Genomic DNA, 115343 nt, shown 5'->3' on the forward strand with positions numbered 1-115343 from the left:
TTAGTGAATTATATAATTATTTTGTTTTAAGGAAAAAATATAAATATTTCATGAATTTATTATAGCTTAAAATTATGTTTTTTAGTATAATATTTTATTTGTGATATAATTAACTGGATAACGGTAATATTATTATAATATAGGTTTTCTAACTTAGCTGATAGTTTATATGTACAATTATTTGTTAAAGTGGAAACAATGAAAAGCATGCGCAAATTTAATTTGCTGAGTGTGCTTTTATAGATTAAGTTTAGAATATTTATTAAGCATATATTCTAGCTTTTGTTTGAAAGGAGTTTAGTATAGATGATAACAGTAAATCAATTTGAAGCAGGCAAGAAAATAGAGGGCTTCTACTTAATTAAATCAGTAGATTGCAAAACCACCAATAGTAATAATAAGAAATACTTGGATTTTACCTTAGGAGATAAAACTGGAGAAATAAACGCTAAGCTTTGGGAATGTAATGAAGATAATGAAAAGTTATTTCAAGCTAATATGATTGTTAAGGTTAGAGGTACTATTCTGTCATGGCAGAATTCTCTTCAGCTTAAAATTGAGAAAATAAGAAAGTCTGAAACAGAGGATAATTTAGATATTTCAGAGTTTGTCGCTGCTGCACCATTTTCAGCAGAAGATATGTATAATCAAGTAAATCAATATATAGGTATGATCAAAAATCAGGATATACAAGGTATAGTAAATGAAGTTTTGGATAATTATAAAGATAAAATAATGCATTTTCCTGCAGCTAAGAAGAATCATCATTCTATAAGATCTGGACTATTATATCATGTTACAACTATGTTGAAAGCAGGGGAAAAATTAGCCTCAATATATACTTCTTTGAATACTGACTTGTTATATGCAGGTGTAATATTGCATGATCTAGCTAAGATGGATGAAATGGATGCAAGTGAACTTGGAATAGTAAGCGATTATACAGTAGAGGGTACACTGCTTGGACATATAACGCAGGGTGTTAAAAATATTGAGGTGGCAGCTAAAAAAATAGGTGCTGATAAAGAAATAACTATGTTGCTTGAGCATATGATACTGTCACATCATTATGAACCCGAGTATGGAAGTCCTGTTAAACCAATGATACCAGAAGCAGAGATGCTTCATTATTTGGATATTATAGATGCTAGGATGTTCGATATGAACAAAGCTAAAAGAGATATACATCCAGGAGAATTTTCTGATAGAATCTGGTCTTTAGAAAGTAGAAGAGTTTATAAACCTATATATGATGAAGATTAAAAACCATAATTGAGTTATTAATTTCTAATTTATTAATAGTATGAAGAAAAATATGCATAGTTAGCGTTATATTAATTAGCTTAATGTGGAATGATACTTGCAACAGCAACTAATAATTCCTATACTGTATTTATGGTATTAAAAAGTAAAGGGAAAAGGAGAAAGTAGTAATGAGGTCACAGATAAGAGAAAAAGTGGAGTATGCACTTAAAAACTATGTAGATGTATTTATTTTTTTATTTTTAGTTTTTACTAAGTCCATGATCTTCATAAAAATACTAGCTGGTAATTATGTGAGTCCTTCTGTAAAATATTCTCTGTTAGCATCTTTATTTATAATGATAAGTATATCACTATTGTTTAAGACAAAAGGAAGAATTAAATTTCTTTATGCAATGGATTTTTTGGTGAGTTTTGTTATAGTTGCAGATCTTACTTATTACAGATTCTTTAAGGATCTGATATCTATTAATTGTATAAGAAATTTAGGAGAAGTAGGAGAAGTAGGAGACAGTGTTGGTAATCTATTAAGGTTTAGTGATTTCCTATTTTTAACAGATGTAGTTTTGTTAATACCTGTAATGATTTACTTTAGAAATCGAAAACCTGATTTAGCAGTACTAAAAAAGAGAATAATAGCATTTTCAACATTATTTGTTCTTGGAGTAGTTGTACAGTTCATCGGTGTAAGGGCTTTAGCACTAGAACAGCCAGGACTTTTATCAAGTTTAAGAAACAAAAGTTATATTGCTAGGTGTATAGGTAACATAGGCTATCATGGAGTTGATATATACAATGTAATAGCTACTGAAATAAGAAAGTCCCAAAAACTTCCTGAGGAGAAGAAGAAGAAAATAGAGAAAGTACTTTTATCCAATAAGAAACAAGGCAATAAATTTGCTAATATTGGTGAAGGGAAAAACTTAATAATACTCCAAATAGAATCACTACAGCAGTTTGTAATAAATAGAAAAGTGAATGGACAGGAGATTACACCTAATTTAAATAGATTCTTAAAGAAATGTATGTATTTTGATAATTTCTATTATCAGGTTGCAGCAGGAAATACTTCTGATGCCGAATTTATGACAAATAACTCTCTATACCCGGCAGCTACCGGTGCAGCATATAGTATATATGCTAAGAATGATTTAGATTCTCTTGGAGAAAAGCTCAAAGAAAAAAAATACTATACTTCAGTTTTTCATGGTAACAGGAGAATATTTTGGAATAGGAATATAATGTATAATACAGAGGGATTTTACCATTTTTACAGTAAAGAGGAGCTTAATGCAGATGAAATTGTAGGTATGGGAATTAGTGATAGAACTTTTCTGCCTCAGACATTGGACAAGTTGCAGACACTTCAGAAACCTTATTACAGTTTCGTCATTACTTTATCAAGTCATTTTCCGTATAGAGCAGCTGCTGCTAAGACTGATTTTGATGTAACAGGATATGAAGGTACTGATGTTGGAAATTATTTAAAAGCTATACATTATACTGATGAACAGCTGGGAACTTTCTTTAAGGGATTAGAGGACAAGGGAATATTAGATAATTCTATATTACTTATGTATGGAGATCATTCCGCTATACCGCAAAGTGATAAGAGTTTGTTATATAAGTTAGTTGGAGAAGAAAATCAGAATGATTATACTTGGTATAAAAAATATCAGAAAGTACCATTCATGATACATTTCCCTAAAAATAAGTACAAAGGAGTAAATCATTTATATAGTGGTGAAATGGACACTTATCCTACTATAGCAAATATGTTTGGTTTAAAGGCACCGTACACAATGGGAAAGGATATGTTGAATTCGAAACAAGGTAATGTAACCTTTAGAAATGGGTCATTTACTGATGGTAAGGTATTCTATGTATCTACGATAGATAAGTATTATGATATAAAAACAGATGAAGAAATTAAACCAACAAAAGCTGTGCTGGAAGAGAAGAATAGAAGACAGCAGCAATTAGAATATTCTGATGATATTTTAAATAAAGACCTGCTGAAAGAGTTTAACAGTGAGAATAACAGTCAAACTAAATAAAAGTAATAATTTTGAGTGAATGCTAACGTTGCATTCACTTTTTTTACTTTTTAGGAAAATGTGGCGCTAAATATATTTATAGCTGTACAAAATAAAACTAAGCCCGAAATAAACCACGCACATACATTTTGATACTATCAACAATGTTTATTTCTTCTAAAAATTAGAAAATAATAATAAATATATTGCATTAAAATTATTTTAGCATTAAAATTATTTTAATGACAAAATAATTTTAAGGTGTGATTTAAATGAATGATAAAAAAATTTCTGTAAAAAACTTAGGAAAATTTAGGAGTTTTATGATACTTATGGTAGCTAATACTATTTCGAGATTCGGAGATTCTATTGATGCTATAGCCTATTCTTGGATGGTTTATCAATTGACTGGGTCTAAGTTATTACTGGGTTCAATTATGGCCGTTAACGCAATACCTAACTTGATTTTTTCACCTATATCAGGAGTTATTTCTGATAAATTTAGTAAAAAGAAGTTAATACTTATAGGACTAATTGGCAGAGGAATAATGGTTTCAATTACGGCTGTAATGTTATATTTAGGTATTCTTAGACCTTGGCATCTTTTTATATTGACTTTTATAAACTCAACGTTTGAGACACTTACAACGCCGGCTATGGGTTCATTAGTTCCGCTTCTTGTATCAGAAGAATATTTCTTATCTGCAAATGCATATTCTAAATCTGTGTATTCCTTTGCAGAGCTTCTAGGCTCATTGGCAGCTGGAACAATCATTGCGTTAATAGGAGTATATGGCACTATACTTATAGACGGGGCAACATTTTTTGCGGCTGCAGCTATAATCTCATTTACTGTGGTTAAAGGAGAAGTATTAACAAAAAACACAGGAAAAATTGAAGAATATTTTAAGGATATAAAAGATGGTTTCAATTTTGTATTAAAAAGTGATATTATAAGAATAGTGGTAATTACATTTGCTATTGTTAACTTTTGTCTTTCACCTATAAATGTATTGCTGCCTGCTTATACAAAAGAAATATTAAGGTCTGGGGCTCAGATTTTAAGCTTAATGAGTGTAGCAGCATCCGCTGGGGTTATAGTGGGAGGCATGGTATTAGGAAGGGCAGGTAATAGATTTAAACTTAGTTCAATAATTTCAGTTGGATTTATGATATTTGCAATTGCCTACGCCATGCTTTTCTTACCAGGAAATTTATTTAAATCTAAGGTGATTTCAATAGCAATATCCATTTTTGTGTATTTTATTATAGGAATATTAGTAGTATGTATTGAAGCTCCAGTGAGCACACTTATAGTTAAAAGTACACCTAAGAATATGATGGGAAGAGTAAATTCAGTACTTAGTATGATAAGCTGTGGTTCATTGCCATTGGGCTCAGCTTTTGGAGGAGTTGTAAGCCAGTACATTGCAATGCAGATACTGTTTCTGTTAATGGCATTGTTGATGCTAATTACTTCTATGTATTTATATTTTCATAGGGGAAGTATTAATGAAGTAAAGGGAGAATAATTTTGGATGAAATAAGAATCTTAAATACTGAGGAAGAAATTAAAGCTGCATCAGATCCATATAAATATAGGATAATATCATGTTTTGATAAATTTGGAGAGCCAGCAACAGTAAAGCAGGTAGCTGATAAACTAGAAGAGGTACCAGCTAAAGTTTATTATCATGTAAAAAAATTGGAGAAATTAGGTATACTGAAGTTAGTTTATACGAAGGACATAAATGGCATTATAGCCAAGTATTACGAACTTACAGCAAAAAGTTTTACTATTTCACATGATAGAAAAAATGGCCCTTTAAATAAAGAAAATTTTTCTCAGAATGAAATGATAATATCGAATATGTATAAGATAAGTTACAATGAAACAGTTAAAATGTTTAAAAATAAAACTAATAAAAATACACTTAATAATGACATGGGCACTGTTACTTTGTCCAATATATATTTAACGAAGGATGAGGCTAAAAAATTAAAAGACTATATTAATGATTTTTTAGATAAAAACGACGAAAATAGAAATGGTGAAAAAGAGGAATATCAATTTTTTATTTCATTTATAAAAAAGTAAAAGGAGAATATTATGACAACTGTAATAGAGAAATTTCTAAAGTATGTAAAGTTTGACACTCAATCAGATGAGGAGGCAAGTCTAACTACTTTTCCAAGTACTAAAAAGCAGTTAGTATTAGCAAAGGCTCTCAAGGAAGAAATTGAAGCAATGGGACTTAAAAATGTATCACTAGATGATAATGGTTACCTTATGGCTGAACTACCTTCAAATATTGATAAGAAGGTTCCTGTTGTAGGTTTCATAGCACACATGGATACTTCTCCAGATATGTCTGGGAAGGAAGTAAAACCTCAAATAGTTAAAAATTATAATGGACAGGATATAGTTTTAAATAAGGAGAAGAACATAGTTCTTAAAACAGAAGATTTCCCAGAAATTAAGCAATATATAGGAGAAGATATCATAACTTCTGATGGAACTACTCTTTTAGGTGCTGATGATAAAGCTGGCGTAGCAGAAATAATGACTGCAATGGAATACCTTATACAACATCCAGAAATAAAACATGGTACTATAAAAATAGGATTTACTCCAGATGAAGAAGTTGGAAGAGGAGCAGACTTTTTTGATGTTGAGAAATTCGGTGCTGATGCTGCGTATACGATGGACGGCGGCAGAGTAGGAGAATTTGAGTATGAAAATTTTAATGCGGCAGGAGCGAAAGTGACAATACATGGAAGAAATGTACATCCTGGTTATGCATTAGGAAAGATGAAAAATTCAATTGCTATTGCTAATGATTTTATTGGAAGAATGCCAGTGAATGAGGTTCCAGAAAGGACATCAGGATATGAAGGATTTTATCATCTTAATAATATGCAAGGTGATGTAGAACAGACTGTACTGCATTATATAATAAGGGATTTTGACAGGGAAAGATTTGAGAAAAGAAAAGAGTTCATGAAGTATATTGAGAATGAACTTAATCAGATGTATGGTGAAGGTACTGTAGTAGTTGAAGTAAAGGATCAGTATTACAATATGAAGGAAAAAATAGACAAAGCAAAATATGTAGTTGATTTAGGATATGAAGCCATAAAGAGTGTTGGACTTGAGCCAGTTGTAAGACCTATAAGAGGAGGTACAGATGGAGCAAGACTATCATTTCTAGGTCTTCCAACACCTAACATATTCACAGGTGGAGAGAACTTCCATGGAAGATATGAGTATATACCTATAAAACCTATGGAGAAGGCTGTAGAAGTTATTGTTAAAATAGCTCAGCTTTATGTAAATAAATAGTTTTAAAGTGCTGTGTCATTTTTATGCACAGCACTTTTCTTATTCTCTAGATTCTTTTGAAATAAAAAATAAAGCAATGGTGCCTGGGCCAGAGTGAGAACCTACTACAGGACCTATAGTATTAATAATTATTTTTTTTATACATGGAACTTCAGCTTTTATTGAATCAGCTAGCAGCTTAACTTCATTATAACAGTCACCGTGACTTATAAAAACTACCTGATCCTTTGAATCATCAATATCTGTTTTTATCTTTTGTAAAAGTGTTTTTATGGATTTTTTTCTTCCCTTGACTTTGCTTACAGGAATAAGCCTGCCAAGACTGTCCACATATAATACAGGTTTGATGTCAAGCAGCGAACCAATTACTGCACTTGTAGCTGAAATTCTACCTCCTCTTTTTAAATGATGGAGGTCATCTACGGTAAACCAATGTGAAAAATACAATTTTTTTGTCTCTAACCAATTTACTAAATCAACTTTAGACATACCGTTTTTTATATGTTCATTTGCATAATATACTAAAAGTCCCTGTCCCATGGATGCGCATTTTGAATCTATGACAGTAATATCAGCTTCAGGATATTCTGACATAATATCTTCTCTAGCTAATAATGCATTGTTATAGGTACCGCTTAATGCGGATGAGAAAGCAATATAGACGATGGAATAACCTTCAATAATATATTTTTTAAATGTTTCTGTAAACCTATACACGTTTATCTGTGAAGTTGAGGGCAGCTCACCTTCACGTACGGCTTTATAAAAATCATTGTAGCTAATACTTTTTCCAAAGTCATCCTCAAAATCCTTACCTTTAAAATGATAAGTAAAAGGCATTACCAATATATTATTTTTTGAGGCATATTCTATTGGTAAGTCTGAACAGGAATCTGTAACTAATAAAATTTTCATGAATAGACTCTCCTCTAAAAATATTGAACACTATTTATAAACTTATAAAGAACATGATATTATTATAGGTATAATTATAGCATAATATCAAAATTGATATAAATAAATAGGTAATTAAAAATGAGGGATTAACAAAATGAATAAAGAAGATATTAAAGAGGAACAATTATATGAACCAATAAAAAGTTATTTTGAATCGATGGGATATGAAGTTAATGCAGAGGTAAATGATTGTGATGTTACGGCATTAAAAGACGGCAATCTCATAGTTATTGAACTAAAGAAAAATTTAAGTGTTTATTTATTGGCACAAGCTGTTAAAAGGCAGAAGGCTGCTGATTTAGTGTATGTGGCCGTGCCTAAACCTAAAAAATTGAAAATGGATTTTAAATGGAAAGATATATTTGGGTTATTAAGAAGATTAGAATTAGGACTGATATTTATAAATATTAGCAGAAGGAAATTTTCAGTTGAAGTGGTTTTGCAGCCTGACTTTTTTGATAGAAACAAGAGCATACAGCGTAATAAAAAAGTTAGAAAGAAAATACTTAGTGAGATACAAGGTAGACATGTTGATTTAAACAAAGGCGGAAGTAAAGGTAAAAAATTATTAACAGCATATAGAGAAGATGCCTTGTATATAGCTTATTGTATAAGCAAAAATGGTCCAAGCTCTCCTAAGAATTTAAGAGCACTTGGAACAAATGAAAAAAAAACTACAAGTATTTTATATCAAAACCATTATGGATGGTTTTTAAAGGAAGATAGAGGTATTTATAATCTTACAGATGAAGGTAAAAAAGCAATGGAGGAATATAGTGAAGTTATAAGGTATTTTGAAGAAAAAGAGTAAAGAGAAAACCATATATCATAAAAGGGTTCTCCCTACTCAATAATTTTATATGAATTATTTAATAAGTGTGGTATTTTAAATTTATTTATATATAAATTTATTCAGTTCTGGATCATAGATATAACCTATGGTATCTAATTTGTTTATTAAAATATCGATATCTATATTAGCATCGTCACAATAGGAGTCTAAAGATGAGTAATAGTCTCTAAGTTTCATATTAACCATGCTAAGAAGTATAGCTGCATCCATTTGCAATAATTGTTCATTGTCCATTGGTACGAAATAAACCACCTTTCATATGTTAAGTATTAGTCATTAGAAAAATTTAAACTTGTTTTAATCCTATCAAAGCCTAATTTAGTATTACTAAATATTTCGTGGGCACTTTGAAAGTAATCTTCAGGTTTTGTAAGTGAAGGACTAAAGTGAGTAAGCCACAGTTCTCTTACATTGGCTTTTGCAGCGATATTAGCAGCTTCACTGAAGAGCATATGTTTATTTTTGACTGCTTTTGGCAGCTCATCATTATCTCCATACATTCCTTCAGCTATTAGTAAATCACTTTCTTTGACGAAGTCAATAATTGTATCTATAGGTCTTGTATCAGTAAAGTAACTTACTTTTATACCCTTACGCTGTTCACTAAGAACTAAATTAGGAGTATAGGTATTACCATCAAATTCTATAGACTGGCCTTTTTGAAGTATGCTCCAGAATTTTACAGGTATGTTTAACGATTTGGCTTTGTCTGCATTAAATTTAGGAAACCTTTTAATTTCAACCGAATAGCCTATACAGGAAATTAGATGATCTAATTCTAATGACCTTATGGTTAAATCTGAAGTATCTATTACTGGACTGCCGTCAAGAGAACCTTCAATATAATTAATTTTAAAAGGAAGGTTTCTGCAGACAACCATCAATCCATTAAGAATAGATGAAAATCCTGGAGGACCTATTATGGTCAAAGGCGTTTCTCTTCCTGAGTTTGCTATTGTCAATAAGATACCAGGAAGTCCAATAACATGATCAGCATGAGCATGGGTAAAACAAATTATATCTATAGTTTTAAAACCCCAACCTAGGATTTTCATTGAAACTTGGGTACCTTCTCCGCAATCAATTAAAATTTTTTTACCATTATAATTTAAAAGTAATGATGTTAGATTCCTTTCCGGAACAGGAAGGCTTCCACCACAACCTAAAAGACATATATCAAGCATAAATTAGAACCTTTCGTATAATTTATAATATAAATAAATTGCGAACCAAGAAAGTGGATTAAAAGGAGATAATATTTAGTAGTTAGTGCATGCTTTAAATAGGTAAGAGAAAAGAGTAAAGAGTAGAGAGAAAAGTGAAGGAAGAAATTCTGTTGTACAGAATTTCTGAGAATTTAAATCTGATTATCAGCGATAACTTTTTAAAAACTAAGATAATACCTAATATTCCAAAAGTATTATTAAAATAATTAGAACTATCTATACAATCAAAATTCAGCATAGCTGAATTTTAACCTTCACTTTTCTCTTATCTCTTTTCTCTTTACTCTTAACTCCCATACCTATTTAATGCACTTTCTCTTAACTATTCCGTCCTGTGCATTTAGTTCGTCTTATATTTATATTATAACCTAAGTGTTATGACTATAGAAATATAAGTACGATAAATACTAAAAAAAATTGATTTTAATAATTCTTTATGCTAATATAGTTATGTCACATATGCGGATGTACCTCAATTGGATAGAGGACTCGGCTACGAACCGAGGCGCTGCAGGTTCGATTCCTGTCATCCGCATTTCAAATGCTATTTATTAGCTTTTTTTTATATCTGAAATTTTTCACTTCGATCTTAGAATTCTTATATTACTAGCAGATTTTTAAAAAGAGAAATTTGTTTCTTAATTTAAAGAGGAATGATAAAATGAAAAAGAGTAGAAAAAGAATATGTATTGGATTGATTGTATTAATTATGGCATTTATAGGTGCTGGATTTTTGTGTGACAAATTTGTACAAGCATTATCATTAAGAACAGAATTAGATAAAGCCTTGAAGGAAAAGAATTACAAAAGAGCTAATGTTATATACAAATCTATGGATAAAGATGTGTTTTTTCATAACAGTTTGAAGATTAAAAATACAGAAACTTATATAGTTAAAAAGAATTTAGATACTCTGAAAAAGGATTTTTATGATGGAAAGGTATTATATACTGATGCAGCTGAAAGTATATCATATTTGGACAAATTTGATTTTACTGATAAAAAGTACATAAGTGGTATCAGGAGTTATATAGATAATTTAAACAATGATAGGAAGACGATTTTATTATCAAAAGAATTGTATAAAAAAGGTGAGTATCTAAATGCACTTGATAATTTATTAGAGTTTAAGAATTCGAATAAACAATTAGAAAACAAGAAAAAGACCTTAGAAGGTAAGATAAAAAATAGCTTTACTAATTATACAGATAAGAAAATAGACGAGTATTTGACTAAAATGGATACTAAAAGTGCACTGAGTATATTAGAGCTGAATTCTAAATATCTTAATAAAAAGTATGTAACAAGCAAGAAAGATGAAATATCAGAATTTAATGGTACTGTTATACAAGAAAAAAACAGAATAAATAATCAAAATATAAGCAGCATTACTAATTATTTGATTATAGTTGATTTAGAACACCAGCTTACTGAAATATTTTATAAAAAAGACAATGGATGGCAACTAAAAAAATTATTTCAGTCTTCCACAGGAATTAGAGGTTATGATACTCCTAAAGGAACTTTTAGTATAAAAGATAAAGGAACTTGGTTTTTTAGTGAGAAGTATAAAGAAGGAGCCAAATATTGGGTTAGATTTAATAACTCATACCTATTTCACTCACTTCCTATGGACAAAAAACAAAATATAACAGACTATACTTTAGGCCAAGCTGCTTCACATGGTTGTGTAAGATTAAGAGTATCTGAAGCCAAGTGGATATTTGACAATATACCAACATATACCAAAGTAATAGTTAAATAAAGAATGGTTAGAGACATCTGTCGGCTGTAAAATGCCACCGCCGGTATAAAAAGAACCTCTAGCGGAGGGCACCACTAGGGGTCAAGTTTGGGGCTTTAATAAATATTTTTATATATATCTAATATATCCTTATAGGATAGAGGGACGTAACTATTAGACAACAGATTATGCTGTCTATCAACAATACTCTTGGAAAAAGCCTCAATATCTGAATAAGTCATGCCATAACCGCTGCCAGGCTTTTTTTCAATAATCTCCATAAGAGCATCTTGAAATTCATCATAAAGATTACTATCGTTTTTTATATTAAAAATGTCACTTACTATATTATTAAAATACTTAATTTTTCCATAGGGGTTTTCCCTAGTATATTTTTTAAACACTTCTATAAAGAAGGTGTAGTTTGCGTAACCATTAGGTATGTTATATTTGCCACTTAACATATAGGAAAGGGCATCTATAGTGCTATTACCGGTTATAGCAGAGGCTATGCCAGTGTAATTACTGGCTGTCTGGTATTCCTCTAAAAGGTTTGGATAATAATCAATACCTTTTTCAATAAGTTTTATATACCCAGTCAATATTGTTTCTATAGCATTCTGGCTGTATAAATCTGTATAAGAGTTAGAAGCTGGTGATATGAATATTTCGGCAGCATGAATTAATGAATCCATAGAGCTCGAAATAAAAGCATCAAAGGGCAAATCTTTCAACAATTCGGGTATCAACACTGCGTAATCTCCATATAACGAATCAAAACAAGTTTGACACTTTGTATGTGATTTAGCGATCTGAATTGAAGCACAACAAGTAACTTCATTACCGATTCCGCAGGTTGTCGGAATTAGTACAAGTGTTTTATCCTTTGAAAAATCTCTATCACTATCCAAAATATCTTTGCTATGTGTTATATTACTTAGTGCAGCAATTTTGCCTATGTTAATTACAGTATCTTCACCTACAGCAAATATTCTTTTGTAATGTTTTTTATTAATATCTTTAAGAATTTTATCAACTACTAAATCTGTAATTTTATGTTGTTCATAGTCACTTGGAAAGATCGAATCAGAAGGAAGCTTTAAGTTGTCTATATAGTTAATAAAAACAGATTTATTTGATATCAATAGATCATCTTTTGATAATTGGAAGTATTGAACGAAATCATCAAAGGAAACGAATCTATAAATTCTTGTTTTTAATTCAAATAACCTCATACTCATGCCCCCGCTTTATAAGTGGTAACTTAATATATTAATATAGGATTATAACAATTTTATAGTGTTTATGCTTCTGCAAATGCGGTTTCCAATATGTCAAGACCATATTCTAATTGATCATCAGTCATGACTAAAGGAGGTAAGAATCTTATTACATTTCCATAAATTCCAGCATTAAGAAGAATTACGCCTTTTCGATAACAATAATCTATTATTCTGCTAACTTTTTCTTTATCTGGCTCCTTGGTAGATTTATCTTTAACGAGTTCAATGGCAACCATAGCGCCAAGTCCTCTAACATCACCAACAAAATCGTATCTATCTTTTAATGAATTAAGCTTATTTAATATCTTTGAGCCTATATGCTCTGCTTTAGAGTTTAAATCTTGATCATGAATTTTATCTAAGACCTTCAGGGCTGCTGCACAAGCTACAGGATTACCGCCATAGGTACCTCCTAATGACCCGGGTATAGGTGTATCCATAATCTCAGCTTTTCCAATAACTCCGCTTAGCGGAAGGCCAGCTGCTATCGATTTTGAAACAGTGACTAAGTCTGGTTCTATATCGAAATGCTCGTGCGCAAATAATTTACCTGTTCTTGAAAAACCTGTTTGAATTTCATCTACAACGAAAACAATACCATTTTCATTACATATAGATTGAAGAACCTGCAAGTATTCTTTAGGAGGAACAATAAAACCGCCTTCACCTTGGACAGGCTCAGCTATCAAGACAGCAATCATGTCAGGTGAAAGATTAGATTTAAGCATAGTTCTAAAACTTTCTGCACAAGCTAGTCCACAGCTCGGATATTTACAACCTAAAGGACATCTATAGCAATAGGCATTAGGGATTTTATAGGTGTCTGAATTAAAAGGAGCAAAACCGTCCTTATAAGGTTTTACTTTACTTGTTAGAGTCATTGTCATGTAAGTTCTACCATGAAAAGAGGATTCTAATGAAAGGACGCCAGATTTCCCTGTATATTTTCTTGCAATTTTAACCGCATTTTCAACGGCCTCTGCACCACTATTAGCAAACATTACTTTTTTGGGAGAGTCTCCAGGGATTAGATTAGATAATCGTTCAGCTAATATTACATAGGGTTCATACATACATACGTTAAATGAAGTATGTATGTATTTTTCAGCCTGTTTTTTTATAGCTTTTACTACATCATTATCACAATGACCTGAATTTATAACTCCTATACCTGCAGCAAAATCTACAAATACATTACCATCAATGTCCTTGATTAGTGCATCTTTTGCTTCCTCTGCGAATATCTCTGTGGAGTAACTTACTCCTCGAGCTACGTATCTATTTCTTTTTTGCAAAAGGACTTGTGATTTTGGTCCAGGTAAAGAATCTGTAATAATTTTTGCATTATTTTCTTTAATCATTCTATCCCTCCATTGCTATAAATTTTAGTTGTATCGTGAAATTATACATAAAAGTACATTTATGTATAACTTAAGTATTTCCGTTGGATTAATTAAATTATATGATTTTAATAAGAAAACAACATTGTAAAAAAAAGAAAATTGATATTTTTGTAATATTGAAAAAAATGTGCATTATAATTAACACTTATGCATTGGAAATGTTTATTTTATATTAAAATATCAAAAAATATGAACTGAAAGTATTTGAAAGGTCTAATCAGTGATGCTGAAATTTAGTCTGTATTTATAGAGTTATATATACAAATAAGAGATTTTAATTGGTATATTCTTATGTATTATAAAAAACACGGTTATATAAATTTAACCGCGATTTTTTCTCCTAGCTTAATTTTAGTTTCTAGGCTTAAAGAACTTTGTTTTAGTATATCATCATCAATTTTTATAATATCTTTTTTTAGGAAAATCATTACTGTGGATCCTCCAAATTTAAAGAAACCTTTTTCACTGCCCTTTTTTACATGTATATTTGGAGTGTATGTTTGTATTATGCTTCCAACACAAGTTGCACCAATTTCTACATATAAGATATCAGAAAAATTGTCTGAATGGAAAATACTCCACTCACGTTTATTTTGACAGAATACATTTTCCTTATTTTCAAGTGAAATAGGATTAACTGAATAATAAGTTCCTTTTATCTTATGATTAGCAGAACAAGTACCAGTATCTACAAAATGAAATCTATGGTAGTCAGTTGGGCACAGCCTAAATACAAGGCAAGTACCATTGATATATAAATCAGCCAAGTTATTATCAGGTATCAAATCTTTAAATTTATAGGTAATACCTTTAATTTGTATTAAATTATCTATATCTATATTTGTGTACGCAGTAAGCCTGCCTTCGCAAGGTGCTATGAAGTGGTGAATATCTGTATCTATAGGTCTGGATGCTTCATTTACTTCTCTAATAAAAAAATCATTAAATGTTTTAAAGTTACAAGCCTTATTTTTATATATAGACATATCTATATCAAAATCATTTATAAACTTTTTTATTTTTTTTGAACTTATTCTTGAATCACAATATAGTCCGTACAGTGAAGAAAAAAGCTTTTTTTTAACAAATGCTTCTAGGAAGTTCATCCCTACTGGTGAAGAGTATAACCATTTAAGATATATTCCTCCGGCAACTTTCTCAAACTCATAAGTACCTTTAGATCTGTCAAAGTATTTTTTCATAGTATATTTCTCCTCGTATAATCTGTATATGATGCACTAAAATTATTATATCAAAAGTATTTGTTTATACTATAAAATATGAGCAAGAAATAAATATACAGAAAATTTAATTAATTTATACTGGTTATAATAAAAAATATTGTTTTATCATGAAAAATGGTATATTATTAATTAGATATAATTTATAAATTTTTATGGAGTGATACTGATGAACAAAACAAAAAGAGCCATCTTTGACGCAGCCATAAAAGAGTTTTCAAATAACGGATATTCAGGAGCAACAATGGATAATATAGCTATACAGGCTGGAGTGGCAAAAGGTACATTATATTATCATTTTAAGAGCAAAGAGGAAATATTTAATTATACTATTACTCAAGGCATGGAGGTTGTATCTGAAGCTGTCAAAGAAGCTATTAAGGATGAAGAAGATATAACAGAGCGCCTTAGGATAGTATGTAAAGTACAACTAGGAGTAGTATATCAAAATAGAGAGTTTTTTAATGTAGTTATGAGTCAACTTTGGGGTAAGGAAATGAGACACTCAATGCTTAGAGAAGTGCTGAAAAAATATATAAAGAGAATAGAAGGCTATTTACAAGAAGCTATGGACAAAGGTGCTGTAAAGAAAGGTGAAAGTTCTATCATGTCCTACTCATTTTTTGGTTCAGTTTGTGCTGCAGCAATTTATGAAACAATAAATAGTTCTAAAAAGCTAAATGAAATAATAGATACACTGATGGGATATATGCTGAATGGGATAAAGGCATAGAAATTCAGAAGGTACATCATAATAATGTATATTACAATTTTGCTACATAAGTAATCAATTTTACTTAAAATTACGCAGTGAGGTTCAGCAGCTTATGAGTTAGTAAGCAGAATTGTCTATCTATATATCTTGAATGTGTGAAACATATATTTTATAATGTCTGTAGTATAAAAATACATTAAAATATTAAATAGGGGGCAAAGGATGAAAAAAGTAAAGATGGATATTCCACTGGTTGAGATGGATGGGGACGAAATGACCAGAATAATGTGGAAGATGATTAAAGAGCTGCTTTTGGAACCATATGTAGAGCTTAACACAGAATACTATGATTTAGGACTACAAAACAGAGATAAAACTGACGATAAAGTTACAGTAGAAGCAGCTGAGGCCATAAAAAAATATGGTGTAGGTGTAAAATGTGCTACAATAACACCAAATGCAGCTAGAGTTAAAGAATATAACTTGAAAAACATGTGGAAGAGTCCTAATGGAACTATAAGATCTATATTAGATGGTACAGTGTTTAGAACTCCAATAATAGTGAAAGGAATAGAACCACTTGTAAGCAATTGGAAGAAACCTATAACTGTGGCTAGGCATGCATATGGAGACGTATATAGAGATGTTGAATATAAGGTTGAGGAACCTGGTAAAGTTGAATTGGTATTTACATCAGTAGACGGTAAAGAAACAAGAAAACTTGTACATGAATTTAAAAATCCTGGTGTAGTACTTGGTATGCATAATATTGATAAGTCCATTGAGAGCTTTGCGCATTCATGTTTTTCTTATGCTCTTGATTTAAGACAGGATCTTTGGTTTGCGACTAAGGATACTATATCAAAAATATATGATCATAGATTCAAAGATATTTTTCAGGAAATTTATGATAAAGAATATAAAGATAAATTTGAAGCAGCCGGTATAGAGTATTTTTATACACTTATTGATGATGCTATAGCAAGAGTTGTCAAATCAGGCGGCGGAATTATATGGGCATGCAAAAACTATGATGGTGATGTTATGTCTGATATGGTAGCAACTGCGTTTGGAAGTTTGGCAATGATGACATCTGTGCTAGTGTCACCAGAAGGGTATTATGAATATGAAGCTGCTCATGGAACTGTTCAGAGGCATTACTACAAGCATTTAAAAGGGGAAGAAACATCAACTAATTCTATGGCTACTATATTTGCATGGTCTGGGGCTCTTAAAAAGAGAGGCGAACTGGATGGAAATAAGGATTTAATAGAATTTGCTGAAAAACTTGAAAAAGCATCTATAGAGACTATCGAACAAGGAACTATGACTAAGGATCTTGCATTAATTTCAAAGAATGAAAATATTAATTCGGTTAATACAAGAACATTCCTAGAAGCTATAAAGGCTAAGTTAGATCAAATGATATAGAACATTTTAAGGTATTGATAAAGTAAAAAATCGGCATTGGCCGATTTTTTTAGTCTCTAAGAATTTATGCTTTTGCCAATTGTGGATAATTTTTAATTAAGATTAAGATACACCACTAAATAGGAGAAAAGGTGGTTGCTAAATAAAAAAACGGTACAGCGTGTTTACGAAGAAGTTAAAAAGAGACAGTAATATATTTTGAAGTTAGTGAATTAAGATAGAAAGGTAATAGAATTAATAAAATAAAAGTATTTTGTAAATATTAAGAGTTAGGGCATTAAAAATGGTTACATCCGACGGAGGCATTTGGAGTGAGTTTAGCAATTATCCGTGTCTTTTACGCAAATTTCCGTTAAGATGGCGAATTGTTTGAGGTGTAGCCGAGTTATGAGCCATTAGGAAATTTGCCTAAAAGATGCGGTAAAATTGCTTAACGAGCGGAACTATCCGACATAGGGTGCAACCATTTTTTATAATTTCCCTGAACGAAAAATTGAGATTAATAACCATATAGTTAATACTCCGCCTAAGCAGTAACCAAGCATGGCTAATAGTGGTATACCTAGTATCGAACTTTTAGTTTCATATTGCAATAAAAAAGAAGAACCGATAATTATGGAAGTAATAATAAGAGAAACGGCCAGCCTATTTACCATCTTATTTAATGGAGCAATGACATCATTTAAGTTCTTATGATCAAGTTGTAGTTTAATCCTTCCCTTCGCAAGAGAATCTAGAACCTCTAATAGTTTTGAAGGTATATGTGATGAATTTTTTGCTAGGCCTAATAGACTAAAGAAAGTATTCTCAAAAGATAAATTTTTAAAGCTATCTTTCTTTAAGTTTTCAAGGACAAATGGTTTGGCTACAGAAATAATATTTATATCAGGAGATATTTCTGATATTACGCCTTCAAATATAACGGCTGATTTAGCAAGAAGAACTAATTCCCTAGGAATTTTGATATTATTTCTTTTCGATACATCTATTATGTCTTGAAAGACTAATGAGACTCTGATGTTTTTAAATGATGTAGATAAATAACTGGCAAAAAGATAGTCTACATCTTCATATAGCTGATTTCTGTCAACATAACCAGTTTTTACTCCAATAGACATAAGTACAGATATTAATTTGTTTTTATCTTCATATACTGTTGCCTTAATCATTTCATTTAAGGCGAGCTTCATAGAGTCAGAAAGAGAACCCATTATTCCAAAGTCTATAAAACATATTTTATTATCTTTTATGAGTATATTTCCTGGGTGGGGATCGGCATGAAAGAAACCGTCAATAAAAACTTGTTTTAAAAATGAATTTGTTAATGCTTCGCCTAACTTATTTAAGTCTATGTTCGATTTTTCTAAAGAATTTTTGTCTGTAATTTTGCAGCCCGTTATAAATTCCATTGTTATTATTTTATCGGAACACAATGAACCAACAACATAAGGAACGTACACGTCTGCTTCAGAAAAATTTAATTTGTGAAATTTTAGAATGTTGTTTTTTTCATTTTCAAAATTTAATTCTAATTCTGTAGATGAAAGTATTTCATCCAGTGCATCTTTCGGGTCTATAAGAAAATCAGAGAATTTAGCTCTTGTTAATTTAATTATTTTATATAATATAGAGATATCCATCTTCATCTTTTCGTAAATATAGGGACGTTGAATTTTAACTATAACCTTTCTGCAATCCTTTAAAACAGCCTTATGGACTTGAGCTATGGAGGCTGATGCAAATGGTTTCTCATCAAATTCTAGAAAAAGCTTTGTTATTGGTGCATTGAAATTTTTTGTAAAAGTATCATTAATGCTATTAAAAGCTTCAGGAGCGACATTGTCCTGAAGCAGAGCAAGTTCTTTTATATATTCATTTGGTAATATGTCTGGTCTTGTACTTAGAATTTGACCTATTTTAATAAACGTTGGTCCAAGTTCCTCAAAAGCCTTTCTTAAATTTTGGGCGGAAGAACTTTTGAAGTTTGATTTTTTGTTTATTAGAACACCAAATCCATATTTACCCATTACTTTTACTATTTCTCGGAATCTTTGGGAAGAGTTTTTATAATGCATAATTACTCACCTCTACTATATATTATTGTCCGTCAGATTCTCTTAACTCTTCCATAGAAGAGTTTTGTTTTTTATTTTTCATAAATGTTTTTGCGATTTGCGAAAATAGTGTATGTGAAATTATGCATTCATCACTTAAGGTTAAAGATTCTAAATCCTTTTTCGTTTTTTGAATAGAGTTTCAAGAGTGTCAGCAAAATGTCTATTTATGGGTTTCATATCGACTATAGTCTTATTTATAAGCTCACTAAAATTATTTATATACAGTATCTTTAATATTAATTTTAGCATAAACAGAAATAAAAATCCGTATTCATAAGAAATTAAAAACTAAGGATCGCAAAATTTCTTACAGTAAAATAATTAAATATAAGGAATGTATTGACATAAACTTCAAAAAGTTGTATAAATAAACTGACCAGTCAGTACAAATTCACATATGGGGGTGAAAGGTAGCAAGTTTAATTATTTTATTAAGTTGAAGGAGGTAGTAAAATGAATGCGTTAAAAATTGCGGCAAGAGATTTGTCACGTGTGTTCAAAAATAAATATGTAATGGTTTCAGTAATTGCGATAACCATAGTACCTCTATTATATAGCTTGTTATACCTAGCAGCATTTTGGGATCCATATAGTAGACTTTCAACTGTACCAATAGCTGTAGTAAATGAGGATAAGGGTACAGAAAATGATGGACAGGTAAACTATGGGGAAAAGATGGTGAAGGAACTAAAAAAGAATGATGATCTAGGCTGGAAATTTGTAACTTATGAAAAAGCAAAAGAAGGAGTTTACAACAAGAGCGTTAATGAGAAGAATAGCTATTATGGAATGTTCGTAATACCAAAGAATTTCTCGGAAAAAGTTGTAAGCGCGAAAAACGGAAAACCTCAGCACCCCACAATCACATTTGTAGAAAACCAGAAGAAGAATTTCATTCAAACACAAATAGATGGTAAACTTATGGTAGAACTTCAAAAAAAGGTAGCAAAAACAATAACGAAAGAGTATACAAAAGTAGCTTTTGATAGTCTTTACGACGTTAAGGATGGCATGAAAGCAGCTGCTAATGGGAGTAAGAAACTAAAGAATGGAATAAATAGTGCCCAAGACGGCGATGACAAGTTAAATTCAGGACTCATAAATGCTGATGATGGCGCTAAAAATTTAGGGAATGGAATAGATAAACTTAACAATGGAAGCAGAACAGCCGCATCAGGAGCATGGCAATTGAACTCAGGAATAAAGCAATTCATGGATTTAGCTCTCACTCCTGCAAGTAAGGGAATCTCCAGTTTAAATGGTGGATTAAATAATCAGTTATTACCTGCGATGAAGAAGATAAAAGATGGTTCTGCAAGTTTAGCAGATGGACTATATAAAGCTGGAGGCGGTGCAGACAAACTATTAAAAGGATCAGATAGTCTGTCTGAGGCTGTTATGAAAGAAAATGGCCTTTCCGATGGAGCTTTAACGCTTACGAAAAGTGGAAATAAATTAACGAAAGCGGCTACAAAGCTTTCTCAAGGGGCTAAAAAGATTGCTATTGGGATACCTGCTTTGTCAGGTGGTGCATCTGAAGTTTCAGATGGTGTTAATGAGTATATAACTAGTGTTCAGCAATCTCAAAAGACACTGAGCGATGCGGTTAATAGTTACTTTATGCCATACTTACAGAGTCATAAATTAGTTTTTGCTGATGATAATATACAGAAATTTATTCAAGTTTTGAAGACCGTGAATGAAAATGCTTCCAGCAAGGAAACGATACAAAAAGTTAATGAATTAAGGGATGGAGCAGCGAGTGAAGCTAAATATATTAAGACCCTTGAAACTGGTACAAAAGATTTTACAGCTGGTGTTGAGCAATATGCTAAAGGGGCTAGTGAGTATGCAGCAGGAGCCACGAAATTTGCTAATGGAGCAGGACAGTATGCATCGGGAGCCAGCAATTATGCCAGTGGAGCAGTGAAATTAGCAGCAGGACTTAAACCAGCTATAAAAGGAGCTGTTGCTTTAAAAGATGGTTCCAATAAATTATACATTGGTATGAATGGGGACTTTAAAAACGGATTATTAAAACTGGATAATAGTATGCCTAAGGTTAAGAGTAGTGCAAACAAGATATATAGTGCTTCAGGCAAATTGGCGAAAGGAATAGATACTATTTCTAGTGGAACGGATAAACTCAACAGTGGGTCAAAGTTATTAATAACCGGGCTTGATAAATTGAAAGATGGATCCTCTGACTTAAGTAATGGTTTAAATGATCTATCTGATGGTTCTAGCAAATTAAATAATAAATTAGAAAAAGGGTATAATAAAATTGATGGTAAACTAATTAATAGTAGCAGTGTTATGAGTAAATTTATATCAGATCCGCTTCATATGAAAAAAGTAGCATTGAATCCTATACCGAACTATGGAAAGGGATTTGCACCATACTTTATAGCGTTATCACTATGGGTCGGAGCTATAATGATGTTCTTTGTAATAAAAGATGATGTGGATGATGACTTAAAAGGAAGTGCTGTTTCTATAGTATTTGGAAAATATATAACATTTACGTTATTAGGAATTCTTCAAGCATTAGTAGTAAGTACTGTAGTGTTATCATTAGGGTTACATCCATATAGTTTAGGAATGTATTACCTAACTAATATTTATATGGCAATGGTGTTTGTGGCTATTGTGCAGACTTTAATATTCTTATTAGGTGACGGTGGAAGAATAATAGCATTGGCACTTCTTATACTTCAATTAACATCATGTGCAGGAACCTTTGCGTTAGAAGTAGTACCAAAATTTTTTAAGGTATTGAATCCGCTTATGCCTTTTACTTATACAGTAGCAGCCTCAAGAGAGGTAATAGCTGGTATAAATTGGCCTACATTATTTCAAAATTACTTAGTACTTGCCGTATTTATGGTAGTTTTCCTTGTTTTTCAAGTAATGTTTAAGATACCAGCAGAAAGGTTAATTAAGAAGGTTGAAAGAGAAAGAGCTGCGTAATATAAATATATTACGAACTAAATGCTCTAGACGGAATAGTTAAGAGAAAGTGCATTAAATAGGTATGAGAGTTAAGAGTAAAGAGAAAAGAGATAAGAGAAAAGTGAAGGTTAAAATTCAGCTATGCTGAATTTTGATTGTATAGAGACTCCTAATTATTTTGATAATCCTTTTGTAATACTAGGTATAGTCTTAGTTTTTAAAAAGTTATCGCCGATAATCAGATTTAAATTCTCTGAAATTCTGCACAGCAGAATTTCTTCCTTCACTTTTCTCTCTACTCTTTACTCTTTTCTCTTATCTGTTTAAAGCATAATCTAACTGCTTAATATTATCTTCATTTAATTTACTTGCTTAGTTCGCAATATATTTAAACGATGTTATTCTTGACTTTAGAAGAAAAGTGTCTTAAAATATTATAGTAATTATGTGCTTGTAGCTCAGCAGGATAGAGCAGTGGTTTCCTAAACCACGTGCCGGAGGTTCGAATCCTCTCAGGCACATTGAAACATTTGACTAATATAGATACATAGCCCATAAAGTTAGTGTTTATGCGGGAGTTTTGAATGAAAAATTCAAGACTCCCGATTTTCATAGATGTAACCCTCTTTTGAGAGATATAAAAAAACAAAAGAGCAAATCAGAAAAAGTTCTAGTTTCTTTTCATAAAATTTATATATGCTATATTGGCTCTTTTTAAAGAATGATGACATCTGAAGTAATAGAGTCAATTTCATAGTAGTCTTTGTTCATGAAAAGTTCCTTCTTTCAAAACCATACGTAAATGATATGATTAAATCATTGGTATGTATTTACTATTTTGCTTTGGAATGATGCCTTGATGAGCAAGGACAGGAAGGAAAATCTGTAGCATTACGACAAGCATTACAACTTCAATTGGGAGCATAATTGCATTCTTTATAAGACTTTTTATAAAAAAGTAGTAATACCCTTTACCCAATAGCATACTGCTCCAAAGGCATCCTAATCCAACATGAATGCCAAAATCGATGGTCAATTTGCAAAGAAATACTCTTAACACTGAAATTTTGCACTGGTAGAGAAATATCCCGTAAATAAAAAATTCAAGCATGGAGGACAAAGTATACCCCGGAAAAAAGACAGTGGCAGGGATAAACAGGTAGCCGATTAGATCGTATGCCAATCCGGCGGATAAACCGACAACGGGACCGAAAATTATCGAACCAAGAGCAAGCGCTAAAAAAGCGGTGGTAATACGAAGGTTTATGCCCACCGGGATATAAAGCGAACTCAAGACTGTACTGAGAGCTATGGTCAATCCTGCGAAAACAAGTGAGCGTGAGTTCCGAAACTCGGAACAAGCTATAATCCAGTATTTTGGTGTGAAGATTGAATAAGTGCTGTTTTTAAACATGAAAAAACCTCCTTGAATATGGCAAGACTCAATGCCACATAAAGGAGGAATCACTCCTATATGCAGCAGCGGGATGCGATAATTGTACGGCAACTTTCGTATTAGTTTACGACTATGACGAATGTTTCCGTCCCGAGATCAACTCCCCGTTTCTCGGGCACATAACCCACAATTATCTACTCTGCCATTTTTTAAAAATTTGTAATACAGTACGAAATCAAATAATAACTGACGGATTTTCTTCTTTCCGCTTATAATGCAAAAAACCGACTATCTGGGTGGTTTGCCCAGACGGTCGGCCTTTTCCGTCATACTCCCTTGTGGTAATCCACATCCGTCAGTCATATGACTCTTATATTAAATGATAAACTTCAAACAGCTTTTTGTCAAGGAACTTGTATTAAATGTACAGAGCCATCACAAAAATATGGCGGATTTCTATATATAAGTTAAAGGAAAAGAAGTATGCTTCATGGCAAAACAAGTAAGATCAAAAGCTTCACTGTAGGAGAATATTCATATTCAGAAATTTATTGACATGATAGCACTCTTTGTTCCTCATTAAACTTATGGTCTTGGCAAGTATTTATCTTCTAATTCCGTATGTGCTATTTCGGAATATTTTTGAACGAACTGAGTTTTGGCTTCCGTATAGCCATCACGATTATGTTCATATTGCTTCCAGAGACTTAATTTTAACTTTCCGTATTCATTTGCCACTTCCTTATGGGCAATCAGATAATCCCGAAAATATAACTCGTCCCAGTTAGCATAATAGCGAACATGAAGATGATATACCTTTTCTGCAAAGCCTTTTGGCGTGTAACCTTTATTGAATTCAAGCTTTAAATCAGGTTTATCAATGGATAACATCAGTGTCCATCCTAAATTCATCAGTCTGCTTTCGAGTTCAGCTAAATTACAATCTCTGTAAATTTCAAGCAAAATATCAACTGTAGGCTTTGCAATCAGTCCCGGAACCGAAGTGCTGCCAATGTGATTGATTCGAGCTATGTCAATACCTTCAAGGTTTTCTATAATATTTTCTTTTTCTGCAAGATACCATTTTTTATATGCCGGATTATGCTCTTTAAGTATGATTGGAAAGAGTTCCCACAGCTCTTCTAAAGACATTTCAGATAATGACTTTCCCATATTCTTACCTCCTCATAAATATGATTATCGAAAAACTTACATCATCAAATTTAATATCAATGTTCAATATAGAAATTACCTTTAAATATCTGCTTTTTCGGCAGGCACATAAGTTAGATATAAAAGCACATATGTCCCGGAGAATGTCCGGGTGTATGCAGTACCCGCAAGTACGTCCACCGAGATTGATTATGTCATTATCCTTCAGCACCCTTGTTGGGGCCCCCTGAAAAAATGATAATTGTTAACATTATACCCTTTTGGCATATCGCAACGGTCTACCACCATTCCCTTGATTTGTTCCAAAGTCAGCGGAAATTCTCCGCTCAGCCAGATTAATTCATCAAAAGACTGCGGTCTTTACCATTTAAAAGATAGATGTGGGTTTCCTCCCAATGCCGGTATTCACTAATAATATGCGTATTTGCGTCAATATGATTTATTGTAAACCAATCTTTCATTTGACTCGTCCTTTCTAACCTGTTTAGGGTATAAATAATCTGAGTTCTAAAATGCTCGTGTGATTTCGGTTCCTTACTCAATTGATTTTGTACTCGATAATCAACCCTGACGCCCAATTAAACAACAGTTCAGATAGCCTATCAAACTCAGCCTGCCCCATATTGAACTGTTTTCTGAGCATAATGCCGATTTGCAAAATTTCCCGTTCCTGCGGCTGCAGCACAGGAATAAGCTTGGCCTTTTGCTTTATGTATGTCCCTGTTTGGTCATAATAGACTGCCTGTACGGTGAAGGCAGCTGATTTATAAAGGGCTTTCAATATTTCGGCGCTTTTTTCGTGTACCATGTTGTGACCGCACATGTGGTAGATATTGCAGGCTCCGATTCGGACGGCGCGTTGAATATCATCCTTGCCAATCAGTGGCAGCAAAAAATCAATGCTGCCGAATATCGGCGTGGTATCATGATAGAACTGAAACAGATCGGAACGTTCCCAATTGATTAACTCTTGTGAACCGGAGATAAATCCACATACTTTCTCTCGGTTCAGAAGTGTGTCAAGCATAGCGCTGTATGTTTTCAAATCTTGCGGAACCGCTTGGTCAAGTATAACAACCGCATCAATATCGCTGTTGACTGTTGCTTCGCCACGACCATAACTTCCCTGCAGTCCTACAAATAGCAGACGAGAGCCAAACAGAGTTTTAAGCTTCCTCAAGTATGTCTTCATCCAAGTATTTATATCAAAATCCATTTTTTGCTCCTTCGTATTGGCTTTATAAATCCAACTTCTAAATTCTTGTTTAACTGTGATATATAATTGTTTTTAAGACATTATATCACAATTATACCACAATTTATAGACAAATTGCGTAGTTTACCATTGGTATAGGCATTGCACATTTACAGATGGAAAGTTAAGCTTAAAAACTGGATATGGTTTATAAAAAAATTGAAAATATCATAGATTTTAATTTTAAAATGGTATATTATGTTATAATATGGCATATATAAAAATTTAGGAGGAGTATCTATGAAATTAAAAAAATCATTATCAGCTGTACTTATTTTTATGTTATTAGCAATTATAAGTGTTCCGGTAAGTGCAAAAACAAGAGTTACCTACAGCAAATTCTTGAAGATCAAAATGGGGAGCTCATATTCAGCAGTTGTAAAAATTGTAGGAAAAGGAAAAAGAGAAAGTTCTACATCAACAGCAGGAATTAAAATGACATCATATACATGGAGTGCAGGTTTAGGGGCCATGAGTATAACATTTCAAAATGGTAAAGTGTTATCAAAAGGTCAGGCAGGATTGTACAAGGCTTATGCAAAAGTATCAAAAAGAAAGTATAAAAAAATAAAAAGTGGTATGAGTTATAAAAAAGTAAAATCTATATTAGGAAAGGGTGGTCAGTTAACAGGAGAGGCAAAATCTTATGGCTCTGATTCCAGAAGCTATCAGTGGGTTAACAGTAATGGATATTTTATTACTTGCACTTTTAGCAATAATGTATTGGATGTAAAGTCAGACTTTAGCTTATAAATTAGTGAGCAGCTTGGAATATCTTGTTATAGATAATCTAAGCTGCTTTTTAGAATCATAAGAATTATGTTTTACTCATGCTTTTTTAGGAACTAGGAAATTATGTATTTTCAAACTGGTATAGACATCTATATGTATGGATGTTATAATAGCAATAGATAATAATATTAGAATGTATAATGATAAATAAAAGGAGTTTCCGATGAGTATAGATAAAAGTAGTCCAATACCAGTTTATTATCAACTTAAAGAGGAGATAAGAGAGAAGATAAGTAATAGCTTTTGGAAGGTTGGAGAGTGTATTAATAGTGAAAGAGAGTTATCTGAGGAATATGGAGTAAGCAGGATGACTGTGAGACAGGCACTTGGAGATTTAGTTCAGGAAGGTCTTCTTGTAAGAGAAAAGGGAAAAGGAACATTTGTATGTGAACCTAAGGTTAAACAGAGGGATATGATGAGTTTTTCGGAGGTGGCGAACAAGTTAGGATTTAAACACAGTACTGAAGTAATAGAGTTTAAGAAGATGAAAACACCAATTGAATTTAGCGACATCATTATGTTTGAGGAAATATATAAAATTGTAAGGTTAAGATTGATAGATGAAGTCATAGTTGCAGTAGAGACTGTATATATACCTACTGATTACTGCGGGTTTATTAATGAAGATTTATTGAAAGGTTCATTATACCAGCTGCTTGCAAGTTATGGGTACGAAATTGAAAGATCTGAATCAGAGATACAGGCTATTTTAATAGATGACTACTATAAAAAGCTTTTTAGGGTTGATGGGCAGATTCCGTTGCTTAAACTATCAAGTAATAATATAACGAAAGATAACAAACTTTTATTTGTAGAAGAATCAATTTATAGATCAGATAAGTACACGTTAGAAGTAAATATATTAACGCGAGAGGGGAAAATAAGATGAAAGTAATAATTACAAAAAATTATGATGAAATGAGCAAAGTTGCAGCTTGGGAAGTAGCTAAGCTTATAAAGGAAAAACCTGACTGTATTTTAGGCCTTGCCACAGGCAGTACTCCAGAAGGTATGTATAGTAATTTAGTTCTTATGAATAGGGTAGGACAGATAGACTTTTCGAAAGTGACAAGTTTTAACTTAGATGAATATAGAGGATTAAAGGGTGATCATCCGCAAAGTTACAGATATTTTATGGACAATAAACTTTTTAATCATGTAAACATAAATAAGAACAATACATTTGTTCCCAGCGGAGTTGCTGAGGACATACAAAAAGAATGTATAGAGTATGATGAAAGAATAAGAAATGCTGGAGGAATCGATTTACAGGTTCTGGGCATTGGAGGTAATGGTCATATAGGCTTCAATGAGCCTGATAGTTTTCTTCATATGGGAACACATTTAACTCCGCTTACTAAAGAAACTATTGAAGCTAATGCAAGATTTTTTGAGAATGAAGATGAAGTACCAAAAGAAGCTATTACTATGGGACTAGGTTCTATAATGAAAGCTAGAAAGATATTACTTTTAGCAAATGGAAAGAAAAAAGCTTCAATAATAAGTAAACTTGTTGATGGTAAAATAGATACCGAGATTCCAGCTTCAATATTACAGGTTCATAATAATGTAATAGTTGTTGTAGACGAAGATGCTGCAGCAGAACTCAATTTAAACATAACAACGAATGTTGAAATCGTAAAATAGTGATAGGAGAAAATGGTGACATGAGAAATATTGCATCTTTTGATGTTGGAGGAACATTTATAAAATATGGTGTTATCAGTGAAGAAGGAAACATACTGGTTAAAGGTAAGTTCGAGACACCATCTAACAACTGTAAGGAAGAGATTCCAGTAGTAATCATACAGAGAGTAAAAGAGCTTGAATCTAGTTGTTGTATTGATGCCGTTGGCATAAGTACCGCAGGGCAAATTGACACTGAAAAAGGAGAAATAATATTTGCTTCTGACAATCTTCCTGGATATACAGGGGCAAAACTTTCTGAAGAAATAATGGATAAGCTTGGACTTAGGTGTTTTGTTGAGAATGATGTTAATTGTGCCGCTTTAGGTGAGTTGTGGAAGGGAGCTGGAGAGGGTAAGAAAAGTTTTGTCTGCATTGCACTTGGAACAGGTGTAGGCGGTGCTATTATTATTGACGGTAAACTTTACAAGGGAATTGGAGGGTCGGCAGGAGAGATCGGTCATTCAATTATTGATATACATGGCGAACCATGTGCCTGTGGGAGTAATGGATGCTATGAAAGATTTGCTTCTACCTCTGCACTGATAAGAAGGTATTCTGAAAGATCCAATATTGAAGTGGAAAAATTGAGTGGCGAACTTATAGTAAGTAAAGCAAAAGCAGGAGAAGAATTAGCTTCAGAAGTGTATGACGAATTCTTAGATAATATAGTTGTAGGTTTAGTAAATGTAACGCATATACTTGATCCTGGACTTATAATATTGGGCGGTGGAATATCAGCACAAGGAAAGCCGTTTTTTGATGAGATAAATTTAAGGTTCAGGAAAAAAGTAATGAAGTATTATTCTGGATATACTGAAATTGTTCAGGCAAAACTTGAGAATGATGCTGCAATAATTGGAGCCGCATACAATGCTTTTGGTAATATGACGAAAATATGTAGGCTTGAAAGCTGAACAACTAATCTTTGATAAATACAGTAAATATATAATCTTTTATAGTTACAACGATTAAATGCATGATAATATTATAGATAACGATAACAATACTAATTTTTAGATAAAGGAGTGTTAAAATGTTCCTCATTCCAGAACCTCAAAGAGTTAAATATTTAGATGAAAAGGGTTTTATTATTAATAGGGATACAGAAATAGTCCTAGATTGCAAATGTAATTTTAATCATCTAGGGTGTGCGAAACAGGTAAAGACGGAAATAAAAGCCAACTTCAATTTAGATATTAAAATAAACAAAGGATTAGCTAAAGACCAGGAAGGCATAATATATTTAAATAAGAAAACAGGAAAGGAAGAAGGATACTCTATCAATATAGATAAAAATATTGTGGAGATAATAGGAAATGATGATGCCGGACTATTTTATGGTGTACAAACATTTTGTCAGATATTGAGACAGAGTGATGTTCAACTTCCTAATGTTAAAATAGATGATGCACCATATTATAAACAAAGGGGATTCTATCACGATGTAACAAGAGGAAAAGTTCCAAAGCTGGAAACTCTTAAAAGATTAGCAGATAGGCTCTCATTCTATAAAATAAATCAGCTTCAATTATATATTGAGCATAGTTTTGCATTCAAAAATATGAGTGAGATATGGATGAATAAAGATCCATTAACTGCTGAGGAAATACTTGAATTGGATGAATATTGCAGCAAAAAGAATATAGAGCTTGTTCCATCACTTTCTACCTTTGGGCATTTATATGAGGCATTGAGAAGTGAGAAATTTAAAAACTTATGTGAGCTAAATGATCCTGAAAAAGAGCAATTCTCATATTTTGATAGAATGGCACATCATACTCTGAATGTTTCAAATGATAAAAGTATAGAGTTTGTTCGTAATATGCTTAAAGAGTTCATACCTCTTTTCAGTTCTAACAAGTTTAATATATGTTGTGATGAGACATTTGATATAGGAAAAGGTAAAAGTTCAAAGCTTGCTAGGGAATATGGAGCAGACAAGTTATATGTTGATTTCTTGAAAAAGATAGTAAATGAAGTAAAGGTATATGATAAACAGATAATGTTCTGGGGAGATATAATTTTGAAGACTCCTGAATTGCTGAAAGAATTGCCTAAAGATATAATATGTCTTAATTGGGATTACTCAAAAGACGTAACTGACCATAATGTGAGGGTATTATCAGAAGCTAATGTAACCCAATTTGTATGTCCTGGTGTAGGTGGCTGGAATAGAATGATGAACTATATGGATGGAGCTTTTAATAATATAAGAAAAATGATTTCCTATGGTAAAAAGTATGGAGCAGTTGGAGTGTTAAATACGGACTGGGGAGATTTTGGACATATAAATCTACTTGCAAATTCTATGCCGGGAATGATATATGGCGCTGATTTGTCCTGGAACCCTGATGATAAAAGAGAATTTGATGATATAGATAGAGCAATAAGCATAATAGAGTTTGGTGAAAACTGTAAAGACATTATCGGAACTATTAGAGAGCTTTCAAATGAGGAAATAGCTGCATGGCCTTACATAATTTATTTTGCAGATTGCAAAATGCTGAATAGAAAAGTTACATATGAACATTTGGAAGGGTTAAATAAAATTGACAGCAATAGAATGCTAGAGGGATATCATAATGCATTGAAGCTTGAAGAAGAAATCACCAGAAAAGGTAGAAGTGCTAAATCAAGTAGAGTTATGGATATAGAGGAGTTCATAAACTCAGCTAGAGGAGTTGCACTTATGAATGCTGTTTGTTTGGCTATAAAAAAATATGAATTAGGGCATGATGAAATAAAGTTGCCTATAGACAATAATAAGCTGGCAATTGAATTAGAATATTGGTTTGTTGAATTTTCAAGTCTGTGGCGCAGAAGAAACAAAGAAAGTGAGCTTTATAGGATAAGAGATGTAATTAGCTTTATATGCAGCTTTCTTAGAAAACATATTGGCACCAAATGAAAAAAACAGCATGTTTACGAAGTAATTAAAAAGAAACGGTAGTATATTTTGAAGTAGTAAATTAAGAGAAGAAGACAAAAGAAGCAGTATGATAAGAGTATTTTGTGAATATTAAGAGTCAGGGCATAGGAAATGTTGTGGCATGAAGGAGATATAGAGTAAATTTAGTAATTGTTAGCGAATTTTATGTAAATTTCCGTTAAGATTTGGGCAGTGTTTGAGGCGTAGCCAAGTTTGCCCCAATTAGGAAATTTACATAAATTCGTGTTACGAGTGCTTAATGAACTGATCAATCTCCGTAGTGCCACAATATTTTTTTATAACAATTCTTTGAAATGTACAGTAAATATATGATTTTTACTTGAGTGAAATCATTTAAATAATGATAAGATATTACTGATTAAATATAGTTAGCAAACTAATAACCTATGGAAGGGAGAACCTTAGATGCTCGTACATGAAAAGACGAAGGCTAAATTCGAACTTATAGAAAAAAGATATGATAAGTATAGATATGAGAAGATAGCAACTATTCCTATGGAGATGTGGCAAACAAAAGAACATTTTACATGTGAGCCAGAAAACGTACAATGGCAGTCTGTAATGCCTGGAACAAGCTGGGGAGATAATTGGGTCACAGCATGGTTTAGAGGAGATGCTGTTTTACCAGAAAGGTGCTGTGAAAAGAAGGTATTTGTAAAGGCAAAGACTAATGGAGAAACTCTGTTTATCGTTGATAATAAATATAAAGGTGTTTTTGATGATAATCATCCTGTAGTTCTTATGACTCAAAACGGAGAAAGAAATAGGAAATACCATTTAAGCTTAGAAGCATATGCTGGACATCATAAGCCAGGCTGTGGTCCTGATGAAAATGATCCTATGCCAGAAAAGGATTGCAAGACTTTTGATGGAGTAGAAATAGTGCTTGAAAGAGAAGATGTGAGTGCTTTTATTTTCGACTTAAGAGTATTGAGACTGCTTGCAAACGCGCTTGATGATAATAGCCTAAGAAAAAATGTCATTATGAAAGAGTTAGTAAAGGTTTTCCAAATTATTGATACTATGCCTTCGGATGTGGAAGAAAGCATTTGGAGACCTAAACTTGCAGAGGCCAGAAAAATAATGAAGCCTCTTTTAGAAAAACATAATAGTGAAACTGTGCCTAAACTCAACATAGTGGGGCATTCACATATAGACAGTGCATGGCTTTGGCCAATTGCTGAAACTTGGAGAAAGTGTGCAAGAACCTTTTCTTCTGTATTGAACATTATGGATCAATATAAGGAGTTTAAATTTATTCAATCAGCACCTTATCATACTTCAGTAATAAGGGAAAGATACCCTGAGATATATGAAAGGATTAAAGAAAGAGTCAAGGAAGGAAGATGGGAACCCAATGGCGCTATGTGGGTAGAACCAGATTGTAATATTCCTTCGGGTGAATCTTTTGTGAGACAGCTGTTGGTCGGACAAAACGCTACCCGTGAAATGTTTGGTTATACTGGAGATACTTTATGGCTTCCGGACGTATTTGGATATTCAGCAGCACTTCCGCAAATATTGCAAGGAGCAGGAGTTAAATATTTTTGTACGACAAAGCTTTCTTGGAATGATACGAATCGTTTTCCTTATGATACTTTCATATGGCAGGGTATAGACGGCTCAGAGGTAATATCTCATTTTAATACTATTCCGGGTTCACCTGATCCTGAAACTTTGCTTAAACAATGGGAAAATAATGTTCAGCATAAGGATGTGCAAGATAGATCGCTTGCAGCTGTAGGTTTCGGTGATGGAGGCGGCGGCCCTATGATGGAAAATGTGGAGATTTCAAGAAGAGTAGAAGACTTAGAAGGCTGTCCTAAAGCTGAATATACTACAGTAAGTAATTTCATGCAAGGTATTGAAAAGGAACTTACGGATATACCCAAATGGTGCGGTGAACTTTATCTTGAGCTTCATAGAGGTACACTAACGTCTATATCCGAAGTAAAAAGAGGAAATAGAAAGACTGAGATCGCTTATAGAAATGCAGAAATTTTGAGTACTGTTAATGCTATTAAAGGAAGAAAATATCCAAAAGAAAAATTAGATGCAATGTGGAAGAAATTATTGACTAATCAATTTCATGACATATTGCCAGGTTCATCTATTTCCAGAGTTAATGATGAGGCTATCGGGGACTTTAAAGATTGTGCGGCTTCAGCTGAGGATATTTGTTCAAGCGTAATTGAAGACTTTAGCCATGGTGAAAATCCTTCCTTAATGGCTGTAAATACACTTAGCTGGGATAGAAATGGCGAAATCATACTCAGTGACATAGAAGAGGGATATTATCCTGATGTAGATGGGGTAAAAGCTCAGTGGATAAAAAATATAGATGGAAAAGATATGCTCGCTGTAAACGGAATTAATATACAAGCTTTATCAGGCAAAGTAATATCTTTATCGAAGAAAACTATAGAAAACAAATCAGCCTTCATACTAGAGGAAAATAGGATTGAAACTCCTTTTGCTATAGTTAAATTCGATGAGACAGGTAAAATAATATCCTTCATAGATAAAGGTTCAGACAGAGAAATAGTTAAAGAAGGCGGAGCATTAAACAATTTCTTGTTTGGTGAAGATATACCTGCTTTTTGGGATAACTGGGATATTGATATAGACCAAAAGCTTAAGATGAGAGAAGAAAACAGACTTGTGGATAGAACGGTGCTCTATGATGGATGTCTTCAGCTAAGAATAAGAAGCAATTACAAGATAGGAGAGAGATCCTTTATAGTTCAAGATATGATTTTCCATTCTGAGACTCCACAGGTAGATTTTGAAACAAAGGTGGATTGGAGGGAAAAACATAGATTGTTAAAAGTAGGTTTTGATGTAGATGTACTAGCTGATAATGTAAAGCATGAAATACAGTACGGACATGTTGAAAGACCTACTCATGAAAACCTTCCTCAAGATAGAGCAAGGTTTGAATCCTGCAATCATAAATGGTCTGATATATCAGAAGCCGAATTTGGAGTAGCGATATTAAATGATTGTAAATATGGAATAAGTACTATTGGAGGAAACCTTAAATTAAGCCTTTTTAAATCGGGGCTTAGACCAGATACCAGAGGAGATGAAGGAATACACTATGTTACCTATTCCTTTCTGCCTCATAACTGCAGTTTTTCTGTGGAAAGTGTAATAAGGCCTGCATATGAGCTTAACATGCCGATTGTATGCAGAAAAGTTGGAAATGAAACTAAGGATATTGATGGAATTTTAGAAGTAAATTCAAGCAATATAATAATTGAGGCTATAAAATGGGCGGAAAATGAAGAAGGCTTTGTTGTTCGCTTTTATGATGCTGCTAAGACAGGTAAAAAGGTTAATATCAAGTTTAATGTGGATATTAAGAAAGTAGTAGAGACAAATTTACTTGAAGAAGAGAAACGAGAAATAGGGCTAATAAATAATTCTATAGATATCTACGTAAAGCCATTTGAAATAAAAACATTGCTATGTAAACTATAAATAATTTATAAGGGCAGGTGTTTGTGATGAGCAAGTTTAAGATAAGCGGAAATCAATTTATGCTTAATGACAAACCATATAGGATATTATCAGGAGCTATTCATTACTTTAGAGTGGTTCCTGAGTATTGGAAGGATAGATTTTTAAAACTTAAAGCTTGTGGACTTAATACTGTAGAAACATGTATAGCCTGGAATCTTCATGAACCAAAGAAGGGCGAATATAATTTCTCTGGCATAGCTGATATAGTTAAATTCATAAATATTGCCCAGGAAACAGGATTAAATGTAATACTTAGACCAGGTCCTTACATATGTGCTGAATGGGATTTTGGAGGACTTCCAGCATGGCTTTTGGCTGAGGAAAATATCAAGTTAAGATGCTATAACAAACCTTATTTGGATAGAGTGGACAAGTTTTTTGATGTTCTATTCGAGAAGATCAGGCCACTTCTGTGCAGTAATGGAGGTCCGGTTATTGCTGTACAGCTTGAAAATGAATATGGCAGCTACGGAAATGATAAAAGATATCTTGAGCATTTAAAGCATAAGTTTATAGATTTCGGTATAAATTGTGTTATATTTACCTCTGATGGACCAACAGATGTGATGCTTGAGGGTGGGACGCTGCCTGACATATATAAGACTGTTAATTTTGGGTCAGGGTCTGTAGAAGCTTTTAAAAAACTTGAGGAATATCAGAAGGATAAACCAATTATGTGTATGGAATACTGGAACGGTTGGTTTGATCACTGGGGAGAAGAACATCATATAAGAAGTTATAATGATGCTGCTGAGGAACTTGATAATATATTAGAACAGGGTGCTTCAGTGAATTTATATATGTTTCATGGAGGTACAAACTTTGGCTTTTTTAATGGGGCTAATTATCAGGAAAAATATGAGCCAACAGTTACAAGCTATGACTACAATTCACCACTGACTGAAGATGGACATTTTACAAAAAAGTTTTTTGAATTTAGAAACGTGTTATCAAAGTATACAAAAATCGCTGAGACAGAAGCTTTGCAGCCTATAGAAAGAAAAGCGTATGGTAAGGTTAAACTTACTGAAAAGCAAGGATTATTTGGAGCACTCAAATACTTATCATTACCAGTAGAGATGGCTTATCCGGTTCCTATGGAAGAACTTAATCAGAATTTTGGATTTATCCTTTATAGAACTAGAGTTAAGGGCATAAGGAAGAATTGTGAAATTGATATAAAGGAAGTTCATGATAGAGCTCAGATATTTGTAAATGGTGAATATAAAGATACGGTATATAGGCCGGAGTATAAAAAGGTAATAGTGGACTTTGATAAGGATGAAAATGTATTGGATATTCTTATAGAGAACATGGGGAGAGTTAATTATGGACAGCATCTTATGGATTATAAGGGCATAACAGAAGGTGTGAGACTAGATTACCAATATCAGTTTCAGTGGAAGATATTTACCTTACCGCTAGATAATATAGAACGAATAAGATATGACAATCAAAATTCAAATTTTGAACCAACCTTTTATAGAGGATATTTTATAGTTGATGAGCCTAAAGATACTTACTTCAGTATTGAAGATTGGGAAAAAGGAAATGTATTTATTAATGGTTTTAATATAGGAAGGTATTGGAGTATAGGCCCTCAGAAAACATTGTATATACCTGCGCCTCTGCTGAAAAAGGGGCAGAATGAAATAGTGGTCTTTGATTTAAAAGGCATTAAAAACCCAATTGCCAATTTAGTAGATATACATAAGCTGTAATGGAAGGATGTGATTACAAATAGAAGAGATAGTAAAGAGAGCATCAGAAGTTGTCCCTTCCACACGGCAAATAATATGGCAGAGTATGGAGTTTTATGGATTCATTCACTTCACTGTAAATACCTTCACTAATAGAGAGTGGGGAGATGGTGATGAAGACCCATTAATATTTAATCCAACGGAATTTGATGCAGATCAATGGGTAAAAACCTGCAAAAGAGCAGGTATGAAAGGAATTATACTCACATGCAAGCATCATGATGGGTTCTGCTTATGGCCGAGTAGGTATACAGAGCATTCAGTAAAGAATTCACCTTGGAAAGATGGAAAGGGAGACATAGTAAAAGAAGTTTCTGATGCCTGTAGAAAAGAAAATATGAAGTTTGGGGTGTATCTATCTCCTTGGGACAGACATGAGAAGAGCTATGGTGATTCAGATAGATATAACGAGTACTATAGGAATCAGCTTACGGAACTACTTTCAAACTATGGCGATATTTTTGAAGTATGGCTGGATGGTGCCTGCGGAGAAGGTAAAAACGGAAAAAAACAGGTATATGCATGGGATGAGTATTATGATGTCGTCAGGAGACTGCAGCCTAATGCTGTCATAGCTGTATGCGGACCAGATGTAAGATGGTGCGGCAATGAAGCGGGGCATTGCAGAAGGTCAGAATGGAGTGTAGTACCAAAGAACCTTTTGAATGTGGAAAAGATACAGGATAAGTCACAAAAGTTTGATGACGGTAAGTTTTCAAAGGTCGTAAACTCATCGGATGAAGACCTTGGAAGCAGAGAAGCAATAAAAGATGCGGAGGACCTTGTGTGGTATCCGTCTGAAGTAAACACATCTATAAGACCGGGGTGGTTTTATCATCCTTCGGAAGATGACAAACTTAAATCTGTGGATGAATTATTGAATATATATTATGGTTCTGTTGGAGGAAATGCTGCCTTTTTACTTAATATACCTCCGGACAAGAGAGGTCTCATACATGAAGCGGATGTTCAAGTGCTCGAAGGTTTCGGAAGTGCTCTGAGAAGAATATTTAAAAATGACTTATTAAAGAGTTCTGCAATATCGGTATCCAGCAGGTTAAATGTGAAACAAGACGGAATGAACTTATTAGATGATAGCCTAGATACTTGCTGGTCTCCGCAAAAATTTGATGAAAATCCAACTATCATTATTGGATTTAGTGAGCCTAGAAATATAGATAGAGTGGTTCTAATGGAATATATAAAACTAGGACAGAAGGTAGAGGGATTTTCTATAGAATACAATGATAATGGAAAATGGATAGAATTTTTTAACGGAACAACTGTAGGTTATAAGAAGATATGTTGTTTTGAAAGGATTAACGTCAAAACAGTACGAGTTATAATCAAAAAATCAAGAGGTACACCCAGTATAGCAAGGCTTGCAGCCTATAATAGTGGAGTGTAAAAACATAAGATTTACAAGGAGGAAGAGTATGAACAAAATTAGTAACTACGAGATAATGGGGTATTTAAGTGATGCAGCCGATTGGAAAGAAGAAGACATTGATGCTGGAAAATTAACTTGTATAAACTATGCTTTTGGTCTTATCGAAAATGGCAAATTAAAGGGAGAACATTTAAAAAAGCTGAATATATTAAATAAGATAAAAAAAGCGAATACACACCTAAAAACAGTATTATCTATAGGTGGATGGGGAGCTGACGGATTTTCAGATGCTGTTCTTAATGAAGAGAGAAGAGAAAAATTTGTAGCTTCAACTATGGATTTTGTTATAGAAAATGATTTTGACGGGATAGATATCGACTGGGAATATCCTTGTGATGACCAAGCTGAGATTGTTGCTAGGGATTGTGACAAACAAAATTATACACTTTATCTTAAGCTTCTTAGAGAAAAGTTGGATGAACAGGGTAAAAAGGATGGAAAAAAGTATATACTAAGTGCTGCCCTTGGAGCAGGTCAAAAATATGTTGATAATATAGAGATAAAACAGGTACAGAAATATTTAGATTTCATAAATTTGATGACTTATGATATGAGAGGAAGCTTTACAAACATCACAGGACACCATGCTAACACGTATCCAATGGAAAAGCACCCTGATGATCGAAGTGCTGCAGGTTGTATAGATATACTTATAAATGCTGGAGTACCTAAGGAAAAAATAATTATTGGTGCTGCTTTCTATGGAAGGATGTGGGAAGGCGTTAAATCCAGTGAAGGTACAGGACTTTCAACTGAGGCAGAAGCTTCTGGCTGTGTTATGCGTGATTTTACTACCCTTTATGATGAGTATATAGACAAAAATGGATATAAGAGATACTGGGATGATATTGCGAAGGCTTCATATCTTTTCAATGGAAGCAATTTTGTATCCTATGAGGATGAGATATCTATGATATATAAATCTGAATATGTTAAACAAAAAGGTATAGGAGGCATAATGTTCTGGGAGTATCCTTTGGATAAGACAGGTAAACTCTTAAACAGTATATATGGAGTACTTGGAGATTATTAGATAATATTTATGTAAAGGAGAAGGTATATGAAGCTGGAAAGATTACAGGAGCCTAAAATAGAGTTTGCGCCGAAGCATTACATTTGTAAAAAGGCAAAAGAACAGCCTATTATAGATGGAAATTTGGATAAAAGCTTCTGGGCTGATGTTCAATGGACAAGTTATTTTGAGGATATAGAGGGAGATTTAAAACCAAAGCCACTAAAACAAACAAGGCTTAAGATGTTATGGGATGATGAATGCTTGTATTTTGGTGCGGAACTTGAAGATGATCAAATATGGGCGACACTAAGGGAAAGAGATAGTGTAATATTCCAAGATAATGATTTCGAAATTTTTATTGATTCTAGTGGTGAAACACATCATTATTATGAATTTGAAATGAATGCCTTCAATACTATATGGGATTTAATGCTTACAAAACCATATAGGGATAATGGGAAACCAATTAACAGCTGGGACATAAAAGGAATTAAATCTGCAGTAAAAGTATATGGAGCTATAAACAATTCTGATGCTAAAAATACTAAGTGGACTGTTGAGATTGCAATGCCGTGGAAATCATTAATAGAAATGGCTGGAGAACTTAGAAGACCTAATTGCGGGGAGTACTGGAGAATTAATTTCTCAAGAGTTGAATGGAGAACTGAGGTTAAGGAAGGGAAGTACAGAAAATGTATAGACCCTAAGACAGGCATTGCATATCCTGAATACAATTGGGTATGGTCACCTATGGGAATTATTAATATGCATTATCCTGAACTTTGGGGATTTGTAGTGTTTTCAGAAGAGGATGAAATAGAATTTTCAATACCTAAAGACGAAAAAATCAAGTGGCAGCTTAGAAAACTATATTATAGGCAAAGAAATTATTATTGTGATAATGGAAGGTACGCAGCTGACTTTAACGAAATAAAAGGCAGAGATAGGTGGAGTATTGACCCTGTTATTGAAGTAGCTAGTGATATGTATCAAATAACTGTACCATCAGAGGATAAAACATCCTCCATATGCATAAGAGAAGATGGAAGAGTATTTATTAATAGGTAAGTAATAATTTAAAATAATAGAAAGCGAGAGGGAAAAAATGAGCAAGAGAACAATTATAGGACCAGCATTACCTAATATACCATGGGAAGACAAACCATCAGACTGCAAAGAAGTTATATGGCGTTTTTCACAAAATCCAATAATACCAAGAGATTTATTACCTAATTCAAACAGTATATTTAACAGCGCAGTAGTTCCTTTTGAAGGAAAATTTGCTGGAGTATTCAGATGTGATGATAAAAGACGTGAGATGAGAATACACGCAGGTTTTAGTGATGATGGGATTAATTGGAAGATAGATGAGAAGCCAATTCAATTTATAAAGGAAAGTGAGGATTTAGGAGATTTTGAATATGCATATGATCCTAGAGTCTGCTTTATAGAGGATAGATATTATGTAACTTGGTGCAACGGTTACCACGGCCCAACAATAGGACTAGCATATACCTTTGATTTTAAAGAATTTCACCAAATTGATAACATCACAATGCCATATAATAGAAACGGTGTTCTTTTTCCAAGAAAGATAAATGGTAAATATGCGCTTCTTAGCAGACCAAGCGATACAGGACATACTCCATTTGGAGATATTTTTTACAGTGAAAGCCCAGATCTTGTTTACTGGGGAAAACATAGACATGTAATGGGTACAAGAGGTTGGTGGCAGAGTACAAAAATAGGTGCTGGACCTACACCTATTGAAACAACGGAAGGATGGCTTGTATTTTATCATGGTGTACTTACCTCCTGTAATGGATATGTATATCATTTTGGAGCAGCAATACTTGATTTAGAGCAGCCTTGGAAAGTGCTTTATAGAACAGAACCATATTTAATGGCTCCAAGAACACAATATGAGTGTGTAGGGGATGTTCCTAATGTTGTATTCCCATGTGCAGCACTTGCAGATAGTGAAACTGGCAGAATTGCTGTATATTATGGAGCAGCAGATACAGTTACAGGTGTTGCATATACACAAGTTGATGAACTTATAGATTTTATAAAAAATAATTCAAAACTATAAGGCTTAGAGGTGAAACTGATGGATTTGAAAAGAGAAGATATAGAACAGGCAAAGTATGACAGCATTGATAATAATGAATATGAAGAAAGCGCTATGGTAAGAAAAAGACTTGAATGGTTTCAGGATCAGAAGGTTGGACTTATCTTTCATTGGGGCGTATATGCAGTATCAGGAGTAGTTGAATCCTGGCAGCTCTCAGAAGGCGATGAATGGGCTAGACCTGGCTGGAAAGGAGATATTAAGAAACTGCAGAAGGATTACTGGGATATGAATAAAAAATTCAATCCTACAAAATTTAATCCTGATTCATGGGCAGAAGTAGCTGAAAAGGCTGGAATGAAATACATGGTGTTTACGACAAAACATCATGATGGCTTTAACATGTTTGATACTAAATATTCAGATTATAAGGTTACAGGTAAGGATTGTCCTTTCAACAACAATCCAAGAGCTAACATAGTAAAGGAAGTTTTTGATGCTTTTCGCAAGAAGAATATTGGTATAGGTGCTTACTATTCAAAAGCTGATTGGCATTGTCCATATTACTGGGTACCTGGAGAAAGGGCTTTGTCTCGTTATGCAAGTTATGACGAAAAAGAAAATCCAGAAATGTGGAATAAGTTTGTAGAATTTGTACATGGACAGTTTGAAGAACTTATGAGGGATTATGGCCACGTGGATATACTTTGGCTTGATGCAGGATGGGTCTGTGCACCTAGAGAAGACATTAAGATGGATGAAATAGCTAAAATGGCAAGGAGCTATCAGCCTGAGCTTTTAATTGTAGATAGAACAGTAGGCGGCAGACATGAAAATTATATTACCCCTGAAAGATGCGTACCGGATGCACCTTTAGAAAAGCCATGGGAAAGCTGTATAACTATGGCTAACAATTGGGGGTATGTTCCTAATGATGAATATAAATCTATAACAGAAGTAATTCATACCCTTGTAGATATAGTTGCTAAGGGCGGAAACCTATTATTAGGCGTAGGTCCTAAGCCTGATGGAACTTTACCAGAGGAGGCAGTTAACGGACTTCTTAAGGTTGGTGACTGGCTTAATGTGAATGGTGAAGCTATTTATGGTACCAGAGCTTATAAGCCGTACAGAGAAGGAAAATGCGCGTTTACTCAGAAGGGTAATGATATATATGTTATATATCTTATGGACGAGAAAGAAAAAGAGCTTCCTGAAAGCATAGAGTTCGAAAAAGCAGATTTTACAGGAAGAAAAGCAGTTAGCATTTTAGGCTCTAATGAAGGTGTGAGTCTTGTAAATGAAGGCAATATTACAAAGATAGTTATACCTAAAGCAGCAAGAAAAATAAAAGATCATGCTGTTGTATTTAAGCTATGAAAATAATGTAATGATATACATTATATGTAAGAACCTCTACGAGATGTTAATCTTGTGGAGGTTCTTTTGATAGATTAATAATGATAAAGGTTTTCAAAAAACGTTTTTATAATTAATCCATTAAATCTAAAATTATTCCAGTTTTAATTAAACCGTTTATAATATATGATTTAATTAATTAGTTATTAACATTCATAGCTAAAATAAATGGAGGTAAGGAGATTGGGCAAGTGAAAAATTTTGTTAGAACTATTAAAAATAACTATCAGTTTATGCTCATGGTAATACCGGGAGCGCTGTGGTTTCTCATATTCAGTTATATACCTATGTTAGGAATTGTTATAGCATTTAAAGACCTTAGAATAAGTAGATTTGGATTTATTCAAACTGTACTTGAAAGTAAGTGGATGGGATTTAAAAACTTTAAATATTTATTTAGTACGAAAGACGCATTTATAATCACAAGAAACACTGTTTTATATAATCTGGCATTTATATTTTTGGGACTAGTTTTTGCATTAGCATTTGCAATCATTATCACTGAAATGTCACATAAGTTTTTAGGTAAGTTGTTCCAAACAGCAATGTTTATGCCTTACTTTTTATCCTGGATTGTTATTAGCTATTTTGTTTATGCTTTTCTTTCTGATAACGGGTTAGCAAATCAAATAATAACATCTTTAGGAGGTAAAGCTGTAAATTGGTACTTAAATCCGAAACCGTGGCCATTCATTCTTATATTCACAGCTATCTGGAAGGGAACAGGATATAGTTCTGTAGTATATATAGCAACTATTGCAGGTTTTGACAAGTCATATTATGAAGCAGCTATGATAGATGGCGCTGATAAATTTCAGCAGATCAAGTTTATAACACTTCCATTATTAAAACCAGTTATAACAATGATGTTACTGTTATCTATAGGAAAAATATTTAATGCTGATTTTGGATTGTTCTATCAGGTTCCTATGAACTCTGGTGTGTTATACCCAGTAACAAATGTAATTGATACTTATGTTTACAGAGGACTTACAACAATGGGCGATTTTGGAATGACAGCAGCTGCAGGTTTATATCAATCAACAGTTGGATTAGTTCTTATATTAGTGTCAAACTACTTAGTAAGAAAATATGATAATGAAAACTCATTATTCTAATATTTATTGGAGGTGATTCAAATTAGTACTTCTAAAACTTTAAACAAAAAGAAACAACAAAGGGTATCAAATAGAGATGTAAATGCTTTTTCTAAGTTCTGGGACACCTTGTTAACAATAATTGTAGGACTATTTGCATTTGCATGTGTATTTCCGTTCCTGTTTGTTGTAATTATATCTTTTACAAATGAAAAGAGTTTAGCAAAATACGGTTACAGGCTTATTCCTAAAAAATGGAGCTTGTCTGCATATGATTATGTATTAAATTCAAGTGATTCATTAATTAAAGCGTATGGGGTAACAATATTTATAACCGTTGTAGGAACAATATTGTCTTTAACCATCATGTCTCTATATGCGTATGCAATATCGAGAAAAGGCTTTAAGTTTCGCAAGTTTTTCACATTTTATGCATTTTTTACAATGCTATTCGGCGGAGGCTTAGTACCGACGTACTTAGTTGTATCAAGGCTATTATCATTGAAGAATACAGTTTGGGCACTGATTTTGCCAATGGCCTGTGGGGCTTGGAACATTCTTATATTGAAAACATTCTTTAGGACGTCAGTACCAGACGCTATTATAGAATCTGCAAAAATAGATGGGGCTAGTGAAATAAGGACTTTTGTCCAAATGGTTTTACCTATATCACTGCCAGCTATGGCTACGATTGGATTGTTTTGTACATTAGGATATTGGAACGATTGGTTTAATGCACTTTTGTATATTGATAATCAGAATTTAATGCCGCTTCAGTATTTACTTATGAAAATACAAAATAGTATGGATTTCTTAACTTCTAATGTTACTAGGATGAATTCGGCAGATAGTGTAAAGGCTGTAGCACAATTGCCTAAGAATACGGCAAGAATGGCAATGGTTGTATTAGCAACAGGACCTATAGTATTAGCTTATCCATTCTTCCAAAAATATTTTGTACAAGGGTTAACCATAGGAGCAGTTAAAGAGTAATTTCCAACAATTATTAAATTGTTGAAAATATATATTAAAAAACAAGGGGGAACTTTTATGAAACACAAAAAAATAATTTGTACCGTTCTAAGTGTATTAATGGCTGGAGCTGTAATTACTGGCTGCGGTAAGAAGGACAGCGGAACAGCAAGTAAATCTGATGGAAAGTTAAAACCTTACACTATTAAATTCTATCAAATAGGAACACCTCAAAAAGATACAAGTGATGTTATAAAGGCAGCAAACAAATACTTAAAGAAAAAAATAAATGCTACTTTAGATTTTCAGTTTATTGATTGGGGTGATTATACCTCAAAAATGCAGGTTATGATAAATTCTGGTGAGAAATTTGATATAGCATTTACATGCTCATGGGCAAATGATTATGTTTCAAATGCTAAAAAAGGTGCATTTTTGGCACTGGATGATTTAATGGACAAGTATGGAAAGGATATGAAGCAAGTAATCGATCCTAAGCTACTTAGCAGTAACAAGGTAAATGGTAAGTTGTATGCAGTTCCTGCAAACAAAGAAATTGCTCAGCAAAGAGTTTTCAGATTCAATGATAAGTATGTACAAAAGTATCATATAGACATAAGCAAGTTAAATACTTATGAGAGCCTTGAACCTGTACTTAAAAAGATTCATGCTGCAGAGCCAGACATGAAATCAGTATATAGAGCAGAGTCAAGCCCAGTTGAATTAAATTTAGATGAATTAAGCGGAACATCTGCAATTGATATGGACATAGACGCTAAAGATAATAAGTTTAAAAACTTCTTTGAATTTGATAAAACTAAGAATTTCTTAAAACTTATGAGAAAATACTATAAGGCAGGATATATAAGATCTGATGCTGTTGCTGCATCTAAGAACGGTACAGATTGCGACAAAACAGGAAACTGGTTTGTAGATACATCCACAACTCAGCCATATGCTGATAAACTTTGGTCCGCATCTTTTGGATATAAAGTAGATACTGTTGGAATAGGAACTCCTGTAATAAATAATAGTTCAGTTAGTGGATCTATGCTTGGAATTTCTGTTACTGCTGAAGATCCAGACAGAGACATGATGTTCTTAAATCTGTTAAATACTGATAAGTATTTAAGAAATCTTCTTAACTATGGTATAGAAGGCAAACACTATACTAAGAACAGTGATGGAACTATAAGTATAACAAGTGAAGGTACAAAAAACTATTCAGTTCCAGGCTATGCGTTCGGAAATTTATTTAACACTTACTTAACAAAGGGAACACCAAAAGATAAGTGGCAGAAATTTAAAGAATTTAACGAATCTGCTATATCCGCTCCTACACTTGGCTTTAGTTTTGATCAAACTCCAGTTAAGACAGAGCTTGCTTCTTTAGCAAATATTATGGATGAATATCGTACTCCTTTAGTAACTGGTTCTGTTGATCCAGATCAATATACTAAAAAGGCAGTAGATAAACTTAAGGCAGCAGGTATAGATAAGGTTATTGCAGAAGCACAGAAACAATTTGATGCATGGAAAAAATAATGAATTGTTTATAAATTGATAATATATCAGACTAAAAATCAGGTAAAATTGCCTGATTTTTAATCTATTTATAAAAATACACGAAAATATTTAGTTTTTTTAAAAATGCATTTATAATTATTTATAGATAAAGAAGTAATGAAACTTAAATTGCTAGAAAGTGTAATAATATGTCACTAAGGTGTGGTGAAAATGAATTTCCTTCGAACAAAGATCTTTAGAAAAACTTTTATTACTTATTCTTTAATAATTATAGTATCAATATTGATTCTAGCATCTTTTATTACTGAAATAGTGGTAATGAATATAAAAAATGATGAGATGTACTTAAACAAGAAATCTATTGAGGAAGTTAACAATACCTTCAGCAAAGATTATGAAACCTCAAAATATATCGTAAATAGTTTGTATAGTCAACCTTCTACATTAACTGATGTAATTAATTTCCTTGAGAACGATTATAGTGAATATTTAAAGATGAGACTAGATATGTTTTATAAGGACAGTAATATTTCATATGGTATAAACACTCTTGTAAATAATTATCTAACCGAATACAGCAATATAGAAAGTATAACCTTTTATAGTTACAGCAGAGATACATTTTATTTATCTAATTCTTCTAAAAATTTAAAGGTCATATACAACGTAAGTAAAAAGGTAGGGTTTACTGATAAGAACAGGAACACAGGTAATTATCTAATAGATGCGCTGAAAAAAATTACTAAACAAACTGACAATTATTCATATTACACGATAAATGGTATAAAAGATTCTGACACTTTAAATGATGTTGGTTCCATCATTATAAGATATAATCTTCATTCGCTGGACAAGATAATAAACAATTACGAAAAGATTAAAAATAATATTATTGTAATTAATAGAGATGGAACTGTGATATATGATTATACAAAAAAACATTCAAATAGGGTTTATCCTTATTTAGATAAGCTTTCAATCGTTAATAAAATGACACGATTAGATGAATATTGCTATCAGGATACAGTTACAAATATATCTGGAGTCAGAATAGTAGGAATTTTACCTGCAAGAAGTATTTTGTACTCTAGCAGGGGTGTTATAGCGACTACTATTGTTATTGTGGTTTTAGTTATTACTTTGGGCGAAATCGTTGTGTACTATAAAACTAGAAGTTTATCTAATAGAATATATAATATAAATTCTGCTATGGCAAGGGTGCAAAAGGGAGAACTTGAAACTAGAATACCTGAGGATAATGAAAGTGATGAGTTCAGCATGATATCACAGAATTTTAATGATATGTGTGCAAAATTAGAACAATATATACACAAGGTTTATCTTATGGAAATAAACCAAAAAAATGCTGAGATGACAGCTCTTCAAAGCCAGATTAATCCTCATTTTCTATATAACACATTAGAGTCAATAAGAATGAAGGCAGTGTCAGATGGTAATCCGGATGTTGGAAAGATGCTCTATAACTTGGCATATCTTTTTAGAAATATGGTAAAAGGAAAAACTTTAATAACAATTGAACAGGAACTTTGTCACTGCAAAATGTATTTAGAGTTATTTAAATTTAGATATGAAGGCAAGTTTGACTATTGTATAGATATGGATGAACGGCTGTTAAATAACGAAATAATTAAATTTACTATACAGCCAATAATAGAGAATTTCATAGTACATGGAGTTAAACTAGATAAATACGATAACTATTTGATAATAATGGTGGAAAAAGAAGATGAACACATAAATATTATAGTAGAAGACAATGGAAAAGGTATAGATAAACAGACTTTTATGAAACTTGAAGATAGGCTGCTTCATAATGATGTAAAGGGAAATTCAATAGGAATGATTAATGTGCATGAGAGAATACAAATGCAGTACGGTAGTGACTATGGGTTAACTTTAGAAAATAAAGAGACTCCAGGTACAAGGATAATAATAAAAATTCCAAGTAAAGAGGTGGATGCTTATGTATAGTGTGATGCTTATAGATGATGAGGTATTTATACTTAATGGACTTAAGGATTTAATAGATTGGACAAGTCTTGGCTTATCTATTGATAATGTGGCACTTAATGGTGAAGAAGCAATTAAATTATTTAATAAAAAACCAGCAGATATAATTATTACAGATATATGTATGCCTAAAGTCAATGGACTGGAATTAATAAAAGAGATAAAGAAAGTAAGTGAGAAAACAAAATTTATAGTGTTGAGCGGATATGATGATTTTAATTATGCAAAGGAATCTATAAGCCTAGGGATAGAAAATTATATTTTGAAACCTATAAATGAAAAGGAATTGTATGGCACTCTTGAGGCAATAAAAGCTAAATTGGAGAGCGAAGTAAAATATAATAACATGATCAGCAGAGATAAAGAAATATTAAAAGATAATATTCTTTACCGACTTATGATGAACAATATAAACTTAATTGAATTGAAGGAAAGAGAGTTTTTATTAGATATCAGGTTAGATTATGAGCATTATTCTGTAGCTATTATGAAATGTGATTTAGAAACTTCGGGTGAGAACACTATTGATGATATCTATGATTTTATAGAGGATTCTTCAGCAAACAGGGAAGATATATGTATATTTAATAATCTAGAGGGTAATATAGTTATTTTATTTGGTTCGAATAAGTTTGAAGGTTTTGAAGCTCAAATTCTGGAATATCTAAAAGATATTAAAAATACTTTGTGGGATACTTTTCACGTAAAATGTTTTATTACTCAAGGGAATATAGAGTGCGGCTGTTTAGAAGTTTATAAAAGCTATGAGATAGCAAATAAATTGCAAAATTATTTATTAGTACAGGGATATGATAAAATAATAAACTATTTTGATTATACGCAGATGCATAAGCTTAGCAATACCAAGTTTTCAGTAAACTCTCATGATTTTGAAAAGGTAATTTTAAGTAAAGATCAGGCAGCCATCGATGATTACATAGATGGCATATTTGAGGAATTGAAACAAAGTGAAAATATTACACCGGATTTGGTACAAAATATAGCGATTAAGATGCTGATAGAAGTAAATAAGATATGTAATGAATTTAATATACAAAGTAATCATGAGAATCTAAGAGATATGATTTTAAAGATATGTACTATAAGAACTGTTGATGAATTAAAGGATGAAATTAAATTTGAAAGCAAATCTCTAGTTGGAAATATTAAGAATGTTTCTCAAAAGATGAGCCCTATTACTAAACAAGTTTTAAGTTATATTAAAGAGAATTATTATGAGGAGCTTTCTTTAAAGACTCTAGGAAATAAGTACAATATTAATCCTTTTTATTTGGGGCAAATATTTCATAAAGAGGTAGGACAAAACTTCTCAGAATTTATTAACAAAGTAAAAAATGAGAAGGCTAAGGAGTTATTGCTTTCTTCTAATTTAAAAGTAAGTGAGGTAGCTAAGAAGGTTGGATATACCGATAATAGTTACTTTTATAGAAAATTCAAGGAGCACTTTGGAGTGTCACCTAATAGTTTGAGAGAAAATAAAAATTATTAACTTTAATATGTCCACTAAATAATAGATATTTCTAACTTTAAGCGATAGTTTAGTTATGATATATTTTGATTGAGTATGATAAGGTAAATTGCATGTGGATATAATAAGGTAATTTAAAAGATCCTGCAAAGTTACTTTACCAGGGTCTTTTAATATATGGCTAGAAATGAGGAATAAATATGGAGAAATATAAAGATATAAATTGTTCAGTTGAGGAAAGAGTAGAAGATTTACTTTCGCGCATGACACTTAAGGAAAAAGTAGGACAATTAAATCAAAAATTATACGGATGGGAAGCATACATAAAAACAGAAAACGGGTTTGAAGTATCAGAAGCATTTAAGGAAGAGGTTAACATTGGTGATGGGCTTGGAGCTTTGTATGGTCTTTTTAGGGCCGATCCATGGTCTAAAGTAAATTTCAATAATGGTATTCCATTATCTGATAATGCAAAAGTAGCAAATATGCTGCAGAAGTATGTTATTGAAAATACAAGGCTTGGAATACCTATATTCGTGTCAGAGGAATGTCCTCATGGTCATCAGGCTCTAAACGGTACAATGTTTCCTACAAACATAGGAATTGGTTCAGCATGGAATACGGAACTGTATGAAAAAGTTTTTTCACAGGTAGCTGCGGAGATAAAATCCAGAGGGGGAAGCTTAGCTCTTGTTTCAACTCTTGATATAATGCAGGATCCAAGATGGGGAAGGGCAGAGGAATGTTATGGCGAAGATCCATATCTAGCAGCTCAGCTGGCAGCCTCTGCAGTAAAAGGACTTCAGGGACATAGTACTGATGATTTGAAAAGAAATGATAAATTAGCGGCAGTAGTTAAACACTTATGCGCCCAAGGAGCAAGTGTAGGAGGACATAATGGAAAGGGGGCACCGTTAGGTGAAAGAGAATTAAGAGAAGTTCATATTCCTGCCATGAAATCTGCAGTGGAAGCTGGGGTGGAAGGCTGTATGGCAGCTTATAATGAAATAGATGGTATATACTGCCATGCTAATAAAAAACTGCTTACAGACATATTAAGAAATGAATGGAATTTTCAAGGAATAGTAATGTCTGACGGCTGTGCAGTAGATAATTTAGTTAATATTGCAGGCAGTTATGAGGGAGCTGCAGCTATGGCATTAAAGGCAGGTGTTGACTTAAATCTATGGAACGTAGCTTTTACTAAGTTAGAGAAGGCTGTTAAAGAAGGAAAAGTAAGTGAGGAATATATCGACAGGGCCGTTAGAAGAGTCTTGAGACTTAAATTTGTGACAGGTCTTTTTGATAATCCATTTGTTGATGAAACTTTAGCAGAAAAAGTTGTAGATAATGAATACTCCAGAAAATTAAATCTCGATATGGCAAGAGAGAGTATAGTTTTACTAAAGAATGAAAACAACATTTTACCACTTAAAAAAGAATTATCTAAAGTTGCTGTCATTGGTCCAAATGCTGATTATATATATAGCCAGCTGGGAGATTATACGGCGCCTCAACTGAATGGTACAGGAAGTACTGTACTTCAGGGAGTAAGAATGGTAGTTGGTGATGAAACAGAAGTTACTTATGCAAAGGGCTGTGGTATAAGGGATACCTCAACAGAAGGTTTTGCTGAAGCTATTGAAAAAGCCAAAGCTTCCGATGCTGTAATATTGGTGCTTGGAGGAAGCAGTGCCAGAGATTTTGGCGTGAAATTTGATATGAATGGAGCTGCCATATTAGATGGTCAAGTAGGAGAAATGGATTGCGGAGAAGGTGTAGATGTAGCTGACCTAGAGCTGGGAGGAGTACAGGTTGAGCTGGCAAAAGAAATAATTAAAACAGGCAAACCTGTTATAGTAGTGTTAATCCAGGGAAGGCCATATTCAATACCGTGGATAGCGGAGAATGCTGATGGAATAATATGTGCATGGTATCCTGGAAAAGAAGGAGGACAGGCTGTAGCAGATGTAATTTTTGGAAACTATAACCCTAGTGGAAAGTTATCTGTTTCCATTCCTAAGGCTTCAGCTCAGCTGCCGGTTTATTATAATTATAAGGATACAAGTGATTATCTTGATATGACTTCATCACCTCAGTATAGCTTTGGATATGGTATGAGCTATACTAAATTTGAGCTTACTAATTTAAGATTAGAAAGGGATAAGATTTCATTGAAGGAAATTAATAATGGTAATACGGTTAAAGTAAGTATTGATGTGAAAAATACAGGAAGAGTTCCAGGTGCGGAAGTAGTTCAGCTTTATATACAGGACCTTGAGGCAAGCATAACTAGAAGAGTGAAGGAACTTAAAGGATTTAAAAAGATATGGCTTGAAAGCGGAGAAGCAAAAACTGTTACTATGGAACTTGGCAAAGAGGAACTTTCTATATGGAATGTTGATATGCAATTTATAGTTGAACCAGGAAATGTAAAGATAATGGTAGGTAATAGTTCAGCTAATACTCAGGATACAATCCTTATAATAGAAGAGTAGGAGGTAATAAATTTGAAAGCAATAATAAATTGTAGGATTGTTACTCAAGAAGAAATACTAGAAAATAAGATGTTGTTATTTGATGAAAAGATATTAGGGATAGAGGATGAAAAGAACAAGGATCAATATTTGAATAAGTGTGAAGAAGTAATAGATGCTGGTGGTCTCTATGTTTCACCTGGTTTTATTGACGTTCATATTCATGGCTCAGGCGGCTGCGATACAATGGATGCAGACTTGGAGAGTCTGCAGACTATAGGAACGTGTATAGCACAAAATGGAGTTACATCATTTTTGCCAACTACTATGACCATGAGCAAAGAGAAAATATACTTAGCTTTAGATGTTATAAGAGAAGGCATGAAACTTGATTATAATGGTGCGAAGATACTTGGTGCACATATGGAAGGCCCTTTTATAAGTAAGAAGTATAAGGGTGCACAAAAGGAAGATTATATCGTTAACCCTGAATACTTATTTATAAAGGATTATACAGATGTTATTAAAATAATTACTATGGCACCAGAAGAAGATAAAAACTATGAATTTATTAGAGAAGTTAAAAGCAAGACAGATATAGTGCTTTCGTTGGGACATACTTCAGCTGCCTATGATAAGGCTATAGAAGCAATAAATAATGGAATAAGTCATGCTACACATACTTTTAATGCCATGTCAGCCTTTAATCACAGGGAACCTGGAACTGTAGCAGCTGTCTTGAATAGCGATGTATTCAGTGAACTTATTGCAGATAAAATACATGTACATCCTGAAGTATTTAAGATCCTATATAAAATGAAGGGTAAAGATAGAGTCATACTTATAACGGATTCTATGAGAGCAGGATGCCTAAGAGATGGTATATCCGAACTTGGAGGACAAAAGGTCATAGTTAAAGACAATTCAGCTAGACTTGAGGATGGAACTTTAGCGGGAAGTATATTGAAGCTTAATAGAGGAGTAGCTAATTTCAAGAATAGCGTTGGAATTAGTATGAATGAGGCCATAAATATGGCATCGTTAAATCCTGCAGTAGAACTGGGACTTCAAAATCAGATTGGAAGTATAGAAGCAGGCAAACTAGCAGACTTAATTATTATAGATGATGAATTTAATGTTAGCAGAACGATAATATCAGGGAAAACAGTATTCAGAAAGAATTAATATATTTCATAAAACCCCTTTCATTATTTCCTAAATTATAATAAGATACTTATAGATTAGTTTTAGGAGTGAATATAATGAATTGTATAAAACCTGGATTTATAATTGAATCAGAAATAGACGGTGATAAGATTTTAAAGCAGATTGAGAAGGTTGCAAGAACCTGTTATAAAAGCGAAGACAGAATAACTTCAGATTCAGCAGCAAAGTTTGTTGGCGGACTTATTAAACGTGGTCATGAAGCTATGATTGAACATAGTTCTATAACTGTAAGATTTATTTGTGACAGAGGAGTATCACATGAGATAGTGAGACATAGGGTGGCTTCCTTTGGTCAGGAAAGCACTAGATATTGCAATTACAGTAACAGTAAGTTTGGCAATGAAATAAATGTCATTGATATAGAAGGCGGCGTAAAATTAGACACAAAGATGAAGGATTTGCCGCCGGAAATTGTAAGCCAGATTGTTGAGGAATGGGCTCAGGCTATGAAGGATGCTGAAGTACACTATATTAAAATGATAGAACTTGGAGCTACACCTCAAATGGCTAGGTCAGTACTTCCTAATTCTTTGAAGACTGAGATTGTAGTCACAATGAACATGAGGGAATGGAGACATTTCTTCAAACTTAGGACGGACATAGCGGCTCATCCTCAGATGAGAGAACTTACACTGCCGCTGCTTGCGGAGTTTAAAAAATTGATTCCTGTAATGTTTGATGACATTTAATTATAAAAAATAACAGTATATGAAACAGTATATCAGATCATGATAGAGATGATATGCTGTTTTTTTACTAAAAACATATAGCATGCCTAAATAAACTCGGTTAATATCTATCTTTGTAATTGTTTTCAAATGTTATATAATAATACTATAAAGGTTTATGGTTTTATAAGCAAAAGACATATATAAATGGTATAATTTATACAAAAGAATTTTGAAAAACTGGGGGATTTCTTCTTATATGGATTATATGGAGGAAGCAATAAAAGAGGCAAGAAAAGCTCTGAAATATGGTGAGGTACCTGTTGGAGCAGTCATAGTAAAAGATGACAAAATTATAAGCCGGGCATACAATTTAAAAGAGCGAAGAAATGATGTTACAGCACATGCAGAAGTATTAGCTGTGAGAGAAGCAAGTAAATACATAAATAACTGGAGACTGACAGGCTGTAGTATGTATGTTACGCTGGAGCCATGTCCAATGTGCGCAGCAGCTATTGTTCAGAGTAGATTAAGTAAACTCTACATAGGAGCTCCAGATATAGATTCTGGTGCCTGCGGCTCTGTTATAAATCTTGTACAGAATAATTATTTAAATTACTGGATGGATGTTAAATGGCAGTATAATGATGATTGCAGTGAACTGCTAAGTGAATTTTTTAGAACAAAGCGGCGTAAGCAATAATTAATTAACAAAATGACACATATTATAAATTACGGAATGATGTTAAAGTTCATTAACAGGAGAGGATTTATATGATGAAAAATGATATTTTCAGGGAACGTGTTAATTTTGACTACAACAAGTTTATAAAAGGTGAGTGTTCAAGTGCATACAACTTTTTTGGCTGCCATCTTACAGAAGAAAATGGGAAAAAAGGAGCTCATTTTGCAGTTTTTGCACCAGGGGCAAAGGAAGTAAGATTAGTTGGCGATTTTAACGACTGGAATGGCCAGCGATTCATTATGAATAAGGATAAATGTGGTATATGGTATTTATTTGTAGAAAAAATTATACCAGGCAATACATATATGTATGAAATAGTAGGGCATAACAATAAAAAGGTATTAAAATCCGATCCTTATGCATTTTACAGCCAGCTAAGGCCGCAAAATGCATCCCAAGTAGAATGTTTAGACAATTATAAATGGAATGATGAAAATTGGTTATGCGGTAGGAAAAATATTAATATATATAAAAGACCAGTAAATATATATGAAGTACATGCAGGTTCTTGGAAGACAAATGATGGAGTTCCATATGGATACAGGCAACTGGCAGATGAACTTACAGCTTATGTTAAAGATATGGGCTATACACATATAGAACTTTTGCCTCTTACAGAGCATCCGCTGGATGAATCATGGGGATATCAAACTACAGGATATTACTCACTTACTAGTAGATATGGTTCAAATGAAGATTTTATGTACTTTGTTAACAAATGCCATGAATGTGGTATTGGCGTTATATTGGATTGGGCACCAGGACATTTTTGTAAGGATGAGCACGGACTTTATAACTTTGACGGTAATTATTTATTTGAAAGTGATAATGAAAAATTGAGAGAAAATTATGATTGGGGTACAGCTAATTTTGATTTTAAAAAAGGACATGTAAGAAGCTTTCTAATATCCAACGCTGTTTTTTGGTTTAGGAAATATCATATAGATGGTATAAGAGTAGATGCAGTAGCTAATATTATGTATTTAAATTATGGCAAAAAGAATGATTTAGATATAAAAAATGAATTCGGCGGATATGAGAATCTGGATGCAATAAAATTTTTAAAGACATTAAATGAAAAGGTATTTGAAAGCGTGGACAATCCATTAATGATAGCTGAAGATTCATCTATACAGTCAATGGTTACAGCACCGACATATATGGGAGGAATAGGTTTCAATTACAAATGGAATATGGGCTGGATGAACGAAACTCTTAAATATATGGAGAAGGATCCGGTGTATAGAAAGTGGCATCATAATAGTGTTACATTTACAATTAGTTATACATACTCGGAAAACTTCATACTTCCACTTTCACATGATGAGGTGGTTCATGGTAAAAAGTCTTTGATAGATAAGATGCCAGGTGACTACTGGCAGAAGTTTGCAAACCTCCGAGTGCTGTATGGATATATGATGGCGCATCCAGGTAAAAAGCTTCTTTTTATGGGGAGTGAATTTGCCCAATTTATTGAATGGAATTGTAAACAGCAGTTAGATTGGCTGCTTTTAGAATATCCTGCTCATGATGCTATGAGGTTTTATGTTAAGAGCCTTAACCATTTTTATTTGAAGGATAAAACTTTTTGGGAGTTAGATCACAGCAAGGAGGGCTTTGAATGGATAGACTGCCAGAATTATGAGCAGAGCGTTATAAGCTTTATAAGAAAAGCCGAAGATGGGGATTTCTCTATAATAGTATGTAATTTTACGCCTGTAACTAGATATGATTATAAAATAGGTGTGCCTAAGCTTGGTGATTATAAAGAAGTGTTCAACAGTGACAGAAAAGAATTCGGAGGCAGCGGCGAGACAGTAGAAGGCATACTTTGTGCAGAAAAAGAAAAGTGGAATAATGAGCAGTATAGTATAAAGACAAAGATTCCGCCTCTAGGATTTGTTGTAATAAAACCAAGATAAAGAGTAATGTTAAGGAACGGTAGTGGAAATTTAATTAGGGTAAATAATAATGAGCTTACAGATGTTTTAGTAAGCTCATTATTATTGAATTATAAAAATTTATAGAGTTTCTTTAAGAATTTTGTTTTTGAAAAGAAAGGCAGCCTTTTTAATAGTAATCACTATAACAAGCATGATTACTGAAGTTATTGCGATAACTCCACCAGCAGCAGCATTTACATAATAAGAAATTACGAGTCCAGAGATAATATCTATAATGCTTATGATTATTGAATACACGAGGGTTTTCCTGAAACCCTTTTGGAGCTGAATTGCAGAAGCTACTGGCAGGGCAATCATCGAACTTAAAACAAGGACGCCTACAACTCGTATTGAGACTGATATAGCAGCAGCTACGATTATTGAGAATACATAGTCAATAAGTTTGACCTTCACTCCAGCTACTTTTGCGCCTTCCTCATCGAAAGTTATATAAACAAGTTGATTAAAGAAAACAAACAATACTATTAAAGTAATCAAACATAATACAGAAACTATTAAAAGATCCTGCTTAGTAACTGTAAGAATACTTCCGAATAAAAATGAATTTACATTGGCTCTTGCTTGGCCAGAACTTATCAGCGTTATTGCTATACCAATACTTAATGACATAACAATAACAAGTATAATCTCAGTGTACTTTTTGTAATAGTTTTTAAGTACTTCTATCAAAAAGGAGCAGAGAGAAGTAAAAATAAATGCACTTATTATAGGGTTTTGACCAAATACAAGACCAAGAGCTACACCAGCAAGAGAACTATGAGCCAGAGTGTCTCCAATCATTGAGTGTCTTCTCAATACTAAAAATACTCCTATGCATGGGCAGATTATAGAAATTAATATAGATATAATTAATGCATTTTGCATAAAACTATACTGAAACATTATTTGAAGCCCTCCTTTCTGCTGTTGCAGAAAAATCCTGTGGGTCATGAAGACACCCTATCCCTGAATTTAAATAGAAAATTTTGCTTGAGTTGTTCATAGCAGCATTAAAGTTATGTTCTACTGATATTATAGTCATGCCTTCTTTTCTATTTAAATCTTTTAGTAGAGAGTAGATTTCTCTCTGACTCGGATTATCTATACCCGTAGATGGTTCATCAAGTACTAATAAGTCAGGCTTACCAAGTAATGCTCTGGCAATAAAAATTTTTTGCCGTTGTCCTCCAGATAGGTTCCCAATGAGTGAATTAGCAAAGCCTGTCATATTTACAGTATCCAGAGCATTTTTTATAGCTGATTTATCTTTAATTTTAGTACATTTTCTATGTACATTCATCATCTCATATACTGTTATAGGAAATTGTGAGTTATAGCTCTCAAACTTTTGTGGTACATAGCCTATGTTCTTTGTATCAATAGCAATCGAACCACCGGATGGGTTAAGAAATCCTAACAATAATTTTAGTAGAGTGCTTTTTCCACTTCCATTTTCACCTAAAATAGATAAATAGACACCCTTGTCTATTTTTAAATTTATATTCTTTAAAACATAATCAGAAGAATCTCCGTATGAAAAATTTAAATTTTTAATAGTTAACATGTTTCCTCCTAGATACAAGGTAATAAATCCTTATATAGATAACAAAATTTACGAGTTCGTTGAACTTCTTATATTTTTGTATCTATATTTTAAGTTTTTGCAAAATTTGCTTTTACTAATCTATTATATATTTAGATGCAAATAATTTGCAATACATATAAGTAAATAAATCTAAATTTATTTACTTATATTATATCTACAGCATTAGGACAGTAATACATTATATTTATGCACTTATTAAGTAGTTTGATATATTTACTACTGGCCGGGTTTATAATAAAGTAGAATATAATGTGGACACGTATTGAATTGGTCATAATGAGGCTGATTCGAAATCAAGCTGTCCGCAAGGCCACGTGCGTTCGAATCTTACTATCTACGCCAGTCTAATAAACGAGTGAAAGGATTCGAACCATCGTTGTTTGAATCCTTTCACTTTCTATACTATACTTATTAAAATAATTCTGACTATAAATGAACATCACCAAATCAATCATGCCATATTTGTTCATCTTTTCCTTTTCAAACGCGCCCTAGTTATTACGCAAGTATTTTCGTAGATATTTTGGAGTAACACCAAATGCTTTTTTAAAAATACGGTCAAAATATCCAACATTTTCAAATCCAACTGTTGCAGCGATCTCTGTAATGGTATTTTCTTTTACTAATGTTTTTCATTATGATTTTGTCGATGTGCTATCTGATATCTCAATTGAAAGAGCAAGGCCGCTATTATTAAGCAAAAACATTAATTCAGTAGTGGGACTAAATGACGCTGCATGTAAATTGAGTAAATGACACACTAAAAAATCCATGTGACAGGAGTCGAACCTGCACATGGATTTTTTAACTTACTTGTAACTAATCATTTTTTTGCGGCTATAAATAGATTTGGAAGCTTATCATATAAATTGCAGGATTCCAGAATATGAAAGCCATGTTTTGAAATCATGGCTTCAACATCGTGAATCTTTAAATTCTCCATAAGCGGAAGAACACCGGCTTTGCATAGCAACGATTGAGTATAAGTAATAATATTTCTTTTTTCGCCCCAGCAATCTGTTGCCGAAAGGAAAATACCATCCAGTTTTAGCAGTTCAAAGACACGTGAAAGAAAAGAATCTATGTCTTTTATGTAACATAGAATATTGAATGCCATAATTACGTCAAATGAACCTGTTGCCCAGCGGGCATCAAAAATATCCGATACTTCAAAATGAATGTTTTTAATATTGGCACTTTTCATCTTTGCCGCAGCAACATCAATCATTTTCTTAGCGGTATCAATAGCGTATATTTCTTTCACACTTTTTGATAGCTCTATCGTAGTAATGCCGCTGCCACAACCGATATCCATTGCAATCTGATTCGGATTTATATATTTTTCAGATTTACTGATAGTATCAGCATAAGCTTGACGATATGTATGAAGCGCATGTTTATCATAGCCGGACGATAGTTGATTCCAGAATTTCTTGCTTTCCAATTTCTTGCCTCCTAAAACAATATAAAAACTGTACCATAGGTGTTCATTACAGAATGATGGTTACATTTTCGACTGCGGGTCGAATTACTTATAGTCTATCACATTTTCGACCCGTGGTCAAGTCTTTGCTTATATGATATAATGCAGTTGACAGGTGAATGAAATGGATAAGCGTGAAATTATTATCAAAGCGATGTATCAGTCGACAGTTTTTACAGTGGAATGCTTCCTTCGGCTATGTGGATGAGTCCAACTATAACGTTGTTATCTATGGCAACATAAATGTCCTCTGCGTCGTTTTCAACCACACTTTTCGGATTTGCGCCTTTTTCTATAGCCATTTTATAAAATTACGCTATATATTTTTTTCAAAGTGAACCGCATCACTGACGGAATAATTGCACTTATTGTAAAATTGTTTATCGAATGGAGCAGTTATCAATTCAATATGAGATATTCCCTCAGATTTCAACGCTTTTTCACAAAAATGAAGCAGGCCTTTTCCGATGCCCTTATGCTGATATTCTGATAATACCGAAAGCATCATGATATAAAAGTCGTCGCGCGAATAAATCTGTATTCTCCCAAACAATATTCCGACGATTTTTTGGGTATCAAAAGCTGCAAAACACCTGTCCATTGGATTTTCAAGAGAAGCAATTACGCTTTTAGTGGCTTGTGTATCTTCCCAGCATTCATTCCATGGCGGCTGTTTAAAAGCTTTCACTATTATTTTCGCTGCATCTACTGCCTGCTCTTTTTTTAATAAACCAAAACATAGTTCCATACTCAATACCTCCAAATTATTTGCCTAATCGTATTTTTTCCAAGCTTAGTCCTTGATCCCATTTACAATTGCTTTACTATGAAGGAGAATGATCCATACGGTAACTGCTATCAGGGACGATGAAATCATGATAATTCCAAGGCCATGGACCATGTTGATCCATGCCAATGAACCTAGTGCCATGCCAATACTGCCTAAAATGGTGTGGACAGCATTGATTAACGAAGAAGCGGAACCGATATCCTCACTTTGCTGATCCAGCAGGATGTTGGTACTGAAAGGCCGTATGGCACTCTCAACTAAAGTAAAAGGAAGGTAAGAAATGAGGAATATCAATGGGGATTGGTTTCCAAGCAGTAGTATGCAAAACCCACTGACCAGTGCCACACCAAAACAGCACCATGAAAAAGTGCGCGCAGACAGTTTTCCAATGGAACGAATATATATAACAGGGCCGAGAATAGCTAAAGCAGAGTTAACAGCAAAAAAGAAACTGTATGTCTGTGCGTTTAGAGAGAAGTGATTTTGATATATGTAGGATGACATCGCTACGTAAGCCATGTAGGGTGCTGCAAGCATTGCGGCAACAAACAGGAAAGCGCTGAATCCCACGTTCTTTCCAACTACAAGTAAGCGTTTTAATGAACCTTCCAGATTACCGCTATAGCGCTTTGCTTTTGGCAGTGTTTCCTGAAACATAAGTGCAGTTATCAATGTCAGACTTCCGATCAAAGCGAGAACCCAGAAGGTATCTCTCCATTCAGCTACACGTAAAATTGCAGCACCCGCAATAGGGGCAACCATCGGTGCAATTACGCCCATAGCTTGTACTACGGCCAGAACCTTGCTTTTTAATTTCCCAGAGAAACAGTCTTTCACTAAAGCCGTCGAAATGGCCATAACGCCTCCGGCTCCCAATGACTGGATTATCCGGAACAGGATCAACTGGTATATCGACATTGACAGGGCAGATGCTATGCTTCCGACTGTGTACAAAGACAAACAAAAAATAAGGATGGGTTTTCTGCCGTGTTTATCACTGAGGGGGCCGAAGAGAATAATGCCGACCGCAAAAAAAAGATAGAAAGCAATCAGGGTCAAATTTACCATTGCAGATGTCGCTTTAAAATAGTTTGTCATAGTTGGCATGGCAGGAAGATATAGATCAATTGACAATGGTATAAACATTCCCATCAAGGAAATGAACAGAATTAATCCTGTTGATCCAAGATGTTTCTGTGGCATTAGCAAGATAGTAGATTGTGTTTTGTCTTTTTTCACCATTATAGCATCTCCTAATATTTATTAATTTTATAAGAGGATATTTCTTCGCATTTTATTGCTTTGGGCTTACAGCGCATAAAATAAAAAAAGGATAAGCAATCAACAACATCTGTTGATAACTTATCCAGCACACGAAGTGTACCCTCCGTTACGTTATTTATGATAGCTTAAAATATTTACTAAGTCAAATATTTAATAAGATATAGAATAGCAAAATGAATCTTAGAATCAAAAACAGAAAAAGTAACCAAATGTATGCAGCTCTAATTCGCAGGCATTTTCTTTTTCCGGGAAAGGAGTTGTGGATTTAAATGTTCATATGGGACTTTGTCGCCGATACTGTCCTCGGTGATTTTTTTATGCAGATGGGCAACATGGGCGTAGAGCTGTTCGATATGCCAGGGGTACAATCAATCGTGCTGTTCTTCTCTTACCTTGCATGGGCTTTAGGTGTCGGCCTGCTTTGAATGCGCAATCGAGTACCAGTCCGGCAGAGGCAGCATTAGGGTTATGCCTCAACAGCTGTAAAAATTTTGAGGAAAACAAACAGTTTCTCCATAGCCGTATGGAGCAGGAGCAGAATTTGGTTATCTGCAAGCTCCTTGAAAAAGACCTGAATTTTCTCGACTGGATACAGGTGCAGATGGCCATCGCCCGTGAGTTTCTTATCATCATCCACAAAATGTTTAGATATCTCTTCTCATCAAACTAAAGCTTTGAGCTGTAGGACCTGTGTCAGGCAAACCTGCAAGGAAAACAGCTAAATCTATAACATCTTCCGGAGCTTTAACCCATTCACCATTTATAGAAAAAGCTGAATTCTTATCTTTCTTACTATCATTTCCCATATCCGTATTCACCGGGCCGGGAATCAGCTCATTTACGCTGATCTTAAATTCTGATAATTCCTGAGCTAAAATTCTTGTGAGCATCCATAATCCGGCTTTTGAACAGCTATAAGGGGCACCATCCGCTCTACCTTTGTGTCCCATTCCAGAACCAATTGTTATAATTTTACCGGAACCGCTTCTCTTTAGATATGGAATTGCGGCCTTAGCTGTATAAAAAGCCCCATTAAGATTGACATCAAGCACTCTTTTCCATTCTTCAATATCAAGTTTATCAACCGGCAACTTTTCCATTTAAACTATCCAAGATTTCACCCCCGTATATAATTAATAGCTAAATTACAGTTATCTAAATATAAGTCACATCAATGATTTGTCAATTTATATATTACCGCAAATCATTGGTAAAGCGAATTGTTATTCTCCAATCTGCCACGGAAATGTAGCAGATTTTTCTATGTGTGAAACCAAAATTAGAAAGGAGAAGTCTTCATGCTCAAAAAAGTGAGACTCCAGTCTCCGCCGCAAGGAAACGTCTATATTCAAGAATTCCTCGATATGATCGCGCCTTCCATCGGCCCTGATATGGTGAAAGGATATATAAATCATTCAATTCCATCTTTCCATTCGTAGAATGGAAACGGTAATACCCGACTTTCTGGTTGTCCTGAAAAATACAGGTATATTCATTGATGTGATTTTCAATTTTATTCCGCACCCATGAAAGCACTTTGGAATAGTCGATTAGCGAAGTGTACTCATATCGGTCAATCAAGTTCTTGCTCAGTTGAAACAGCGGTTCAATATTCGCAGTTTCGGCAGACACATAAGTCAGATTCATTAGGATTTACCTTACAGCCATACGGCCCAATCGCCGTAATCAAATGTTCCGCTGCCATGATGCAGTTTTCCGTCGGTTTGGAGTTGTCGGAAAGCATCGCGCATACGGGCGAGAATTTCCGGATGAATATCGAGACTGTGATGTGCTGGGAATACCCGTTTGGCCGGCAGTGCCGAGACCTTTTCCAAAGAAACAAGATACGCTTCGGGATCGGTGGATGGATAGTAGGCGAACAGTGTGTCTTTGTAGACCAGATCACCGGTAAAAAGATAGCCGCGATCTTTTTCCCAAAAGCACATATGTCCTGGCGAATGTCCGGGAGTATGCAGTACCTGAATGCAGCGGCCTCCAATATCAATTACGTCGCCATCCTTCAGCACTCGTGTCGGAGTACCTTGAAAAAACTCATACTTGTTTACATCATAACCTTCCGGTAACTCACAGCGGTCGATTACCATACTTTTGATTTGATCCATAGTCAGAGGAAATTCGCCGCTCAGCCAGTTTAATTCATCTTCGTGGGCGTAAAAATCCGGGAAATACTGATGACCGCCAATGTGATCCCAGTGAATATGGGTTGCTACGGCGATGACAGGCTTATCTGTCAGCTTTATTACTTCGTCATAGATATTGCAGATACCGAGGCTGGTATCGATTAAAAGACTGTGGTCTTTACCGTTCAACAGATAGACGTGTGTTTCCTCCCAATGCCGATATTCACTGATTATATGCGTATCCGCATCAATATGATTTATTGTAAACCAATCTTTCATTTGAATTGTCCTTTCTAACCTGCTTACAGGAATTCAATAATTATTTTACGTTATATTCAAAATGCTTGATATCTTCTTCTAAAATCAAATGCTTTTTACTATCCGCTTCAGAGATCAGACGAACCGGACGGCAGGGGTTGCCAAATGCGAGATAGTTATCAGGAATGTCTTTTGTTACGACGCTACCGGCACCGATTACTACATTGTTTCCTATGTGTACACCACCTAATACAACGGCATTGCATGCAATCCATACGCTGTTTCCGATATGGATTTCTTCGGCGTATTCAGCCATTGTGGTATTTCCGCTTTCATCGAATCCCATACGTTCTTGGGCAATCAGGGGATGGGTCGTGGCCATTAATGAAACATTCGGTCCAAAGCATACATTGTCACCAATATAGATGCGGGCGTCATCCATCACCATTAAATTAAAGTTTGCAAAGAAATTTTCTCCGATAAAAGTATGGCGACCGTAATTAAACTGGATAGGCCCTTGAAAATAATAAGTTTTGCCGATATCACCGATAAACTCCTTAATGATCAGTAAACGGTTAGGGTCGTATTCGTCCATTGTATTATACTTTTGGCAAGCAATGTGTGCTTGATGCTTTATATCTTTCAGTTCTTTTTTTCGTGGGTCAAAAATTTTGCCCGCAAATATCTTTTCTTCCTCTTTCATAACATAGTTACCTCCAATGTGTATGTAAATAAGATACAATTATCAGATGATAAAGGCATGCCATTAGTTCACCTTTTATAAAACATTATACCATTTTATTTAGTTTTTTCTTCCAATATAATAAAATCCATTGGATTTATTACCATTCATAGTTGTAAAGGTCAAATGCTGATATTTAAGAGTAGTAAAGCTAGTTAAAAGATTGTGAATCCAATCTTCGGAATGGTGGCGACATATAGCACCCTCTGGCAATTCAAAAATGCCATAGGTTCCGTATTTTTCCTGAAATTTTTGATAGCGTTTTATATTCCTTTCATCTGAATTTAGGAGAAAGTCATTTACATATAAAATTCCGTTAGGTTTTAATATACGTTTTATTTCATGTATAAGAAATTGATGCTCATTATTATCATAAATGCAAGTCAAAACCGCAAATAGGATAACAGCGTCAATGCTATTATCTGGCAGGTCTATTCTTGCTTCCTTTTTTACACGCAAATTAAGATAAGGGAATTGTTTTCGTCCTTGTTCTATCATGCCATCTGAAAAATCAATTCCAATCAAGTTATGATAACCAAGTTGATATAATTCATTAAGTGTTCGACCATAACCACACCCAACATCAAGGATAGTATTACTTTTGCATACATATTTGGAAAATTCATCTGAATGAAACGGGGTTGTAAATTTCTTTTTAGTTGATACTTTGTTCCAATATTCTTGTTGCTTCATGTTAATATTCAACCTCCTTTTCTTGCATTATAAAACAATGCGTGATAGTCTGAATATGAGAAATCTCATACCATTTTAGAGAGGTGAATATCTTGGAGATTATAAAGAAGAGCGAAATTTTAGAAGAATATTATAATCACTTTCCGTTGACAGATTTTTTTAGTTTTAATATACATCCCTATATATCTGTCGTAAAATTTGAAAGTGATGAAAAGATATTGAATGAAGGCGATAAATCTGCTTATTTGTTTTATCTAATTGATGGACGGGCGAAACTATTTATTTCTCATGGAAATGGGCGCATTTCTCTAATCAATTTTATAAGCTCACCCTGTTTTATAGGGGAAATGGAATTGATTGGTGGTCAAGATACAACCAATGGCATAACAGCTATTACTCCGTGTACCTGTTACGCTATTCGTGTAAAAGACTGTAAAGAAAGAATACTTAATGATATAAAGTTTCTTCGTTATATTTGTTTATTTTTGAGTCAAAAAGCAATAAGAAATACTTACAATTATTCAAAAAATCAATTATACCCATTAGAAGTACGTTTAGCAAGGTTTATATTGCTTACATCACATAATTGTCTATACAAAGAAAAACATACAGAAGTAGCTGAGTTTTTAGGTATAACATATCGCCATCTGTTATATGTCTTAGCTGATTTGGTAAAACGAGGTTTTTTATCAAAAACAAAACAGGGATATTTTATTCAAGATATAAATGCCTTACATAACGTAGCTGAAATGAAATAATTTCTTTGTAAATATCCATAATACATTATAGCAAGAATATAATTGGTTACGCTACGCCTAAGCATATTGATATAAATCCAATTTAATTTGTGTTTTTTGATATGATACTAGCAAACAAGTAGAAAAAGTAGAAAAATTCCAGCATAGTTTGTTAATAGAATTGTTGATTTATAGCTATTAATCTTATATAATGAGAAAGTGGTAAGAAATTAAACTTAATATGGAGACGTATCGAAGTGGTCATAACGGGGCTGACTCGAAATCAGTTTACGGTGGTAACATCGTACGTGGGTTCGAATCCCACCGTCTCCGTCAAGCTTATAAAGAAAATGAAAGTATTCAAACCTTTACGGTTTGGATACTTTCATAAAAAAATTCTGTATGGAGAGCCTTTTCTAATTTAGAGAGGGCTCTGTGCTTAATGGCAACAAAATGCTTACCATTAAGCCATGTGGAGAATTCTTTTTTAAATGAATACTACCATTATGGGATTTAACAATCTGATAAACGATTTGTATACCAAAACCATGACCAACTTCACTTGTTATTGTTCCAGTTATGTCCATGAAAAAATTCTTATTAAAAGCAGTTAGTTTATCGTCTGGGAGTCCAATTCCATTATCTGATAATTCAATCTGCAAATCCTGATTTATTTTCTTAAGAAAAACATTAATATTGCAACCTTGCGGATTATGGCAGATACTGTTTTGAATAATATTTTGAAGCATACGTCTAAGAAGTGATAAGTCTCCATATAAACAGCAGTTATTCAAATCTTCGTCAGTGTCAAAATTAATTTTATATTTATCTTCAAGTCCTGTATTTAAAAATTCAATAATTACCTGTCTTATCAATTCAATAGGATAAATAGTTTCAATTTTAAGTGGCTGCATAGAGTATTCAAGTTTGGATACAAGGTTTAGATCAGCTATGAGATTTTTCAGTTTTTCACCTTGACGTCGTATGAGTTCACCCTGATTTTGTATGTATTCCGGTAAAAGGCTGTCATCTTCTATTTCACTTGCATATCCAAGCATAATTGATAAAGGTGTCCGGATGTCGTGGGAGATTGCGTTGATCCATTCAGCACGAGCCCTCTCTTTTTCGATTAAATGTGTTCCAGTCTTATTTAAAGCAGTTTCTATCTCTGCAAGCTCACCTTCCTCGGGCAGAGCAATTGCAGTTCCTTGTGAGATGTTTTGTATTCCATTTATGATTGGGCTGATTGCCTTTTCTAATCTTTTTATATTGCGGCAAATAAAATAAGATAGTACTAAAATATTGATACAGATGAAAAGAATGCTTCCATATATAAGCCCCTTTATTATATGAGAGTTTGATACGTAATTTAATTTTATGATACTATTTTGAGGATATCCGATGACAAGCAAACCAGAAGATAAGACTTCTTCAAGAACAGGATAATCATCTAAATACCAACGACTAAATCTTGCTATTTGGGATGAAGTATAGTGTCTAGGTAAATTGTCTGGCATGGAATTTTCCCATATTACTGTCCCGTCATCATTTAATACCATTGCCCAACATTTTTCTTTCTCTATTAAATCTACCGATTTATTATCTATAGTAACGATCTGATTATGATCTATATGTATACCATTTGCAATCTCAGAAATAGATATATTGGAAATTTTACTGGTATTTGTTATAAAGGTTATTATACAAAAAAGAAGTATAATATTTATAGTGAAAAATAGGAAAAGAATAATCAAAGCGGAAGAAATATATTTTTTGAAAAATTGTTTTGTAGTGTTCAATTACTGTTCCTCCTTAATTATAAGTTTATATCCGAGCCCTTTTACTGTTATTAAGGAAATAGGATGGGATGGATCACATTCAATTTTTTGCCGTAAATGCCTAATATATGTCATCAGTGTCGCCTCATATCCTTGCCAGTATTCACCACCGCAACATTGTTGGCAGAGGGTTCCAATTGCAACGATTTTTCCTGCATTATCCGCAAGAGCTTTAATGATGCTGTATTCTTTTGCAGTAAGGGAGATACGCATATCATTACGTAAAATTTCAGCTTTATCCAAATCGATGGTAGAAGAATGGAGGAATACAAGATTATTTTTTGGTGGATTCGTACGTCTTAAAATAGCAGAAACTCGAAGCAAAAGTTCTTTAGGTAAAAAAGGCTTTGTAAGATAATCATCAGCACCAAGTTCAAATCCTGAAAAGCGATCCTCGGCTTCACCTTTTGCGGAAAGCATGAGTACTGGAATCTGACTAAATACACGTAATTCTTGCAATAGTTCAAAGCCATCCATTTCAGGCATCATAATGTCTAGTATTACAATAGATGGATTTTCCATCTTTATTATTTTTAAAGCCTCTTTTGCTGAAGCAGAAGTTCTTACGTGTTCGTAACCAGCTCTTTCAAAAATATATCTTATCATATTTAATAATTCAATCTCATCATCAACTATGAGAATAGAATCTGTCTCCATAAAATCATCTCCCTATATAAACAATCAAAGAAATTCATTTCCACCAGAAACTATTATATAATTTAGAGACTTTTTTGTATATAAAGATATGCAAATATCAAGGTAAAAACAAGGTAGATTCAAAGTTAGCACAAGGTTGTTGTTGTACAATGAATGAGAAATGAAGAACAAAGATGTACAGAAAAGAGGAAATTTATATGATTATTTTAAAAGCAGAGAATCTTTCAAAAATATATGGCAATGCGGAGGCAGAAGTAAAAGCATTAGACCATATCAACCTTACAATAAATACAGGAGAGTTTGTTTCAATTATAGGCCCAAGTGGATCAGGTAAATCGACTCTTTTACATATGTTAGGAGGCGTTGATAAACCAACTAGTGGCAAAATATGGATTGATAACACGGATATTTCTGCACTAAACGAAACAGAAATGTCAATCTTTCGTCGCAAGAAGGTCGGCTTAATTTATCAATCTTATAATCTGATACCTACATTGGATGTAAAAAAGAATATACTTCTCCCAATGTTATTAGATGGAATAAAAATATATGAGAAAGAAAAAGAATTTGAAGAAATTGTAAAATTGCTTGGACTTGAAAAAAGACTGGAACATTTACCAAATCAGCTTTCTGGTGGGCAGCAACAACGTGTGGCAATAGGCCGTGCTCTAATTTACCGACCATCTATTATTTTAGCAGATGAACCAACAGGAAATTTAGATCGAGAAAATACAAAAATAACATTGGAACTATTAAAGCAGGCAAATAGAGAATACAACCAGACGATTGTGATGATAACACATGATAATGAGGTTGCTTTATCTGCAAACAGAATGATAAAGATAGTAGATGGAAAGATTTTATCAGACGAGGTGGTTACTCATGAAAATAATTAATGAATATACCTTACAGCAAATTAAAAAAAATAAAAGACATACCATATCGATTCTGGTTGCAATTGTAATTGCATCAGCATTATTATTTTCCTTATGCACCTTTATATATTCGTATTGGCAGTCTAAAATAGCAATGACCATTGCCCAGACAGGAAACTGGCATGGAGAATTGTTTGATTCTATAAAGGGAGATAAATTACAAAAGGTAATCGATCATCCGGAAGTTGAAAGCGCTATGGTAAAGGGAACATGGATCACAGCAAAACTTACAAATTCAAAACTACCATATTTATTAATACGTGATGGAGATAAAAATTTCTGGAAAGATATGAATTTGAAAAACACCCTTACAAAGGGACGGCTTCCAGAGAAAGATGGAGAGATCGTAATAGCAAAACAGTTCTTTTCTGATAACCCAGCCTATCATATTGGTGATAAACTATCGTTGCCTGTTGGAAAACGAATGGTAGGAGATAAAATTGTTGATGTCAACGATTACAAACATGATGATGAAACTTTTTTGTCAACTGGAAGCAGAACTTATACAATAGTAGGAATGTTGGATGTCTCAAGCTTATCTGCATATCCAGGATATATCACTATGGGCTATCTAGACGTAAATAAAATACAAGCGAATGATGAGTTAACAGTTTACATGCGTCTTTTTCACCTTGGAAAAATATACGAGGTTCTACCGGAGTTAGCAAAAAATACAGGACTTAAACAAGATACCAGAGGACAGTATGGAATAAAATATAATACTCCACTGCTAAGCTTATATGGTATATCTGAAAACCATGCAGTCAGCGCTCAAATGATACTTATTATTGCAATCGTATCAATTTTATTACTATTGGTTATGGGGACTTTTATTCTGATTATTTATAATGCTTTTTCTCTTTCTGCAAACAGTAGAATAAAAGAATTGAGTATATTAAAAAGCATAGGTGCAACCCCTATTCAAATTAAGAATTCTGTTTTATATGAGGGATTTTTATTATGGCTTATACAATCGCCAATTGGAATCCTGGTGGGGCTGTTATTTACAAAAATTATTTTTTCGAATATGAACAGAATACTTTCAGTCACAGACAATTATAAAAAGATGGATTTGTCTTTTTCCTGGTATGTAGTTATGATCGCTTTAGCAATTTCGCTTATTACAGTATTGGTTTCAGCGTCTATTCCAGCCAGAAAAATGGCTAAAATACCAGCTGTAGAAGGAATTTCGCAAATGACTTCAGGTAAAAAGAAGCTGAGAGATCATAAGTTACTACAAAAATTATTCCACATAGAAGGCGAGCTGGCGGGCAGACAATTCCAAGCCAATAAAAAAAGTTTGCGTACAGCGATTATTTCACTTTCTTTATGCTTTATTCTGATTGCAAGCTATGCCAATATTATTACAATTTATCAACTTGCGCAGTCTAAAAATAGGGAAATAACGAAATATGATATGTCACTCGATTTAAATCTAATGGATACCCCCAATCAAACAATGGTGAAGAATATTCTTTCGATTCCTGAAATAAAGAAAAGCGTAGTACATCGTCAGGTTCTGGTAACAACGAATGTGGCTGCAACACAGCAGTCAGATAAATTCGTAGCTGCCGGTGGATTTAATAGTGTTGATAAGAATAAGTACTATGTATCAAAGGACAAAGATAATTATAAGATTGAGGTGTGTCTGGTAGGATTAAGCGATGAGTCATTCCATTCATATTGTAAACAAATAGGTATTAACGCTAGTCAGTATTATAAGAAGGAAAATTGTAGGGGAATTTTATATGATAGCACCTATCATTTGGCACCTGGGGCAAAAGAAATCCAGAAGCTACCAATGCTAAATTTGCGCAAAGATAGCACCCTGCGTCTGTCTGAGAAGGTATATGACGGTACAGATGGAAATTATGAATTTAATGCTATAGTTGGAGATGTAACACAAAAGGAGCCGGGAGCCCTAAGTATGTCTAGATACAGTGTTGCACTTGTTTTCCCAATGAATAAGTATAAAAAAATTATATCAAATTTTAATCCAGAACGAGAACTTGAGGCAAACAGAATGACAATGGATTTTATAGTTGGAAAAGATAACTCAAAAATGGTTAAGGATAAAATATATAAGATCTGTAATACGTATGTTGGTTCACAAGATTTTTCAATATGGACATTATTAGAAGAACAGGAAAATGAAGCAATAAGACAACAAGCAATATCTGTTGCTATTTATGCAATCGCATTAATGTTTGGAATAATAGGTATTTTTAATGCGTATTCTACCATATCGAATAATTTACAGATTCACAAAAGGGACTATGCAATGTTACGTTCAGTTGGTCTTACGCCGGGAGGATTGAATAGAATGTTGTTTCTAGAGGGACTTTTATTTGCATTTTCTCCGTTGCTAGTAAGTATTCCTTTCATTGTTTTGATTTGTTGGTACATGTTGAAGCTGACTTTGATTTCATGGAATGAGTATCTTGCAGTTTTTCCGGGTAGGACGATATTTATTTATATTGGTTGTATGTTGTTGTCAATTATATTGGCGTATGCATTTTCGGCTAGAAGTGTAAAAAAAGGAAATATTATAGAAACTATACAAAACCAAATTATTTAATATAAAAGGAACCGGATCAAAAAAGGTGAAAAACTTTTCTTGGAATGTGGCAACGACTTGGTATTACCGTGGCGTTGGCCAACTTTCTTCAAAATACCAGATACACTCCCTGTCTATTGACATGTGTCAATGAACATGATAAAATCTATATGACTAAAAAAGTATTTTGAGTCATATAGTAAGGAGTGAGCAATTGTATGGCGAGAGGTTTTACAGAACAGGAAAAACAAAATATTAGATCAAAGATGCTTGCGGAATGTGAAAAAAGCTGGGCTAAATATGGGTATAAAAAAACAAGTGTAGATGGAATCTGCGCACAAGTCGGAATATCGAAAGGTGCTTTTTACTTGTTCTTTGAATCAAAGGAAGCGTTGTTTAGTGAAACTCTATGTATGGTGCAGGATCGCATATATACGCTTGTTGAGAAAATTATGGAGAAGCAGCCTAACAAGCAAGGTTTCGCACAAGCGCTAAAAGCAAGCTATCGTGAGTACAATAAGAATCTTTTAATATGTGATATGCAGAGCGCGGATTTTCTTGCTCTTGCTAATAAGCTTTCTACTGAGCAGCTTAGTGCAATTGAAAAAAACAGTCGCCACAGCGGAGAGCTGCTTTTTAGCAAACCATATTTGAAATTCTTGATTGATAAAAACAAGGCAGCTTCGATATTGATGTCTCTCCTCTCTATTGTATCGGTAAAAGATCGTTTGTCTTATGATCACTTTGAGGTTTTTGATTTCATGATAGATAATTTAATTGATAAAATTTTTGAGTAGGAGGAAGTTTATGGAATATGCAATAAAAGTGGAAAATCTTAAAAAAAGTTTTCAATCATTAGAAGTAATAAAAAAGTGCAGTTTATCTGTTCGCTCAAATGAAATCTACGGATTTTTAGGTTCAAACGGTGCAGGAAAAACGACTGTTTTTAAAATGATGGTAGGTTTTCTTCACAAGGATGCCGGTTCCATTCATATTTTGGGATTGGAGACAGAAAATCATCGCAATGAAGTTTTAAGAAATGTAGGTATATCAATAGAAACTCCTGTGTTTTATGAGCATTTAAGTGCTCAGGAAAATTTGAAAATTCACCTTGCATATATGAACGCTGAGGCAGATATCGACCAAGCTCTTTCAATGGTAGGGCTGGGGAAAGTTGATTATCGTCCAGTATCTAAGTTTTCTTTAGGGATGCGGGCACGCCTTGCAATAGCGAGAGCAATGATACATAATCCGCAGATTCTAATTTTAGATGAACCTATCAATGGTCTTGATCCACAAGGTATCCGTGATATGCGGGAGCTGTTTAAAAAGCTGACGGGGGAATATGATAAAACCATACTCCTTTCCAGCCATGCATTAAGTGAGGTAGAATATGTAGCTGATACAGTGGGAATTTTGGTAAATGGTACGGTAGCAAGGCAGGCAAAAATGAAGGACATTAAAAAACAGTATTCTAAAGGCTTAGAGGAGTATTACTTTGAGGCGATAAAAGGAGTGGGGATAAATGAATGAACTAATTAGATTAGAACTGAAAAGAAACAAACTAACGCCTTACTATATTGCTTTGACTATTATAGGTATAGTGATGACCGGATTCCTGTATATGATTGCAACCATTACAAAGACGGAAAACGTTGTTGAATTTATGGATTATAAAAACATTTTAAAGCTGCATACAGGAATAGCATTTCTTGTATTTTCGGTATTCTCGGTAGTGATGTATTCCAAATTTATTATAGAGGATTATAGCCGTAAAAAAGCGCTGCTGATGTTTTCTTATCCTATATCAAGATCAAAAGTATTCATTGTGAAGATAGTTTTGGTTGCTGGGTTTATTACATTTGGTTTTTTGTTATCTACACTCATCCCAAATGTTTTGTTTTTTGTGACAGAGAGCATATTTCCCATCTTGGGCGGTAATATTACTATGGCACTAGCCTCTTCACAGATTATCAATATTGTCACTTTTATTTTGACGCTTAGTTCAATTGGCTTTATTTCTCTAAGAATCGGATTTATTAACAAATCTGTTTCTACAACAATTGTAACTGCAATCATATTATCTACTATTTTAGGAAACGTTGTAATGGGGTTGGGTGTAAATATTTATGTATTTGCGGGTAGTGTTGTGGTATTCGTTATCGGACTTGCATTTGCTTATTCAACAAATAAGCAAATTAATAGGATGGAGGTTTAAAGTATGAAAATTGGAATCATTTTGGGTACGATTTTGGGAGTGCTTTTATTAATCATTGGAGGTACTGCATTTTTTATTGCAAAAAGGCGTGGTACAAGGTGTAAATGGTGTCTATGGGTTTCTCTTGCAGGCGTATGTGCTCTCATTACTGCAGGTGCAAATGCTCTAAGATTTTTTATGTGAGAAGAAATTTAGGATTTCTGTTAGCACAAAGATGATTACTTTCCTTTTATCTTGGGTAAAATAATTCTGCTGATTATAAACTGAAAAACGGAGCGGTGCTAAATGGAGTCATTTAAAAGAATACCTGCACACATTGGCATAATACCTGATGGCAATAGAAGATGGGCACAGGAAAAGGGATATCAAAAAAAAGATGGATATAAATACGGCATTAAGCCTGGTTTTGAACTTTATGAAATGATGATTGAATATGGTATAAAAGAAGCTACATTTTATGGGTTTACAAAAGATAATAATAAGAGAGAAAAAGAGCAGCGTGAAGCTTTTACGAAAGCTTGTACTGATGCAGTGGAATTATTGAGCGGAAAAGATGCCAATTTATTGGTGATTGGTAATATAGACTCGCCTGAATTTCCTGTAGAACTCAAAAAATATGCTAATAGAAGAGTGAATTTTGGAAGAGGATTAATAAATATAAATTTTCTTGTTAATTACGATTGGGAATGGGATTTAAAAAATTTAATACAAAATAAATGCTTGAGATCAGCAGATATTTCTAGAGTTGACCTAATTATAAGATGGGGAGGACGAAGGCGATTAAGTGGATTCTTGCCGGCACAGTCCGTATATTCAGACTTTTATATAATTGATGACTACTGGCCAAGTTTTAAACAAGCACATTTTATTAATGCATTAAGATGGTATCAGAATTGTGATGTAACCTTAGGAGGATAGTTCGTTTTTTTTAATAAAATATTCGCATCTATATAATTCATAGAGCCTGCACGAACCGTTGACTTTGACGTCGCGTCGTACTTTATACTTGAAATTGATGAGGAGGAAAGAGCTATGGAGTTGAAAACAATAAGTCAGGTATCAAAAGCCTTTAAGGTTTCCACTAGGACTCTCCGGTATTATGAGCAGCTAGGACTTTTAAAAAGTCAAAAGACGGAAGAGTATGCCTACAGGGTGTATGATAGTGAAGCAATTTTATGTCTTCAACAGATAATCATACTTAGAAAGCTGAGGATACCATTAAAACAGATCAGTCTCATTGTGAGAAATAGAAACGCATCTGAAGCACTAGAAGTATTTAGAAATAACTTCCAGGATATAAGTGATGAAATAACAGCATTGTCTACTATAAGATCCATATTGGCAACGTTTATAAATACTTTGGAACGAGAGACTGAAATTGAATTGAAGTTTGATTTATTGAATGATGAGGCAATACTTAAGGTAATTGATGCTCTGACTCTGACAAAGATTAATTTCAAGGAGGAGAAGTCGATGAAGGATCTAAGTAAAGCAAGTGAAAAATTATCCAAGCTAACGGATGTGAGGATAATATATCTTCCGCCAGCAACAGTTGCAGCAAGCCATTACATTGGTGAAGAACCAGAAAAAAATTCAGGTGAAGCGTTGGACAAGTTTGTTAAGGAAAGCGGGTTATGTGATATTAAACCTGATTTAAGGCATTTTGGTTTTAACCATCCTAATCCAGTGGATCAGAATAGTATTTACGGTTATGAAACGTGGGTAACTATTCCTGATGACATGGAGGTTCCTGCTCCGCTAGAAAAGAAAAAGTTCGAAGGCGGTTTATATGCAGCTCATATGATTCAGATGGGAAATTTCCATGAGTGGGAATGGCTATGGGAATGGGTAAGAAGTAGTTCTGATTACGAACTTAATGTAATTGAAGATAATGGAGAATGCATGTATGGCACGATGGAGGAGCATCTAAATTATATTAATCATATTAAAGCAGATATAGGTGGTTCAGAAGCAATGCAACTGGATTTACTTATTCCTGTGAAAGAGAAAAATAAAAAGTAAAGTTTATAAAACCATCATACTAATTTGTAGTGTAATGGTTTTATTTTTATGCTAATATAAACATATTATCAATTTGTGTGAGGATATTTTGATTTTTATCTAGGTTTGCAATGTGCAACTGATGGTTGACAAAATGCTATCAGAACTTGGTAGTACTAGGGTGTGGAATGGGTTATGATTTTTATGAGGTGATGAATATGAGCTTTGCAGAAAATATACAGAAATTAAGAAAAAAGAATGGATTGTCTCAGGAAAACTTGGCAGAGGTGATTGGAGTATCTAGGCAGGCTGTTTCAAAATGGGAGTCTGGACAATCTTATCCTGATACGGACAAACTAATTGCATTGAGCGATTATTTTAAAGTTACTGTAGATGAGATACTTAAGGGAAATAATCCGGCCCATGTACAAGATGTTCCCATAAGAGAGAACCATGAATTTCAACAGGAGTGTTATCCTTGGCGCTACAGGTGGCATTATGAATACAAGAGCAAAAGAACATTATTTAATATGCCGTTAGTTCACATAAACATTGGAAGAGGAATTTACACAGCTAAAGGCATTATAGCTATCGGAACCATAGCTAGAGGTTTCTTTGCTTTAGGTTCTATAGCATTTGGAGGTATAGCATTTGGTGCTCTTTCTTTTGGAATTGCAAGTTTCGGAGCATTGGCATTGGCTTTATTATTTTCAGTTGGGGCAATTTCTATTGGAGCTATAGCTATTGGAGCTGTAGCTATAGGAATTATAGCCACAGGAGCTTTGGCTATAGGTGCATTTTCTTTAGGAGCGTGCTCAATTGCAAAATATATTGCGGTAGGAAGTTATGCTAATGGACACATAGCTATAGGGGATACAGTAAAGGGAGCTAAGACTATTATAGTTAATCATCACAATTTTAATTCAATAAAGGCTGAGCAGGTAATAAAACTGATAAATCATGAGTATCCGAAGCTATGGAAACCAATAGTAGATTGGCTTACATTTATATTTAATTAATATATTTGGTGAAATCAGTATTTATAATAAAATAGATTGTTACTAATTAAGAATATGACATACCTTTGTCAGGTTTTATATGATAGAATCAATAGTAAATTATTCGAAATAACGAGGTGATTTTATGTTAGAAATACCTGAAAGTTTTACTGTAACAAAGCAGTTAAACGATACGATAAAGAATAAGATAATCAAAAGTGTAACTGCAGCGGCTACTCCTCACAAATTTGCGTTTTACTTTGATGATCCTAAGAATTATGCACAATTACTAAAAGATAAAAAGATAGGAGAGGCGAAAGCGGTTGCGGGACAGATTGAAATAGAAGCTGAAGAGGCAAGAATAGTATTAGCAGATGGAGTGAACGTAAGATATTTTAATGCTGGCGATAAACTGCCATTAAAGCATCAGCTACATATTGAGTTCGAGGATGGGTCAGCTATAGTATGTTCGGTTCAGATGTATGGTGTGCTTTCGGTATTTTCAGAAGGAGAAAATAAAAATCCATATTATCTAGTGTCTAAGGAAAAAATATCACCTCTAGCTGACGAATTTGATGAGAGCTATTTTGAAAGATTATTAGATAATACAAAAGCTTCGCTGAGTGTAAAAGCATTTCTTGCAACAGAGCAGCGTATTCCCGGCTTAGGAAATGGTGTGCTTCAGGATATATTGTTTGTTGCTGGGTTAAATCCTAAGAGCAAACTGGAGAGTTTAACAGATGAAGATAAGTCAAATATGTATAAAAGTTTGAAGAAGACACTCCTAAAGATGTGTGAACAAGGTGGAAGAGATACGGAGAAAGACTTGTTTGGAAATTATGGCGGGTACAAGACTATATTATCCAATAAGACGTTAAGATACCCATGCCCTAGATGCGGAAGTACAATTATAAGGAAAGCTTATCTTGGAGGGAACATATATTATTGTCCTAATTGTCAGCCGGAAGTAAAGTAGTAAGTAGCATCAGTTTCTGTGGACATTTTTTAGATGACTGTGGATAAAAATCCGATAGTGTGATTTATGCAGCAGGTAGTAAATAATGGAGTGTTGTATTAGCGGTTAAAACTGTTGATATAACACTCTATTTTATTTTTGCGTTAATCTTTCGAAAATCTTCATAATTTCTAAGAAGGTTCTTTAAAAATAAGTCTTAGAATAAAGCCTGAAGGTTAAGGGGGAATAACTTATATGAAAATTGAAATCAAAGATTTGCAAATGACTTATAAGGGAGGACAAGAAGCATTAAAAAATATAAATATAAGCTTAAAAAGTCCATCTCTTATTGGCCTTTTAGGACCCAACGGTGCGGGGAAAAGCACACTTATGAAGCTTATGGTAGCAAGACTTTTACAGACTTCAGGCAGTATATCAGTAGATGGACAGAAACTTTTAGGCAATGAGAAATATATAAAAAGCAAGTTAGGGTATCTTTCACAGGACTTTGGATTATATGATGAACTTACAATAAAACAATTTCTTGAATATATGGCTTCCTTAAAGGGAATAGGTAGAAATTTAAAAGAAGAGATTAGTAAGGTGATAAATGCTACAAATCTTAGTGAAAAGAAAAATGCAAAGATACGGACTTTATCAGGCGGGCAGCGTCAGAGGGTAGGAATTGCACAAGCGTTGCTTGGAAATCCGGAACTCTTGATTTTGGATGAGCCTACAGTAGGACTCGATCCAGAGGAACGTGTAAAATTCCGTAATTTATTTTCTGAAAGTGCAAAGGACAAGATAGTGATTCTTTCGACTCATATTATTGAGGATGTTCAAGCAATATGCAACAGACTTATTGTGATTAATAGAGGCTGCATTTTGTTTGATGGAAAACCTCAGGAACTTATTCGTATGGCTGAAGGGCATGTTGGAGTATGTGAAGTTGAAAAGGATAAGAAAGATGTTATTGAAAAATTTAAAGTTACATCTAGAGTTTTCACTACTAGAGGTATGCAATACAGAATTGTCGGTAAGGAACTTCCGGGATATGCCGAAATTGTAGAACCTTCACTTGAAGATGCATATGTATTCTTAATGTCAAAGGAGGGAATACATAATGAATCTGTTTGCATTAATAATAAATGAAAATAAAAAATTTGCAAGGTCGACAGCTACTTATGTCATGTTTCTATTGACAATAGTGACACCTCTCTGGGGCTTTTATTCAAAGGATGTTTACGATAAATCAAAAATTGATTTGATCATTTTGGCACCTGCAAAAGGAGGAGCTATAATTTGTGCAGTTATCTGGACATTCTTTACAATCCATGAATTAGATCGTAATTACAGATGTAATATTACCTGCATAATAGAAACGAATGTAAGCATGTTGAAATTAAATGCAGCCAAAGTATTTGCTGTTACTATTGCAGCAGGTATCTCGATTAGTGTTACATCAATTATTTATTTACCATATTCTATATATGCTATGGGGAAATTATTCAATCTATCGCTATATTTGTTCAGTTATTTTGTTATTATGCTTCCAGGTGTTTGTTTCAGTATTTTGATATCAGCTGGAATTTATATGATTGTTAAGAGAAGAGATTTAAGCCTTTTGCTATATGGGGTTCTGTTTTACATCAGTTATAATACAATTGATAAGTATCTTGCTTCTTGGATACAGACTGATATTGGAGTTTATTCTGTTTGCTTTGGCAATGCTTGGGCTGTAAGAACAGCATTATGGAATAGGCTGGTATGGTTTTTAATCTCAATGACAGTTTTTATAGTTGGAATTTTATGTACTAGGAGATATGACAAAAATGTATTAAGATCGCTACAAATTAATTTAAAAAATTTATATTTACCTTGCTTGGCAGTAATATTGGTCATTATGTCCTTTTATACATATGTTTACGAACCATATTTTGATGAACCCAAGAATATTCTTCAAAAATTTATTGATGATAAAAAAGTTAAAATGTCAACAGTTGCTGATGCATATAATGAAGCAATAAAACAAAATAATAAAATTATTGTTAAGCGTACGAAAGCAAACATAGTTATTAATACGAAAGCAGCAGAATTACAAGGAAAAGCTTTATATTATATTCAGAACAAGATAAAAGCTAAACAGGAGATTTCTGTCTGCATTCAACCCGGCTATAAAGTAAAAGTATTAAAGATAAATGGAAAGAAGGCAACATATTCAGATAAGAGTGAAGTGATTGAAAATAATAGATTTTTGAAACTTATGCTGCCGCCTGATAAGCATTGTATCATACAACTTGAGTATGGAGGTAAAGTTTTAGGAGATCATACAACTGATATTTTAAGTGCAACAACTATAAGCAATGAATATATCTGCCTTGCTGGAGATGAGTTGATTCCAAGGATTAATGCTAATAGAGATGAAAACGAATTTTCTGGAAAGCTGACACTGCCATCAGATTTGGTGCCAGTTACAACAGGTGATGAAACAAAGGAAACAGCTAAAAATGAGAAGGAACATACAAATACATGGAGCTTTCATTGTGCAGGAGAGAAAGTTGGTTTATATGCAGGTGATTATGCACTAAAAAAAATCAGAGCTGGTGGAATAAATGTTGAATTCTACTATAATCGTGCACAGACTGCCAATGTGAAAAAAACAAAAGCAGTTCATGTGATCAAGGCAGCTATTAAATATTATACAGGTATGTTCGGAAAGTTGAATTTTACGAATAAACCACTTAAAATAGTTGAGCTTCATGCAGCACTTTTTGGCGGATTTGCCAATAGTAATATTAGCACATGTAGTGAAGATGTGTTTAATCCAATAACTTCAGAATCTGACAATGATGAAGGGACGAATAATGAAGAGGTTCTAGCACATGAAATTTGTCACCAATGGTGGGGAGATAGTGTTCTGTTCCCGTATAGTGGTGAATGGTCTTCTGAAGGTCTTACGGTTTATAGTACCTATAGGTTTTTACAGCATGAGCATGGTAGAAGATATGCTCAAAAGATAGGGATTGAACAGTGGAGAAAAGAAAATAGTAAAATGGAAAGAAGCTTTTATTATAGACATCCCCAATATTTAAATATAATGCCACAGGAATATTCTGAGGAAATTATTTCTGCGAATAATATGACAAGCATGTATAAAAAGATTCCTTTAGAAATTTATAAGGCTCAACAGCTTATTGGCAAACGTAAATTTGACAAAATACTAGCCAAACTATATAGAAAATACAAACTGAATCTTAGTTTTCATGATTTCTTGAAAGAGTGCAGATTAAGAAAGGAGATGATTTCAGTTGATTAAGGTGCTTTTGTACGAAATTAAAAGGATTTTATTTGCCAAGATATATGTTGAATTACTTTTGTTTACATTAGCCTTTTCTTATTATGTGCTTAGATATTCTACTATCCTTGGTGTATCAAATACAGCACCATTTTCAAAATGGTCTTATTCTGATTTTCTATGTCAGGTTTCAATATTTTCAATGGTTTCAATGATGTTTTTTTGTACTTATGTATTTTCGAAAAAGGAAATCAGTGTAAGAACGATAACCTTAGCAACACCATTGTCTATTACGCAATATTATTTGCTTAAAGCCGCAGCAATAATGTTTTCATATATTATTACTACAATGTCAGTAATAGTTTTAAGTTTTATTTTCTATGCGAAGATTTTGCATTTTTATGATTATGTAGCATTCGTAGAACCAATTTTTTTATTTACTATTCCGCCAGCTATATTTTTGCTTGGCCTCTCAATGTTTCTCGGAAGAATAAATACTGTTTTTCAATATATACTGATAGCACTGATTTTTATAATTGGAAATACAAGCTTAAATTTGTTTGGTTATATCGGTATAGTTAACACGGGCTTTATAGTAGATTATTCGATGAAACTATCTGACAAGACTAAGGGAGAACTGATTTTTTCACTGCCGTGGGGATTTTACATATCTCGATTTATATGGATTTTAATAGGTATAGTTTTGTTTGTTATAGTATGTAGGCTAACAAATAGAAAAAGGGGACAAAATCAATTGTATAGAAAATAGTTTTATCTGCATTAAAAAAATATATATTAAGGAGAGTCAGAAATTAATAAGGAATTATTAAATTTTTTAAAAAAGAGGCCTGAACTATATGAGCAGAACGTTTCAAAGCTATGGGATGATGAGCATATTTCTAAAGGTATGCTTGAGGCACATTTGAATCCAGATCTAGATGCAGCTACTAGAAATTACAAGTTTGTTGATAAATCAGTAAAATGGATTGCAGAAACCTCATGCATGCTTAAATTCATTTTATAGATATGAAGAAGACAGCTGTATTTTAGAACAGACAGTTGTCATAACTGAAACCTCCGTGGATTGCTATAATAGGTGGAATCACACATTTAATACTGAAGATTTAAAAAAAGAATTTATGGAAGCTAATTTTAAAAGTATTGGTATATATGGTAGTGTCTGTGGTAAAATATATACATCACACAGCCATACCATATGTGGTGTAGGAAGAAAATAATTAGCAAAATATTTACATCATATAGTAATTGAAGTAAGGAGAAAGCTAAAAAGCTTATAGGGTTTCTAAGTGATAAGTTAACTTATACCAAATAATTAATTTTGCAATTTTAAAGATTTTTGTAAACTGTTGGTCACAAAACTAAATTTTGTTTATATATATTCGATATAGATAGTTGAAGGTGATATTTTATGCATATAGGCAAAGTCGCTAGTGTATCCTATGAACAAAGCACAAATGTGATAAATAATAAAGCTACTGTTTCACAGAAATCTAATGCTGATAAAGCAGATTCGATACAAAAGAGTATAGATCAATTAAAACAACAGATTGATGAAATTAAGAAAAGTGATATGTCAAAAGATACTAAGGATTCTATGATCCAGAATATAGAGAGTCAAATTCAAGAGCTGCAGAGTAAGCTTATGCAAGAAAAATCTAATGAGAATACAGAGAATAACGATGAAAAGGATGTTAAAGAAGAAAGTTCCTCAGAGGAAGAGTTAACAAAAAAGGGATTTACTGTAGTTAATCAGAATTTTCAGAATGGAATTGCAGGAGTCTCGTCTAGTATGAAGCTTGCAAAGGCAGCAAGAACGCAATATGTTGCTGCACAGGGAAGACTTGCAACTGCAGGTACTGCAGCTGAGGCTGGAGAAGCCAATAAAGCTATGGAAAGATCGATGAATGAACAAGCAAAGGCCTTATCCAAAGCTCATCAATATGCCAATGTAATGCAAAAAGCATCAAATGATGAGTATAAAGCATCAGAAACTGACGATGATACAACTGGAGAGGTATATAAGAAAAATTCTTACAATGGCACTGACGAAGATAATAATGATACACAAAATGGCGTTACGACTAAGTCAGGCAAGCAAGTAAATATGTACAAGAGAAATCAGGAAAATAGCGAAGAAAAGCAGAAGAAAACAAAATTTGATGTTATAGCTTAAATATGTATTAATTATAAAAGCTGCCATATGATTATATATGGTAGCTTTTGTTTTAAGGTTATTATGATATAATTGATTAAATATTACATTCTATTAGGGAGTGAACTTTACAAATGATTGAGCAGAAAGCCATTGAGTATTTGAATAAAGAATATATGTTAAATATAGACATGATTGAATGTATAAAAAGGAAAACTGCGGAGATTATTAAAGTTACAGATAAAGGTGTACTTCTGTTTAACAGTGATGTATATATGATTAGTACAGATGATGAAGCAACTGCCAATGAAATGCTTGGACTTATTGATAGGGCTGAGCTTATTGAAGCTCACCAGAATTTTTATGTACCTAAGGCTGAAAAGAAGTTTAATCTGACGAATAAAATGACAGTTAATCAGGCGGCTTATTTGTCTAAAGAGCTTATTGAGCTTAAGAATAAGGAGCTAAATATAAAACAGCTTGATGAAAGTTATACTGATTGGATATTAAATACTTATTCACATAAAGAGAATGAGGAATATGTAAGAAGCAGGGTAAAGGCTGGAGTGATATATGGAGCTTTTATTAAGAATATACCTGTTGGCTTTATAGGTTCACATGCAGAGGGGTCTATGGGCATGCTGGAAGTTCTGAAAGAATACAGACGAAGAGGAATAGCCTTTGATTTAGAAGCGTTTATGGTGAATTTATTTCTAGAACATGGACATACACCATATTCACAGATTGTAGTTGGGAATGAAGCATCTGTGGAGTTACATAAGAAAATGAATTTTACATTTTCGGACAAGAGAGTATACTGGCTAATGTAACCGTGGAGAATAAGGAGTGTAGAACATGAATAGAATTTTGATTGTGGATGATGATATTGAATTATGCAGGTTGATAAAGAAATGTATTGAAAGTGAAGGAATGAAGGCAGATACAGTAAATGCAGGGTTTGAAGGCTTGAAGAAAGCTCTTGAAGAGGAGTATCATCTTATTGTTCTTGATGTTATGCTTCCTGAAATGAACGGGTTTGATATATTGATGGAAATTAGAAAACAAAAGTCTGTTCCTGTTTTGATGCTTACAGCAAAGGATAGTGAGATTGATAAGGTTTCTGGACTAAGGATGGGAGCAGATGACTATCTAACAAAACCTTTCAGCATAAATGAATTTGCAGCGAGAGTACATTCGCTTATCCGAAGATATACAACGTTAAATAGTAGCGGCCAATTAGAAGCAGGAGAAGTGCTAGCTTTTAAAGAATTTAAGATTGATGTAAGCAAGAGAATAGTCACTATTGAAGACGAGATTATAGAACTTACTGCTAAGGAGTTTGATCTTCTTTATTTTCTTGCCAGTCATAAGGGGCAGGTTTTTACTAAGAAGCAGATTTATAGCCAAGTATGGAAGGAAGAATATGCTTTTGACGACAATAATCTTATGGCGTATATGAGCAAGCTCAGAAAGAAGTTGGAAAAGGATGTAGCAAACCCAGCATACATACAGACGGTGTGGGGTGTCGGCTATAGATTTAGTCAGGAGGCATAGTTTTGAAGATGATAGATGTATTGTTAATTGTTATGGTAGTTGTTTCAGCTATAAGTATTGTCCTCACAGTATATGTTTTTAAAGTAAAGAAAAAACTGTCTAATATGCTTATAATACTTGAAGATATAGAAAAGGGAAATAGAAATAGAAAAATACTTTCAAACGATAAAGATGATATGGCAAAAATCTGTTATAAAATTAATGGGATTGTTTCAAGAGATAATGAGGAAATTTTGAAGCTTCAGGAATCAGATAAAGCATATAGGCAGCTTCTTACAAGTATTTCTCACGATGTTAGAACCCCGCTAGCTTCACTTATAGGGTATCTGGACGCAGTACATAGTAAAATCGTCGAAGGAGAAGAAAAAGAAGAATATATTGGGATAGCTAGAAGTAAGTCATATAAGCTGAAGGAGCTTGTAGATATATTATTTGAATGGTTTAAAATTAATTCTAATGAAAAAATATTTGATTTTGAGCTTACAGATATAAATGAATTAACACGAGGTATTATAGCTGGATGGATACCTGCATTTGAAGAAAAGAAAGTAGCTTTTAATATTAACATTCCGGACACTGAGTGCAAAGTTTCTCTAGATATCAGTTCCTATAGCAGGATAATTAATAACCTAATGCAGAATTCAATGACGCATAGTGAATGTGAAACTATAGAAGTAGAGATAAAAAGCGGTGAAAAGGAAGTAGAAATAAATATATCGGATGATGGAAGGGGAATAGACAAAAAGGACATACCTTATGTTTTTGACAGGCTTTATCGTGCAGACAAGTCAAGGTCAGGAAGAGGAAATGGACTTGGACTTTCTATCGCAAAAGAACTTATTTCTGCACATCATGGAAGTATTGCAGTTGAAAGTGTGCCAAATAAACGAACTACTTTTAAAATAAAATTACCTGTAAAAGAAACTCTGTGAATATCGCAGAGTTTTTTCAGTGTGCGCCCAGCATAGGCGTCAACTTGGCGGTGAAAGTCCGCTGTGGACTTGGTAGTGGGAACCACTAGCCGAAGGCAAGGGTGTCCTTTGTGAAGAGGAATCTGAAGGAAGCAATAGGCAAAGTCTTGGTTTGAGGAATACGAATCACATATAAGGCTAGTCTAGAGAAGATGAGTTTGCATTACAAAGCAAAGTCCAACACTATCCGAATTTCTAGAGAGTAGATGTGACAGATATATGAGATGAAGGTTGACGTTTTTACCTGGGGAGGTCTGATAGACAAATCATCAAAGAATGAAGTTTCTAAGTGATAACCTACATAGTGATATGTAGCTGAACTATCAGAAGTCAGCAGAAGTCATAGTACCATGTTAAACGCGTTAATGTGGGAAGGACGGAACAATAGGAGGTTTTGGAATTTTGAAAGATACGAAGATTTAAATTATAGGCAACAAAAATTGAGGCGGCCTCAGCATTAACTGAATCCAATCCTTTGCGTAGAAAATAAGTATAGCCCAATGTTCGTTTCATAATTCCAAAGCAATGTTCCACATTGCCAGCCAGAAGAAATATAATTCCTTTACAAAAAGCTATCTTAGGAATATACTATAACTAATTTAATATAAAATTTGTGTATTGCGGGGGGACCATTTTGGTTGAGAAGGTTAAAACCTGACCCTTTGAACTTGATGTAGTTAATACTACCGTAGGGAAGCAAAACTAGTATTTAATATATTGTTTATTAATGCTTGCCTTATGGCAAGCATTTTTGCTTCTTCTTATGGCTGATAAATTTGAATTTGTTGCTGGGAAAGTTTATACAGGTATGTAAACTTACGCTTGGCAATAAAATATAGATCATGAGGAGGAATAGTTAATGTTTACTGGAAAAGTTAATGATGGTTTTTTTACGGATAATATTTTACCCTATACAGGTAAAGCAAAACCTGAGGTAATAATAGGACCTAGTATGGGAGTAGATTCGGCTATACTTAAGCTGGGAGACAAGTATATGGCAGTAGCTGAAGATCCTATATTTCCAAGTGCCACAATGAGCCCTGAGGACTTTGCCTATGTTACCGTACATATAGGTGCAAGTGATGTAGCAGTAATGGGAATAAAGCCGCAGTACATGACTTATTCATTATTACTGCCGCTGGATACTGAAGAAGAGTATATAGCAAGGCTTGTAAAAGCTATAAATATATATGCAGGAGAGTTGGATATATCTATAGTTGGTGGACATACTGGTTATTATGGTGCAGTTACGATGCCAACTATAGGCGGAATAACAGTATGGGGAGTGAAGGACAGCTTTATATCACCTAGAGGAGCAAAACCTGGGGATGATGTTATAATGACAAAAGGTGCGGCGATTGAAGCTGCTGCTCTTTTGGCCTATGAATTGGATAGTATACTTACAGAAAAGGTACCTGAGAAACTTGTAAAAAGAGCAAAGGATAGATTTAAGGAGATTTCTGTAGTTAAGGATGCAGAAGTAGTTAATTCTATTGGTGGTGTACATGCTATGCATGATGCTACTGAGGGAGGACTTTTTAGAGGAATATGGGAAATTGCGCAGGCATCAGGTACAGGCATGTCCATAGATAAAGATAAAATTCTATTACCAGAGGACATAAAAGAAGTTTGTGCTTTCTTTGGATTAAATCCATTTGAGATAATAAGTGAAGGAACTTTGGTACTGACTTGTGAGAAAGGCAAATCTCAGGAAATTGTTAGCGCTCTGAAAGATAGTGGTATTGAGGCTGCTATTATAGGAAAAGTTACGGGAAAATCAGAAGGATGTGTACTTAATGATAATGGAAAAGTTAAATCCCTACTGCCGCCTGAGGAAGACAAATTCTGGGGAGTTTTTTTTAGTTCGCTAGAACTTAAGAATAAACATGCTGCTTGTATTTGATGTTTTACTAGATAGGCTGGTAGAAAAAGTATTTAAGGTATGTGGAAAGTAAATAATGTGAATAAGTTCATGGATAATGCATATATCTGTGAACTTTTTTTCCCAATTGTAGATAACTTTTAACTGTTTACGAATAAATTGTATGTGTTGTTAAACGAATGTAATTATATAATATACGAAGTAATATGAAGATAGTTCTTAAGAAAATACTAATAAATAAATGAACTAGAAAAATAATTTGTGAGAAGAAATATAGAAAATAATATTTTGTAAATGCATAGAGTCAGCATAGGGTAGGAAGTGGTTGGAGGAGGCATTTTTCAGCCGACGGAAATCACTTCCTACCCTTTTTTATCATAACTTACAATTTCTTTTTATTAAAAGCAACAATAGAAGAAACAAGTAGGATTATAGTTAAGACTAAAGTAAGCCATATTGTTATAGATAAATCAGTTGTTTTTACTGTACCTTTAAGTAAACCTAAGTTATCTGAAGCTAACGTAATTGGGTTGAACTTTTCCAATTTAGGGAATACATTTAGTATAAGCATGACACCTAAGATCACAGCAGTAAGAATAAGACCGCCGAAGTTTCCATAAGTTAGCGTACTTGAAATAAAGATAACAGATAATGTAAAACATCCAAATAACCATAGGCAAAATAATGAAAAAAACAGATTGGATATATTTGAATTCTTAAAGAGATATATAGTATATCCATAGCATGTTATTGCAGAAACTGCGTAACTTACTGTCCATAGTGTAAATGAAGCTGTAAACTTTGATAAAATAACTGTACGGCGGCGTAGCCCTTTTGAAAGCATGTTTATCAGAGTACCCCTTGAAAGCTCTTGAGATAATGTTCCGCTAAAAATAAGAAGCATAACTATTAAACCCATTTGAGTCATGTTTTTAAAGAATTGACTATAAGCATCTATACTAGTGGGGTTAGGTATAGTGATGGTAATTCCTTCAATAGGTACGCCAGACATAAGTTTAGGCATCATTTTAGCTGCAACAGGACTAATAATTCCGAAAACGAAAAACACTGAAATTAAAATAAGAGCCTTATAAGTTCTAATATACTCTGTAAATTCTTTTTTTGTAAATGCTAAATAACTCTTCATTTCACTACCTCCAGAAACATGTTTTCTAATGAGGGTTCAAGCACTTCATATTTTATGATCTGGATTTTTTCGTTATAGATGAGTTCTAAAATTTTCATATTAGTTGATTCTAAATCTGAAAAGTGTATCGTCAATGAGTTCTCATTTAATTCTATGTTGGAAACAAGAGGAAGCTTTCTTAGTTTCTCATGGAAATTAGGTACATCTTCTTTGTGAGCAAGTTCTATAGATATAGAATTTTGGCGATAAGAATTTTTAAGTCTAGATAAACTTCCCTGTAAAACTAGTCTGCCATTGTTTAGAACTCCGATACTATCACAAATTCTTTCTACATCAGATAAAATATGGGTTGAAAATACAATTGTAGTTTTATTCTTGGCCAAAGACAGTATATCTAGTATTTCTTTCCTGCCCATAGGATCTAATGCGGAAGTAGGTTCATCACAAATGAGAAGTTCGGGTTCATTTAATAAAGCTTGCGCAATTCCCAGTCTCTGTTTCATTCCCCTGGAGAAACCATGAATCCTGCGATTTACATCGCTAAGCCCAACTAATTCTAGAAGCTCAGCACTTCTTTTTTGTATTTGAGAAGAGGTTAATCCTGTAATTTCACCACATAGTTTTAAATATTCTTTAGGCTTCATATATCCGTAATATTCGGGGACGTCAGGTAAATAGCCAATATGACGATTTGATTTTGTATCTCCGTAGGTTACCTTTTCATCGCAAACGTAGATATTTCCACAAGAAGGCTTAAGAAACCCGAGGATCATTTTCATAGTGGTTGTTTTACCGGCACCATTTTTACCAATAAAGCCAAATACGGAATGCTCTGGTACAGTGAAATTTAAGTTTTCAATTACAGAGAGGTTTCCAAATTGTTTAGAAACATGATTTAATTTTAACAAGTCCACTAATCGTCACCCCTGCCAATTGTAAAATACAGAATAGGTCCAATGAATTCTAGGAAAAGTACTACTACAACCCAAAATACTCTATTGCCAAATTTATAGTGTTTATGTCTTAATACATGAATTAAGGCTGCAATTGCCAGTCCTATCTCTACGATGGCTACAGGCAAGAAAAGGGGTAAATATTGCATAAAATCCTTCATAAATAAGTCTCCTTTAAACTCTTTATAATCATAAATATCATTTCCTTATTTCTTGAATATCATTATAGTGCCGTATGTTAGTTAACTCAATGGAAACATAGTTAATTTTAATTAAATAAGTTAACTAACGATTAACTGAAAGATGTTTGCCTTTTATGAGCAAGCTTAGAAAAAAATTAGAGAAGAATATGGGAAATACGGTATATATTCAGAATGTATGGCGAGTGGGCTATAGATTTAGCCAGGAGGTATAGGTATGAATGTTATAAACCTATTGCCAGGTATAATTGTAGTTCTGATCATTATGATTATCTTCCTTTTTAAATATATAATCCATGTAAAAAAACTTGCTAAAAAGACATACCTTATGTTTTTGACAGGCTTTATCGTGCGGATAAATCAAGGTCTGGAAGAGGAAATGGGCTTGGACTTTCTATTACAAAGGAGCTTATTTCTGAACATCATGGAATTATTTCAGTTGAAAGTATACAAAATAAACGAACTGCTTTTAAAATAAAATTACCAATAAATGAAACTCTGTGAATATCGCAGAGTTTTTTCAGTTAAAATCAATATAAGAACAAGAATACGGCAAGCTTTTGGCAAGGTTTAATATTTATAATGAAAACATACAGATATTCAATAACAAGAGGAGTGGAATTGATGAAGGAAATGGTCATTCAAACAAATAGACTTACTAAAAAATACAAAGGACAGACCGCGGTCAGGGATATTAGCATAAATGTGGAGAAAGGAAAGATATATGGACTACTTGGGAGAAACGGAGCAGGTAAAACAACTATAATGAAGATGATTCTTGGACTTACAACTGTTACATCAGGAGAGATTAAAGTATTTAATGAGAAATTAAAAGGAAATGAGAGCTCCATATATCCACGTATAGGAGCTATTATAGAAACTCCTGGCTTCTACCCAAACCTTACTGGAACTGAGAATCTAAAGATTTTCGCAAAGCTTAGAGGAATGACAAGAGAAGATGGTATAAAGCATGCTTTAGAGGTTGTAAATCTCCCATATAAGGATAAGAAGCTTTTCTCAAATTATTCATTGGGTATGAAGCAAAGGCTTGGCATTGCAAATGCAATAATGCATGAGCCTGAGCTATTGATTCTTGATGAACCGACCAACGGGCTAGATCCTATTGGAATAGCTGAGATGAGAAGCTTTATTAGAAAGCTTTCTGAAGAGAGAGGCATTACAATTCTTATTTCAAGCCATATACTAAGCGAGATTGATCAACTTGCAGATACAATAGGAATAATTCACAAGGGTGTTCTTCTTGAGGAAAGCAGTCGTGAAGAGCTGGAAAAGAGAAACAGAAAATATATTTCCTTAGAGATTTCTAATGCTTCAAAGGCAATTAATATTTTAGAGGAGAAACTCCATTTATCTGATTATGAGGTAGAGGAGGATACCAAAATTAGAGTTTATGATTTAGAGGTTAGTATGGCTGGTATAAATAAGCTGTTAGTTAGTGCTGGAATTGAAGTGTCAGAATTGCACTTGTGCCATGAATCTCTTGAGGATTATTTTAAGAAGATAACAGGTGGTGAGGGAATTGCTTAGTTATTTGCAAGTAGAGTTTATCAAGTTGAAAAGAAAAAAAGTTTTATTTTGGGCAATGCTTACGGCTATAGCACCACCGCTTATAAATATGATTCATAGGCTGAGTTTACCTAAAGCTTCACTTGTCAACAAGACCTTTGCTGAATTTTGCAAGTTTGACTTTACACAGTGGTTTTTACTGCCTTGTGTACTTACTATGCTTGCACTTATGATATTTTGTACTGAACATGAAAATAGAACTATGAGGCAATTAAGGATTATACCAATAGGCGGAGTGCGTTATGTGTTTGGCAAGCTGATAACAATATTGATATTTTCCGTAGTATATATGGTTATTTCATGGGCTGCTACACTATTGTCAGGACTTATTATAGGATATGATGACATAAGTATAGCTGTCATAACAAAATATTTGAGGATATGCATAACGGCCGGGGGATTAATAATGGCAGCAATGATGCCGGTATTTTTACTTATAGTTGCCGCTAAGAAAGACTATATATTATCTACTTGTGCAATGCTTATTTATAATATTTCCGGGGTAATGTTTGCTGGTGCTCTTAGAGGCATTCATCCTCTTGCATCTAGCAATATTATCATTTGGTATAGCGGCAGTGCAAATAGAAATGTGATAATCAGCAGTTTAAATATTATACTATCATTTGTTATTTTCGTTTCGCTTTCGATTTATGTGCTGAAGCAGCAGGAAGGTTAGGTGATAATTATGTTAACACTAGTAAGTTTAGAAATAAATAAACTTAAACGTTCGAAAATTATGTATGTATGCATAGGCACAATGTTCCTATTCTTTTTATGCGCTGCCGCTCAAGGTTTAAAGTCTAATTATAGTGCACATAGGATTATGGAAGATACGTTAACCTACAGTACATTTCTTATATTTCCAGCTCTTCTAGCTGTTATAGGCAGTTATATGATAGGAAAAGAGTTTGAAGAGGATACGATGAAAAACATACTCATTATACCCGTTAATTTTGCAAGGCTGGCAGCAGCAAAGCTGATAACTACTCTAATAATAGGTATAGCTATGTCATTATTCCTATTTCTATTTACGATCATAACTTGTGGAATTGCAACTTCAAGGGAAGTAACAGCTGTATTTGTATTAGTTGGTTTAAAAAATTATATCCTTCAGGCTATAGGATGTTTTCTAGCCGTAGTACCAATAATTTCAGCTGCGGCTACCGTTAAAAATGGGTATTTGATATCAGTTGTAATTACAGAAATTTATTCTTTTGCAGGATTATTTGCAGCAAGTTCAAACTATAGAGATTTATATCCTATTTCAGCTGCTTTCGGCTTCTCTGGAGCAGTGGGAAGAGTTCGGCTTACTGAAAATTTAATATGTGGACTAGTATTGTTAGCATGTTTAGCGGCAGGATTGATTATCCTGAAAATAAAACAAAGTAGTGAAAAATAAATGAAGTATAATATTATCTTATATTTGATAGTTAAATATAAAAGTGCTATAATCATTTTGCTTAACAAAAAAACAGCTGAATATTCAATTATTGAAAGAGCAAATTTATTTAAAAATAGGTGACTAAAATGGCTATATCAGAACAAATTTCAATGCCGCGTTATTTAAAAATTGCAGTAGACTTATCGGCAAGAATTGCCTCTGGTGATATACCTGAAGGTGAGAGGCTTAAAGGAAGATCGATTCTAGCTACAGAGTATAATGTTTCTCCAGAGACTATACGTAGAGCCATGTCTATACTTTCCAATAAGCAAGTAGTTGAGATAGCTCTTGGAAGCGGGATAATAGTATTGTCAAAAGAAAACGCTATTAAATTTGTGAAGAGCTTTAAAGCGGATGAGAGTGTTGCAGAAATGCGTTTGAAATTAACGCAGGTATTTGAAAAAAGAAAATCATTAGATGAAGAAATATTTTCACTTACGAATCAAATAATTGATATATATAAATATAAGCGTTCAGACTTAATAACACCTGTAGAGATTCAGATACCTTTAAACTCTCATATTATAGGAAAGAGTATTGGCAAGCTTGATATATGGCATAATACCGGTGCAACCATTATAGGAATTATACAAGAAAATAAAATTCTTATATCTCCGGGACCATATTATGAGTTTGCTCAAAATGATAAAGTATTAATTGTCGGAGATGACACGGTTATAGAAAGATTTAATATTTTTGTAAATAAAAATTAGTTAATAAAAAGTATTACGAGAACATATTCGTAATACTTTTTTTATATTGAGTAAATAGTAGAAAAGCATATATTGCGAATGATACAAGCAGTAAAAGTGCTGACGAGTTTGACAATGGCAAGAATAGATGTTAAACTATAAAAGTGACAACTTGACATCAATGGAGAGGTTGGCGTATTGAGCTTCATTAATAAATTTAGCGTGTAACAGATAAGCTACACGCTTTAATATAAAAAAAACAGACAACCTGCAACTTTAATATAAGTTGCAGCATATGAAAGACCAGTAAAGTATATAACAAAGAAAGAAGGGATAAGAATGGTTAATCTTATTGATATAACTAAAAAATATGAGAGTAACAAAGCGGCAGTAAATTCTATAAACCTTGAAATACAGGACGGTCAGTTTGTTGTGTTTATAGGAACGTCAGGATGTGGAAAAACTACGACTCTAAAAATGATAAACAGACTGATCGAACCTACATCGGGGCAGATACTCATAGATGGAAAAGATATAAAAACCATAAATCCTGTAGAGCTTAGAAGAAGCATTGGATATGTTGTTCAGCAAATAGGACTTTTTCCAAACATGACGATTCTTGAAAATGTTGAGGTTGTTCCTAGACTTTTGAAATGGCCAAAAGAAAAGAGTAGAAAGAGGGCTCTGGAATTACTGGAGATGGTAGATTTATCACCGGATATATATGCTAACAAATATCCCTCGGAACTTTCTGGTGGTCAGCAGCAGCGAGTAGGAGTATTAAGAGCCTTGGCGGCAGAACCATCACTTATTCTCATGGATGAACCATTTGGAGCACTTGATCCTATTACTAGGGACAGTCTTCAAGATGAGTTGAAAAAACTTCATAAGAAATTAGGTAAAACTTTTGTTTTTGTTACTCATGATATGTCAGAAGCAGTAAAAATGGCAGATGTAATAGTATTTATGGATAAAGGAAACATTGTTCAGGTAGCCTCACCAGAAGAAATTCTTAAAAATCCAGCAAATGATTTTGTTAAGAACTTTATTGGAATGCATACAGTCTCTGATAATAGTAACATGTCTGTTAAAGACATTATGAAAAAAAATCCAGTAACTGTTTCGAAAGATAAAAGAACTTTGGAATGTATTTCATTGATGAATAGTAAAGGCATTGACAGTTTGATAGTAGCTGAAGATGATGGGGTGCTTGAGGGTATAATAACTATTGAGAATATAAGAAAATCTGGAAAACCGGGACAAACAATAGAGAAACTTATAGAAAAGAATATCTACACAGTTTCTGTAAATGAAAATGCAAAGATTACTTTTGATAAACTTGTTGACACAAGAGCTGAATATCTCATTGTAATAGATAATGAAAATAAGGTTCAAGGAATCGTAACGCGTACTCGAATGGTAAAGTTCATGGCAGAGGCTCTATGGGGGAGTGATACTATATGAGTTTTATAGAATATATGAATACAAATTGGAAAGATGTTTTACATGCACTTTTGGAACATATACAGATATCATTAGCTTCTGTTATTATAGCTGTGTTAATAGCTGTTCCAATTGGAATTATATTAACAAGACATAATAAAATAGCAAAAAGTATTTTGGGAGCGGCAGGCATTATTCAAACTATACCAGGCCTTGTTATGCTTGGGTTAGGATTGATGTTGTTTGGATTGGGAAACATTACAGCAATTATAGTTCTTATAGCATATGCAATGCTTCCTATTATGCAGAATACTTATACTGGAATCAGAGAACTTGATAAACTGTATGTAGAAGCTGCACGAGGTATTGGTATGAGTGATATGCAGACATTATTTAAAGTAGAAATCCCCATAACATTACCATCCATTATAGCTGGTATAAGAATATCATTAATATATGTAATAAGTTGGGCTACTCTTGCAGCTTTGATTGGTGCAGGTGGTCTAGGAGACTTGATATGGACAGGCTTGTCTAGTTATGATACGAATATGATTTTGGCAGGAGCTGTTCCTGCATCACTATTAGCTATTGCAGCTGGGTTAATAATAGATATAATCCAAAAAGTTGTTACACCGAGAGGAATGAAGATAAAAGGGGGTGCTAAATAGTGGAGGATTTAATGCAAGCTGTATTTGAACATCTTATAATTACGGCAGCGGGTGTATCGTTAGCAGCAATAATAGGGATATTAATCGGTGTTTTTATCTCGAAAAACAGTAAGTTTGCAGGCCCTATTCTTACAATAGTAGATATAATTCAGACAGTACCCTCGCTAGCTTTGTTAGCACTTTTAATGATTGTATTTGGACTTGGTGATAGGACAGTGATTATAGGACTGTTTTTATATTCACTTCTTCCTATAGTTAGGAATACTTATACTGGAATAACAAGTGTACAACCTTCTATAAGAGAAGCTGCAAGGGGAATGGGAATGTCAAAAATACAATCTCTATGGAAGGTTGAAGGTCCTTTGGCAATGCCAATGATTTTTTCGGGAATAAGTATAGCATTTGTAACAGCGCTTGGAACAGCTGTAATAGGTGTTTTAATAGGATCAGGAGGACTCGGGTATATTATTTACAGTGGGATTCAATCTAATGATTGGAATATGGTTTTTAAGGGCACTATACCAATCATGGTACTATCACTACTAGTTCAATTCATTTTTAATAGTTTACAGAAAGTTGAGAAAAGGGGGAGAAAAAATGTTTAAGAAAATAACAGCGTTGATTATCGGGACTGTAATGTTTACATTATTATTAATGGGATGTTCTAAAAGTAATAAAATCACTATAGGTTCCAAAGACTTCACTGAGAACAAAATACTTGCAGAAATGATGGCTCAGCTTATAGAAAATAATTCTGATATTAAAGTACAAAGGAAGATTAATATGGGTGGAACCTTTGTATGCTTTCAGGCACTAAAAAAAGGACAAATTGATTTGTATCCTGAGTACACTGGAACGGGGCTTACGGCACAGTTAAAGCAGCCAGTACAGACGGATCCTGACAGGGTATATGAAATAGTAAGCAAAGAATTTGAAAAAAAATTCAACATTAAGTGGCTTAAGCCTGTTGGCTTTAATAACACATATGCATTAGCCGTAAAACGGGAAGTTGCAAGTAAATATAAAATGGAATCCGTGAGTGATTTAGCAAAATATTCTAAGAACTTAGTTTTTGGCGGAGAGCATGAATTCTTTAATAGAGAAGATGGTTACAATGGAATGATTAAAACCTATAATTTAAAATTTAAAAGTACAGCAAAAATGGATGTATCACTGAAATATCAAGCAATTGGACAAGGGAAAATGGATGTGACGGATGCATTTACAACAGATGGACAACTTAAAGCACTCAATTTAAAAGTATTAAAAGATGATAAGAATTTCTTTCCTCCATATTATGCTGCACCAATTGTAAGAGATGCCGCCTTGAAGAAATACCTTCAACTTGAAAAATTGCTGAATAGGTTAGCGGGGACGATTAATAATGAGACTATGCAGGAACTTAATTATAAGGTAGACAATCAAAAGCAGTCTATATCGAAGGTGGCTGGAGATTTTTTAAAGAAAAAAGGTTTGATTAAATAGTATAAATCGTAGATAACGAGTGAAAATAGTTTATATAAACTATCTCACTCGTTATTTTTAATATATAAATTGACAGCAATAGCGCATAATGATAAAATTGTCCCATAAAATTGGAAATATAGTGTAGGAGTGATAATTATGCCTTGTATTCAAACAAAAGTGAACGTAAAGATCAGTGAAGAAAAGGAAGAAGTTATTAAAAGTAAATTGGGCAAAGCAATAGAACTTATTCCAGGCAAATCGGAAAGTTGGCTCATGGTTTCCTTTGAAGATGAATGTAAACTTTATTTTAAAGGAAGCAAAGATGATAAAATAGCATTTGTTGAAGTAAAGATATTTGGAAAGGCTAGTGATAAGGCCTATGATGATCTTACGGCAGCAATCACAGACATCTTACATGAGGAGTTAGATATTAGTCCATTAAATATCTATGTGAAATACGAAGAAGTGGATCATTGGGGATGGAACGGTAGTAATTTTTAGTATGATATGGTATATTTTAATTCAAAAGTAAAGAGTAAATTTATTGGGAGGTAAAAAAAATGATTGTTACAACGACACAGTCCATTGATGGAAAGAAAATTGTAGAGTATAAAGGAATTGTATTTGGTGAGGTAATTTCCGGTGTGAATTTCATTAAGGATTTTGCTGCAGGTCTCTCAAACTTTTTCGGAGGAAGATCTCGCACCTATGAGGATGAATTAATACAAGCTAGGGAAAATGCCATTAGGGAGATGGAGGAGCGTGCTGCTAATTTGGGTGCTAATGGAGTTGTAGGAGTAGATATCGATTATGAGGTTCTTGGAGCTGATAATGGCATGCTTATGGTCACTGCCTCTGGTACAGCAGTAAGATATGAAGAGTAATAGTAAAAAAACGATTATGGTCTTAAAATTATAATTTATAAATAAGTAAGAGAAATTATGCTGCAGTAGAACTTGATTAGCTTTTGAGTTTACTGCAGCATTTTTTATGTTTATAAGCACTTTTGAATTGTTGTAATGAATTATTCCACGCATATTACATTGACACACATAGTAATATGCAATATGATATTATTGGAGGTAGAAAAAATATGGCAGATAATATAAGCAGTGATTTGATTAGAGGACATATTGATACAATAATTTTAAGAATATTACTAGATGGAGATAATTACGGGTATGAAATAATAAAGGCTATAGGCTTGAAAAGTGAGGGACAGTATGAATTAAAGGAACCATCCTTATATACTAGTCTAAAAAGGTTAGAAGGAAATCGACTTATACAATCTTATTGGGGGGATGAAACTCAAGGGGGAAGACGTAAGTATTACAAGATTACAGAAGAAGGCAAAGCGGTTTATGAGAAGTCTTTGAGACAATGGAAGATAGCACGTAATTTAATTGAGAAGCTTATTGAGAGAGGGGAATAGTATGGGAGAGTTGAAGTCATATGTAAATAATCTGTTTAAAAAGTATGCCAACAACAAGCAAATTGAAGATTTAAAAGCAGAGATACTCAGTAATCTGGAAGCAAAAAAGGCAGATCTAATATCAAGCGGTATGACTGAGGAGAAAGCCATAGAAGCTGCAAAGAGAAATATTACTACAATAGACAATTTAATAGATGGTAACAAACAGATATTTATAAATCAATTCAGTACAGCGGGTTTACAGGATGCTTTGCTATATACTGTAATTGCATGGATAACTACTATACCTATGTTTCTGTTTAGAGAATTTTTTGTTGCAAACTGGATACTATTTATAGCAATTCTGATATTAGGCTATAACTATTATACTAGAGCATCAAATAAAAATGAGAGGTTTATTGCGGAGAGAAGATATGTAAATATTAAAAATTATTATAGATTAAGAAGACTTGTATGGGCTATATGGGGTGTGTTTGTTGCTGTCTATATTCTATTTATAACTGGAGTATATTTTGCTAGCAATATATGGTTTTCAAGACCTGTAGCAATAGATGGACCCTACAGTCTGGCAGTAATATTGTTAAGATACTATGTCCCATTTATATCGATAATAATACCCTTAGCAGTAAATAGATTGCCCAAACTGATATTGAAATGTGAAGTGGGTGAAAGGTATGAATAGTAAGGATAGAGTAATTGTGATACTAATTATCTTTGGAGTTACTTTATTTAGCATAGTACAATTTGTTATACTTCCTCATAACAATAGGGAGAAACAGAAATATATAGAAGCTCAGCAGGAACCTACTACTCACGATTTAAAGAAGATAGTAAAATATAAGAACAAATATATGGGGAATATGTCTAATCTATCGAATCTTTTTCTCAATTTGCCTTTAGCTAAAACACCTAGGACTTACAGATTACATTCTGATAAATTGACCTTGGAAGTAAATTATAAGAAAACAATAGATGCAATTGGAGATAAGAAAGTTAAAGAAGCGCTTATATATAATTCCACTGCAGCTTTTGCATTAATAGATAATTTAGAGCACATAAAATACAATTTTCCGGGAGATAGTTTTGCTATAAACCGCAAAGACATTGAAGAATTCTATGGAAACTTTTATAATATACTGAAGGATACAATCTGGAAAGATAAAGTTCAGAAGAAACTTTATGATAAAAACTATGTTGAAGAAAGCTTTATGAAACTGCTGTGTGCGGACAAATAAATGCAAAGAAAATTGAATTTAAGATGGAGGAAATTATATGCAATACAAAAATCCAGTTATACCAGGATTTCATCCGGATCCAAGCATCTGCAGGGTGGGTGAGGATTATTATCTAGTTACAAGTTCATTTGAATATTTTCCGGGGATACCGCTTTTCCATAGTAAAGATTTAGTGCATTGGGAGCAGATTGGGCACTGTCTTACAAGAAGTAGCCAAATTAAGTTAACAAAAGGGTTTCCTAATACTACTGGCATTTATGCACCTACCATAAGATACAATAATGGGCGTTTTTATGTAATTACAACTAATGTAACTTACAGTGATGAGGGAGGAAATTTTATAGTTTGGACAGATGATCCCTATGGAGAATGGTCAGATCCCATCTGGGTAGACTTACCTGGTATAGATCCATCACTCTTTTTTGATGATCATGGACGAGTTTATTATACTGGAACATATCATAATATCTTTTTATGTGAGATTGATATTACAACAGGGAAATTAATAAGTGAGCGGAAAGATATTTGGGGGGGAACAGGCGGAGCTGATCCTGAAGGACCTCATTTATATAAAATAGACGGATACTACTATTTGTTTATTTCAGAAGGAGGAACTGCTCAATGCCATATGCTTACTGCAGCAAGGAGTAAAAGTATTGATGGTCCATATATTCCATGTCCTCGAAATCCTGTATTAACAAATCGAAGTCTTCCACTGCCTATTAGAGCCGTAGGTCATGCAGATATAATCCAGGCACATAACGAGAGCTGGTGGGCAGTATGTTTAGGAATAAGGCCAGTACCCTATCCTGATAGGCATCATCTTGGAAGAGAAACATTTTTAGCTCCAGTTAAATGGGCTGAAGATGGTTGGCCGATATTTGGGAATAACGGATCTATAGATTTAACAATGGAAGCTGATTGTCTGCCGGAAATAAAATATTCTGAAAGAAGTATTAGGGATGATTTTGATAGCAGTAAACTAGACTTTTGTTGGAATTTCATCTATAATCCGGACAACGCATTATGGTCATTAGGTGAGAAAAAAGGATATCTTACTTTGAGAGGTAATGAAATAAATCTGGATGATAAAGAAACTTCAGCGTGGTTAGGCAGAAGACAGGAGCATATGGAATGTAGGGCTAGAACAAAGCTTAATTTTCGACTTGAAAAAGATGGGGAAGAGGCTGGACTAAGTATATTCTTAAATTGTGATCACCATTATGAAATAGCCCTTACAAGAATAGATAATGAAAGAAGAATTATATTTAGAAGAAGAATAGGTTCATTGTGGAAGGTTGAAAACAATATTAAATATGATAGGGACGAAGTTGTATTTGAGATGAATGCTACGCCTAACACATATAGTTTTGGATATGTTGATGAACGTGGTGATTTGATACCGGTTGGGAAAGGAGAAGTTCACTATTTGTCAACAGAGGTTGGAGGAAAATTCACAGGCAATTATATTGTACTGTATGCCACAGGAAACGGTAATAAATGTTCAAATCCAGCTTATTTTGACTGGTTTGATTATAGCTTTAGCTAACCTTATTTTGTAACATTAAAGTATGATACATGTATTAATAATTTTTTACACTTTCGGAATTCATGTATTTTGTCAATTGTGGATACCTTTTAATTAATATTAAGATACATCACTAAATGAAACAACAATACATCGTGTTTACGAAGAGGTTAAAAAGAAATAATAATATATTTTGAATTTAGCGAATCAAGATACGAAGGTAACAGAATTAATAAAATAAAAATATTATGTAAAGATTAAGAGATAGGGCATAAAAAAGATTACATCAGAAGTAGGCATTTGGAGTGAGTTTAGTAATTACCCATGTCTTTGAGGGGAATTTCCGTTAAGATGGCGAATTGTTTGAGGCGCAGCCGAGTTATGAGCTATTAGGAAATTTGCCTCAAAGATGTGGTGTAATTACTTAATGAATGGAATTAGCCTACGTAGGATGTAATCTTTTTTATAAATTATAGTTTAATAGAACCATTAGTAGATATGGTTACTACCTGCCAAGGAATCATTTTTTCACTATTCTTGAGCGCAGTTACTACAGCATTTGAAAGGCCTCCACAGCAGGGTACTTCCATTCTTACTACAGTAACACTTTTTATATTGTTATTTTTAATTATTTCGCATAACTTTTCTGAATAGTCTATGTCATCGAGCTTAGGGCAACCAATTAGAGTAATTCTATTCTTCATAAATTCACTATGAAAATTTCCATAAGCATAAGCCGTACAGTCTGCAGCTACGAGCAGATTGGCACCATCAAAATAAGGAGCATTTAATGGAACAAGTTTGATTTGAACCGGCCACTGCATAAGCTCTGAAGATATTTTATTATTAACTGATATGCAGGCTGCTTTTTTAGGGTTAAGTTTTTTTGCTGCTGAACCTGGACAAGCATGTAATGGGGCTTTGTTTATTCTTTTTAGATTTTCTTTCACAGCTACTTCATCATAGGCTGCAGCTTCTCTTTCTTCGAAAGAAATTGCGTCCATTGGACATGTTGGAAGACAATTACCGAGCCCATCACAATAATCCTCTCTTAATAATGCTGCCTTTCCGTCAATAAGAGTTATAGCAGCTTCTTGACATGCGGTTACACATAAGCCGCATCCGTTACACTTGTTTTTATCTATTTTAACTATTCTACGAATCATATGAATATCACTCCTCTTGTTTTTATAAAATAAGTATATTACAATAGAAAAAAATAGTCGGTTGTATTTCCAACGGAGTTGATTTTATTGAAGGAATATTTAGAAACCCTTAAAAAGGTATCGCTATTTAAGAATATAAAGGAAAACGAGATAGGTAATATGCTGTCCTGCATAAAGGCAGATATAAAAAGCTACAAAAAGGAAGATATAATAATTCTAGCTGGTGATCCTGTAAAAAGCATAGGAATTATTTTAAGTGGAAATGTGCAGGTAGTAAAGGAAGATAGTTATGGAAATAGAAATATTTTAGCATATCTTGAAAAAACAGAAATTTTTGCGGAAGTGTTTGCTTGTGCTGAAATAGAAGGAAGTCCAATTAGTGTTATTGCTTCTTCTGAGTGCACAATCATGTTCCTAGATTTTAAAAGAATCGTGTGCAGCTGTGAGAGCGCGTGTGAGTTTCACAGCATATTGATTCAGAATATGTTAAGAGTAATTTCCACAAAGACTATAGAACTGAATGAAAAGCTCTCTTGCCTCGGCAAAAGGAGCATAGAGGAAAAAGTAAGAGCTTTTATGTTAATGCAGAAGGAAAGACACGGAAAAGATAGTTTCAAGATATCTCTTTCTAGAGCTGAAATGGCTGATTATCTCTGTGTAGACAGAAGTGCACTTTCGGCTGTGCTTAGCCGTATGCATCAAGATGGTAAGATTAATTTTTATAAAAATCATTTTGAATTACTTGATAACTTCTTTAAATAGTATGATAACAGGCTGATTTTTATTATGGTTATGAAATTTGACGTAATAAATAAATCGGTTAGATTATGCTATGTTTATCTCATTTACTACATTTACTCAAAGTGTTATTATAGAAATGATATTTTATAAGGAGATAAACACGGAATGATAAAAAAGATAAATATAAGCAATAACAAATTGATACCCGCTTTTATTAAAGATAACAAGCATAAGACGATATACTTTGCTGCAATTTTACTAGTAGCAGCATTAATTTGCGTATTTATGCTGTCTAACGATGATAGCCTCTATAAAAAACCAATAGCTAGGATAACACACATATCTGAAACATATAGCAAACAGACAAATGGTGCCAACGGTACTGTTGAGATTATGAAAAAACAGAAAGTTACTGCTGTAATAAAAAATGGTAAATATAAAAATAGTATTGTTCATTTCAAAAATCAAGCATCTTATTCTCAAGCCATAGATATGGAGTTGAAGGTGGGAACTGAGGTTTTTTTAAAGATAAATAAGGATAATGCAGGAAGAATAACTTCAGTAAAACTGGATGATGTTAAAAGGGATACATATATAGGTTATACTGCAATTCTATTTATAATTTTAATTCTATTTGTAGGAAGAAAAAAGGGTTTTAGTTCACTAGCTACATTAACTATAAATACAATTATCTTTTCATTTATTATTAGTTTGTTTATAAAGGGATATGACCTTATAATTATAACATTTATTGCCTGTATATTGTTTACAGCTATATCAATGTTTATAGTGGGGGGGATAAGCAAAAAGACTATCGCGGCAGTTATCGGTACAATTTTAGGGACAAGCATTTCTGTACTTATTTTCATAGTAGCAGTGAGTGCTGTACACTCAAATGGTATGCACTATGAGAAAATGGAATTTTTAACACATCCACCTGAAAAGATATTTTTATCAGAGATAATAATAGGTACGCTAGGAGGAATTATGGATATAGCTATATCTATTTCTTCTTCAATATATGAGATAAATGAGAAAAACCCTGATATTGAAATGAAAAAGCTTGTGAATTCCGGTAAACAGATAGGACAAGATATTATGGGAACTATGGCAAATACTTTGGTATTTGCGTATTTGGGTGGGAGTATTCCTATGATACTATTAATGTTTAGAAATCGGTTTTCTATAAACTATGTAATGAATATAAGTATTTCTCTTGAACTTATACGAGCACTGGCAGGCAGCATAGGTATAGTAATAAGCATACCTATAACAATTTATGTATCTGTTTTGTTTGTAAAAAATATAAGATTGAGGAGAGATAGTTTATGACAATAGAAGTATTATTACTTTTAATTCTATTTATACTTATGGCAGTAGTTGGAGGAAGAAGAGGCATTAAGTCATTTTTTACATTATGTCTTAACTTTCTTACTCTGAGTATCATACTTATAATTATAGGATTAAAAGCTGATCCAATAAAAGTTACTATAGTTGGATGCGTAATAATTACATCCATAACTTTATTTTATATCAATGGATTTAATAGAAAAACAGTTTCGGCACTTTTTTCTGTTACCATAGTTGTCCTTGTAGCAACACTTTTGACCTATAGAATAGGAACACTTTCATACATACAAGGATTTGCTAACGAGGAAATAGAAGATATAATGTCCTTATCATTCTATGTGCAGCTGGATTTTCAGAAGATAGTTATATGCCAGATGCTTATGGGGCTTCTAGGGGCAATTATTGATGTGTCTATATCTATAAGTTCTTTTATGAATGAGTTATATATAGCTAATAAGACTATAACTTGGAAGAGTATGTTTAATTCTGGTATGAATATTGGTAAAGACATACTTGGTACGATGTCTAATACACTTCTTTTTGCTTATATAGGCGGATTTATGACATTAATTATATATTTTAACGAATTGAACTATAGTTTTACCGACATAATAAATGGAAAAATATTTTGTGCTGAAATATTTCAGGTGCTGTGCGGAGGTATTGGAGTCGTTCTAATAATACCTGTTACTGCACTAGTAGCAGCAAAAATAATTCCGATGCAATTTGGTAAAGGCAAAATTGATGAAGAGCCAGCAAAGATTGATGGTCAAAATTAATAGAAGAAGGCAACAGAAGGAATATAATAAAAGTATTATGTAAAAATTAAGAGTTAGGGCATTAAAAATGGTCTTCCGGGGCTATTTATGCATACTCATTATCATTCGTAAATAGCCCGTGAAAGGTCGTTTAGACCTTTCACCCCGACGGAGGCATTTGTAGCGAGTTTAGCAATTATCCGTGTCTTTTAGGCAAATTTCCGTTAAGATGGCGAATTGTTTGAGGCGTAGCCGAGTTATGAGCCATTAGGAAATTTGACTAAAAGATGCGGTGTAATTGCTTAATGAGTGGAACTAGCCGACATAGGGTGTAACCATTTTTTACTTATGCAAGCAGCGCTTCGAACTCGTCTGCACTTACAGGTTTACTAAAGTAATAACCTTGAGCTTCATCGCAAAGATTATCCTGAAGAAAATATAACTGGGATGTATTTTCGATACCTTCAGCTATTACACGGAGGCTTATGCTATGTGCTAATGAAATTAAATAGCAAACTATAGTTTTCTCCGGTGATTCTTCACAGACTTTATCTATAAAAGATTTATCAATTTTTATAGTGCTAACTGGTAAAAGTCTTAAAAAATTCAGTGATGAATATCCTGTACCAAAATCATCTAAAAGCACATTTATGCCTAAGCTGTTTAGTTCGTTCAGCAGCTCTATTGTGTGATGCATATCCTTTATTGCTGCGCTTTCAGTTATTTCAAATTCGATATTTGAAGGAGGTATTTCATTTTCGAGTATACAATCCTTGATAACTTTTATTAAATTTCTATCGTTTATTTGATAAGGTGATAGATTTAATGAAACAGTTAGGTCGTGCCCCTTCCTTCTCCATTCCTTTATCTTTTTGCATACAGTTCTAATTACGAACTCACCGATAGGAATAATTAACCCACTCTCTTCAGCTTTATATATGAAATCGACAGGCCCTATTATAGTTCCATCTGGTTTCACCCATCGAATAAGAGCCTCCATACCTACTAGTTTATTTTTACATATATCAATTCTAGGTTGATAATATACTTCAAATTCGTTATTTTTCAATGCGTGTCTTAAAGCTCTATCAAGATTGATTTGCTCTAGAGCACGTACAGAGAAACTTGAATTATAAATCTGATATGTATTTTTTCCTAGAGATTTTGCATGATTCATTGCTATATCAGAATTTCTAATTATCTCTTCAACGGAAACACCATGGAGAGGATAAATACATCCGCCTAAACTTCCTGTTACATACAACTCATGTTCATCTACTTGAATTGGGTTATTCAGTAATTGAATTAGTTTATCCATAAATTTGCATAAAGCTATTTCTGAGGTTATGTTTCTTAGAACAAAAATAAATTCATCACCGTCCCAGCGATAAACACTGCTATTTTCGTCTAAATTATTTAAAAGGCTTTGTGATAATAATTTTAATAGGCTATCACCACAGTTATGTCCTAAAGTCTCATTTATAGGTTTAAAGTTATCTAAATCAAGAAATACAATAGAATAATGTTCATCATTTTTACACAGGCTATCTAAAGTACGGTGAAGTGAAAGTTTGTTAGGAAGCCCTGTTAGACTATCATAGTACTCCATTTTGTGTACTTTATCAGAAAGTTCTTTATTTTGTTTAAGAAGTTTTTGGCTTTTAGTTATTTCATTAAGTTTAACCATTAACTGTTTCTGTGTTGAAATAAGATCTCTACACGCTACTGCTAAACTATTGTGATTTATAGACAGCCTTTTTGTATATTTGCGTATTTTTAAATGCTTGTAAGCAGAATCTTCTAAGATTTTAGATATCGATATAAGAAAATTAATTAAGTTATTTATATCTGAGGAATATTTTAAATCTAATCTAGATGAAAAATCATCGTCAACAGCACAATATAATACTGCTTTATTATGTAAACTTACTAATATAGGGACAGCCAGTAATGTCAGCTCTGGAGCATATGTATTGCATACGAACTTTTTTCCACACTCTAAATCAGAAAGTACATTCTCATTATTTGCCAAAGTTATTGTAAGGGTATCTAAATTTTGCGAAATTTCATTTGAAAATATTTTTGAGTATTTGTAAGGAATAAAAATTTTATTATCTGAATCTATTATGCAGCAATTTAGCCCTGTGCTAATGAACAGGTTTTGAAAAAAATCTATGATGTTTTGTTTATCAACAAGATCTGACAATTTGTAATTCATAAAGCACCTCATAACAAGTTATTGAGAAAAATTATATTTTATTATATCATGTACACTTAAAATCCTCAATAAATATTACTTTTTATGGGCAGTATTACATTTTAATGTACAGAGTTAAAAAACATACAGATAAAGAAAAATAAAAAATAATAAAAGTGTTGAATTAATAGAAATTACATAGTATAATAATCTTTGTCACTGAATTGAATATATTGTTCATAGATATGAGACCATGGAGAGATGTCTGAGCGGTTGAAGGAGCACGCCTGGAAAGCGTGTGTAGGGGCAACCCTACCGGGGGTTCGAATCCCCCTCTCTCCGCCATTAAGACTTTGCCGTGCTAGATGGGGAGTTAGCGGTGCCCTGTAACCTGCAATCCGCTGTAGCAGGGTTGAATTCCTCATTGAGGCTTTAAACCTGTAGGATCTGGCTTGTGTAAGTGGTGTTGATAATTGGGTCCCACGCAACGAAAATCTATGAACCCCGTCAGGTCCGGAAGGAAGCAGCGGTAAGTAGACAATTTCGTGTGCCGTGGAATAGCCTGATTTGAGCTAACTGCACAAGTAACGCTTATAGGTTTTTAGACGATTTGAGGTGCACGGTCACATATAACTGTTAATGAAGATACTATTAATTTAGTATCTTTTTTTGTATAATAGTTAATATATTATGTATTTACAATTATGGGGTACTGATATCAAATACTTGATGATATCTACAGCAAAGCGATATGGGGTGATAAGATGGAGTATAAAGCTTTGTACAGAGAATGGAGACCTAAAACTTTTGATGATGTAGTTGGGCAAAGTCATATAACTACAACGATTAAAAATCAGATAATAACCAATAGAATAGCTCATGCATATCTTTTCTGCGGTACTAGAGGAACTGGAAAGACAACCACCGCAAGAATACTTGCGAAGACACTAAATTGTCTGAATCCTGAAGATGGTGAGCCATGTAATAAGTGTGAAATGTGTGAGAAGGTCGATAAAGGACTAAGCATAGATGTGACCGAATTAGATGCTGCTTCTAATAATGGAGTAGATAATATTAGGGATATAATTGATGATGTGCAATACCCTCCGCAGGAGGCTAAGTATAAAATATATATAATGGACGAAGTCCATATGCTTTCCTCGGGAGCTGTAAATGCTTTTCTAAAAACTCTAGAAGAGCCGCCTAAGAACGTTGTTTTTATATTAGCTACGACAGACCCTCAAAAGCTTCCTATAACTATACTTTCAAGATGCCAAAGATTTGATTTTAAAAGAATCAGAAGCAAAGATGTGTTTGGAAGATTGAGAGCTATAGTTGAAAAGCGAGGGATATTTTCTGAAGATAAGAGCTTAGAACTCATAGCGAGAGTTTCCGATGGTGCAATGAGAGATGCGTTGAGTATTCTGGATCAGGCAATAGCTATGGGAAAAGGTACTGTAGAGTATGAAAATCTCATATCGATGTTGGGGCTAGTAACAAATGACAATCTGTTGAAACTTACTGATATGATTATTTCTAAAAATATTGAAGGCGCAATAAAAATTATAGATGATATAGTCTTAAGTGGTAAGGATATAAATAATTTTATAAAAGAAATGGTAATCCATATGAGAAATCTTATGGTATTGAAAGTAAGTAATAATCCTAAGGATATATTAGATATGTCCTTAGAGAACATTGAATTATTAAACGATCAGGCTCAGAAGATAAGGGTTGAGGAGCTTATGAGAAATATATCTATACTTCAGGAAGCGGAAGATCAATCACGTTGGGGAAGTCAAGGAAGAATTTACTTAGAGCTCGCGGCTGTGAAGATGTGTAAAAGAGAGTTTGATACTTCAAAAGAAGTTCTTCTTGCAAGAATAAATAGATTAGAGGACATAATAAAACAGGGAAAGGTCACTGTTGAATGTGAAAGAGTTATCACTAAGACTAAGAATGAAACTCAAAAAGTTAATGAACAACAAGGACACGTAATGAAGGAAGAGGTAAAACCTGTATTCACTGAAAATGCAGAAAGTAAAATAACATTACAGCAAGTAAAAAGTGCTTGGAAGGATATACTGGATACTTTTAAAGCCAGGAGATTGATGATAATTTATGCCTCTCTGGTGACTGGAAAACCTAATGGGTGTTCTAATGGAGTTATAGAGGTTTTGTATGAAGCTCAATATGCTTTTAATAAAAAGAGATTAGAGAAAGATGACAACAGCAAGACGGTAAACGAAGTATTTTCTGATATATTAAAAGAGAAGGTAAGAGTGGTTTACACTATTGAAGCTTCCAGTAAAAAGGAGAATAGTCCGGAAGAATCCCTTATTAACAGTTTCGGCGAGGAAGTTGTTGAAATAATAGATGAATAAAATGAGAAACAACAATATGGATTAAGAATAGTATGTATAGAGAAACATTGCGGATACTTAGCTTATGCATGCTAAAATATCGAATGTTTCAACGATTTTTTAGCATGTATAAGTTAATAGCTGGAGCTGTTTCTCTATAGTAATATCAATAATTTTGTTATATAATTATAAGGATGTATTTCCTTATGGTTTTAAGGAAGACCTTGAGAATCAATATAAAATTGAAGTTTTTAAGGAGAATAAGGAGGAGTTATATATGGCAAAAGGCGGATTCCCTGGAATGGGCGGTAATATGAATAATCTTATAAAGCAAGCTCAAAAATTCCAGCAGCAGATGGAAAAGATGCAGAAGGATTTAGAAACTAAAGAATTTAGTGCATCTACTGGAGGTGGAGCTGTTACAGCAACAGCTAATGGTAAGAAACAAATCATTAGTATAGACATAAAACCTGAAGTTGTAGACCCTGATGACGTAGAAATGCTTCAAGACCTAATTTTAGTAGCTTGCAATGAAGCACTTAAAAAGGCTGAAGATGAAACTGCTGGAGAAATGAAGAAACTTACTGGTGGAATGAATATACCAGGCATGTTTTAATAATAGATATCTGGGCTCAGAGATGTATCTCTGAGCCTATAGTATATAGTTAGGAAGTGAAATAATTGGATTTTTATCCTGTAGTCATAGAAAAATTAATAGAAGAATTTGCAAAGTTACCAGGCATAGGATATAAAACAGCACAGAGGCTAACTTTACATGTATTAAATCTGCCGCAGGAAGAAGTAAGAGAATTCGCAAAAGCTTTAATAGATGCTAGGGGAACGATAAAATATTGTTCTGTATGCGGTAATTTTACGGATAAGGATCCTTGTGCTATATGTAGTAATCCTAATAGAGATAAGAGCATAATATGTGTGGTGGAACAACCAAAAGATATAATTGCTATGGAAAAGGTAAGAGAATATAATGGACTCTATCATGTGTTACATGGAAATATATCTCCTATGGCAGGACGAGGACCTGGGGATATAAAGCTTAGAGAACTAGTATCAAGAATGAATGGTGATGTAAAAGAAGTAATAGCAGCGACTAATCCTAATATAGAAGGAGAAGCTACTGCTATGTATATATCAAAAATACTTAAGCCTTTGGGTGTTAAAGTTACAAGAATTGCACATGGAATACCTGTTGGCGGTGATTTGGAGTATGCCGATGAGGTTACACTATCGAAGGCCATGGAAGGAAGAAAGGAAATTTAGAGAGAGGAAAGAGGCTAGTTGAGGTTTAGTGAAAATAAGAAATTAAATGATTATGTAATACGTAATAATAAGTATAATTTTACTTGTAATGTTATAGATGGCGCGGCATTCTCTTTAGGAATGATATTTATAGCATTCAATACAATTTTCCCTGTTTTTATAAAGAAGGTAGGTGGAACTAGCTTTCTTATCTCTTTAATTCCCTTTATAACCATAGCCTGCACTAGTGTGCCGCAACTGTTTGCTGCTCATCTTACTAAGAATCTTAGAAGAAAAAAACCTATAAATATTATAATTGGATTGTTCCAAAGGATACCGTGGCTGGTAGTTGGTGTAAGTTGTATTATTTTTGGTAACAGCATGCCAAGTGTGTTAATGGTTATAGTAATTTTGATGTATATTATTTATTCTTTAGCTACAGGGGTTTCTGGCCCTGTATGGTTTGATATGATTTCTAAGATAACTCCCATACACATAAGAGGAAGATTATTATCTACTAGGTCAGTGATAGGACAATTATTAGGTATAATTGGTTCTGTTTTTGCTGGAAGAATAATAAAAAATATAAGTTATCCATATAATTATAGTATATTATTTTTTATTGCTAGTTTTTTTCTTTTTGTGTCGTTTGCCAGTTTCTGTTCACTTAGAGAGCCTGAGGATGATATAAAGAAAGATAATGATAATTTTTATTCTTTTATTAAAAAAGTTCCAGATGTGTTAAGACGTAATAGAGACTTTAGATATTTTGTAATATCTAGATCTTTCTTTGAACTTGGTGTATCAATGATAGCGTTTTATTCTGTGTTTGGAATAAAGAAATTCAACCTTTCAGATTCATATGCAGGTATTTTTACAACGGTTACTGCTGTTGCTTATGTCTTAGGAAATTTTATACTTGGATTTTTGGGAGATAAAAAAGGACATAAAATCAATATACTTATTGGTGAACTAGTTACAATGGTAGCAGCTATTATGGCAGTAATTTTTAGTAACATATATTTATTTTATGCCGTTTTTGTTTTTGCCTCTATTGGACAAAGTGCTAGGGATATATCTACTAGCAATATTACTGTGGAGTTTTGCAGACCGTACGAGAGAGTCCTGTATATTGCTATAAGTAGTGTAGTTATGATACCTATATCTATTATAGTTTTGATTATGGGGTCATTAGCAGATGTCTTTGGATATGAGTATCTTTTTATAATTACTGCAATATCTTCAGCTATATCGCTTATAATAATGTATTTTAAAGTAAAAGATCCTAGACATAACAAACAAGGGGCTATTAATAGATAGAAAAATATTGTACATGCAGTGAATATAACTTTCTTTTATTGTCAATAATCAAGATGAGAAAATTTTGTAATTTGCAAAGGCAGAATTTTACTAACTAAAGATTCAGCATTTTGTGGTTAGTTAGTGAAAGCAAGAAACGTTTTGCTCATATGGTTTTAATAAGAGGAGGTTTTTTTATTGAATAAAATAGAAATGTTAAAACGTATTAAAAAAAGCGAAAGATCAAAAACCGAGAAAGAGTTGATTGAAGCCATAAACGATGCTGTATATCAATTAGAAAACGCTAGATATTTTTTTGAAAATGTAAATGATCCAAAACTTATTGATTACGCTATTTATATGGAAGAGGCTGCAAAAGCAAGGTATGGATACCTTTTGTCAGAAGCAAAAAGACTTAATATAAAACTAAATACAGCTCAGGTAATTAAAGAAGCTGAAGTAATATAGAATATTATAATCTTATGAATATAATAAAAAATATTAACATATAAATAAACTACAACATGCTGTACAAGCTGCTTTGCTGTAAATGAAATCTACTAGAAGAGCATGTTAGATTTGTACTATAAAGGTCGGAGGTAAACATATGGATATGATAGGATATTTTTTAGTGGCAATCCTGTTTTTATATATTTTCTTTAAGATATTCACTTGGCCGCTCAAGATAGCCGCTAAAATTTTAGTGAATGGCTTTATAGGACTAGTATTACTTATTTTGAGCAATTTTTTAGGATCTTTTTTTGGAATATCTATAGGAATAAATCTAGTTACAATTCTCATTGCAGGCTTTTGCGGAATCCCCGGCGTAGTACTCTTATTATTTGTTAAGCTCATTTTATAGATGTTTGTTATTTGAGCTTCTGCTAAAACTGCATATTAAGCTGATTATATAAAATTTGAAATAAACGAAGCGTGAGTAAACACTCACGCTTTTCTTTTTTAAAATAGCCAATATGTAATTATATGGTAAAAGCATATATTTTTAGCTAGTAAGAAAATCAAATTATATCTTACTGTCAATTTAATTTATAATAATATCATACTGCAAAATTCAAAGGTTGTCAAGGAAATATGAGGAAGAATGTGAAAAGTAAGTAATAATAATATTTAGTAAATATATGGGTATGATGATAAAGATACAATTGTTTTTTGAAGTTTTATTTTATCTTTTTTATAGAGTAAAATAAAATCTCGAACGTTAGAATTTAATATGGATGGGGGGATAGTAAATGATTGAAATGGATGGCATAACTAAAAGCTTTAAAATAGCAAAAAGAAAAGCAGGTCTTGGACAAGCCATGAAGGCTATGTTTAAGCGGGAATATGAAGTGGTGAAAGCTCTCAAGAATGTGTCTTTCAAAATTAGAGACGGAGAAATGGTAGGATATATTGGTC

General features: G+C 33.3%; 105 protein-coding genes, 4 tRNA genes, 1 other RNA gene, 2 pseudogenes and 3 riboswitches (1 of these 115 running past the window's edge). Of the genes and pseudogenes, 83 read left to right on the forward strand and 29 right to left on the reverse strand.

Annotated features, from left to right (window positions below; genetic code table 11):
* The first annotated feature begins 306 nt into the window (after window positions 1-306).
* The 5 genes from CLORY_RS02180 to pepT all read left to right on the forward strand — a co-directional run bounded on the left by CLORY_RS02180 (window position 307) and on the right by pepT (window position 6642).
* On the forward strand, window positions 307-1263 hold the full coding sequence (locus CLORY_RS02180; RefSeq protein ID WP_079421888.1) for a 3'-5' exoribonuclease YhaM family protein: 957 nt from the start codon (window positions 307-309) through the stop codon (window positions 1261-1263).
* 170 nt (window positions 1264-1433) lie between these two features.
* The gene (locus tag CLORY_RS02185; protein ID WP_079421889.1) at window positions 1434-3320 is read left to right on the forward strand and encodes an LTA synthase family protein; all 1887 of its coding nucleotides are present in this window, start codon (window positions 1434-1436) and stop codon (window positions 3318-3320) included.
* Between the two features lie 251 nt (window positions 3321-3571).
* Window positions 3572-4831: an MFS transporter gene (locus CLORY_RS02190; RefSeq protein WP_079421890.1), complete on the forward strand. Its 1260-nt coding sequence runs from the start codon at window positions 3572-3574 to the stop codon at window positions 4829-4831.
* Window positions 4832-4833: 2 nt separating this feature from the next.
* On the forward strand, window positions 4834-5397 hold the full coding sequence (locus tag CLORY_RS02195; RefSeq protein WP_079421891.1) for a winged helix-turn-helix domain-containing protein: 564 nt from the start codon (window positions 4834-4836) through the stop codon (window positions 5395-5397).
* A gap of 12 nt (window positions 5398-5409) precedes the next feature.
* The gene (pepT, locus tag CLORY_RS02200) at window positions 5410-6642 is read left to right on the forward strand and encodes a peptidase T (protein WP_079421892.1); all 1233 of its coding nucleotides are present in this window, start codon (window positions 5410-5412) and stop codon (window positions 6640-6642) included.
* A gap of 39 nt (window positions 6643-6681) precedes the next feature.
* Here pepT and CLORY_RS02205 read toward each other — a convergent pair whose 3' ends face one another.
* On the reverse strand, window positions 6682-7557 hold the full coding sequence (locus CLORY_RS02205; protein ID WP_079421893.1) for a DegV family protein: 876 nt from the start codon (window positions 7555-7557) through the stop codon (window positions 6682-6684).
* Window positions 7558-7693: 136 nt separating this feature from the next.
* On the opposite strand from CLORY_RS02205, the gene CLORY_RS02210 reads away from it, so the two are divergent.
* Window positions 7694-8410, forward strand: a complete 717-nt coding sequence (locus tag CLORY_RS02210; protein WP_079421894.1) for a DUF2161 family putative PD-(D/E)XK-type phosphodiesterase — start codon at window positions 7694-7696, stop codon at window positions 8408-8410.
* 81 nt (window positions 8411-8491) lie between these two features.
* Here the strand turns inward: CLORY_RS02210 and CLORY_RS02215 are convergent, their stop codons facing one another.
* Together CLORY_RS02215 and CLORY_RS02220 are read right to left on the reverse strand one after the other, a co-directional pair.
* Window positions 8492-8686, reverse strand: coding sequence for a DUF4250 domain-containing protein (locus CLORY_RS02215; RefSeq protein WP_079421895.1), 195 nt, complete (start codon window positions 8684-8686; stop codon window positions 8492-8494).
* A 35-nt stretch (window positions 8687-8721) separates the two neighbouring features.
* Complete coding sequence (locus CLORY_RS02220; RefSeq protein ID WP_079421896.1) at window positions 8722-9636, reverse strand: ribonuclease Z; 915 nt, start codon at window positions 9634-9636, stop codon at window positions 8722-8724.
* A gap of 503 nt (window positions 9637-10139) precedes the next feature.
* Between CLORY_RS02220 and CLORY_RS02225 the strand changes: the two genes are divergently transcribed.
* Together CLORY_RS02225 and CLORY_RS02230 are read left to right on the forward strand one after the other, a co-directional pair.
* Window positions 10140-10213 (forward strand) — tRNA-Arg (locus CLORY_RS02225).
* Between the two features lie 126 nt (window positions 10214-10339).
* Window positions 10340-11443 (forward strand): L,D-transpeptidase, encoded by a 1104-nt coding sequence (locus tag CLORY_RS02230; protein WP_079421897.1) that lies wholly within the window; start codon window positions 10340-10342, stop codon window positions 11441-11443.
* 95 nt (window positions 11444-11538) lie between these two features.
* Here the strand turns inward: CLORY_RS02230 and CLORY_RS02235 are convergent, their stop codons facing one another.
* From CLORY_RS02235 to CLORY_RS02245, 3 genes are all read right to left on the reverse strand, one after another.
* Window positions 11539-12657 carry an iron-containing alcohol dehydrogenase gene (locus tag CLORY_RS02235; protein WP_169911498.1) on the reverse strand — a complete coding sequence of 373 codons (1119 nt, stop codon included), beginning with the start codon at window positions 12655-12657 and terminating at the stop codon, window positions 11539-11541.
* A 68-nt stretch (window positions 12658-12725) separates the two neighbouring features.
* Window positions 12726-14066 carry a 4-aminobutyrate--2-oxoglutarate transaminase gene (gabT, locus tag CLORY_RS02240; protein WP_079421899.1) on the reverse strand — a complete coding sequence of 447 codons (1341 nt, stop codon included), beginning with the start codon at window positions 14064-14066 and terminating at the stop codon, window positions 12726-12728.
* Between the two features lie 353 nt (window positions 14067-14419).
* On the reverse strand, window positions 14420-15310 hold the full coding sequence (locus CLORY_RS02245; RefSeq protein WP_079421900.1) for a phosphatidylserine decarboxylase: 891 nt from the start codon (window positions 15308-15310) through the stop codon (window positions 14420-14422).
* A gap of 208 nt (window positions 15311-15518) precedes the next feature.
* Between CLORY_RS02245 and CLORY_RS02250 the strand changes: the two genes are divergently transcribed.
* Entirely contained in the window at window positions 15519-16082 is a 564-nt protein-coding gene (locus CLORY_RS02250) for a TetR/AcrR family transcriptional regulator (protein WP_079421901.1), read from the forward strand.
* 204 nt (window positions 16083-16286) lie between these two features.
* Window positions 16287-17495 carry an NADP-dependent isocitrate dehydrogenase gene (locus CLORY_RS02255; protein ID WP_079421902.1) on the forward strand — a complete coding sequence of 403 codons (1209 nt, stop codon included), beginning with the start codon at window positions 16287-16289 and terminating at the stop codon, window positions 17493-17495.
* 470 nt (window positions 17496-17965) lie between these two features.
* On the opposite strand, the gene CLORY_RS02260 is transcribed toward CLORY_RS02255, so the two are convergent.
* Window positions 17966-19570, reverse strand: a complete 1605-nt coding sequence (locus CLORY_RS02260) for an ABC1 kinase family protein (protein ID WP_079421903.1) — start codon at window positions 19568-19570, stop codon at window positions 17966-17968.
* A 495-nt stretch (window positions 19571-20065) separates the two neighbouring features.
* On the opposite strand from CLORY_RS02260, the gene CLORY_RS02265 reads away from it, so the two are divergent.
* Window positions 20066-22582 (forward strand): YhgE/Pip domain-containing protein, encoded by a 2517-nt coding sequence (locus CLORY_RS02265; protein ID WP_079421904.1) that lies wholly within the window; start codon window positions 20066-20068, stop codon window positions 22580-22582.
* Window positions 22583-23011: 429 nt separating this feature from the next.
* Window positions 23012-23085: transfer RNA gene (locus tag CLORY_RS02270), tRNA-Arg, on the forward strand.
* A 290-nt stretch (window positions 23086-23375) separates the two neighbouring features.
* Here the strand turns inward: CLORY_RS02270 and CLORY_RS02275 are convergent.
* From CLORY_RS02275 to CLORY_RS02290, 4 genes and pseudogenes are all read right to left on the reverse strand, one after another.
* Entirely contained in the window at window positions 23376-23978 is a 603-nt protein-coding gene (locus tag CLORY_RS02275; protein ID WP_079421905.1) for a folate family ECF transporter S component, read from the reverse strand.
* Between the two features lie 64 nt (window positions 23979-24042).
* A riboswitch (THF riboswitch) is annotated at window positions 24043-24164 on the reverse strand.
* A 92-nt stretch (window positions 24165-24256) separates the two neighbouring features.
* A riboswitch (ZMP/ZTP riboswitch) is annotated at window positions 24257-24333 on the reverse strand.
* Between the two features lie 212 nt (window positions 24334-24545).
* Window positions 24546-25133 (reverse strand): GrpB family protein, encoded by a 588-nt coding sequence (locus tag CLORY_RS02280; protein ID WP_079421906.1) that lies wholly within the window; start codon window positions 25131-25133, stop codon window positions 24546-24548.
* Window positions 25134-25252: 119 nt separating this feature from the next.
* Window positions 25253-25594, reverse strand: a pseudogene (locus CLORY_RS23645) (MBL fold metallo-hydrolase); the annotation flags it as partial.
* 77 nt (window positions 25595-25671) lie between these two features.
* A complete protein-coding gene (locus CLORY_RS02290; protein ID WP_079421907.1) occupies window positions 25672-26349 on the reverse strand; it encodes a nucleotidyltransferase domain-containing protein in 678 nt (225 codons plus the stop codon).
* A gap of 279 nt (window positions 26350-26628) precedes the next feature.
* Here CLORY_RS02290 and CLORY_RS02295 point away from each other — a divergent pair, with 279 nt between their 5' ends.
* From CLORY_RS02295 to glgB, 22 genes are all read left to right on the forward strand, one after another.
* Entirely contained in the window at window positions 26629-27141 is a 513-nt protein-coding gene (locus CLORY_RS02295) for a DUF3862 domain-containing protein (protein WP_079421908.1), read from the forward strand.
* A gap of 202 nt (window positions 27142-27343) precedes the next feature.
* Window positions 27344-28069, forward strand: a complete 726-nt coding sequence (locus tag CLORY_RS02300) for a GntR family transcriptional regulator (RefSeq protein WP_079421909.1) — start codon at window positions 27344-27346, stop codon at window positions 28067-28069.
* Entirely contained in the window at window positions 28066-28827 is a 762-nt protein-coding gene (gene nagB / locus CLORY_RS02305; RefSeq protein WP_079421910.1) for a glucosamine-6-phosphate deaminase, read from the forward strand. The genes CLORY_RS02300 and nagB overlap by 4 nt, the downstream gene beginning before the upstream one ends.
* Before the next feature lie 20 nt (window positions 28828-28847).
* Entirely contained in the window at window positions 28848-29783 is a 936-nt protein-coding gene (locus CLORY_RS02310; RefSeq protein WP_079421911.1) for an ROK family protein, read from the forward strand.
* A 119-nt stretch (window positions 29784-29902) separates the two neighbouring features.
* A complete protein-coding gene (locus CLORY_RS02315) occupies window positions 29903-31777 on the forward strand; it encodes a beta-N-acetylhexosaminidase (protein WP_079421912.1) in 1875 nt (624 codons plus the stop codon).
* Between the two features lie 447 nt (window positions 31778-32224).
* Window positions 32225-35302, forward strand: a complete 3078-nt coding sequence (locus CLORY_RS02320; protein ID WP_079421913.1) for an alpha-mannosidase — start codon at window positions 32225-32227, stop codon at window positions 35300-35302.
* Window positions 35303-35328: 26 nt separating this feature from the next.
* A complete protein-coding gene (locus CLORY_RS02325; protein ID WP_139375942.1) occupies window positions 35329-37065 on the forward strand; it encodes a glycoside hydrolase family 35 protein in 1737 nt (578 codons plus the stop codon).
* Between the two features lie 85 nt (window positions 37066-37150).
* The gene (locus tag CLORY_RS02330; RefSeq protein ID WP_079421915.1) at window positions 37151-38512 is read left to right on the forward strand and encodes an alpha-L-fucosidase; all 1362 of its coding nucleotides are present in this window, start codon (window positions 37151-37153) and stop codon (window positions 38510-38512) included.
* A 28-nt stretch (window positions 38513-38540) separates the two neighbouring features.
* Entirely contained in the window at window positions 38541-39587 is a 1047-nt protein-coding gene (locus tag CLORY_RS02335; RefSeq protein WP_079421916.1) for a glycoside hydrolase family 18 protein, read from the forward strand.
* A 27-nt stretch (window positions 39588-39614) separates the two neighbouring features.
* A complete protein-coding gene (locus CLORY_RS02340; protein ID WP_079421917.1) occupies window positions 39615-40637 on the forward strand; it encodes a carbohydrate-binding family 9-like protein in 1023 nt (340 codons plus the stop codon).
* Window positions 40638-40674: 37 nt separating this feature from the next.
* Window positions 40675-41661, forward strand: a complete 987-nt coding sequence (locus CLORY_RS02345; protein WP_079421918.1) for a glycoside hydrolase family 130 protein — start codon at window positions 40675-40677, stop codon at window positions 41659-41661.
* 18 nt (window positions 41662-41679) lie between these two features.
* Window positions 41680-43020 carry an alpha-L-fucosidase gene (locus tag CLORY_RS02350; RefSeq protein WP_079421919.1) on the forward strand — a complete coding sequence of 447 codons (1341 nt, stop codon included), beginning with the start codon at window positions 41680-41682 and terminating at the stop codon, window positions 43018-43020.
* Between the two features lie 194 nt (window positions 43021-43214).
* Window positions 43215-44177: an ABC transporter permease gene (locus CLORY_RS02355; RefSeq protein ID WP_341456626.1), complete on the forward strand. Its 963-nt coding sequence runs from the start codon at window positions 43215-43217 to the stop codon at window positions 44175-44177.
* A gap of 108 nt (window positions 44178-44285) precedes the next feature.
* Window positions 44286-45149 carry a carbohydrate ABC transporter permease gene (locus tag CLORY_RS02360; RefSeq protein WP_242954307.1) on the forward strand — a complete coding sequence of 288 codons (864 nt, stop codon included), beginning with the start codon at window positions 44286-44288 and terminating at the stop codon, window positions 45147-45149.
* Between the two features lie 57 nt (window positions 45150-45206).
* The gene (locus CLORY_RS02365) at window positions 45207-46673 is read left to right on the forward strand and encodes an ABC transporter substrate-binding protein (protein WP_079421920.1); all 1467 of its coding nucleotides are present in this window, start codon (window positions 45207-45209) and stop codon (window positions 46671-46673) included.
* Between the two features lie 192 nt (window positions 46674-46865).
* Window positions 46866-48647 (forward strand): sensor histidine kinase, encoded by a 1782-nt coding sequence (locus CLORY_RS02370; protein WP_079421921.1) that lies wholly within the window; start codon window positions 46866-46868, stop codon window positions 48645-48647.
* Window positions 48640-50196 (forward strand): response regulator transcription factor, encoded by a 1557-nt coding sequence (locus CLORY_RS02375; protein ID WP_169911499.1) that lies wholly within the window; start codon window positions 48640-48642, stop codon window positions 50194-50196. Before CLORY_RS02370 ends, CLORY_RS02375 begins: the two co-directional genes overlap by 8 nt.
* 179 nt (window positions 50197-50375) lie before the next feature.
* On the forward strand, window positions 50376-52673 hold the full coding sequence (locus CLORY_RS02380) for a glycoside hydrolase family 3 N-terminal domain-containing protein (protein WP_079421923.1): 2298 nt from the start codon (window positions 50376-50378) through the stop codon (window positions 52671-52673).
* Between the two features lie 12 nt (window positions 52674-52685).
* Complete coding sequence (gene nagA, locus CLORY_RS02385) at window positions 52686-53837, forward strand: N-acetylglucosamine-6-phosphate deacetylase (protein WP_079421924.1); 1152 nt, start codon at window positions 52686-52688, stop codon at window positions 53835-53837.
* Window positions 53838-53914: 77 nt separating this feature from the next.
* A complete protein-coding gene (thyX, locus tag CLORY_RS02390) occupies window positions 53915-54568 on the forward strand; it encodes an FAD-dependent thymidylate synthase (protein WP_079421925.1) in 654 nt (217 codons plus the stop codon).
* A gap of 238 nt (window positions 54569-54806) precedes the next feature.
* Entirely contained in the window at window positions 54807-55250 is a 444-nt protein-coding gene (locus CLORY_RS02395; RefSeq protein ID WP_079421926.1) for a nucleoside deaminase, read from the forward strand.
* A 71-nt stretch (window positions 55251-55321) separates the two neighbouring features.
* A complete protein-coding gene (gene glgB, locus CLORY_RS02400; protein WP_079421927.1) occupies window positions 55322-57214 on the forward strand; it encodes a 1,4-alpha-glucan branching protein GlgB in 1893 nt (630 codons plus the stop codon).
* Between the two features lie 99 nt (window positions 57215-57313).
* Here the strand turns inward: glgB and CLORY_RS02405 are convergent, their stop codons facing one another.
* From CLORY_RS02405 to CLORY_RS02430, 6 genes are all read right to left on the reverse strand, one after another.
* Complete coding sequence (locus CLORY_RS02405; RefSeq protein ID WP_079421928.1) at window positions 57314-58138, reverse strand: metal ABC transporter permease; 825 nt, start codon at window positions 58136-58138, stop codon at window positions 57314-57316.
* Complete coding sequence (locus tag CLORY_RS02410) at window positions 58125-58799, reverse strand: metal ABC transporter ATP-binding protein (protein WP_079421929.1); 675 nt, start codon at window positions 58797-58799, stop codon at window positions 58125-58127. The genes CLORY_RS02405 and CLORY_RS02410 overlap by 14 nt, the downstream gene beginning before the upstream one ends.
* Window positions 58800-59332: 533 nt before the next feature.
* The gene (locus CLORY_RS24170; RefSeq protein WP_079422000.1) at window positions 59333-59449 is read right to left on the reverse strand and encodes a helix-turn-helix domain-containing protein; all 117 of its coding nucleotides are present in this window, start codon (window positions 59447-59449) and stop codon (window positions 59333-59335) included.
* Window positions 59450-59664: 215 nt separating this feature from the next.
* Window positions 59665-60285 (reverse strand): class I SAM-dependent methyltransferase, encoded by a 621-nt coding sequence (locus CLORY_RS02420; protein WP_169911500.1) that lies wholly within the window; start codon window positions 60283-60285, stop codon window positions 59665-59667.
* A gap of 355 nt (window positions 60286-60640) precedes the next feature.
* Window positions 60641-61072, reverse strand: coding sequence for a GNAT family N-acetyltransferase (locus tag CLORY_RS02425; protein ID WP_079421931.1), 432 nt, complete (start codon window positions 61070-61072; stop codon window positions 60641-60643).
* A 45-nt stretch (window positions 61073-61117) separates the two neighbouring features.
* Window positions 61118-62356, reverse strand: a complete 1239-nt coding sequence (locus CLORY_RS02430) for an MFS transporter (protein WP_079421932.1) — start codon at window positions 62354-62356, stop codon at window positions 61118-61120.
* A 311-nt stretch (window positions 62357-62667) separates the two neighbouring features.
* Here CLORY_RS02430 and CLORY_RS02435 point away from each other — a divergent pair.
* Window positions 62668-62863 (forward strand): annotated as a pseudogene (locus CLORY_RS02435) (conjugal transfer protein TrbL family protein); the annotation flags it as partial.
* Window position 62864: 1 nt separating this feature from the next.
* On the opposite strand, the gene CLORY_RS23175 reads toward CLORY_RS02435, so the two are convergent.
* The 5 genes from CLORY_RS23175 to CLORY_RS02460 form a co-directional block, all read right to left on the reverse strand.
* Entirely contained in the window at window positions 62865-63035 is a 171-nt protein-coding gene (locus CLORY_RS23175; RefSeq protein WP_169911497.1) for a hypothetical protein, read from the reverse strand.
* A gap of 7 nt (window positions 63036-63042) precedes the next feature.
* Window positions 63043-63498, reverse strand: coding sequence for an SDR family oxidoreductase (locus CLORY_RS02445; RefSeq protein ID WP_242954308.1), 456 nt, complete (start codon window positions 63496-63498; stop codon window positions 63043-63045).
* A gap of 558 nt (window positions 63499-64056) precedes the next feature.
* A complete protein-coding gene (locus CLORY_RS02450; RefSeq protein ID WP_079421934.1) occupies window positions 64057-64818 on the reverse strand; it encodes an MBL fold metallo-hydrolase in 762 nt (253 codons plus the stop codon).
* A gap of 40 nt (window positions 64819-64858) precedes the next feature.
* Complete coding sequence (locus CLORY_RS02455; RefSeq protein WP_079421935.1) at window positions 64859-65500, reverse strand: sugar O-acetyltransferase; 642 nt, start codon at window positions 65498-65500, stop codon at window positions 64859-64861.
* A gap of 99 nt (window positions 65501-65599) precedes the next feature.
* The gene (locus CLORY_RS02460; protein WP_079421936.1) at window positions 65600-66232 is read right to left on the reverse strand and encodes a class I SAM-dependent methyltransferase; all 633 of its coding nucleotides are present in this window, start codon (window positions 66230-66232) and stop codon (window positions 65600-65602) included.
* Between the two features lie 83 nt (window positions 66233-66315).
* Between CLORY_RS02460 and yeiL the strand changes: the two genes are divergently transcribed.
* Both yeiL and CLORY_RS02470 read left to right on the forward strand, forming a co-directional pair.
* Window positions 66316-66990, forward strand: a complete 675-nt coding sequence (gene yeiL, locus CLORY_RS02465; protein WP_423236512.1) for a transcriptional regulator YeiL — start codon at window positions 66316-66318, stop codon at window positions 66988-66990.
* Window positions 66991-67212: 222 nt separating this feature from the next.
* A tRNA-Ser gene (locus tag CLORY_RS02470) sits at window positions 67213-67302 on the forward strand.
* A gap of 83 nt (window positions 67303-67385) precedes the next feature.
* Here the strand turns inward: CLORY_RS02470 and CLORY_RS02475 are convergent.
* Window positions 67386-68768 (reverse strand): sensor histidine kinase, encoded by a 1383-nt coding sequence (locus CLORY_RS02475; RefSeq protein WP_079421937.1) that lies wholly within the window; start codon window positions 68766-68768, stop codon window positions 67386-67388.
* Complete coding sequence (locus CLORY_RS02480; RefSeq protein ID WP_079421938.1) at window positions 68769-69464, reverse strand: response regulator transcription factor; 696 nt, start codon at window positions 69462-69464, stop codon at window positions 68769-68771. It abuts the gene before it with no gap.
* A gap of 197 nt (window positions 69465-69661) precedes the next feature.
* Between CLORY_RS02480 and CLORY_RS02485 the strand changes: the two genes are divergently transcribed.
* From CLORY_RS02485 to CLORY_RS02580, 18 genes are all read left to right on the forward strand, one after another.
* On the forward strand, window positions 69662-70360 hold the full coding sequence (locus CLORY_RS02485; protein ID WP_079421939.1) for an ABC transporter ATP-binding protein: 699 nt from the start codon (window positions 69662-69664) through the stop codon (window positions 70358-70360).
* Window positions 70347-72977 carry an ABC transporter permease gene (locus tag CLORY_RS02490; RefSeq protein WP_079421940.1) on the forward strand — a complete coding sequence of 877 codons (2631 nt, stop codon included), beginning with the start codon at window positions 70347-70349 and terminating at the stop codon, window positions 72975-72977. The genes CLORY_RS02485 and CLORY_RS02490 overlap by 14 nt, the downstream gene beginning before the upstream one ends.
* Before the next feature lie 197 nt (window positions 72978-73174).
* Window positions 73175-73753 (forward strand): TetR/AcrR family transcriptional regulator, encoded by a 579-nt coding sequence (locus CLORY_RS02495; protein ID WP_079421941.1) that lies wholly within the window; start codon window positions 73175-73177, stop codon window positions 73751-73753.
* 10 nt (window positions 73754-73763) lie between these two features.
* Window positions 73764-74489 (forward strand): ABC transporter ATP-binding protein, encoded by a 726-nt coding sequence (locus CLORY_RS02500; RefSeq protein ID WP_079421942.1) that lies wholly within the window; start codon window positions 73764-73766, stop codon window positions 74487-74489.
* A complete protein-coding gene (locus CLORY_RS02505) occupies window positions 74482-75174 on the forward strand; it encodes a hypothetical protein (RefSeq protein WP_079421943.1) in 693 nt (230 codons plus the stop codon). Before CLORY_RS02500 ends, CLORY_RS02505 begins: the two co-directional genes overlap by 8 nt.
* A 3-nt stretch (window positions 75175-75177) precedes the next feature.
* Window positions 75178-75357: a hypothetical protein gene (locus CLORY_RS02510; RefSeq protein WP_079421944.1), complete on the forward strand. Its 180-nt coding sequence runs from the start codon at window positions 75178-75180 to the stop codon at window positions 75355-75357.
* A gap of 102 nt (window positions 75358-75459) precedes the next feature.
* A complete protein-coding gene (locus tag CLORY_RS02515) occupies window positions 75460-76092 on the forward strand; it encodes an undecaprenyl diphosphate synthase family protein (protein ID WP_079421945.1) in 633 nt (210 codons plus the stop codon).
* A gap of 114 nt (window positions 76093-76206) precedes the next feature.
* Window positions 76207-77196: an effector binding domain-containing protein gene (locus CLORY_RS02520; RefSeq protein ID WP_079421946.1), complete on the forward strand. Its 990-nt coding sequence runs from the start codon at window positions 76207-76209 to the stop codon at window positions 77194-77196.
* 197 nt (window positions 77197-77393) lie between these two features.
* On the forward strand, window positions 77394-78194 hold the full coding sequence (locus CLORY_RS02525; RefSeq protein WP_079421947.1) for a helix-turn-helix domain-containing protein: 801 nt from the start codon (window positions 77394-77396) through the stop codon (window positions 78192-78194).
* Window positions 78195-78318: 124 nt separating this feature from the next.
* A complete protein-coding gene (locus CLORY_RS02530; protein WP_079421948.1) occupies window positions 78319-79149 on the forward strand; it encodes an endonuclease VIII in 831 nt (276 codons plus the stop codon).
* Window positions 79150-79383: 234 nt separating this feature from the next.
* The gene (locus CLORY_RS02535; protein ID WP_079421949.1) at window positions 79384-80280 is read left to right on the forward strand and encodes an ATP-binding cassette domain-containing protein; all 897 of its coding nucleotides are present in this window, start codon (window positions 79384-79386) and stop codon (window positions 80278-80280) included.
* Window positions 80252-82444, forward strand: coding sequence for a M1 family aminopeptidase (locus tag CLORY_RS02540; RefSeq protein WP_079421950.1), 2193 nt, complete (start codon window positions 80252-80254; stop codon window positions 82442-82444). Before CLORY_RS02535 ends, CLORY_RS02540 begins: the two co-directional genes overlap by 29 nt.
* Complete coding sequence (locus CLORY_RS02545) at window positions 82437-83192, forward strand: hypothetical protein (RefSeq protein WP_079421951.1); 756 nt, start codon at window positions 82437-82439, stop codon at window positions 83190-83192. The genes CLORY_RS02540 and CLORY_RS02545 overlap by 8 nt, the downstream gene beginning before the upstream one ends.
* A 660-nt stretch (window positions 83193-83852) precedes the next feature.
* Window positions 83853-84617 carry a FlxA-like family protein gene (locus tag CLORY_RS02555; protein WP_079421952.1) on the forward strand — a complete coding sequence of 255 codons (765 nt, stop codon included), beginning with the start codon at window positions 83853-83855 and terminating at the stop codon, window positions 84615-84617.
* A gap of 113 nt (window positions 84618-84730) precedes the next feature.
* Window positions 84731-85426, forward strand: a complete 696-nt coding sequence (locus tag CLORY_RS02560; protein WP_079421953.1) for a GNAT family N-acetyltransferase — start codon at window positions 84731-84733, stop codon at window positions 85424-85426.
* Window positions 85427-85451: 25 nt separating this feature from the next.
* Complete coding sequence (locus tag CLORY_RS02565) at window positions 85452-86150, forward strand: response regulator transcription factor (protein ID WP_079421954.1); 699 nt, start codon at window positions 85452-85454, stop codon at window positions 86148-86150.
* An 8-nt stretch (window positions 86151-86158) separates the two neighbouring features.
* Window positions 86159-87082 (forward strand): sensor histidine kinase, encoded by a 924-nt coding sequence (locus CLORY_RS02570; protein ID WP_242954312.1) that lies wholly within the window; start codon window positions 86159-86161, stop codon window positions 87080-87082.
* A 651-nt stretch (window positions 87083-87733) separates the two neighbouring features.
* Window positions 87734-87834: riboswitch (TPP riboswitch) on the forward strand.
* A gap of 146 nt (window positions 87835-87980) precedes the next feature.
* Window positions 87981-89024, forward strand: coding sequence for an AIR synthase family protein (locus CLORY_RS02580; RefSeq protein WP_079421957.1), 1044 nt, complete (start codon window positions 87981-87983; stop codon window positions 89022-89024).
* A gap of 361 nt (window positions 89025-89385) precedes the next feature.
* On the opposite strand, the gene CLORY_RS02585 is transcribed toward CLORY_RS02580, so the two are convergent.
* Genes CLORY_RS02585 through CLORY_RS02595 form a run of 3 tightly spaced genes read right to left on the reverse strand, consistent with a single transcriptional unit; the run spans window position 89386 to window position 91264 of the window.
* Window positions 89386-90150: an ABC transporter permease gene (locus tag CLORY_RS02585; protein ID WP_079421958.1), complete on the reverse strand. Its 765-nt coding sequence runs from the start codon at window positions 90148-90150 to the stop codon at window positions 89386-89388.
* Window positions 90147-91064 (reverse strand): ABC transporter ATP-binding protein, encoded by a 918-nt coding sequence (locus CLORY_RS02590; protein ID WP_079421959.1) that lies wholly within the window; start codon window positions 91062-91064, stop codon window positions 90147-90149. The genes CLORY_RS02585 and CLORY_RS02590 overlap by 4 nt, the downstream gene beginning before the upstream one ends.
* Entirely contained in the window at window positions 91064-91264 is a 201-nt protein-coding gene (locus CLORY_RS02595) for a PLDc N-terminal domain-containing protein (protein ID WP_079421960.1), read from the reverse strand. The genes CLORY_RS02590 and CLORY_RS02595 overlap by 1 nt, the downstream gene beginning before the upstream one ends.
* Before the next feature lie 155 nt (window positions 91265-91419).
* Between CLORY_RS02595 and CLORY_RS24180 the strand changes: the two genes are divergently transcribed.
* The 16 genes from CLORY_RS24180 to CLORY_RS02670 all read left to right on the forward strand — a co-directional run bounded on the left by CLORY_RS24180 (window position 91420) and on the right by CLORY_RS02670 (window position 102817).
* A complete protein-coding gene (locus CLORY_RS24180) occupies window positions 91420-91518 on the forward strand; it encodes a winged helix-turn-helix domain-containing protein (protein ID WP_079421961.1) in 99 nt (32 codons plus the stop codon).
* Between the two features lie 106 nt (window positions 91519-91624).
* A complete protein-coding gene (locus CLORY_RS02605) occupies window positions 91625-91807 on the forward strand; it encodes an ATP-binding protein (protein ID WP_079422002.1) in 183 nt (60 codons plus the stop codon).
* A gap of 120 nt (window positions 91808-91927) precedes the next feature.
* Window positions 91928-92851: an ABC transporter ATP-binding protein gene (locus tag CLORY_RS02610; protein WP_079421962.1), complete on the forward strand. Its 924-nt coding sequence runs from the start codon at window positions 91928-91930 to the stop codon at window positions 92849-92851.
* On the forward strand, window positions 92844-93566 hold the full coding sequence (locus CLORY_RS02615) for an ABC transporter permease (protein ID WP_169911501.1): 723 nt from the start codon (window positions 92844-92846) through the stop codon (window positions 93564-93566). Before CLORY_RS02610 ends, CLORY_RS02615 begins: the two co-directional genes overlap by 8 nt.
* Window positions 93567-93575: 9 nt before the next feature.
* Window positions 93576-94289 (forward strand): ABC transporter permease, encoded by a 714-nt coding sequence (locus CLORY_RS02620; RefSeq protein ID WP_139375944.1) that lies wholly within the window; start codon window positions 93576-93578, stop codon window positions 94287-94289.
* A gap of 128 nt (window positions 94290-94417) precedes the next feature.
* Complete coding sequence (locus tag CLORY_RS02625) at window positions 94418-95044, forward strand: GntR family transcriptional regulator (RefSeq protein ID WP_079421965.1); 627 nt, start codon at window positions 94418-94420, stop codon at window positions 95042-95044.
* A gap of 318 nt (window positions 95045-95362) precedes the next feature.
* Entirely contained in the window at window positions 95363-96487 is a 1125-nt protein-coding gene (locus tag CLORY_RS02630; RefSeq protein WP_079421966.1) for an ABC transporter ATP-binding protein, read from the forward strand.
* Window positions 96484-97134: an ABC transporter permease gene (locus CLORY_RS02635; RefSeq protein ID WP_079421967.1), complete on the forward strand. Its 651-nt coding sequence runs from the start codon at window positions 96484-96486 to the stop codon at window positions 97132-97134. The genes CLORY_RS02630 and CLORY_RS02635 overlap by 4 nt, the downstream gene beginning before the upstream one ends.
* Complete coding sequence (locus tag CLORY_RS23535) at window positions 97134-97739, forward strand: ABC transporter permease (protein WP_139375945.1); 606 nt, start codon at window positions 97134-97136, stop codon at window positions 97737-97739. Before CLORY_RS02635 ends, CLORY_RS23535 begins: the two co-directional genes overlap by 1 nt.
* The gene (locus CLORY_RS23540) at window positions 97732-98619 is read left to right on the forward strand and encodes an ABC transporter substrate-binding protein (protein ID WP_139375946.1); all 888 of its coding nucleotides are present in this window, start codon (window positions 97732-97734) and stop codon (window positions 98617-98619) included. The genes CLORY_RS23535 and CLORY_RS23540 overlap by 8 nt, the downstream gene beginning before the upstream one ends.
* Before the next feature lie 138 nt (window positions 98620-98757).
* Window positions 98758-99102 carry a phenylpyruvate tautomerase MIF-related protein gene (locus CLORY_RS02645; RefSeq protein ID WP_079421968.1) on the forward strand — a complete coding sequence of 115 codons (345 nt, stop codon included), beginning with the start codon at window positions 98758-98760 and terminating at the stop codon, window positions 99100-99102.
* Between the two features lie 59 nt (window positions 99103-99161).
* Window positions 99162-99485 (forward strand): putative heavy metal-binding protein, encoded by a 324-nt coding sequence (locus CLORY_RS02650; RefSeq protein ID WP_079421969.1) that lies wholly within the window; start codon window positions 99162-99164, stop codon window positions 99483-99485.
* Window positions 99486-99694: 209 nt separating this feature from the next.
* A complete protein-coding gene (locus CLORY_RS02655; protein ID WP_079421970.1) occupies window positions 99695-100033 on the forward strand; it encodes a PadR family transcriptional regulator in 339 nt (112 codons plus the stop codon).
* Window position 100034: 1 nt separating this feature from the next.
* The gene (locus tag CLORY_RS02660) at window positions 100035-100715 is read left to right on the forward strand and encodes a permease prefix domain 1-containing protein (protein ID WP_079421971.1); all 681 of its coding nucleotides are present in this window, start codon (window positions 100035-100037) and stop codon (window positions 100713-100715) included.
* Window positions 100708-101268 carry a DUF4825 domain-containing protein gene (locus CLORY_RS02665; protein WP_079421972.1) on the forward strand — a complete coding sequence of 187 codons (561 nt, stop codon included), beginning with the start codon at window positions 100708-100710 and terminating at the stop codon, window positions 101266-101268. The genes CLORY_RS02660 and CLORY_RS02665 overlap by 8 nt, the downstream gene beginning before the upstream one ends.
* A 37-nt stretch (window positions 101269-101305) precedes the next feature.
* Window positions 101306-102817, forward strand: a complete 1512-nt coding sequence (locus CLORY_RS02670) for a glycoside hydrolase family 43 protein (RefSeq protein WP_079421973.1) — start codon at window positions 101306-101308, stop codon at window positions 102815-102817.
* A 449-nt stretch (window positions 102818-103266) separates the two neighbouring features.
* On the opposite strand, the gene CLORY_RS02675 is transcribed toward CLORY_RS02670, so the two are convergent.
* Window positions 103267-103962 carry an ATP-binding protein gene (locus CLORY_RS02675; RefSeq protein ID WP_079421974.1) on the reverse strand — a complete coding sequence of 232 codons (696 nt, stop codon included), beginning with the start codon at window positions 103960-103962 and terminating at the stop codon, window positions 103267-103269.
* An 87-nt stretch (window positions 103963-104049) separates the two neighbouring features.
* On the opposite strand from CLORY_RS02675, the gene CLORY_RS02680 reads away from it, so the two are divergent.
* From CLORY_RS02680 to CLORY_RS02690, 3 genes are all read left to right on the forward strand, one after another.
* Window positions 104050-104724, forward strand: a complete 675-nt coding sequence (locus tag CLORY_RS02680) for a Crp/Fnr family transcriptional regulator (protein ID WP_079421975.1) — start codon at window positions 104050-104052, stop codon at window positions 104722-104724.
* A 144-nt stretch (window positions 104725-104868) separates the two neighbouring features.
* On the forward strand, window positions 104869-106035 hold the full coding sequence (locus CLORY_RS02685) for a YibE/F family protein (protein ID WP_079421976.1): 1167 nt from the start codon (window positions 104869-104871) through the stop codon (window positions 106033-106035).
* Entirely contained in the window at window positions 106032-106832 is an 801-nt protein-coding gene (locus tag CLORY_RS02690) for a YibE/F family protein (RefSeq protein WP_079421977.1), read from the forward strand. Before CLORY_RS02685 ends, CLORY_RS02690 begins: the two co-directional genes overlap by 4 nt.
* A gap of 325 nt (window positions 106833-107157) precedes the next feature.
* Here CLORY_RS02690 and CLORY_RS02695 read toward each other — a convergent pair whose 3' ends face one another.
* Window positions 107158-109029 carry a putative bifunctional diguanylate cyclase/phosphodiesterase gene (locus CLORY_RS02695; protein WP_169911502.1) on the reverse strand — a complete coding sequence of 624 codons (1872 nt, stop codon included), beginning with the start codon at window positions 109027-109029 and terminating at the stop codon, window positions 107158-107160.
* Between the two features lie 234 nt (window positions 109030-109263).
* Here CLORY_RS02695 and CLORY_RS02700 point away from each other — a divergent pair.
* From CLORY_RS02700 to CLORY_RS02740, 9 genes are all read left to right on the forward strand, one after another.
* Window positions 109264-109353: transfer RNA gene (locus CLORY_RS02700), tRNA-Ser, on the forward strand.
* Window positions 109354-109364: 11 nt separating this feature from the next.
* An RNA gene (gene ffs, locus CLORY_RS02705) (signal recognition particle sRNA large type) lies at window positions 109365-109631 on the forward strand.
* Window positions 109632-109772: 141 nt separating this feature from the next.
* Window positions 109773-111392, forward strand: coding sequence for a DNA polymerase III subunit gamma/tau (gene dnaX, locus CLORY_RS02710; RefSeq protein ID WP_079421979.1), 1620 nt, complete (start codon window positions 109773-109775; stop codon window positions 111390-111392).
* A 256-nt stretch (window positions 111393-111648) separates the two neighbouring features.
* The gene (locus CLORY_RS02715) at window positions 111649-111987 is read left to right on the forward strand and encodes a YbaB/EbfC family nucleoid-associated protein (RefSeq protein WP_079422003.1); all 339 of its coding nucleotides are present in this window, start codon (window positions 111649-111651) and stop codon (window positions 111985-111987) included.
* A gap of 65 nt (window positions 111988-112052) precedes the next feature.
* Window positions 112053-112649 carry a recombination mediator RecR gene (gene recR / locus CLORY_RS02720; RefSeq protein ID WP_079421980.1) on the forward strand — a complete coding sequence of 199 codons (597 nt, stop codon included), beginning with the start codon at window positions 112053-112055 and terminating at the stop codon, window positions 112647-112649.
* Window positions 112650-112667: 18 nt separating this feature from the next.
* Complete coding sequence (locus tag CLORY_RS02725) at window positions 112668-113948, forward strand: MFS transporter (RefSeq protein ID WP_079421981.1); 1281 nt, start codon at window positions 112668-112670, stop codon at window positions 113946-113948.
* Between the two features lie 177 nt (window positions 113949-114125).
* The gene (locus CLORY_RS02730) at window positions 114126-114395 is read left to right on the forward strand and encodes a YaaL family protein (protein ID WP_242954310.1); all 270 of its coding nucleotides are present in this window, start codon (window positions 114126-114128) and stop codon (window positions 114393-114395) included.
* Between the two features lie 139 nt (window positions 114396-114534).
* The gene (locus CLORY_RS02735; RefSeq protein ID WP_079421982.1) at window positions 114535-114789 is read left to right on the forward strand and encodes a pro-sigmaK processing inhibitor BofA family protein; all 255 of its coding nucleotides are present in this window, start codon (window positions 114535-114537) and stop codon (window positions 114787-114789) included.
* A gap of 388 nt (window positions 114790-115177) precedes the next feature.
* Window positions 115178-115343 carry the start of an ABC transporter ATP-binding protein gene (locus CLORY_RS02740; RefSeq protein WP_079421983.1) on the forward strand. The gene runs 638 nt beyond the window's last position, so the window shows 166 of its 804 coding nt (coding positions 1-166); its start codon is at window positions 115178-115180; the stop codon falls past the right edge of the window.

This window comes from Clostridium oryzae (assembly GCF_002029235.1).
Taxonomy (GTDB): Bacteria; Bacillota; Clostridia; order Clostridiales; family Clostridiaceae; genus Clostridium_AE; species Clostridium_AE oryzae.

Bases quoted from the DNA above. Each gene is read 5' to 3' on its own strand.
- CLORY_RS02375 (WP_169911499.1), top strand. From the start codon at position 48,640: ATGTATAGTGTGATGCTTATAGATGATGAGGTATTTATACTTAATGGA.
- CLORY_RS02525 (WP_079421947.1), top strand. From the start codon at position 77,394: ATGAGCTTTGCAGAAAATATACAGAAATTAAGAAAAAAGAATGGATTG.
- CLORY_RS02460 (WP_079421936.1), bottom strand. From the start codon at position 66,232: ATGAAGCAACAAGAATATTGGAACAAAGTATCAACTAAAAAGAAATTT.
- CLORY_RS02675 (WP_079421974.1), bottom strand. From the start codon at position 103,962: ATGATTCGTAGAATAGTTAAAATAGATAAAAACAAGTGTAACGGATGC.
- CLORY_RS02685 (WP_079421976.1), top strand. From the start codon at position 104,869: ATGATAAAAAAGATAAATATAAGCAATAACAAATTGATACCCGCTTTT.
- CLORY_RS02260 (WP_079421903.1), bottom strand. From the start codon at position 19,570: ATGCATTATAAAAACTCTTCCCAAAGATTCCGAGAAATAGTAAAAGTA.
- CLORY_RS02540 (WP_079421950.1), top strand. From the start codon at position 80,252: ATGAATCTGTTTGCATTAATAATAAATGAAAATAAAAAATTTGCAAGG.
- CLORY_RS02645 (WP_079421968.1), top strand. From the start codon at position 98,758: ATGCCTTGTATTCAAACAAAAGTGAACGTAAAGATCAGTGAAGAAAAG.
- CLORY_RS02405 (WP_079421928.1), bottom strand. From the start codon at position 58,138: ATGTTTCAGTATAGTTTTATGCAAAATGCATTAATTATATCTATATTA.
- CLORY_RS02215 (WP_079421895.1), bottom strand. From the start codon at position 8,686: ATGGACAATGAACAATTATTGCAAATGGATGCAGCTATACTTCTTAGC.
- CLORY_RS02620 (WP_139375944.1), top strand. From the start codon at position 93,576: ATGTTAACACTAGTAAGTTTAGAAATAAATAAACTTAAACGTTCGAAA.
- CLORY_RS02275 (WP_079421905.1), bottom strand. From the start codon at position 23,978: ATGTTTAAAAACAGCACTTATTCAATCTTCACACCAAAATACTGGATT.
- CLORY_RS02380 (WP_079421923.1), top strand. From the start codon at position 50,376: ATGGAGAAATATAAAGATATAAATTGTTCAGTTGAGGAAAGAGTAGAA.
- CLORY_RS02245 (WP_079421900.1), bottom strand. From the start codon at position 15,310: ATGAAAAAATACTTTGACAGATCTAAAGGTACTTATGAGTTTGAGAAA.
- CLORY_RS02445 (WP_242954308.1), bottom strand. From the start codon at position 63,498: ATGGAAAAGTTGCCGGTTGATAAACTTGATATTGAAGAATGGAAAAGA.
- CLORY_RS02480 (WP_079421938.1), bottom strand. From the start codon at position 69,464: ATGGAGACAGATTCTATTCTCATAGTTGATGATGAGATTGAATTATTA.
- CLORY_RS02565 (WP_079421954.1), top strand. From the start codon at position 85,452: ATGAATAGAATTTTGATTGTGGATGATGATATTGAATTATGCAGGTTG.
- glgB (WP_079421927.1), top strand. From the start codon at position 55,322: ATGATGAAAAATGATATTTTCAGGGAACGTGTTAATTTTGACTACAAC.
- CLORY_RS02335 (WP_079421916.1), top strand. From the start codon at position 38,541: ATGAACAAAATTAGTAACTACGAGATAATGGGGTATTTAAGTGATGCA.
- CLORY_RS02690 (WP_079421977.1), top strand. From the start codon at position 106,032: ATGACAATAGAAGTATTATTACTTTTAATTCTATTTATACTTATGGCA.
- CLORY_RS02505 (WP_079421943.1), top strand. From the start codon at position 74,482: ATGAATGAACTAATTAGATTAGAACTGAAAAGAAACAAACTAACGCCT.
- CLORY_RS02425 (WP_079421931.1), bottom strand. From the start codon at position 61,072: ATGGAACTATGTTTTGGTTTATTAAAAAAAGAGCAGGCAGTAGATGCA.
- CLORY_RS02210 (WP_079421894.1), top strand. From the start codon at position 7,694: ATGAATAAAGAAGATATTAAAGAGGAACAATTATATGAACCAATAAAA.
- pepT (WP_079421892.1), top strand. From the start codon at position 5,410: ATGACAACTGTAATAGAGAAATTTCTAAAGTATGTAAAGTTTGACACT.
- CLORY_RS02500 (WP_079421942.1), top strand. From the start codon at position 73,764: ATGGAATATGCAATAAAAGTGGAAAATCTTAAAAAAAGTTTTCAATCA.
- CLORY_RS02650 (WP_079421969.1), top strand. From the start codon at position 99,162: ATGATTGTTACAACGACACAGTCCATTGATGGAAAGAAAATTGTAGAG.
- CLORY_RS02280 (WP_079421906.1), bottom strand. From the start codon at position 25,133: ATGGGAAAGTCATTATCTGAAATGTCTTTAGAAGAGCTGTGGGAACTC.
- CLORY_RS02295 (WP_079421908.1), top strand. From the start codon at position 26,629: ATGAAATTAAAAAAATCATTATCAGCTGTACTTATTTTTATGTTATTA.
- CLORY_RS02670 (WP_079421973.1), top strand. From the start codon at position 101,306: ATGCAATACAAAAATCCAGTTATACCAGGATTTCATCCGGATCCAAGC.
- CLORY_RS02635 (WP_079421967.1), top strand. From the start codon at position 96,484: ATGAGTTTTATAGAATATATGAATACAAATTGGAAAGATGTTTTACAT.
- CLORY_RS02310 (WP_079421911.1), top strand. From the start codon at position 28,848: ATGAGAAATATTGCATCTTTTGATGTTGGAGGAACATTTATAAAATAT.
- CLORY_RS02715 (WP_079422003.1), top strand. From the start codon at position 111,649: ATGGCAAAAGGCGGATTCCCTGGAATGGGCGGTAATATGAATAATCTT.
- thyX (WP_079421925.1), top strand. From the start codon at position 53,915: ATGAATTGTATAAAACCTGGATTTATAATTGAATCAGAAATAGACGGT.
- CLORY_RS02570 (WP_242954312.1), top strand. From the start codon at position 86,159: ATGATAGATGTATTGTTAATTGTTATGGTAGTTGTTTCAGCTATAAGT.
- CLORY_RS02515 (WP_079421945.1), top strand. From the start codon at position 75,460: ATGGAGTCATTTAAAAGAATACCTGCACACATTGGCATAATACCTGAT.
- CLORY_RS02695 (WP_169911502.1), bottom strand. From the start codon at position 109,029: ATGAATTACAAATTGTCAGATCTTGTTGATAAACAAAACATCATAGAT.
- CLORY_RS02220 (WP_079421896.1), bottom strand. From the start codon at position 9,636: ATGCTTGATATATGTCTTTTAGGTTGTGGTGGAAGCCTTCCTGTTCCG.
- CLORY_RS02185 (WP_079421889.1), top strand. From the start codon at position 1,434: ATGAGGTCACAGATAAGAGAAAAAGTGGAGTATGCACTTAAAAACTAT.
- CLORY_RS02255 (WP_079421902.1), top strand. From the start codon at position 16,287: ATGAAAAAAGTAAAGATGGATATTCCACTGGTTGAGATGGATGGGGAC.
- CLORY_RS02530 (WP_079421948.1), top strand. From the start codon at position 78,319: ATGTTAGAAATACCTGAAAGTTTTACTGTAACAAAGCAGTTAAACGAT.
- CLORY_RS02665 (WP_079421972.1), top strand. From the start codon at position 100,708: ATGAATAGTAAGGATAGAGTAATTGTGATACTAATTATCTTTGGAGTT.
- CLORY_RS02340 (WP_079421917.1), top strand. From the start codon at position 39,615: ATGAAGCTGGAAAGATTACAGGAGCCTAAAATAGAGTTTGCGCCGAAG.
- CLORY_RS02395 (WP_079421926.1), top strand. From the start codon at position 54,807: ATGGATTATATGGAGGAAGCAATAAAAGAGGCAAGAAAAGCTCTGAAA.
- CLORY_RS02350 (WP_079421919.1), top strand. From the start codon at position 41,680: ATGGATTTGAAAAGAGAAGATATAGAACAGGCAAAGTATGACAGCATT.
- gabT (WP_079421899.1), bottom strand. From the start codon at position 14,066: ATGATTAAAGAAAATAATGCAAAAATTATTACAGATTCTTTACCTGGA.
- CLORY_RS02190 (WP_079421890.1), top strand. From the start codon at position 3,572: ATGAATGATAAAAAAATTTCTGTAAAAAACTTAGGAAAATTTAGGAGT.
- CLORY_RS02555 (WP_079421952.1), top strand. From the start codon at position 83,853: ATGCATATAGGCAAAGTCGCTAGTGTATCCTATGAACAAAGCACAAAT.
- CLORY_RS02580 (WP_079421957.1), top strand. From the start codon at position 87,981: ATGTTTACTGGAAAAGTTAATGATGGTTTTTTTACGGATAATATTTTA.
- CLORY_RS02230 (WP_079421897.1), top strand. From the start codon at position 10,340: ATGAAAAAGAGTAGAAAAAGAATATGTATTGGATTGATTGTATTAATT.
- CLORY_RS02325 (WP_139375942.1), top strand. From the start codon at position 35,329: ATGAGCAAGTTTAAGATAAGCGGAAATCAATTTATGCTTAATGACAAA.
- CLORY_RS02330 (WP_079421915.1), top strand. From the start codon at position 37,151: ATGGAGTTTTATGGATTCATTCACTTCACTGTAAATACCTTCACTAAT.
- CLORY_RS02250 (WP_079421901.1), top strand. From the start codon at position 15,519: ATGAACAAAACAAAAAGAGCCATCTTTGACGCAGCCATAAAAGAGTTT.
- CLORY_RS02595 (WP_079421960.1), bottom strand. From the start codon at position 91,264: ATGAAGGATTTTATGCAATATTTACCCCTTTTCTTGCCTGTAGCCATC.
- CLORY_RS02655 (WP_079421970.1), top strand. From the start codon at position 99,695: ATGGCAGATAATATAAGCAGTGATTTGATTAGAGGACATATTGATACA.
- CLORY_RS02520 (WP_079421946.1), top strand. From the start codon at position 76,207: ATGGAGTTGAAAACAATAAGTCAGGTATCAAAAGCCTTTAAGGTTTCC.
- CLORY_RS02430 (WP_079421932.1), bottom strand. From the start codon at position 62,356: ATGGTGAAAAAAGACAAAACACAATCTACTATCTTGCTAATGCCACAG.
- CLORY_RS02625 (WP_079421965.1), top strand. From the start codon at position 94,418: ATGGCTATATCAGAACAAATTTCAATGCCGCGTTATTTAAAAATTGCA.
- CLORY_RS02630 (WP_079421966.1), top strand. From the start codon at position 95,363: ATGGTTAATCTTATTGATATAACTAAAAAATATGAGAGTAACAAAGCG.
- CLORY_RS02490 (WP_079421940.1), top strand. From the start codon at position 70,347: ATGAAAATAATTAATGAATATACCTTACAGCAAATTAAAAAAAATAAA.
- CLORY_RS02610 (WP_079421962.1), top strand. From the start codon at position 91,928: ATGAAGGAAATGGTCATTCAAACAAATAGACTTACTAAAAAATACAAA.
- CLORY_RS23540 (WP_139375946.1), top strand. From the start codon at position 97,732: ATGTTTAAGAAAATAACAGCGTTGATTATCGGGACTGTAATGTTTACA.
- CLORY_RS24180 (WP_079421961.1), top strand. From the start codon at position 91,420: ATGAGCAAGCTTAGAAAAAAATTAGAGAAGAATATGGGAAATACGGTA.
- CLORY_RS02510 (WP_079421944.1), top strand. From the start codon at position 75,178: ATGAAAATTGGAATCATTTTGGGTACGATTTTGGGAGTGCTTTTATTA.
- CLORY_RS02735 (WP_079421982.1), top strand. From the start codon at position 114,535: ATGGATATGATAGGATATTTTTTAGTGGCAATCCTGTTTTTATATATT.
- CLORY_RS02300 (WP_079421909.1), top strand. From the start codon at position 27,344: ATGAGTATAGATAAAAGTAGTCCAATACCAGTTTATTATCAACTTAAA.
- CLORY_RS02235 (WP_169911498.1), bottom strand. From the start codon at position 12,657: ATGAGGTTATTTGAATTAAAAACAAGAATTTATAGATTCGTTTCCTTT.
- CLORY_RS02455 (WP_079421935.1), bottom strand. From the start codon at position 65,500: ATGAAAGAGGAAGAAAAGATATTTGCGGGCAAAATTTTTGACCCACGA.
- CLORY_RS02180 (WP_079421888.1), top strand. From the start codon at position 307: ATGATAACAGTAAATCAATTTGAAGCAGGCAAGAAAATAGAGGGCTTC.
- CLORY_RS02345 (WP_079421918.1), top strand. From the start codon at position 40,675: ATGAGCAAGAGAACAATTATAGGACCAGCATTACCTAATATACCATGG.
- CLORY_RS02560 (WP_079421953.1), top strand. From the start codon at position 84,731: ATGATTGAGCAGAAAGCCATTGAGTATTTGAATAAAGAATATATGTTA.
- CLORY_RS02320 (WP_079421913.1), top strand. From the start codon at position 32,225: ATGCTCGTACATGAAAAGACGAAGGCTAAATTCGAACTTATAGAAAAA.
- dnaX (WP_079421979.1), top strand. From the start codon at position 109,773: ATGGAGTATAAAGCTTTGTACAGAGAATGGAGACCTAAAACTTTTGAT.
- CLORY_RS02265 (WP_079421904.1), top strand. From the start codon at position 20,066: ATGAATGCGTTAAAAATTGCGGCAAGAGATTTGTCACGTGTGTTCAAA.
- CLORY_RS02290 (WP_079421907.1), bottom strand. From the start codon at position 26,349: ATGGATTTTGATATAAATACTTGGATGAAGACATACTTGAGGAAGCTT.
- CLORY_RS02495 (WP_079421941.1), top strand. From the start codon at position 73,175: ATGGCGAGAGGTTTTACAGAACAGGAAAAACAAAATATTAGATCAAAG.
- CLORY_RS02365 (WP_079421920.1), top strand. From the start codon at position 45,207: ATGAAACACAAAAAAATAATTTGTACCGTTCTAAGTGTATTAATGGCT.
- CLORY_RS02485 (WP_079421939.1), top strand. From the start codon at position 69,662: ATGATTATTTTAAAAGCAGAGAATCTTTCAAAAATATATGGCAATGCG.
- CLORY_RS02660 (WP_079421971.1), top strand. From the start codon at position 100,035: ATGGGAGAGTTGAAGTCATATGTAAATAATCTGTTTAAAAAGTATGCC.
- nagB (WP_079421910.1), top strand. From the start codon at position 28,066: ATGAAAGTAATAATTACAAAAAATTATGATGAAATGAGCAAAGTTGCA.
- CLORY_RS02410 (WP_079421929.1), bottom strand. From the start codon at position 58,799: ATGTTAACTATTAAAAATTTAAATTTTTCATACGGAGATTCTTCTGAT.
- CLORY_RS02450 (WP_079421934.1), bottom strand. From the start codon at position 64,818: ATGAAAGATTGGTTTACAATAAATCATATTGATGCGGATACGCATATA.
- CLORY_RS02205 (WP_079421893.1), bottom strand. From the start codon at position 7,557: ATGAAAATTTTATTAGTTACAGATTCCTGTTCAGACTTACCAATAGAA.
- CLORY_RS02585 (WP_079421958.1), bottom strand. From the start codon at position 90,150: ATGAAGAGTTATTTAGCATTTACAAAAAAAGAATTTACAGAGTATATT.
- CLORY_RS02315 (WP_079421912.1), top strand. From the start codon at position 29,903: ATGTTCCTCATTCCAGAACCTCAAAGAGTTAAATATTTAGATGAAAAG.
- CLORY_RS02535 (WP_079421949.1), top strand. From the start codon at position 79,384: ATGAAAATTGAAATCAAAGATTTGCAAATGACTTATAAGGGAGGACAA.
- CLORY_RS02370 (WP_079421921.1), top strand. From the start codon at position 46,866: ATGAATTTCCTTCGAACAAAGATCTTTAGAAAAACTTTTATTACTTAT.